The sequence below is a fragment of the Cohnella sp. SGD-V74 genome (assembly GCF_003001675.1).
GTDB lineage: Bacteria > Bacillota > Bacilli > Paenibacillales > Paenibacillaceae > Cohnella.
In genome coordinates, this window is record NZ_PVYW01000005.1 from 285,576 (window position 1) to 387,126 (window position 101,551).

The 101,551-nt window shown below is 57.2% G+C and carries 89 protein-coding genes, 3 pseudogenes, 3 riboswitches and 1 other annotated feature (1 of these 96 running past the window's edge); of the genes and pseudogenes, 68 read left to right on the plus strand and 24 right to left on the minus strand.

The window, feature by feature from the left end; all coding sequences use genetic code 11:
• Positions 1 to 1,610, plus strand: partial view of an ABC transporter ATP-binding protein gene (locus B0G52_RS10450; protein WP_094043861.1) — the 3' portion only. It extends 109 nt beyond the left edge of the window; 1,610 of the gene's 1,719 nt are visible here — the last part of the coding sequence; its start codon lies beyond the left edge, outside the window; it ends in the stop codon at positions 1,608 to 1,610.
• A 323-nt stretch (positions 1,611 to 1,933) separates the two neighbouring features.
• Here the strand turns inward: B0G52_RS10450 and B0G52_RS10455 are convergent, their stop codons facing one another.
• Entirely contained in the window at positions 1,934 to 3,163 is a 1,230-nt protein-coding gene (locus B0G52_RS10455) for an AI-2E family transporter (protein WP_094043863.1), read from the minus strand.
• Positions 3,164 to 3,270: 107 nt separating this feature from the next.
• Positions 3,271 to 3,409: riboswitch (cyclic di-AMP (ydaO/yuaA leader) on the plus strand.
• Between the two features lie 181 nt (positions 3,410 to 3,590).
• Between B0G52_RS10455 and B0G52_RS10460 the strand changes: the two genes are divergently transcribed.
• Positions 3,591 to 4,775, plus strand: coding sequence for a KamA family radical SAM protein (locus tag B0G52_RS10460; RefSeq protein ID WP_094043865.1), 1,185 nt, complete (start codon positions 3,591 to 3,593; stop codon positions 4,773 to 4,775).
• A 271-nt stretch (positions 4,776 to 5,046) separates the two neighbouring features.
• Positions 5,047 to 6,546 (plus strand): outer membrane protein assembly factor BamB family protein, encoded by a 1,500-nt coding sequence (locus tag B0G52_RS10465; RefSeq protein WP_094043867.1) that lies wholly within the window; start codon positions 5,047 to 5,049, stop codon positions 6,544 to 6,546.
• Here B0G52_RS10465 and B0G52_RS10470 read toward each other — a convergent pair.
• Positions 6,525 to 7,703, minus strand: coding sequence for a hypothetical protein (locus B0G52_RS10470; protein WP_143762550.1), 1,179 nt, complete (start codon positions 7,701 to 7,703; stop codon positions 6,525 to 6,527). The genes B0G52_RS10465 and B0G52_RS10470 overlap by 22 nt on opposite strands.
• Positions 7,704 to 7,872: 169 nt before the next feature.
• Here B0G52_RS10470 and B0G52_RS10475 point away from each other — a divergent pair, with 169 nt between their 5' ends.
• The 9 genes from B0G52_RS10475 to B0G52_RS10515 all read left to right on the plus strand — a co-directional run bounded on the left by B0G52_RS10475 (position 7,873) and on the right by B0G52_RS10515 (position 17,775).
• Positions 7,873 to 8,808: a VanW family protein gene (locus B0G52_RS10475; protein ID WP_094043871.1), complete on the plus strand. Its 936-nt coding sequence runs from the start codon at positions 7,873 to 7,875 to the stop codon at positions 8,806 to 8,808.
• A gap of 300 nt (positions 8,809 to 9,108) precedes the next feature.
• Positions 9,109 to 10,791 carry a GAF domain-containing sensor histidine kinase gene (locus B0G52_RS10480; RefSeq protein WP_094043873.1) on the plus strand — a complete coding sequence of 561 codons (1,683 nt, stop codon included), beginning with the start codon at positions 9,109 to 9,111 and terminating at the stop codon, positions 10,789 to 10,791.
• The gene (locus B0G52_RS10485) at positions 10,788 to 11,447 is read left to right on the plus strand and encodes a response regulator (RefSeq protein ID WP_094043875.1); all 660 of its coding nucleotides are present in this window, start codon (positions 10,788 to 10,790) and stop codon (positions 11,445 to 11,447) included. The genes B0G52_RS10480 and B0G52_RS10485 overlap by 4 nt, the downstream gene beginning before the upstream one ends.
• 161 nt (positions 11,448 to 11,608) lie before the next feature.
• Entirely contained in the window at positions 11,609 to 12,232 is a 624-nt protein-coding gene (locus tag B0G52_RS10490; RefSeq protein WP_094043877.1) for an FMN-dependent NADH-azoreductase, read from the plus strand.
• Between the two features lie 165 nt (positions 12,233 to 12,397).
• Positions 12,398 to 13,054, plus strand: coding sequence for an NAD-dependent epimerase/dehydratase family protein (locus B0G52_RS10495; RefSeq protein ID WP_094043880.1), 657 nt, complete (start codon positions 12,398 to 12,400; stop codon positions 13,052 to 13,054).
• A 37-nt stretch (positions 13,055 to 13,091) separates the two neighbouring features.
• A complete protein-coding gene (locus B0G52_RS10500) occupies positions 13,092 to 13,526 on the plus strand; it encodes a DUF2203 domain-containing protein (protein ID WP_094043882.1) in 435 nt (144 codons plus the stop codon).
• A gap of 232 nt (positions 13,527 to 13,758) precedes the next feature.
• Positions 13,759 to 15,936 carry an acyltransferase family protein gene (locus B0G52_RS10505; RefSeq protein ID WP_094043884.1) on the plus strand — a complete coding sequence of 726 codons (2,178 nt, stop codon included), beginning with the start codon at positions 13,759 to 13,761 and terminating at the stop codon, positions 15,934 to 15,936.
• A 200-nt stretch (positions 15,937 to 16,136) separates the two neighbouring features.
• Positions 16,137 to 16,236: riboswitch (purine riboswitch) on the plus strand.
• 63 nt (positions 16,237 to 16,299) lie between these two features.
• Positions 16,300 to 17,247, plus strand: a complete 948-nt coding sequence (locus tag B0G52_RS10510) for an EamA family transporter (protein ID WP_094043887.1) — start codon at positions 16,300 to 16,302, stop codon at positions 17,245 to 17,247.
• Positions 17,248 to 17,310: 63 nt separating this feature from the next.
• The gene (locus B0G52_RS10515; RefSeq protein ID WP_094043889.1) at positions 17,311 to 17,775 is read left to right on the plus strand and encodes a 2-thiouracil desulfurase family protein; all 465 of its coding nucleotides are present in this window, start codon (positions 17,311 to 17,313) and stop codon (positions 17,773 to 17,775) included.
• Positions 17,776 to 17,824: 49 nt separating this feature from the next.
• On the opposite strand, the gene B0G52_RS10520 is transcribed toward B0G52_RS10515, so the two are convergent.
• Positions 17,825 to 19,498: a ribonuclease J gene (locus B0G52_RS10520; RefSeq protein ID WP_094043891.1), complete on the minus strand. Its 1,674-nt coding sequence runs from the start codon at positions 19,496 to 19,498 to the stop codon at positions 17,825 to 17,827.
• Between the two features lie 157 nt (positions 19,499 to 19,655).
• Positions 19,656 to 19,904 (plus strand) — a binding site (T-box leader).
• A 54-nt stretch (positions 19,905 to 19,958) separates the two neighbouring features.
• On the opposite strand from B0G52_RS10520, the gene B0G52_RS10525 reads away from it, so the two are divergent.
• Together B0G52_RS10525 and B0G52_RS10530 are read left to right on the plus strand one after the other, a co-directional pair.
• Positions 19,959 to 21,140, plus strand: coding sequence for an aminotransferase class I/II-fold pyridoxal phosphate-dependent enzyme (locus B0G52_RS10525; RefSeq protein ID WP_094043893.1), 1,182 nt, complete (start codon positions 19,959 to 19,961; stop codon positions 21,138 to 21,140).
• Positions 21,141 to 21,159: 19 nt separating this feature from the next.
• Positions 21,160 to 21,888: a hypothetical protein gene (locus tag B0G52_RS10530; protein WP_094043895.1), complete on the plus strand. Its 729-nt coding sequence runs from the start codon at positions 21,160 to 21,162 to the stop codon at positions 21,886 to 21,888.
• Positions 21,889 to 21,952: 64 nt separating this feature from the next.
• Here the strand turns inward: B0G52_RS10530 and B0G52_RS10535 are convergent, their stop codons facing one another.
• Positions 21,953 to 22,849, minus strand: coding sequence for a LysR family transcriptional regulator (locus B0G52_RS10535; RefSeq protein WP_094043897.1), 897 nt, complete (start codon positions 22,847 to 22,849; stop codon positions 21,953 to 21,955).
• 172 nt (positions 22,850 to 23,021) lie between these two features.
• Between B0G52_RS10535 and B0G52_RS10540 the strand changes: the two are divergent.
• From B0G52_RS10540 to B0G52_RS10590, 11 genes and pseudogenes are all read left to right on the plus strand, one after another.
• Positions 23,022 to 23,321, plus strand: a pseudogene (locus B0G52_RS10540) (NAD(P)H-dependent oxidoreductase); the annotation flags it as partial.
• Between the two features lie 38 nt (positions 23,322 to 23,359).
• A complete protein-coding gene (locus tag B0G52_RS10545; protein WP_158223656.1) occupies positions 23,360 to 24,031 on the plus strand; it encodes an ABC transporter ATP-binding protein in 672 nt (223 codons plus the stop codon).
• The gene (locus B0G52_RS10550; RefSeq protein WP_094043903.1) at positions 24,032 to 24,850 is read left to right on the plus strand and encodes an ABC transporter permease; all 819 of its coding nucleotides are present in this window, start codon (positions 24,032 to 24,034) and stop codon (positions 24,848 to 24,850) included.
• A 22-nt stretch (positions 24,851 to 24,872) separates the two neighbouring features.
• Positions 24,873 to 26,027 (plus strand): ABC transporter substrate-binding protein, encoded by a 1,155-nt coding sequence (locus B0G52_RS10555; RefSeq protein WP_094043905.1) that lies wholly within the window; start codon positions 24,873 to 24,875, stop codon positions 26,025 to 26,027.
• Between the two features lie 21 nt (positions 26,028 to 26,048).
• Positions 26,049 to 26,582 (plus strand): hypothetical protein, encoded by a 534-nt coding sequence (locus tag B0G52_RS10560; RefSeq protein ID WP_094043907.1) that lies wholly within the window; start codon positions 26,049 to 26,051, stop codon positions 26,580 to 26,582.
• A 793-nt stretch (positions 26,583 to 27,375) separates the two neighbouring features.
• Positions 27,376 to 28,140, plus strand: a complete 765-nt coding sequence (locus B0G52_RS10565) for a MerR family transcriptional regulator (protein ID WP_094043909.1) — start codon at positions 27,376 to 27,378, stop codon at positions 28,138 to 28,140.
• Positions 28,141 to 28,343: 203 nt separating this feature from the next.
• Positions 28,344 to 28,781, plus strand: a complete 438-nt coding sequence (locus B0G52_RS10570) for a GntR family transcriptional regulator (RefSeq protein WP_094043911.1) — start codon at positions 28,344 to 28,346, stop codon at positions 28,779 to 28,781.
• Positions 28,778 to 29,467: an ATP-binding cassette domain-containing protein gene (locus B0G52_RS10575; protein ID WP_094043913.1), complete on the plus strand. Its 690-nt coding sequence runs from the start codon at positions 28,778 to 28,780 to the stop codon at positions 29,465 to 29,467. The genes B0G52_RS10570 and B0G52_RS10575 overlap by 4 nt, the downstream gene beginning before the upstream one ends.
• On the plus strand, positions 29,464 to 30,297 hold the full coding sequence (locus B0G52_RS10580; protein ID WP_094043915.1) for a hypothetical protein: 834 nt from the start codon (positions 29,464 to 29,466) through the stop codon (positions 30,295 to 30,297). Before B0G52_RS10575 ends, B0G52_RS10580 begins: the two co-directional genes overlap by 4 nt.
• An 18-nt stretch (positions 30,298 to 30,315) precedes the next feature.
• The gene (locus B0G52_RS10585) at positions 30,316 to 31,635 is read left to right on the plus strand and encodes a hypothetical protein (RefSeq protein ID WP_094043917.1); all 1,320 of its coding nucleotides are present in this window, start codon (positions 30,316 to 30,318) and stop codon (positions 31,633 to 31,635) included.
• Positions 31,636 to 31,648: 13 nt separating this feature from the next.
• Entirely contained in the window at positions 31,649 to 31,894 is a 246-nt protein-coding gene (locus B0G52_RS10590) for a hypothetical protein (RefSeq protein WP_143762551.1), read from the plus strand.
• A gap of 42 nt (positions 31,895 to 31,936) precedes the next feature.
• Here the strand turns inward: B0G52_RS10590 and B0G52_RS10595 are convergent, their stop codons facing one another.
• Together B0G52_RS10595 and trhO are read right to left on the minus strand one after the other, a co-directional pair.
• Positions 31,937 to 32,566: a helix-turn-helix transcriptional regulator gene (locus tag B0G52_RS10595; protein WP_198960622.1), complete on the minus strand. Its 630-nt coding sequence runs from the start codon at positions 32,564 to 32,566 to the stop codon at positions 31,937 to 31,939.
• 17 nt (positions 32,567 to 32,583) lie between these two features.
• Positions 32,584 to 33,489 carry an oxygen-dependent tRNA uridine(34) hydroxylase TrhO gene (gene trhO, locus B0G52_RS10600; RefSeq protein WP_094043923.1) on the minus strand — a complete coding sequence of 302 codons (906 nt, stop codon included), beginning with the start codon at positions 33,487 to 33,489 and terminating at the stop codon, positions 32,584 to 32,586.
• Between the two features lie 133 nt (positions 33,490 to 33,622).
• Positions 33,623 to 33,765, plus strand: a riboswitch (cyclic di-AMP (ydaO/yuaA leader).
• 81 nt (positions 33,766 to 33,846) lie between these two features.
• Here trhO and B0G52_RS10605 point away from each other — a divergent pair.
• The 15 genes and pseudogenes from B0G52_RS10605 (at position 33,847) to B0G52_RS10675 (ending at position 51,357) form a co-directional block, all read left to right on the plus strand.
• Positions 33,847 to 34,494, plus strand: a complete 648-nt coding sequence (locus B0G52_RS10605; protein WP_094043925.1) for a nucleotidyl cyclase domain-containing protein — start codon at positions 33,847 to 33,849, stop codon at positions 34,492 to 34,494.
• 138 nt (positions 34,495 to 34,632) lie between these two features.
• On the plus strand, positions 34,633 to 35,412 hold the full coding sequence (locus B0G52_RS10610; protein WP_369827037.1) for a gluconate 2-dehydrogenase subunit 3 family protein: 780 nt from the start codon (positions 34,633 to 34,635) through the stop codon (positions 35,410 to 35,412).
• 13 nt (positions 35,413 to 35,425) lie between these two features.
• Entirely contained in the window at positions 35,426 to 37,147 is a 1,722-nt protein-coding gene (locus B0G52_RS10615) for a GMC family oxidoreductase (protein ID WP_094043927.1), read from the plus strand.
• Complete coding sequence (tatC, locus tag B0G52_RS10620) at positions 37,144 to 37,908, plus strand: twin-arginine translocase subunit TatC (protein ID WP_094043929.1); 765 nt, start codon at positions 37,144 to 37,146, stop codon at positions 37,906 to 37,908. The genes B0G52_RS10615 and tatC overlap by 4 nt, the downstream gene beginning before the upstream one ends.
• 51 nt (positions 37,909 to 37,959) lie before the next feature.
• Positions 37,960 to 38,160, plus strand: coding sequence for a twin-arginine translocase TatA/TatE family subunit (gene tatA, locus B0G52_RS10625; RefSeq protein ID WP_094043931.1), 201 nt, complete (start codon positions 37,960 to 37,962; stop codon positions 38,158 to 38,160).
• A gap of 440 nt (positions 38,161 to 38,600) precedes the next feature.
• Complete coding sequence (locus B0G52_RS10630) at positions 38,601 to 40,991, plus strand: response regulator (RefSeq protein ID WP_094043933.1); 2,391 nt, start codon at positions 38,601 to 38,603, stop codon at positions 40,989 to 40,991.
• Complete coding sequence (locus B0G52_RS10635) at positions 40,991 to 41,362, plus strand: response regulator (protein WP_094043935.1); 372 nt, start codon at positions 40,991 to 40,993, stop codon at positions 41,360 to 41,362. The genes B0G52_RS10630 and B0G52_RS10635 overlap by 1 nt, the downstream gene beginning before the upstream one ends.
• 18 nt (positions 41,363 to 41,380) lie before the next feature.
• Positions 41,381 to 42,436, plus strand: coding sequence for an HD-GYP domain-containing protein (locus B0G52_RS10640; protein WP_094043937.1), 1,056 nt, complete (start codon positions 41,381 to 41,383; stop codon positions 42,434 to 42,436).
• A gap of 341 nt (positions 42,437 to 42,777) precedes the next feature.
• Positions 42,778 to 43,296, plus strand: coding sequence for an RNA polymerase sigma factor (locus tag B0G52_RS10645; RefSeq protein WP_094043939.1), 519 nt, complete (start codon positions 42,778 to 42,780; stop codon positions 43,294 to 43,296).
• Complete coding sequence (locus tag B0G52_RS10650; protein ID WP_094043941.1) at positions 43,271 to 44,251, plus strand: hypothetical protein; 981 nt, start codon at positions 43,271 to 43,273, stop codon at positions 44,249 to 44,251. Before B0G52_RS10645 ends, B0G52_RS10650 begins: the two co-directional genes overlap by 26 nt.
• Before the next feature lie 88 nt (positions 44,252 to 44,339).
• A pseudogene (locus B0G52_RS10655) lies at positions 44,340 to 44,918 on the plus strand (ABC transporter ATP-binding protein); the annotation flags it as partial.
• Positions 44,919 to 45,124: 206 nt separating this feature from the next.
• On the plus strand, positions 45,125 to 46,468 hold the full coding sequence (locus tag B0G52_RS10660) for a hypothetical protein (RefSeq protein WP_233162549.1): 1,344 nt from the start codon (positions 45,125 to 45,127) through the stop codon (positions 46,466 to 46,468).
• Entirely contained in the window at positions 46,468 to 49,077 is a 2,610-nt protein-coding gene (locus B0G52_RS10665) for a helix-turn-helix domain-containing protein (protein WP_094043943.1), read from the plus strand. The genes B0G52_RS10660 and B0G52_RS10665 overlap by 1 nt, the downstream gene beginning before the upstream one ends.
• A 5-nt stretch (positions 49,078 to 49,082) precedes the next feature.
• Entirely contained in the window at positions 49,083 to 50,735 is a 1,653-nt protein-coding gene (locus B0G52_RS10670) for a site-specific integrase (RefSeq protein WP_094043944.1), read from the plus strand.
• The gene (locus B0G52_RS10675) at positions 50,719 to 51,357 is read left to right on the plus strand and encodes a hypothetical protein (protein ID WP_094043945.1); all 639 of its coding nucleotides are present in this window, start codon (positions 50,719 to 50,721) and stop codon (positions 51,355 to 51,357) included. The genes B0G52_RS10670 and B0G52_RS10675 overlap by 17 nt, the downstream gene beginning before the upstream one ends.
• A 621-nt stretch (positions 51,358 to 51,978) precedes the next feature.
• Here B0G52_RS10675 and B0G52_RS10680 read toward each other — a convergent pair.
• Together B0G52_RS10680 and B0G52_RS10685 are read right to left on the minus strand one after the other, a co-directional pair.
• Positions 51,979 to 54,117, minus strand: a complete 2,139-nt coding sequence (locus B0G52_RS10680; RefSeq protein WP_094043946.1) for a heavy metal translocating P-type ATPase — start codon at positions 54,115 to 54,117, stop codon at positions 51,979 to 51,981.
• The gene (locus B0G52_RS10685; protein WP_094043947.1) at positions 54,104 to 54,472 is read right to left on the minus strand and encodes an ArsR/SmtB family transcription factor; all 369 of its coding nucleotides are present in this window, start codon (positions 54,470 to 54,472) and stop codon (positions 54,104 to 54,106) included. The genes B0G52_RS10680 and B0G52_RS10685 overlap by 14 nt, the downstream gene beginning before the upstream one ends.
• Positions 54,473 to 55,098: 626 nt before the next feature.
• Between B0G52_RS10685 and B0G52_RS10690 the strand changes: the two genes are divergently transcribed.
• The 3 genes from B0G52_RS10690 to B0G52_RS10700 are packed head-to-tail and all read left to right on the plus strand — an operon-like array spanning position 55,099 to position 56,987.
• Positions 55,099 to 55,275 carry a hypothetical protein gene (locus B0G52_RS10690; protein ID WP_369827038.1) on the plus strand — a complete coding sequence of 59 codons (177 nt, stop codon included), beginning with the start codon at positions 55,099 to 55,101 and terminating at the stop codon, positions 55,273 to 55,275.
• Positions 55,272 to 56,312 (plus strand): ABC transporter permease, encoded by a 1,041-nt coding sequence (locus tag B0G52_RS10695; RefSeq protein WP_094043948.1) that lies wholly within the window; start codon positions 55,272 to 55,274, stop codon positions 56,310 to 56,312. Before B0G52_RS10690 ends, B0G52_RS10695 begins: the two co-directional genes overlap by 4 nt.
• A 15-nt stretch (positions 56,313 to 56,327) precedes the next feature.
• Positions 56,328 to 56,987: a TetR/AcrR family transcriptional regulator gene (locus B0G52_RS10700; protein ID WP_094043949.1), complete on the plus strand. Its 660-nt coding sequence runs from the start codon at positions 56,328 to 56,330 to the stop codon at positions 56,985 to 56,987.
• Between the two features lie 82 nt (positions 56,988 to 57,069).
• Here the strand turns inward: B0G52_RS10700 and B0G52_RS10705 are convergent, their stop codons facing one another.
• The 3 genes from B0G52_RS10705 to B0G52_RS10715 are packed head-to-tail and all read right to left on the minus strand — an operon-like array spanning position 57,070 to position 60,270.
• A complete protein-coding gene (locus B0G52_RS10705; RefSeq protein ID WP_233162551.1) occupies positions 57,070 to 58,113 on the minus strand; it encodes an ABC transporter permease in 1,044 nt (347 codons plus the stop codon).
• A complete protein-coding gene (locus B0G52_RS10710) occupies positions 58,097 to 59,110 on the minus strand; it encodes an ABC transporter ATP-binding protein (protein WP_094043950.1) in 1,014 nt (337 codons plus the stop codon). Before B0G52_RS10710 ends, B0G52_RS10705 begins: the two co-directional genes overlap by 17 nt.
• A gap of 2 nt (positions 59,111 to 59,112) precedes the next feature.
• On the minus strand, positions 59,113 to 60,270 hold the full coding sequence (locus tag B0G52_RS10715; protein WP_094043951.1) for a COG1470 family protein: 1,158 nt from the start codon (positions 60,268 to 60,270) through the stop codon (positions 59,113 to 59,115).
• A gap of 269 nt (positions 60,271 to 60,539) precedes the next feature.
• Between B0G52_RS10715 and B0G52_RS10720 the strand changes: the two genes are divergently transcribed.
• The 7 genes from B0G52_RS10720 to pflA all read left to right on the plus strand — a co-directional run bounded on the left by B0G52_RS10720 (position 60,540) and on the right by pflA (position 69,374).
• On the plus strand, positions 60,540 to 61,151 hold the full coding sequence (locus tag B0G52_RS10720) for an RNA polymerase sigma factor (protein ID WP_233162553.1): 612 nt from the start codon (positions 60,540 to 60,542) through the stop codon (positions 61,149 to 61,151).
• A 1-nt stretch (position 61,152) separates the two neighbouring features.
• A complete protein-coding gene (locus B0G52_RS10725) occupies positions 61,153 to 61,965 on the plus strand; it encodes an anti-sigma factor domain-containing protein (RefSeq protein ID WP_094043952.1) in 813 nt (270 codons plus the stop codon).
• Positions 61,966 to 62,520: 555 nt separating this feature from the next.
• Entirely contained in the window at positions 62,521 to 63,042 is a 522-nt protein-coding gene (locus B0G52_RS10730) for a hemerythrin domain-containing protein (protein WP_094043953.1), read from the plus strand.
• Positions 63,043 to 63,082: 40 nt separating this feature from the next.
• Complete coding sequence (locus tag B0G52_RS10735; protein WP_094043954.1) at positions 63,083 to 63,571, plus strand: hemerythrin domain-containing protein; 489 nt, start codon at positions 63,083 to 63,085, stop codon at positions 63,569 to 63,571.
• A gap of 22 nt (positions 63,572 to 63,593) precedes the next feature.
• Positions 63,594 to 66,206, plus strand: coding sequence for a bifunctional acetaldehyde-CoA/alcohol dehydrogenase (gene adhE / locus B0G52_RS10740; protein ID WP_094043955.1), 2,613 nt, complete (start codon positions 63,594 to 63,596; stop codon positions 66,204 to 66,206).
• 74 nt (positions 66,207 to 66,280) lie between these two features.
• Positions 66,281 to 68,560: a formate C-acetyltransferase gene (pflB, locus tag B0G52_RS10745; protein WP_094043956.1), complete on the plus strand. Its 2,280-nt coding sequence runs from the start codon at positions 66,281 to 66,283 to the stop codon at positions 68,558 to 68,560.
• 55 nt (positions 68,561 to 68,615) lie between these two features.
• Positions 68,616 to 69,374, plus strand: coding sequence for a pyruvate formate-lyase-activating protein (gene pflA / locus B0G52_RS10750; RefSeq protein ID WP_094044080.1), 759 nt, complete (start codon positions 68,616 to 68,618; stop codon positions 69,372 to 69,374).
• Positions 69,375 to 69,450: 76 nt separating this feature from the next.
• Here the strand turns inward: pflA and B0G52_RS10755 are convergent, their stop codons facing one another.
• Entirely contained in the window at positions 69,451 to 70,359 is a 909-nt protein-coding gene (locus B0G52_RS10755; RefSeq protein ID WP_094043957.1) for an NAD(P)-dependent alcohol dehydrogenase, read from the minus strand.
• A 179-nt stretch (positions 70,360 to 70,538) separates the two neighbouring features.
• Between B0G52_RS10755 and B0G52_RS10760 the strand changes: the two genes are divergently transcribed.
• Positions 70,539 to 70,961: a DUF1801 domain-containing protein gene (locus tag B0G52_RS10760; RefSeq protein WP_094044082.1), complete on the plus strand. Its 423-nt coding sequence runs from the start codon at positions 70,539 to 70,541 to the stop codon at positions 70,959 to 70,961.
• A 64-nt stretch (positions 70,962 to 71,025) separates the two neighbouring features.
• On the opposite strand, the gene B0G52_RS10765 is transcribed toward B0G52_RS10760, so the two are convergent.
• A complete protein-coding gene (locus tag B0G52_RS10765; RefSeq protein ID WP_094043958.1) occupies positions 71,026 to 72,312 on the minus strand; it encodes a class II aldolase/adducin family protein in 1,287 nt (428 codons plus the stop codon).
• Positions 72,313 to 72,495: 183 nt separating this feature from the next.
• On the opposite strand from B0G52_RS10765, the gene B0G52_RS10770 reads away from it, so the two are divergent.
• Positions 72,496 to 72,927: a universal stress protein gene (locus B0G52_RS10770; protein WP_094043959.1), complete on the plus strand. Its 432-nt coding sequence runs from the start codon at positions 72,496 to 72,498 to the stop codon at positions 72,925 to 72,927.
• Between the two features lie 620 nt (positions 72,928 to 73,547).
• Here the strand turns inward: B0G52_RS10770 and B0G52_RS10780 are convergent.
• The 7 genes from B0G52_RS10780 to B0G52_RS10810 all read right to left on the minus strand — a co-directional run bounded on the left by B0G52_RS10780 (position 73,548) and on the right by B0G52_RS10810 (position 80,959).
• Entirely contained in the window at positions 73,548 to 75,785 is a 2,238-nt protein-coding gene (locus B0G52_RS10780) for a heavy metal translocating P-type ATPase (protein WP_094043961.1), read from the minus strand.
• A 92-nt stretch (positions 75,786 to 75,877) separates the two neighbouring features.
• A complete protein-coding gene (locus tag B0G52_RS10785) occupies positions 75,878 to 76,972 on the minus strand; it encodes a GerAB/ArcD/ProY family transporter (RefSeq protein WP_094043962.1) in 1,095 nt (364 codons plus the stop codon).
• Positions 76,969 to 78,057, minus strand: coding sequence for a GerAB/ArcD/ProY family transporter (locus tag B0G52_RS10790; RefSeq protein ID WP_233162555.1), 1,089 nt, complete (start codon positions 78,055 to 78,057; stop codon positions 76,969 to 76,971). Before B0G52_RS10790 ends, B0G52_RS10785 begins: the two co-directional genes overlap by 4 nt.
• 18 nt (positions 78,058 to 78,075) lie before the next feature.
• Complete coding sequence (locus B0G52_RS10795; protein WP_094043964.1) at positions 78,076 to 78,306, minus strand: hypothetical protein; 231 nt, start codon at positions 78,304 to 78,306, stop codon at positions 78,076 to 78,078.
• A 5-nt stretch (positions 78,307 to 78,311) separates the two neighbouring features.
• Positions 78,312 to 78,929: a Ger(x)C family spore germination C-terminal domain-containing protein gene (locus B0G52_RS10800; RefSeq protein ID WP_233162575.1), complete on the minus strand. Its 618-nt coding sequence runs from the start codon at positions 78,927 to 78,929 to the stop codon at positions 78,312 to 78,314.
• 15 nt (positions 78,930 to 78,944) lie between these two features.
• Positions 78,945 to 79,517, minus strand: coding sequence for a Ger(x)C family spore germination protein (locus B0G52_RS10805; RefSeq protein WP_094043968.1), 573 nt, complete (start codon positions 79,515 to 79,517; stop codon positions 78,945 to 78,947).
• Positions 79,517 to 80,959 (minus strand): spore germination protein, encoded by a 1,443-nt coding sequence (locus B0G52_RS10810; RefSeq protein WP_094043970.1) that lies wholly within the window; start codon positions 80,957 to 80,959, stop codon positions 79,517 to 79,519. Before B0G52_RS10810 ends, B0G52_RS10805 begins: the two co-directional genes overlap by 1 nt.
• A 123-nt stretch (positions 80,960 to 81,082) precedes the next feature.
• On the opposite strand from B0G52_RS10810, the gene B0G52_RS10815 reads away from it, so the two are divergent.
• From B0G52_RS10815 to B0G52_RS10825, 3 genes are all read left to right on the plus strand, one after another.
• Complete coding sequence (locus B0G52_RS10815; RefSeq protein WP_094043972.1) at positions 81,083 to 81,844, plus strand: spermidine synthase; 762 nt, start codon at positions 81,083 to 81,085, stop codon at positions 81,842 to 81,844.
• 128 nt (positions 81,845 to 81,972) lie between these two features.
• Entirely contained in the window at positions 81,973 to 83,115 is a 1,143-nt protein-coding gene (locus tag B0G52_RS10820) for a serine hydrolase domain-containing protein (RefSeq protein ID WP_158223657.1), read from the plus strand.
• A gap of 145 nt (positions 83,116 to 83,260) precedes the next feature.
• A complete protein-coding gene (locus tag B0G52_RS10825) occupies positions 83,261 to 83,776 on the plus strand; it encodes a GNAT family N-acetyltransferase (RefSeq protein WP_094043976.1) in 516 nt (171 codons plus the stop codon).
• Positions 83,777 to 83,840: 64 nt separating this feature from the next.
• On the opposite strand, the gene fabF is transcribed toward B0G52_RS10825, so the two are convergent.
• Positions 83,841 to 85,082 carry a beta-ketoacyl-ACP synthase II gene (gene fabF / locus B0G52_RS10830; RefSeq protein ID WP_094043978.1) on the minus strand — a complete coding sequence of 414 codons (1,242 nt, stop codon included), beginning with the start codon at positions 85,080 to 85,082 and terminating at the stop codon, positions 83,841 to 83,843.
• A gap of 121 nt (positions 85,083 to 85,203) precedes the next feature.
• Between fabF and B0G52_RS10835 the strand changes: the two genes are divergently transcribed.
• The 3 genes from B0G52_RS10835 (at position 85,204) to B0G52_RS10845 (ending at position 89,075) form a co-directional block, all read left to right on the plus strand.
• Positions 85,204 to 86,055 (plus strand): helix-turn-helix transcriptional regulator, encoded by an 852-nt coding sequence (locus B0G52_RS10835; protein ID WP_094043980.1) that lies wholly within the window; start codon positions 85,204 to 85,206, stop codon positions 86,053 to 86,055.
• Positions 86,056 to 86,193: 138 nt separating this feature from the next.
• The gene (locus tag B0G52_RS10840) at positions 86,194 to 88,395 is read left to right on the plus strand and encodes a heavy metal translocating P-type ATPase (RefSeq protein ID WP_094043982.1); all 2,202 of its coding nucleotides are present in this window, start codon (positions 86,194 to 86,196) and stop codon (positions 88,393 to 88,395) included.
• A complete protein-coding gene (locus tag B0G52_RS10845; RefSeq protein WP_233162557.1) occupies positions 88,395 to 89,075 on the plus strand; it encodes a sulfite exporter TauE/SafE family protein in 681 nt (226 codons plus the stop codon). Before B0G52_RS10840 ends, B0G52_RS10845 begins: the two co-directional genes overlap by 1 nt.
• A 23-nt stretch (positions 89,076 to 89,098) precedes the next feature.
• Here the strand turns inward: B0G52_RS10845 and B0G52_RS10850 are convergent, their stop codons facing one another.
• On the minus strand, positions 89,099 to 89,515 hold the full coding sequence (locus B0G52_RS10850; protein WP_094043986.1) for a FixH family protein: 417 nt from the start codon (positions 89,513 to 89,515) through the stop codon (positions 89,099 to 89,101).
• Positions 89,516 to 89,670: 155 nt separating this feature from the next.
• On the opposite strand from B0G52_RS10850, the gene B0G52_RS10855 reads away from it, so the two are divergent.
• The 7 genes and pseudogenes from B0G52_RS10855 to B0G52_RS10885 form a co-directional block, all read left to right on the plus strand.
• On the plus strand, positions 89,671 to 90,063 hold the full coding sequence (locus B0G52_RS10855; RefSeq protein ID WP_094043988.1) for a hypothetical protein: 393 nt from the start codon (positions 89,671 to 89,673) through the stop codon (positions 90,061 to 90,063).
• Entirely contained in the window at positions 90,060 to 91,517 is a 1,458-nt protein-coding gene (locus B0G52_RS10860; RefSeq protein ID WP_094043990.1) for a right-handed parallel beta-helix repeat-containing protein, read from the plus strand. Before B0G52_RS10855 ends, B0G52_RS10860 begins: the two co-directional genes overlap by 4 nt.
• Positions 91,514 to 92,077, plus strand: a complete 564-nt coding sequence (locus tag B0G52_RS10865) for a nitrous oxide reductase accessory protein NosL (protein ID WP_094043992.1) — start codon at positions 91,514 to 91,516, stop codon at positions 92,075 to 92,077. The genes B0G52_RS10860 and B0G52_RS10865 overlap by 4 nt, the downstream gene beginning before the upstream one ends.
• A 3-nt stretch (positions 92,078 to 92,080) precedes the next feature.
• Positions 92,081 to 92,902, plus strand: coding sequence for an ABC transporter permease (locus B0G52_RS10870; protein WP_094043994.1), 822 nt, complete (start codon positions 92,081 to 92,083; stop codon positions 92,900 to 92,902).
• Positions 92,895 to 93,608: an ABC transporter ATP-binding protein gene (locus B0G52_RS10875; protein WP_094043996.1), complete on the plus strand. Its 714-nt coding sequence runs from the start codon at positions 92,895 to 92,897 to the stop codon at positions 93,606 to 93,608. The genes B0G52_RS10870 and B0G52_RS10875 overlap by 8 nt, the downstream gene beginning before the upstream one ends.
• Positions 93,605 to 94,141, plus strand: coding sequence for a TlpA family protein disulfide reductase (locus B0G52_RS10880; RefSeq protein ID WP_094043998.1), 537 nt, complete (start codon positions 93,605 to 93,607; stop codon positions 94,139 to 94,141). Before B0G52_RS10875 ends, B0G52_RS10880 begins: the two co-directional genes overlap by 4 nt.
• 89 nt (positions 94,142 to 94,230) lie before the next feature.
• Positions 94,231 to 94,440, plus strand: a pseudogene (locus B0G52_RS10885) (Na+/H+ antiporter); the annotation flags it as partial.
• Between the two features lie 82 nt (positions 94,441 to 94,522).
• Here the strand turns inward: B0G52_RS10885 and B0G52_RS10890 are convergent.
• The gene (locus B0G52_RS10890; protein WP_094044000.1) at positions 94,523 to 95,317 is read right to left on the minus strand and encodes an undecaprenyl-diphosphate phosphatase; all 795 of its coding nucleotides are present in this window, start codon (positions 95,315 to 95,317) and stop codon (positions 94,523 to 94,525) included.
• Between the two features lie 242 nt (positions 95,318 to 95,559).
• Between B0G52_RS10890 and B0G52_RS10895 the strand changes: the two genes are divergently transcribed.
• Together B0G52_RS10895 and B0G52_RS10900 are read left to right on the plus strand one after the other, a co-directional pair.
• Positions 95,560 to 96,840: a hemolysin family protein gene (locus tag B0G52_RS10895; protein ID WP_094044002.1), complete on the plus strand. Its 1,281-nt coding sequence runs from the start codon at positions 95,560 to 95,562 to the stop codon at positions 96,838 to 96,840.
• 224 nt (positions 96,841 to 97,064) lie between these two features.
• A complete protein-coding gene (locus tag B0G52_RS10900) occupies positions 97,065 to 98,345 on the plus strand; it encodes an MFS transporter (RefSeq protein ID WP_369827040.1) in 1,281 nt (426 codons plus the stop codon).
• 53 nt (positions 98,346 to 98,398) lie between these two features.
• Here B0G52_RS10900 and B0G52_RS10905 read toward each other — a convergent pair whose 3' ends face one another.
• Complete coding sequence (locus tag B0G52_RS10905) at positions 98,399 to 99,103, minus strand: TioE family transcriptional regulator (RefSeq protein ID WP_094044004.1); 705 nt, start codon at positions 99,101 to 99,103, stop codon at positions 98,399 to 98,401.
• 241 nt (positions 99,104 to 99,344) lie between these two features.
• Between B0G52_RS10905 and B0G52_RS10910 the strand changes: the two genes are divergently transcribed.
• Positions 99,345 to 99,746 carry a GNAT family N-acetyltransferase gene (locus B0G52_RS10910; protein ID WP_158223658.1) on the plus strand — a complete coding sequence of 134 codons (402 nt, stop codon included), beginning with the start codon at positions 99,345 to 99,347 and terminating at the stop codon, positions 99,744 to 99,746.
• The last annotated feature ends 1,805 nt before the right edge of the window (positions 99,747 to 101,551 follow it).

A 101,551-nucleotide genomic window follows, 5' to 3' on the forward strand; every position in this document is an offset into this window, starting at 1 on the left:
TCCGCGCCTTCATCGACGATCTGCTGCCGAACGGCGATTGGCAGATGATCGTACTGGCCAGCGTCGGCTTGCTCGGAGTCTATGCGCTCAACACGGTGCTGAACTATATCGTCACCTATTGGGGGCACATGCTGGGCATCAACATCGAGACCGACATGCGCCGGAAAATGTTCGATCACATCCAGAAGCTGTCGTTCCGGTTTTTCGACAATCACAAGACCGGGCATCTCGTCGGCCGGGTGACGAACGATCTGAACGACATCGGGGAGATCGCCCATCACGGCCCCGAGGACATTTTCATCGCGATCATGACGCTGGCGGGCTCCTTCACGCTGATGGCTTACATCAACCTGGAGCTGGCGCTGCTTACGTTCATCATCATTCCGATCATGGCTTGGCTGATTATCGTGTTCGGAGGCAAGATGACGAGCACGTACCAGCGGCTGTTCGGCAACGTCGGCAGCTTTAACGCCCGGATCGAGGAGAACGTAGGCGGCATTCGCGTCGTGCAGTCGTTCGCCAACGAAGAGCACGAGAAGAAGCTGTTCTCCGTCGACAACCGCAATTTCCGCGAGACGAAGCTGCTCGCCTACAAGACGATGGCCAAGAGCTTCTCGGTTTCTTACATGCTGATGCGGCTGATTACGATATTCGTGATGGTGTGCGGAGCTTGGTTTTTCATCGACGGTCGGATCGAGCTTGGGGAATTTATGGCGTTCCTGCTGCTGTCTAACATTTTCTTCCGGCCGATCGAGAAGATCAACGCCGTGATCGAGAGTTATCCGAAAGGAATTGCCGGCTTTAAGCGCTATGTCGAGGTCATCGACACGGAGCCGGACATCGTGGACGCCAAGGACGCCGTAGAGGTCGATACGCTGCGCGGCGACATCCGCTTCGAGAACGTGTCGTTCGGCTACGAGGAAGGGCGGGACGTGCTCAAGGGAGTCGACCTGTCCATCCGCGCGGGGGAGACGATCGCCTTCGTCGGACCTTCGGGCGCCGGCAAGACGACGATCTGCAGCCTGCTGCCGCGATTCTATGACGTCACGGGGGGAAGCATTACCGTTGACGGCATGGACATTCGCAACCTGACGCTGAAGTCGCTGCGCCGCAACATCGGCATCGTCCAGCAGGACGTCTTCCTGTTCTCGGGCTCGATCCGCGAGAATATCGCTTACGGCGATCTGAAGGCGACCGACGAGCAGATCTGGGAGGCGGCCAGACGGGCTTCGCTTGAGGACATGATCAAGCAGCTTCCGGAAGGAATGAACACGATCATCGGCGAGCGCGGCGTCAAGCTGTCCGGCGGCCAGAAGCAGCGGATGGCGATTGCGCGGATGTTCCTGAAGAACCCGCCGATCCTCATCCTCGACGAAGCGACGTCGGCGCTCGACACCGAGACCGAAGCCGCGATCCAGCAGTCGCTGTCCGAGCTGTCTGTTGGCCGCACGACGCTCGTCATCGCGCACCGGCTGGCGACGATCAAGAACGCCGACCGCATCATCGTCGTCGACGAGAACGGCATCGCCGAGCAGGGCAGCCACAGCGATCTGATCGCGTCCGGCGGCATCTACAGCCGGCTTCATCAGGCTCAGTATCAGCACGCTTGAGTCGATCTCGATATCGTCCTAATAAGCGATCAGGCAAGGGGCTGTTCCATAAGCATTTTAAGTTGCTGTGAAAGATAATCGATGATAAAAGTGCAAGGGGTATGTACCTCCTTCCGATGCTATACGCTCCTGAAACCTGAATGGGTAAACCCGTTAATCGGTGGTTTCAGGAGCGTATGAGGCTTCTCCAGGAGGTACATACCCCTACTTTGTGTATCGATCATCTCAAGCAACTCTGCTTAATGGGACAGCCCCTTAAAAACGAAATCGCTTGTAGAGAAGCCTGGATGCCATAGTATTGGCGACAAGCGGCGCTGAATCGGTTATTCCGCCGAATCGGTCGTTCCCCGCGAGGCTGGAGCGGCAGGTTCGGCAGGTTCCGCAGACGGCGCAGGATCGTCACCAGGGGCGGGAGCGGGAGAAGCCGCATCGTACAGCCCCGTGCGCCCCTTGAACCAGCGGAACAGATGGGTCGAGATGACCTTCAGAATCGCGTAGCCCGGAACGGCCAGAATGATGCCGATCATGCCGAACAGGTTGCCGGCCGCGATAATGACGAAGATGATCGTGATCGGATGGACGCGCATCGTCTTGCCCATAATTTGCGGCGAGATGAACTTGCCTTCGATCAACTGCACGATCGTCCAGATGACGATCATTTTGATCAGCATGATCGGGGAGGTCATCATGGCGACGATGAGCGCCGGCGTAATCGCGATCGCCGGGCCGAGGTAGGGCACGATGCTCGTACAGGCGGCGATAACCGCGAGCACGAGGGAGTAGTCGAGGCCGATAATGAGATAACCGATATAGAGAAGCACGCCGATGCAGGCGCTGACGATGATTTGTCCGCGGATGTACGAGCTGATCTGGTGGTTCATCTCCAGCATGACGCCGAAGGAACGGCCTCTCAGGCGGGTCGGCACGAAGCCGAGCACGAACGGGACAAGCTTCTTGCGGTCCTTGAGCAGGTAGAACAGGACGAACGGCACCGTAATGATCGCCAGCACCGTCTCGGTGATTTTGCCTACCACTCCGCCGATTCCGGACCAGGCGTTGCTCAGAATCGTCGATACGCGCGAGGAGAACTCGTCGGCCAGCTTGGCCGTGTCGATGCCGAGCATGCTCTGCAGCTCGTTGAAGTACTCGTTGCCGATCAGTTCCTCGAACTTCTGCTGCGCGTTGTGCGTGTATGTAGGGAACTGCGAGATCAGACTGGCAATTTGCTCGCTCAGCAAGGGAACGACCTTCATGATGATGAGCGTAAGCACGGTCAGAATAACGAGATAAAGTCCGAAGATGGAGTATACGCGTTTGACTTTCCGGTGCTCCAGGAAGTCGACGATCGGGTTGAGCAAATAATAGGCGACTCCGGTCAGCAGGAACGGCAGGAATACGGTCTCCAGAACGACGATAAACGGATGGAAGATGTACGAAATTTTCTCCAGAATGAAAATGTTCAGGCCGATGAGCAGAATGACGAACAGAAACAGAACGAACTTCCGGTCGATCAGCCCTTTGATTCCGTCCGATAGTTTGCGAGCGCTGTGCATGAATGTTCCTCCTTCTTTCTTCCATTGTAACCGACGCGAATCCCGTCGTACAAATCGTCGAAACCCGGGCGCTATCAAAGGTTGACAGGGCGGAGGGATTAAATTATAGTGAATTTAAGCTTAGTTTCCGGAAACTTCCGGAAAGCGGGGGAACCAAGTTTTTGGGGCGAATCATTCAGCGAGAATGTAGGGAACCATCTATCCCGAGCCCGTCAGCTAACCTCGTTTGCACTGGATGGGTCATAAGTTGCTCATTCTTTTGACCCGCTAAGGGTCTTTTTCTGTCTTTTTCGGCCCTTGTACGCAGCAGGAGATGGTCTGCCGCGGACGGGGTTTATTTTTGTCTTGGGACGAGAGGGGGTATAGCGGGGCTTGGAACGGATTCGTTCTCGAATTCGACTGAATATACCTGGAGGAGGAAGGCCGAATGCCGCAACCAAAGTATATCACCGATATCGGAAAAATCTCTCGCATCCCCGAGGAACAACGTGAGAAACTGAAGAAGATTACCGATAAGTTCGTGTTTAGGGTGAACGAGTATTATTTGAATCTGATCGATTGGGACGATCCGCACGATCCGATTCGCAAGTTGGTCATCCCGAACGAGGGGGAGCTGGAGGAGTACGGACGCTGGGACGCTTCGGACGAGGATACGAACTACGTCGTCAAAGGCTGCCAGCATAAGTATTCGTCGACCGCGCTGCTGATCGTCTCCGAGGTTTGCGGGGCTTACTGCAGATATTGCTTTCGCAAGCGGCTGTTCCGCAACGACGTCAAGGAGGCGACCTCGGACATCGAGCCGGGCTTGCAATACATCGCGAACCATCCCGAGATCAGCAACGTGCTGCTGACCGGAGGGGACAGCCTCATTCTCGCCACGCCTAAACTGCGCGCCATTTTGCATAGATTGCGCGAAATCGAGCATGTGAAGATTATCCGGCTCGGTTCGAAAATTCCCGTCTTCAACCCGATGCGGATCTACGAGGACGAGGAGCTGCTGGAGACGATCCGCGAGTTTTCCGACGCGAACAAGCGAATCTACGTCATGGCCCACATCAACCATCCGCGCGAGATTACGCCCGAAGCGGTGCGCGGCTTCCAGGCGCTGCACGACGCCGGCGCGATCGTCGTCAACCAGACTCCGGTGCTCCGAGGCATCAACGACGATCCCCAAGTGCTCGGCGAGCTGCTCGACCGGCTGAGCTGGGCGGGCGTGACGCCCTACTATTTCTTCATCAATCGTCCGGTGGCGGGCAATAACGATTTCGTGCTGCCGCTGGCCCGGGTGTACGACATCGTGGAGAAGGCGAAGGCGCGCACTTCCGGTCTGGGGAAAAGGGTGCGCCTGTCGATGAGCCACACGTCGGGGAAAATCGAAATTTTGGCGATCGAGAACGGCAAAGCCTACCTGAAGTACCATCAGTCCCGAGACGGCAATTACGGCAAGTTCATGACGCTGGATTGTCCCGACGACGCCGCTTGGTTCGACGATCTTCCGGGAAGCGAGCGCTATTGGAAGAAGCCGGCGAAGCGGACGAAGGAAGTCGTATCCGTGAACGAGCTCCCGGATGTCCCGCGCAAGCGGGAGAGAAGAGCGGAAGTTCCGAGCTGACGGACGAGCCGAAGCTGGGCGCGAGCTGTGCCCGGGTCGAAGCGAGCCTTCGGGCCGTTCCGAAATAGATCCGCCCTGCCGAAGGGCCGACCCGCAAGCCGGGCGACGACAACGGTCGCTCCCCGGCAGCTTGCGAGTCGGTCCTTTTTCGCGCGTTCCGCTCGAATGCAACCCAATGCGACAAAGGTTCCGCGGTTTCCCGCCGACCGTTTGACATGCTTCTTGCCCGCAGGAAGGTAAAATCTATTCATTCCAATATATGGAGGAATGAATGGGCGTGTCGAAGGGGAGCAAAACGGTCGTATTCATGCTGATCATCCTGCTCGCGGCGCAAGGAATCGCGGATGCGGCGGGCGTTCGTTCCGGACAATGGAGCGGCAAGCCGGCGGGCTCCCGGCCTTTTCCCGAAGCGTACACGGAGATCGAGGGAGTGCTCGGGTTTCGCGGCGGGGGAGCAAGGAACGCTCCGTCCTACGGCACCGCGGAGATGCGGACGTACCGGCCCAAGGTCGTCTGGGAGAAAAAGACGAAGAGCAGCTCATGGGGCGGCGGCGCGGGTTGGACGGGACAGCCGGCGATCGTCAGATGGAAGCCGGAAGTGCTGCAGGCGATGAACGTAAAGGCGAAGTTTCGCTCCAAGCCGGATTTTACGGAAGTAATCTACGCTTCCTTGGACGGTTACGTCTACTTCCTGGAGCTGGAGACGGGCGAGGAGACGAGAAACCCGATCAAAGTCGGCAATCCGATCAAAGGCAGCGTGTCCGTCGATGCGAGAGGTTATCCGCTGCTGTACGTTGGGGAAGGCATTCCCGAGAACGGAACGATCGGATTCAATCTGTACAGCTTGATCGATCAGACAAGGCTGCTCCGCGTGAACGGCATCGATACGTTCGCTTATCGGAGATGGGGCGCGTTCGACGGTTCGGCTTTGTTCAACCGGCTGGACGATACGCTGACCGTGGGCGGGGAGAACGGATTGTTTTACCGCGTGAAGCTCAATACGTCGTTCGATCCGCAGCGGAAGACGCTGTCGATCAAGCCGCTCGTCAGCAAATTCCGTTATAAAATAAGCGGAAACGCCTACCAGGGCATCGAAAATTCCGTCGCCGCCTACGGGGACTTCGCCTATTTTGCGGATAACGGCGGCAGCCTGCTGGCGATGAACGTGCGAACGAACGAGCCGCTCTGGGCGCTCCAGCCGCTGGACGACACGGATGCGACGATCGTCGTCGAGGCCGAAAACGACATTCCGTACTTGTACACGGGGACTGAGGTCGACAAGCAAGGGAACAAAGGCTACGCCTATTTGCGCAAAATCAACGGCCTGACCGGTCAAGTCGTCTGGCAGGCGAAATACGAATGCCTCTCCATCGTCGGAGGGGATCACCCCGTGAACGGCGGCGTGCTTGCGACCCCCGTCGTCGGCAAAGGGAACATCTCCGATCTCGTCGTGTTCACGATCGCGCGTTACGGGACGCTCGGCGCCGGTCTGATGGTCGCCTTGGACAAAAAGACCGGCAAAGAAGTCTGGCGGCTGCCGATGAAGCGCTACGCCTGGTCGTCTCCGACCGACGTCTACGATTCGCAAGGCAACGCCCATCTGCTTCAAGCGGATTCCGGCGGGATCGTCTCCGTCGTCTCGGCCAGAGACGGACGGGTTCGCGGAAGCTTGGCGCTCGGCGCCAACGTCGAAGCGTCCCCGGCGGTGTTCGGCGATTATGCGGTCGTCGCTTCGCGAGGCGGCAAGCTTTATGGAATCAAGCTGGAATGATCGGAGGCGACTTCGGCGATTCGCCACGGCAAATGCGGGGAGCTTCGGGCGAACTCGAAACGCAGCTCGCAATGGAGCGTTCCCCGGTCCTGCAGGCGAACGAGCAGGGGGAGCGCGACCGCGGCGGACAGCTTGTCGTCCTGAACGTCGTCGCGTTCCGCGGTGCGGGTTCGCTTGACGTAGATCGACTCCAACCGCCCGATCAGCCGATCCATCGCTGCGATGCGGTCGGCGGACGCATCGGACCAGATCAACCGCAGCATCTCGCCGTCCTTCTGGTTCAGCGCTTCGACGAAGCTGGCCGCCAGCACTTGCGGAGAGGCGGAATCGAAGTAGCTGCGCAGGCTCCCGCTTGCCTTGTGCACCATCAGCTGATGCGCAGGGTCGGGCGTGTCGGAGCGGTGAGAGCTGCTGCCGAGGAAATGCACGCAGAAGTGGCCGTTAAAGCCGTTATCCGGAATGCCGTCCCCTCCGTGGGGCATGCCGTTCATGGAAGCGGCTATTCGCGCGCCGTCTTTGGAGACGACGATCGCTCTGCGCTGCCAGCTCCACTTCCCCCCGTAAATCTGCTTCATGACTTTCGAATCTTCCCGCGAGATCGGCTGCACGTCGGCATGATCGCTGCCGGCGCGGCGCTGCACGCGAAAGCTGAGCCCGCTCTCCAGATCGACGATGGTGAACATGCTTTTGCGCGTAACGACGTTCCGGGCTTCGTTCCAGTCCATCAGCTTCCCGTAATGCCTCCTTCGCAGCGTCTCCGCGTAGGCGAGCAGGCGCTGCGACGCATCGGGGGAGAGCCGCAGCATCTGCTGCGCCGCTTCGTCCCACAGGTTGCCCTTTCGTTCCAGGCGGTACTGTTTGTTACGTCCTTGGGCGTCCTGGACCGCAACTTCCAAGTCCGTATAGCAGTCCGTGCGCTCCGCCGGCAAGCGCTCCGCCCGGGCGATCCGCGCAGCGAGCGCCGGACTGTCGATTGTCAGCTCGCTGAACATGTCGGCGGCTTGACTGGCGCGCACGGACATCTCTATCCGAGGCCGCTCAGGGGCTGTCGGAGCCTTGGCTAACGCCGGCAAGCCGCAGACGCACGCCAGACCAAGCGCGGCGGTTAAGATTGCGCCGATCCGGCGCCATGCCTGCAGCCGCATTAGTCGGGTCATCCTGTTTCTTCCTTTCTGGTCCGTGTCCGAGTCTTTCGGCGTTATTTTCGGCGAACGATGGAATGATTATGTGGCATAAGGCCGGCGAGTTTCGCGCAACGTAATGAAGAACGCGCCGTCCGGCGCAGACGAGCGTGAATCGTTGACTTCATCGAATCGAGGGATCGACTTGGCTTGGAAATGGATCGTCGGCATGCTGGTGCTCGCGCAAACGGCAACGTTGCCGGATCAACTTGCGGTGACGTCCGACGGAAGGGAGATCGCCGTCGTACGCCGCTCGGACTATGAATTTCCTTTACCGGGACTGCCTATCGTTAACGACGTTAAATTGTCGGAGCTTACGAACCGGGTCGAGAAGCTGGCGAATCGTCCGCCGACGAACGCCGTGTTGGACGCATCCGGAGCGATCGTCGCGGAGAAAGTCGGCTACAGGCTCGATCGGCCGGCCTGGGAGCGGAGCTTCTATCGCTACATGGTCGAAGGCGGAAGCGACTCCCTGGACGCGCCGCGCAGAGCCGTATACCCGAGAGTGGACAGCGAGCTTCTGAGCTCCATCAAAGAGAAGATGATCGGCTACTATACGACCTACTACAATTCGAACAACAAGAGCCGATCCCACAACATCGACTTGGCGGCCAAGGCGTTGAACAACCGTTACGTATTCCCCGGCGAATCGTTCTCGTTCAACGAGTCGCTCGGAGAGCGCACGGCAAGCCGGGGCTATCGCCGGGCCAAAGTGATCGTAAGAGGAGAAGTGTCGGAAGGGATCGGAGGCGGCATCTGCCAAGTGTCTTCGACGCTGTTCAACGCGGTGGACCGGGCCGGACTCACGATCGTTCAGCGCTATTCCCACAGCCGCAACGTACCCTACGTGCCGCCGGGGCGAGATGCGACGGTGAGCTGGTACGGACCGGACTTCGTGTTCAGCAACCCTTACGACCATCCCGTTCTTATCCGCTCGTTCGCCGGAGCGGGACAGACGACGGTGCTGATCTATTCCGCCGACGAAATCCACAACCGTCCCCGCGAAGTGCCGAGCGCATCCAAGAAGCTGCCCGCGGAAGTTCCTGCCGATCGGGACGTCAACCATATCATCGTTCCGTAGTCTCCATGCGGGGCTGGGTTATAAGTCGTTAGGGTGCAACGCATGGAATCATCGATGAGTAAGTCCGGGGTATGTATCTCCTTTCGCTGCTTATACGGTCATGAAATCGGAATGGTAAACCCGTAACAGGGTAATTTCATGACCGTATGAGGCAGGCGCTTCGCTCTACAGGAGATACATACCCCTACCTCTATCTCGATGATCCCAAGTTGCCTGACTTATAACCCAGCCCCTTTCGCATGCAGAACGAATTGGTTATACTCATCTGTACAATCAGATTTCCGGAAGGAAGCGAGCGGGATGAGTCGGGTAATTCGCGCGAACGAGCTGATCGCGTTGAAGGAAATCGCGGAGGCGCTCAATTCGAGCAACGAGATGGACACGATCCTGAACGGCGTCTTGAAGAAGCTGCTGCAGGTGACCGGATTTACGACCGGCTGGATTTTCCTGATGGCCGACGACGAGAAAGGCTACGAATGTCCGGCCGCGCTGAACGTGCCGTCCGCGCTGACCGCCGGCAATTACGCCCTCATGTGCGGGGAAGAATGCTACTGTATCGAGAGCTACAAGCATCACAGGCTTGAACGCGCGGTCAACATTATTGAATGCAAACGAATCAACTACGCGATCAAGCACGGAATCGGCGATACGGGCAACTTTACGCATCACGCCACCGTGCCGCTTAAAGCCGGCAGCGAGAGATTCGGGCTGCTTAACGTGGCCGAGGCGGGCAAGGAGCGGTTCAGCGAAGACGAGTTGGCGCTGCTTCACGCCGTCGCGCTTCAGATCGGCATGGCGATCAAGCGCATCCGTCTGTATCAGGCGCAGGAGCGCAACGCGCTGCTCTACGCGAAGCTGGGCAACGTCATTCAGCAGATGAACTCCGTCCTGGAGCCCGGCCAATTGCCTGTGAAGGCGGTACGGATGATCGGAGATGCGTTCGAATGGCCGAACGTCGCCTTGTTCACGAGCAAGAACGAGGAGCTGTCCCTGTGGGCGCAGTACAAGGACAATCGGATCCATGAACGATGGCAGGAACTGGAGATGGAGCAGGCCGGCATCGTCTGGACCGCCTTCCGCGACAACCGATTGGTCATCGAAGCGCGCGACGGAGCCGCCTGCAAGGAAGTGCTGAACAGTCTCGGCCTGCCGCCGAGCGGTTCCGCCGCTGCCATTCCGCTCAGATTGCGAGGACGGCCTTTCGGCGTGCTGCTTCTCAGCAGTCCCCGCAACAAGCTGTTCGAGGACTATCCGGAAGATTTCATGTATTCGCTTGGCGACCATCTGACGCTGTGCTTCGAGAACATGCGCCTGAACGAACAGCGCAACGAGCTGGCTCTGGTTGAGGAGCGCAACCGAATGGCTCGCGATCTGCACGATTCGGTCATGCAGAAAGTATTCTCGCTGTCGTTCCTGGCCAAGGGCGCGGAGGCGATGATCGCGGGCAAGGAGCCGGTCGTTGCGGACTCGTTGAGGGAGATCGGAACGCTGTCCCAAGAGGTGCTTAAGGAAATGCGCGCGCTCATCTGGCAGCTTAGGCCCGCCGGACTTGAGAACGGGTTGCTTCCGGCTCTGAAGGAGTACGGCCAGCGAATCGGCTTGACCGTGTTCGAGCAGGCGGAAGGCGTCATGGATTTGCCGAGAGCGATCGAGGAGGCGCTGTGGCGGATCGGGCAGGAGGCGCTCAACAACGTGAAGAAGCACGCCGGAACGAACGCTGCCTATGTCCGGTTGACGAAGACCGAGACGGAAGCGGTGCTGGAGATCATCGACAGAGGCAAAGGATTCGGACGAGGCGGCAAAAAGGGAAGAAGATCGATGGGGTTGATGTCGATGCGCGAGAGAGCGGAGGCGCTCGGCGGCGAAATCGCGATTTACGGAGGCAGAGGAACGCCCTCGACCGTCAAAGTGAGAATCCCGGTGCACGTCATAGAGAAGAAGTGCGAGGAAGAGAAATGCGCGGAGGAGAAGCAACGGCTGTGAAGATTAAATTATTGCTGGCGGACGACCATCAGATCGTATTAAAAGGAATTTCGTTTTTTCTCTCCATGCAGCCGGATTTCGAAATCGTGGGCGAGGCTCACAACGGACAAGAAGCGGTGGAGATGACGGCGAGCCTTAAGCCGGATATTGTTCTCATGGATTTGAACATGCCCGTCATGGACGGGATCGAGGCAAGCCGCTTGATCGCGGAGAGTCATCCCGAAGTGAAAGTGCTCGTGCTGACGAGCTTCTCCGACCGCAGCCATGTCGTTCCGGCGCTGCGGACCGGAGCGATCGGTTACATGCTGAAGGAAGTGGAGCCCGATCAGCTCGTCGAGGCGATCCGCAGCGCATACAAAGGCAACGTCCAGCTGCATCCGGACATTTCCGGCGTCATTCTGTCCCAGCTGTCGCCGACGGCGAGCGAGCCGAAAGCCGCGCCCGCCAAGGAGGCGCTCGATTCGCTGACGCCAAGGGAGCTGGAAGTGCTGGAGCAGCTGACCAAGGGGCTCAGCAACAAGGAAATCGCGCAGACGCTCGTCGTTGCCGAGAAGACGGTCAAGACGCACGTCAGCAGCATTTTGAGCAAGCTGCATCTGACCGACCGGACGCAAGCGGCCCTGTACGCGGTGTCCGTTTTTCCTCCCGCGGAGTAAGCCCTTTTTCTATTTCTACGACTATAGTCTTAAGACCGGTCCTCCGTCTTCGGAGGATTTTTTCATGCGTTGAATTCGGTCTTAATGCCGATGTGCGCGATCGGAAATATGATTATAGTTACTGTAGTTACTTAATTAAATAAAGTGGAGGCTATACAAATATGAGCACTGTACTGTTCGTCAAGGCCAACGACCGCGGAGATCAAGCGGTCAGCGTAAAGCTGTATGAAGCGTTCCTGGAAAGCTACAAGAAGAATCATCCGGAGGACGAAGTCGTCGAGCTCGACCTGTTCAAGGAAAACCTGCCTTACCTGAACGCGAACATGATCAACGGCAGCTTCAAAGCGGCTCGCGGCATCGAACTGACGCCGGAAGAGCAAGAAGCGGTCGCCGTCAAGCATAAGTACCTGGATCAGTTTCTGGCCGCGGACAAAGTCGTATTCGGCTTCCCGCTGTGGAACCTGACGATTCCGGCCGTGCTGCACACGTACATCGACTACATCTACGAAGCAGGCAAAACGTTCAAATATACGGAGCAAGGCCCGGTCGGCCTCATTCCGGACAAGAAGGTCGCCCTGCTGAACGCTCGCGGCGGCATCTATTCCGAAGGCCCTGCCGCTGCTGCGGAAATGTCCTTCAACTACATTCGCAACATCATGGCGTTCTTCGGCGTCACCCAGTTCGAGAACATCATCGTCGAAGGCCACAACCAGCTGCCGGACAAAGCCCAAGAGATCATTTCTCAAGGCGTGGAGCAAGCGCACAAAGCGGCAGCAGGCTTCTAATCGTCCTGAATTCGTTTCGAGAATCCGCCCGTTAGCCGGCGCCCCGCGCGCCGGTTTTGCGAGGCGGCTTTTCGCGTTGGCGAGGTTTCGGATTTGTGCGCGGGCCGCAGTCTGTCTATAATGGGATTGAATGGGTTCGCATCGGGAAAAGGGGGAGGATCGTCCATGAAAGTGCTTGTAACGGGCGTTACTGGCATGGTAGGCGAAGGAGTCGTTCTCGAATGTTTGGGAGACCCCGGCGTGGAGCGGGTGCTGGTCGTGGGCCGCAAACCTTGCGGAATCGAGCATGCCAAGCTGACGGAGATCGTTCACGCGGATTTCTTCGACCTGTCGCCGATCGCCGAACGGCTGGTCGACTTTGATGCCTGTTTCTTCTGCTTGGGCGTGTCGTCGGTCGGCATGAGCGAGGACGACTACAGGCGCAAAACGTACGATCTGACTCTGACTATGGCCAAGCTTCTGGCCGAAAACAATCCGGGAATGACGTTCTGCTACGTGTCCGGATCCGGAACGGACAGCACGGAAAAGGGCAGAAGCATGTGGGCAAGGGTGAAGGGGAAAACCGAAAACGATCTGCTTAAGCTGCCTTTCAAAGCGGCCTACATGTTCCGGGCGGGGTACTTGCATCCTACGCCGGGAGCGGAGAATACGCATCGTTATTATCGGGTGCTGTCCTGGATTTATCCTATTTTCAGGCGTTTGCTTCCGAACCACGTCTCTACGCTTCGCGAGCTGGGCGCTGCCATGATCCGCGTCTCCAGGTCGGGGTACGGAAAGCCCATCATCGAAGTGAAGGATATCGTTCGGCTTGCTAGAAGCTAATCGCATTATCAGCAATCATGTTAGGAGTAGATACGTTGTGGAGCATAAGCTGTTTACGGCCGAAGAAGCGAACGAGCTGCTGCCGCGAATCCGGGCGGAGCTGGCGGCGCTTAAGGAGCTGGCGGGCAAAATAGAGAGCCAGCACAGGGATTTGCTGAAGTTCAAAGCGATCCACAAACATGCCTTCCCCGATCTGCCGCACGATAACGATCCGTTCTTCGAACTGGAGAGCAGTCTGGATTTCCTGCGGCTCGAGATGGATATGATGATCGGGAATTTCTCTCGCAAGGGCGTGCTGCTGAAAATGATCGATCCCGGATTGGTCGATTTTCCGGCGATGATCGACGGAGAGCCGGCGCTGCTTTGCTGGAAGGAAGGGGAGGACCGGGTCGGCCATTACCATGGTTGGCACGACGGCTTCGTCGGTCGGAGGGCGCTGCCGGAAGGGCCGGAACGGAATTCCCGAGACTAGCTAAATGCTGGAAGACGCACACTCGCCAAATCGCGCCATAGCTGAATCTGACCGCTTATCGGGCGGTTTTTTTGCGTTGCGCGGACAAAAAACTTGAATAACCGATCGAACTTTTTCGTAGGCTCAAACGTCTAGCCCATATCGCGAAAAAACACCCACAGAGAGAAGAAGGTATGAGAGCATGAAAGACACCGCGAGCCATTCCCCGAACCCGCATCAGGGGGCAACCCCCATGCCTGGACCGATTCCCCGCAGCAGACGTTACATGCCGGGTCTGGACGGATTGAGAGCGTTATCCGTTCTGGCCGTTATCGCTTACCATTTGAACCTGAATTGGGCTCCGGGCGGACTTCTCGGAGTCGGCATCTTTTTCGTTCTGTCCGGCTATTTGATTACGGATCAATTGTTGTCGGAATGGCGGCGCTCCAGAAGCGTCGATCTGGCCGGGTTCTGGATCAGGCGCGCGCGCAGGCTGCTGCCGGCTATGTTTCTTATGCTCGCTTGCACGGCGCTGTGGCTGCTGCTGTTCGATCGGTCCCGTCTGGCGGAGCTTCAAGGCGATTTTGCTTCGGCGGTGCTTTATTTCAACAATTGGTGGCTGATCTATCATGAGGTTTCGTATTTCGAGAGCTTCGGGCCGCCGTCGCCGCTCGGTCATCTGTGGTCGCTGGCGATCGAAGAACAGTTTTACCTGCTCTGGCCGCTGCTGCTCGTGGTCGGCGTGAAAATCGCGCCGCGAAGAGGGAGGCTGATGCTGCTTCTTCTGGGAGGAGCGTTGATCTCGGCATTGGCGATGGCTTGGATCTATGTTCCCGGCCTTGATCCGAGCCGCGTCTATTACGGAACCGACACGAGGGTGTTCGCCCTGCTGATCGGAGCGGCTCTTGCGGCAGCTTGGCCGAGCGAGGGGCTTGGAGAGCGGATGTCGCGGCGTTCCCGGACTTGGCTGGACGCGACGGGCGCGGTTAGCCTCGCGCTGATTCTCTGGATGATCGGGACGGCCGACGAGTACGGGCAATTTCTGTACTACGGCGGGCTGGCGCTGCTCTCTGTGTTATCCGCGCTGGCGATCGCGGCGCTTGCCCATCCGTCCGGCCTGCTGGCCCGGGCGCTGGGAAGCCGGCCGCTCAGATGGATTGGCGTGCGCTCGTACAGTCTGTACATCTGGCATTACCCGGTTATCGCGTTAACGAGTCCGGCCGGCGATACGGGAGACGTTCAGCCGGTTCGCATGCTCCTTCAGCTTGTCGCCAGCTTCGCTCTGGCCTCTCTGTCGTGGAAGTTCGTCGAAGAGCCGATTCGCAGAGGCGCACTGAAGAACTGGCGGACTTGGTTGGGAGCCGCTCCGGCGCGAGGGAGGAGGATTGCATCGGGCGTTGCGCTTTGCGCGCTGTGCTTGCTGGCCGTATCGTTTAATGGGGCGCTCATCAAATCCGCCGCCACAATGCCGGTATATGCCGATTCCCACAGCCCATCCGGGGAGAGCGTTCCCGAACGGACTCCGCTGGAGCAGAAGCCGGGAGCGACTGAAGGGGATAAGCCGGCTTCGGAGAAACCGGACAGCGGAGCCGCGGAAGGCACCAAGGCGACTGAGCCCCCGGGACAATCGGGAGCCGGGAGCGTGGAAGGCGCTAAGCCGTCTGAGTCGTCGGGACAATCGGGTGCCGGGGGCGAGGAAGGATCTAAGTCTGCTGAGCCGTCGGGACAGTCAGGAACTGGGAGCGTGGAAGGATTTAAGTCTGCTGAACCGTCGGGACAACCGGGAGCCGGAGGAGCGGAAGTTTCTAAGCCGACTGAGCCGTCGGGACAAACGGGAGCCGGAGGAGCGGAAGGCTCTAAGCCGACTGAGCCATCGGGACAATCGGCAGTCGGGGGAGCGGAAGGCGCTAAGCCGTCGAAGCCGGCGGATAAGCCCGGCAAACCGAAGCCGGCGCAAGGCGCGGGCAAAGGAATAACGGCGATCGGAGATTCCGTCCTGCTGGATGCGGCTCCCTACCTGGAGAAGCTTCTGCCGGGCATTGTCATCGACGGCCAAGTAGGACGCCAGATGACGCATGCGCAGGAAGTCGTCGAGGCGATGATCGCATCCGGTACGCTCGGGAATCGGGTCGTCATCGAACTCGGAACGAACGGATCGTTTAACTCGAAGCAGCTCGCCAAGCTGATCGAGACGATCGGAGACAAGAGGGAAGTGTGGCTGGTGAACGTCAGAGTGCCGCGCAAATGGCAGAACACCGTCAATTCCGCCTTGAACAAGGCTGCGGCCGAATACGGCAACGTCAAACTGGTCGACTGGTATTCCGCAAGTAAAGGTCAGGACGACTTTTTCTATAAGGACGGCGTTCACCTGAAGCGTCAAGGCGCGGAGTTTTATGCGTCGATGCTGACAAAGGAATTAGGGGCCAAGTAGCGAAGAATTTCAATGACAGGTGTCCATGGCCGTCAGCTTCCCGAGACCCGAGCTTGTGCCCGTAATGAAAATGTTTTTTTGATCCATGTCGATTCCGCCTCGCTTTGCCAAGCGCAGGGGAGGCCGGCCGACCGTCTGCCAATCAACCGCCTATTGACATTCTGTGGCTGCGGCAGTATCATTCAACCTGTTGACTTGCATATAATCTTACTTCATACGTTCGTATAACCCCATAGTTATAGGGTGGGGGTCTCTACGGGAAGCCTTAACTTCCTTGCTACGAATATCGGATCGCTTCGCGCGTTCCGTATTCCGGGCAAGGAAGTTTTTTATTGCATTCGTACAAGGAGGAATAACATCAAGATGAAATACAAATTGTCCGTTTTGTTGGGAGCGATCTGTTACGGTATTCTGTCTACTATAGTCACAAAAGCTTACGAACACGGCTACTCGCTCGGCGAAGTCGTCGGCAGCCAACTGCTGACGGGGTTCGTGCTGGCATGGGCGCTTGTTCTGGTCCGAAAAGGGTGGAAGGGGCGCACGCAATCCGCAGACGGAGCCGAGCCGCGGCGGTACGGGAAGTTAAACTGGAAGCAGCGCGTGCTGCTGATGGCCGCGGGCACGCCGACCGCTGTCACGGGACTGCTGTACTACGAGTCGCTTCGCTACATTCCGAATTCGCTGGCCATCGTGCTGCTGTTCCAATTCACCTGGATCGGAGTGCTGATGCAGGCGATCGCCCGCAGGCAGCGCCCCGGAGGCGGCATGCTGTTTACGCTGGCCGTTCTGCTCGGAGGAACGCTGATGGCCGCGGGCATCGCCGATCAAGGCCTGGCCGGGTTGAACTGGCTCGGCGTGGCGTACGGGCTGGCGTCCGCGTTCAGCTATTCGCTGTTTATTCTGTTCAGCGGCAAGGCGGTTCCGTCCGTTCATCCGACCTATCGCAGCGCGTGGATGATCACCGGCGGCATGCTGCTCGTATTCGCCCTGTTCCCGCCGGCATTTCTGTTCGACGGCACGTTATGGGCCGGCTTGCTTCCGTTCGGACTCATGCTGGGGTTGTTCGGCGCGTTCCTGCCTCCGGTGCTGTATGCGATCGGAGTGCCTCGCATCGGCGAAGGCTTGACCGGCATTCTGGGAGCGTCCGAGCTGCCCGTCGCCGTGCTTCTCGCCGCTGCCGTGCTGCATGAACAAGTGAGCGTTCTGCAGTGGGCGGGCGTTGCGCTCGTGCTTATAGGCGTTGCACTGCCCGAGCTGTTGGGCAGATTGCGGAAAAAATCGGCTTTTCCGAACGGGTCCCATGCACTATAATGAGAATTGTAATTCAAAGTAAATAAATGAGAATAGTGAACTAAGAGAGGAGGAACATCCGAGTTGGCCAAAAAAATTCTGGTCAGCGCTTGCTTGCTCGGACATAAGGTGCGATACGACAACGGAGACGTGCCTTGTCTGGGCCCGAGGTTTCTGAGCTGGTACGAGGAAGGGCGGCTCGTCTCGATCTGCCCGGAAGTCGTCGGCGGTCTCCCGACTCCCCGTCCCGACGCCCAAAGGCAAGGAGACCGAGTCGTTACGGGCGCGGGAGCCGACGTAACCGAGCCGTTCCGGAAGGGAGCCGAAGCCGCGCTGAAGCTGGCTCTCGAACACGAGGCGGAGCTGGCCATTTTGAAGCAGGACAGTCCGTCGTGCGGCAGCCTGTTCATCTACGACGGAACCTTCACCGATACGATAGTGCCGGGCGAAGGAACGACGACCGAGCTTCTTCGCCGCAACGGAATCAAAGTGTACGGAGAAGATCAACTGGACGAAGTCGAGCGGGAGCTGGCGCAGGCCGACCGCTAAAAGTCCGCTAGCCGCTGCAGCCAGCTCTCGGGAGCCGTGAAGGCGGCTTTTAGATTTGGATCAGAATCGGCAAAATCATCGGCCGGCGTTTCGTCTTCGTCCACAGAAACTTGCCGACCTCCTCTTTGATCGTCTGTTTGTACGCGCTCCACTGGTTCACTTTTTCCTCCAGCAGCTTGCCCATAGAGGCGGCGGCGATCCGATTCACTTCCTCGAGCAATCCTTCAGATTCGCGAACATACACGAACCCCCTGGATATCGTATCCGGACCCGATATAATTTTGCTGTCGGCGCGGCTCAGCGTAATGACGACGATGAGAATGCCGTCCTCGGACATATGCTTGCGGTCGCGCAGCACGACGTGGCCGACGTCCCCGATGCCGAGGCCGTCCACGAGCGTATTGCCTGTAGGAATTTTTCGGCGCTGGCTGGCAATGCCTCCTTCGATGTCGACGACGTCTCCGTTCTTGACGATGAAGACGTTGTCCCATTCGACGCCGACCGACTCCGCCAGCATGCGATGCTGGCACAGCATCCGATACTCGCCGTGAATCGGAACGAAATACTTCGGCTTCATCAGGGTGAGCATCAGCTTCAGCTCCTCCTGGCTGGCATGCCCGGAGACGTGCATGCCGGTCACCGAGCCAGAGCCGTAGATCACCTTCGCTCCGAGCTCGTACAGGTTGTCGACGATGCGGGCGACGTTGCGTTCGTTGCCGGGAATCGGCGTCGCGGCCAGAATGACCGTGTCTCCGCGATGCACCTCCACCTGGCGGTGACTGGAGCTGGCCAGGCGGGAGAGCGCGGCCATCGGCTCCCCTTGCGAGCCCGTGCACAGCACGACGACCTCATTCGGAGAGAGTCGGTTGACGTCGGACGGCTCGATCAGCATTCCCTCGGGCAGGTGGAGATAGCCCAGCTCCGCCGCAACGCTCACGACGTTGACCATGCTTCTGCCGAGCAGCGCGAGCTTTCGGTTCGCGCGCTGCGCCGCGTCGACGATCTGCTGCAGCCGGTGCACGTTGGAGGCGAACGTGGAGATGAATATTTTTTGCTCCGCTCTGGCGAACGCTTCTTCGATGTGCTCGCCGACAAGCCTCTCCGAAGGCGTAAAGCCCGGCCGCTCCGCGTTCGTGCTCTCCGAGAGCAGAAGCAGCACGCCCTTGTGGCCGAGCGCGGCCATCTTGTGGATGTCCGGATAATGATTGTTGACGGGCGTCAGATCGAATTTGAAATCCCCGGTATGAACGACGGTGCCCTCGGGTGTATTCAACGCGATGCCGAGGCAGTCGGGGATGCTGTGGTTCGTGCTGAAGAAGCTTACCTTGAAGCTCCCGAAGCGGAGCACCGAGTCGGCGGTGATCGTCTTGAGCCGGGAGTTGCCGAGCAAGCCGTGCTCGCGCAGCTTGATCTCGATCAGCCCGAGCGTCAGCCGGGTGGCATAGATCGGCATGTTGAGCTGCTTCAGCACGTAGGGGATGCCTCCGATATGATCCTCGTGGCCGTGCGTGACGATAAGAGCCCGGATCTTGTCCCTGTTTTCAAGCAAATATGTAATGTCCGGCACGATGACGTCGATGCCAAGCAGGCTTTCGTCGGGAAATTTGGAACCGCAGTCGATGACGAGAATGTCGTCCGCGTAGCGGATAACGTACATGTTTTTGCCGATTTCGTTGACGCCGCCCAATGCGACGACCGACAGCGCGTTCTCTTCCGAGCTCAAGAATCGTTCCCTCCGTTTGCGATAGGAATATGTGAAGTATTGCCTTGAAGGGCTCCGTTCATCCCAAGATCAGGTCGATGGGGGAGACGCGTTTGATTTTTTGTGATTGCATTTTGCCGAGGCAGTGAGTATAATAACTTCAACTTAATAGGTTTATCTAAAGTCGATGAAGAGAAAGAGTACGTTAGTCGTCAGTTCCGCAGAGAGTTGGGTCAGGTGAAAGCCAACGTTCGGGCGATAACGGAAAGCCGTCTCCGAGACGCAGACTGAAATTCGAGTAAGCTCTGCCGCATGTCCAGCGTTAACGGGACCGCGTATTGATGGATACGTTGCGGAGTGCCGCTGTAATTCGTGCGAACGAAGAGCGGAACTAGGGTGGTAACACGGGTGCAGACTCGTCCCTTGCGGACGGGTTTTTTTGTTTTTAAATTTCGTCATATCCGAAGGGAGAGCCGCTAAGATGCCTTATCAAACCTTAACGCCGATGGAACGGCTGCTGTCGCCGCAAGTCCGTGAAATGCCGCCGTCGGGCATACGGAAGTTTTTCGATTACACGTCGGGAATGAAGGACGTCATCTCGCTTGGCGTAGGGGAGCCGGATTTCGTTACGCCCCAGATCGTTCGCGACGCATGCGTCGCCGCGCTGGACAAAGGGAGAACGACCTATACGTCCAACGCCGGCATGCCCGAGCTGCGGGAAGCGATCTCCGGATACTTGTCCGACAGCTGCGGCGTAAGCTACGATCCCGACAACGAAGTGCTGGTCACGGTCGGCAGCAGCGAAGCGATCGATCTGGCGCTCCGCGCGCTGATCACGGAAGGAGACGAGATCGTCATTCCGGAGCCTTGCTATATTTCCTACTCGCCGATCGTGTTTCTCGGCGGGGGCAAGCCGGTCGGCGTCGAAACGTTCGCCAAGCACCAGTTCAAGCTGAAAGCGGACGCGCTGAGAGAGAAGCTGACGCCGCGCTCCAAGGTGCTCGTGCTCTGTTATCCGAACAATCCGACCGGTGGAATTATGACGTACGAGGATTGGCTGCCGATCGCGCGGCTGGCGGAGGAGCGCAATTTGGTCGTCATCTCGGACGAAATCTATTCCGAGCTGAGTTACGGGGATAAGCATGTAAGCTTCGCGTCGCTGCCGGGCATGAAGGAGCGGACGCTGGTCGTGAACGGCTTCTCCAAGGCGTTCGCGATGACCGGCTGGCGCGTCGGATATGCCTGCGGACCTCGCGAGTTGATCGCGGCCATGCTGAAGATCCATCAGTATACCGTCATGTGCGCGCCGATCATGGGGCAGGTCGCGGCTCTGGCTTCGCTGCAAGTCGGCATGGAGGAGAAGGACAGGATGATCGAGTCTTACAATCAGCGGCGCAGAGTTTTCGTCCAGGGGCTGCGGCAGATCGGACTTCCGTGCCACGAACCGCAAGGCGCGTTCTACGCTTTTCCTTCGATCGCCCATACGGGGCTCACCTCGGAGCAGTTCGCTCATCGGCTTCTGCAGGAAGCGAAGGTCGTGACGGTTCCCGGCCACGTGTTCGGGTCGGGCGGCGAAGGATTTATCCGTTGTTCTTACGCCTCGTCCCAGGTACAATTAGAAGAAGCGTTGGAGAGAATCCGCAAATTTCTAAGCTTGATATAGAAGGGATGGGACAGCGAACATGGAAGCGACTAAGATTAATGGCATTAAGTATTATCCGCCGCAGGAAGATTACATCGCCTTCGACAACGAGGAAGACTACGCGGAGAAAGGGCGGGCTTGGGGATTGTTCGCCAAGACGCCGAAGGCGCATTTCTGGTACAAGAGCGCGGCCGCGCAGCATCAGGTCTCGATCAAGGGCTATCAGGAATACGGAAGCATGAGCGTGCTCATCGTCGAATTCGAGGACGGGCGGCTGACGAGCATCCACCCTTCCTATCTGAAGGAGATGCAGAGCGGCACGTTCGGCAAGGAGCCGATCGGCGGAGAGGCGGAGGACGCGGAGGGCGGCGTGCCGTCCGCTGCGGATCCGGACGTTTCGGGAAGCGCGGAAGAGGGCGGCAAGCCGGCTAAAGCGGCAAAGGCGCAGAAGCGGACGAAAGAGAAGAAGGAGAAGCTCGAGCTGCCCGTCGACAAAGTAAAATTCACCGCCAAGGTCAAGGAATTCACGACGAAGCCGAACCCGTTCTCGGACCGCGACGACGAAGTGGTGCTGCTGGAAGAGGTTGCCGTGGTCGGCGATTCTCCGCTTGCCATCGGAGACGCGTGGTGCGGCTACAGCAACACGTTGAAAGGCTTGGGACTCGAAGTGGGCAACGTCATCTCATTCGAAGGTAAAGTCGTGGACAAGAAATTCAACAAAGAAATTTTGTATAAGGTGAACAATCCTTCGAAGATTGTTATTCAATAATGAAAACAACATAGCCCGACATGAAAATGAGCTTCCCGCATCCGGGAAGCTCATTTTCGCTCATTCAGTTTGCCGTGCGGTACTCCGCCGCTCCGAAGTAGTCGATCAGGAAGCTTCGCAGCTGCTGAACGGATTCGGGCAGCAGGGTGCCTTTCTCCCACGTCAGGCCGATCGTACGCGCGCAGACCGGGTCCGTGACGCGCAGGATGCTGCACCGGGCCGCGTCCGTGCTCTTCACCTGCATGGCCGGAATGAGGGCGACGCCGATGCCGGCTTCGACGAGCATCTGCAGACGCGACGGATCGGCAATCTCCAAGGCGACGTCGGGAGAGAATCCGGCCAACCGGCAAAACTCGTCGCAAGCCTGCCTCAGACCGGAGCCGTCTTCCAGGGCGACGAACGGATCGCCCGCGACGTCCGCGAGCTTGGCCTCTCTCTGGCCGGCCAAGCGGTGCCCCGCGGGAACGGCCAAGAAGATTTCCTCTTCGCGCAGCGCGATCGTCTCCATGCCCGGCTGACGAATGAGCGGAGAGCAGAGGAACAGGTCGAGATCGCCTCGCTCAAGCTGCGCCGTCATCGAATTGTTGCAGCCGTAGTGCACCTTGATCTGCGTGTTGTCCGCCTGAGACAGATAGGCTCCGAGAAAATCCGGCATCGCTTCGAGATGAATCATGCCGAGCGAGATCGATTGCTTGACGACGCCGGCCTTAAGCGCGCCTTCCCGCTTGCCTTCCTTCAGCTCGGCGAACGCCTTGTTCACCCGAACGAGGAAGGCTTTGCCGGATTCGTTAAGTCTGATGTTCCTGCCGCTGCGGTCGAAGAGAGGAAAGCCGAGCTCATCTTCCAGGCGGGCGATGGATTGGCTTAGGGATGGCTGAGAAATTCTGAGCTCGTCGGCTGCTTTCGTCATATGCTCCAAACGGGCAACGTGCTGAAAATACGTTAATTGCAGAAAGTCCAACTAAATCCCCCCGCTTTCTTAGCATTAGTTTACCAGATACAGGCATTTCCCGTCACTCATAGTTTTCAAGCGATCGATTACATAACGTATTTCGTATTGGAAGTTCGGCGAAGGCGCTCGGTATACTTGGCTTGCAACGATAATAGCCGTCGTTAGGCAAGGAGGAATTCCATTGAGCGTAAAATTAGCCATCGTGTATTACAGCTCCACAGGCACGAATTACAAGCTGGCTCAAGCCGCGCAAGAGGTCGCCGCCGCTCGCGGAGCGGAAGTGCGTCTCGTTCGCGCGGCCGAGCTGGCCCCCGCCGAGGCAATTGCTGCGAATCCGGCGTGGAAAGCCCATCAGGAAGCGACGTCCGGCATTCCGGTGGCGAGGCCGGAAGATTTGGATTGGGCCGACGCAATTCTGTTCGGCACGCCGACCCGATTCGGCAGCCCGGCTTCCCAGCTTAGACAGTTCCTCGACACGACGGCACCCAGAGCAAACGTTACGTTCTGGACCGCCTTAGCTTGACCGTATCGAAAGGGGAGTTCGTCTGTATCGTCGGACCGAGCGGCTGCGGCAAAACGACTCTGCTGAACAGCATCGCCGGCTTCCAGCCTTACGAGGGACAATTGCTGTTCAGGGGAAAGCAGGTCACACGACCTGACAGGGAACGGGGCGTGATGTTCCAGGAGTATGCTTTGTTTCCGTGGTATACGGTGGAGGAAAATGTGGCGTTGGGACCGGCGCTGTCGGGGATGGGAAGACGCGAACGGGCTAAGCTGGCGCGGGACTATATTCGGCTGGTCGGGCTGTCCGGCTTCGAGCGCGCTTATCCGAACCGGCTGTCGGGCGGCATGAAGCAGCGCGTCAGCCTGGCCCGGATGCTGATCAACGAACCGGCAATCGCCTTGCTCGACGAACCGTTCGCCGCTCTCGACGAGCAGAACCGGGAGACGCTGCAGGATGAGCTGCTGCGCATCCGGGAGCAATCCCTGCTGACTTGCCTGTTCATTACCCACAGCCTGTCGGAAGCCGTCTACTTGGCCGATCGCGTCGTCGTGCTGCTGCCGGCTCCGGCCGGCGTCGCGCTGGACGTGTCGGTCGAGCTGCCTCGCTCGGCCAGAGACCGCGACGATATTCGGTTCGGGCGCTATGTGCAGCAGATCCGGCAAGCGATGAGAGGGGCGGTGTCCTAGATGGAAAAGACGACCGCGCTCGCGAAGCCCTCGCCTGGGCCGACGCTGCGCATCCGCCGACTGCAACTGCGGGGGCGCTTGCGGAGAGTGCTGCTCGGATCGACGGGAATCGCAGCTTTGTTCGCGGCGTGGGAATACGCAAGCCGCTCGGGGCTGGCGAACAGCGCCTTGCTTCCCAGCCCGATTGCCGTAGCGAAGCTGATGGGACGCATGCTCGAGGAGGGCACTCTGATCGCCCACATGTGGGCGAGTCTGGTGCGAGCCGGAGCCGGCTTTTCGCTCGGATTTCTGGCGGCGCTGGCCGTCGGCTGCCTGATGGGGACGTGGGGGACGGCGAGGCGTATCATCGGACCGGTCATCGAGTTGTTCCGGCCGATTCCTCCGTTCGCCGTCATTCCGATCGCGATTCTCTGGTTCGGCATCGGCGAATGGTCGAAGACGTCGATTATCGCTTACGCGACCTTTTTCCCCGCCGTGCTGAACGTCTCGGCCGGCATCAAGCAAGTGGATCCGGTGCATCTGAAAGTGGTCAGCTCGCTTGGAGCGGGCAAGTGGCGAACGTTCCGCCACGTGACGATTCATTCCGCGCTGCCTCTGATCATTACCGGCATGAAAGCGGGCATCGGCATGGCGTTCGTCTCGCTCGTGGCGGCGGAAATCGTCGCGTCCAGCAACGGGCTCGGCTTTCTTATTCAGGAGGGGCGGTCGCTGTTCAATACGGAGCAGGTCATCGCAGGCATGATCGCCATCGGAATGCTTGGGGCGGCATTAAACGGCCTGCTGGCCGCTCTTGAAGCTTGGCTGGTTCGCTGGAAATAACTCAACTCGGGAGGAATACTCTATGAACTCATTCGAACAATCGCTCAAACCATCGTTCAAATTCGCGGCAAGCGCATTTCTGATCCTGCTTCTCGTATTTATCGCCGCATGCGGCAGCAGCTCGGGCAGCAATTCGAGCCCGGCCAAGGAGAGCGCCGGCAGCTCAGCTCCGGTCAGCCCGCAAGCAAGCGCCAGCAGCCCGGAAGCGTCCGCAAGTCCGGCTGCCGCCGCTCCCGATACGACTCCCGAGACGAAGGAGCTGTCGATCGGTTCGGGCCGCGACCCGCAGCTGTCGCCGCTTATCGTCATCGCGCAGGAGGAAGGCTACTTCGCGGCCGAAGGGCTTACCGTCAAGCTGGAGCTGTTCGCGTCGGGAACGGACGTTACCGCCGCGCTCGCGAGCAAGAGCATCCAGTTCGGCGCCTCCGGGGACATTCCGTTCCTGATCGCCAGCGGCGCCGGAGCTCCGATCGAGACGGTGGCGCAGCAGGCCGATATTTCCGGCGTGCAGACGTTGATCGTCAACCCGGACAAGATCAAGAAGCCCGAAGATCTGAACGGCAAGAAGATCGCTTACGTTCCCGGCACGGTGACGGAGGCGCTGTTCCTGAAAGTGGTGGAGCAGTACAAGCTCGATGCTCAATCGATCACTTCCGTGAAGTCCGGACCGGCCGAGCTGCTGCCTGCTTTCCAGAACGGCAACGTCGACGCGTTCATTATTTGGCAGCCGCTCGCGCTGAAGGGAGAAGGAGTCGGAGGAGTCAAGCTGCTGACTGCCAAACAATCGTTCGTGCCGGGACAGGAAGGACCGCAAAAGCTGATCGGCTCCTACGGCCTGCTCGGAGGACATCGCGATTTTCTCGATGCGAATCCGAATACCGTCAAAGCCGTGCTGCGAGCGCTCGGCCAGTCGGCGGAATTCATTCGGGCGAATCCGGATCGGGCGGCCGCGCATGTCGGCAAGGCGATCGGGTTGGAGGAGGAGCTCGTGAAGCAGGTTTTGCCGCTTAACGTCTACGCATTGGACATTACGCCGGAATTGGCCGCGACGTTGGAGGAAATCTCGCAGTTTCTGCTGGACAACGGCAAGATCAAGGCGCTTCCGAATCTGCAAGAGTTCATCGACTCTTCGTATTTGCAGGAAGTCGACGGCGCGGCCGTCACTTGGACGCCTTAAGGCGAAACGGAGGGGAATCGATTGGCGATCGTACTTGTAAGAGAAGCCGGAATCCGGCTGGAGGACGAACGGCAGGTTGCGGATTTTTGCCGGAGGCAGGACATCTACTACGAGCGTTGGGATGCGGACCGGTTGGCCGGTTGGGAGCGCGATCCCGGTCCTAAGCTGTCGGAGTCCGAACAAGCGCGGATTATATCCGCTTACGAAGAAGAGATCAAACGGCTGGCCGAGCGGCGCGCCTACTTGAACTGGGACGCGGTGCTCATGTCGGATGCCGCGCCGGAGCTGCTGGCGAAATTCGGCACGCTGCACACGCACCATGAGGAAGAAGTTCGCGTTCTGGCGGATGGTGGATTCGCCTTCGTCATCCGCAACGTCAACGGGGACGGATACTTCGAGCTGCACGTCGAGGAAGGGGACGTGTTCGCGCTGCCGGCCAATCGGCCTCACGCCTTCAAGCTCGGGCCGCAGCGCAAAGCGGTCGTCGTCCGGCTGTTCTCCGGAGAGATCGGTTCGGTCATGCATCCGTTCGACGATCCTTCGTTCGAATTGTAAGCAATGAGAGACAGCCGTTCGGCGATCCGCCGCGACGGCTGTTTTCCCGTTCACTCGGCTTTTCTGCGCGTTATTTTGAATAGGCAGGCTTGCAGCGCCTTTTCCGCTCTTTTGTCGGTATCCCGTCCAATCAGGTTGGTCGTACGCCTCCTGCGAGATCGGGCATGACCTATCTCCTCCATTTGTCGGTATCCCGACAGCTCAGAAATCTGGTTACAGCGTTTATCGATAAGCTATTCCGTTTAATCAGTTGATCATTCTCATGGCTGGATAGCGGCAAAAGGGGGCAAAAGCGGTAGGCGAGGTGCAGCGTGAACTGACCGGAAGGGATAGCGGCAAAAGGGGAGAAAAAGGCGGTAGAACAAGTATGGCGTGAACGGAATGAAGCCGACAGCGACAAGACGCAGAGAAAGAAAGGGGAGAGTTAGAACGAACTGATCGACAGGGATATCGGTAAAAGGCGTGAAAGGGAGGTGCGATGCCGGGAATGACTGACGGAAGGGGATAGCGACAAAAGAAGCGGAAAGCGGAACGGGAAGAAGTGGACGGACTGACGGAAGGGGATAGCGACAAAAGAAGCGGAAAGCGGAACGGGAAGAAGCGGACGAACTGACGGAAGGGGATAACGTGAAAGGGGATCGTCTCCGACAAAACGCATTCATCGTCCAGAGGACGCCGAAGACGTTTTTGCTTGGCGCGCCCGGTTCGGGCTTTGGCATTTGCTGCTAGAACTGATACGCTTGACATTGCCGTAACGTAAAGGTGTACGATCAGTGTGCGAGGAGGGATCGAGATGGAATATACGGTTCAGAAGCTCGGCCGGTTGGCCGGAATCAGCACGCGCACGCTCCGATACTACGACGAAATCGGACTTCTCAAGCCGGCGAGAATCAATTCGTCGGGGTATCGGATCTACGGGCAGCCGGAGGTGGATCGCCTGCAGCAAATTTTGTTCTATCGGGAGCTTGACGTCGGCCTCGAGGAGATCAAGGAGATCGTGGGCGCTCCCGAATTCGACGCCCGGAGCGCGCTGGCGAAGCACCGCGAGCAGCTTCTGGCCAAGCGGCAGCAGCTCGACGCGCTGATCGCCAACATCGATCTGACCTTAGCCCATCAAGAGGGGATGACGAACATGAGCGACCAACAGAAATTCGAAGGCTTTAAACAGCAGCTCATCGACGATAACGAGGCCAAATACGGCGAGGAGATCCGCGCCAAATACGGCAACGAGCGAGTGAACAAATCCAACGCGAAAATCAAAAACATGACGAAGGAACAGCACGAGGAGATCGAGCGCTTGTCGGAAGACATTCACGCGACACTCGCCCAGGCGTTCGCGACGGGAGATCCGGCGGGCGAATTGGCTCAGAAGGCTGCCGATCTGCATCGCCGCTGGCTTACTTTCTACTGGGACCAATATACGAAGGAAGCCCATGCGGGAGTAGCCCAAATGTACGTGGACGACGAACGGTTCAGAGCCTATTACGACAAGGATCAGCCGGGCATAGCGGAGTTTCTGCGGGACGCCGTACGAATCTATACGGGAATCGACGCCTAATCCGTCAGGGGGAGGCTGCCGCTGAGGCAGCCTCTTTTCATCTGAATTGTCTCCGACAAAATGCCTTCATCGTCCAGAGGACGCCGAAGGCGTTTTTTGCTTGCGTAAAAAGGGGTTGACAGTCGTGTGTATTAAGGGCATAATACGCTTGTGGTGTATGAACTACTTAGTACACACACTTATGGCGATTGCGAGGTAGCGGTATGAGAACAGGCGGAGGCTGGGAAGAAGTCGAGTTCAACAGCCGGGAACCGGTCTATCTGCAGGTAGTTCGGCATTTCAAAGAGATGATCGTCGCCGGGAAGCTGGAGGCGGGTCAGGTGATCCCTTCGCGGAGAGAGCTGGGAACGCTGCTGAAAATCAACCCGAATACGGCGCAGAGATCTTATAAGGAGATGGAGGAACGGAAATTGATCGTAACGGAAGGAAATTCGCCAAGCCGAATCACCCAGGACGACGCCGTGCTGCGGGCGATTCGCGCGGAGCTGCTCGGGGAAGCTGTCGACGCCTTCGTCTCGGCGGTCAGGAAGGTCGACGTTCCGGTCGAAGAACTGCTTGATTTGGTGAAGAGCAAATACATAGAGGCGCTGTCCTCCAGCCCTGCCGACATCGCGGCGGAAGGGGGCGCGGAGCGGCCATGATCGAGTTGAAAGGGGTTCGCAAGCGGTATCGCGGGCGTTACGTGCTGAACGGATTGTCTTTTACGGCGGAGAAAGGCAACATCACCTGCTTGATCGGCATGAACGGAGCGGGCAAGTCGACTGTCATGAAGGCGATCATGGGGCTCGTGCCCGTCAAGGAGGGGCAAATTCTCGTGGACGGCAAGCCGCGCGGGAGATGGATGTACGAGAAAATCAGCTTCGTTCCGGATCATCTGACGATGCCTCTGAGTATGAAGATGTCCGAGGGACTGACCTTTATGGCGGATTTCTACGCGAGCTGGAACGCGGAGCGGGCAGCCGAGCTGATGCGCTTCTTCCGGCTGGAGCCCGGCGAGAAGATCGGCAATCTGTCGAAGGGGACGGCCGCCAAATACAACCTGGTGCTCGGACTGGCTCCGAATTCCGACTACGTGCTGATGGACGAACCGTTTTCCGGAATTGACCTGTTCAGCCGGGAGATGATCGCGGACGTGTTTTCCAGCGAGCTGATCGAAGAGCGCGGCGTTCTGCTGACGACGCATGAGATCGGCGAGGTGGAGCATCTGATCGACAAAGCGGTCATTCTGCAGAACGGAAAAGCGGAGATGGAATTCGATTGCGAGACGATGCGCAGCGAAGAGGGCAAGTCGATCGTCGACGTGATGAGAGAGGTGTATTCGCGTTGAGAAACTACCTGAAGCTTCTGCATATGGAAATCCATCGTTTCCGATATATCCTGTTCGTGTTGATGGGACTGACGGCGCTCGTGCAGATGTGTGCGATCGCATTCAACGCGATGGGAGAGATTAACGAAAGAAACGTCTATTTTGAGCAAACGGGCCGGGCTCCCGAGGAGTTTTTCGCTGCCATGTCGTACACCCGCGCGGTGCAGGAGACGCAATTCTGGTTTGCCGTCCCCGTCGGGCTCAGCATCGCGGTTCTCGTGATCTACGCGTTCCTGATCTGGTATCGCGATTGGTTCGGAAGAGGCACGTTCGCGTATCGGCTGCTCTCGCTTCCGTCCGAACGAAGGAACATTTATTTCGCCAAGCTGACCGCCATCTTAACGTTCGTGTTCGTCCTGGTCGGATTTCAACTGCTGCTTATGCCGATCGGAAGAGCGATCTTCGCGATGATTGCGCCGGCCGATCAACTGCAGCCATCCTATATCGCGGACGCGATTTTCGCCAACCAAGTATTCAAAATTTTGCTGCCGCGCTCATTCGCGGAATTCTTCGTCAACTACGGCTTGGGAATCATCTCGCTGCTCGTCCTGTTCGCGTCGATTCTGCTGGAGCGAAGCTACCGCTGGCTCGGCATCGTGTACGGACTGGCGTATGCCGGCTTCTGCGCGCTGCTGATGGTTTACCCGCTGCTTGCGCTTGGCCTGAATTATTCCACGGGCTATTTCTATACCGAGGAAGCGTATGCGATTCAAATGGCGATCGACGCGCTGATCGTCGTCGCGTCCGTCTGGCTGGGATTATATCTATTGAAGAAAAAAGTGTCGGTGTAAGGGAGGAGACGGCGAACGATGAAACGTTACCTTTTATCGATGGCGCTCGGCGTATTCGCGGTCTGCTCGATCGGAGCGTATTATGCGTCCGGCACGGAAGGGGATGCGCCGAGGTACAAGCTGACTACGCTGCAAGGCGATGCCGGGGAAGCCGCCAAGATGCGGCTCAGCGGCTCCTATATCGGAGGCGTCGGATCGAAGGCGCTTGAGCTTACCGTCGATGGAACGAAATATCAATTGACGCAATCGTTTTACGAGAAGTATTTGAAGGACAACCGGTATTTGACGTCGCGTTACGAGGAAATGAAAGCATTGAAACGGGAGCATCGGGATTTTATGAGAGCGAGAAGCAATGTGGACAGCTTTTATAAGGATTCGGAGTGGCTCATCTATGCGGACATCTTCCTCTACGGCCCTAGCGGGAAATACGATTGGCGGACGGAACTGAAGATGGACGTCTTGGAAGAGGCGACGGGGCGCGTCAACAAGATCAGAATTGCGCTGAACGTTGCGAAGCAGGTAAGCTGGCTCAGGGTGGGAGACGTTCAGCGCGTCGGTGACGAAGTGCACGTCCTGTCCCAGGTACGCTATAGAACGGGGCCAACTGCAGACGGTCCCTCCGCAGTGGAGTTCCGCGATTATATCGTCGATCTGCATACCGGCGAGCTGCTGCGCGAGGCGGTGCTCGTCTCCGAGGAGCTGGCTGTCTCCGACTCGGCGGGACCGGGAGGAGCTCTGGCGGCGCAGTCCGTGACAAGCGAGATTAGCCTTTCCGCTATTTCGAGCGAGGTACGCTCACAGCCCTCCGAGCACGTTGTGCTGGCAACGAGCAAGAGCGAGCAATTCGTAAACGAGGCCGGCAAGGAAGAGATGAAGCAAACGCGCCATTTCGCCGTTTTCTCTTACCGAACCGGCAAGCTGACGCCGCTGCCCGAGCCGTCGCCCGGCTTGAGCGCATATTCGAACATCCAGAGCGAGCTTAGCGGGGAGCTTTTCACCATTCTGTACTCCGATCGCGGAAGCCTGGCGATCGCCCGCTATAACGTCGCAACAGGGGCGCAGGAGCAGGGGGAACTGACCTTGACGGCCGAGCAGCTTGGAGGACAGTCGATCCACAGCGTGAGCTTGGCGCAAAATCGGGTGTACGTTCTGCTGACTACGGAGAGCTCTAACAAGACTCGCATTTCCGACGGAAGACAGCTTGTGGCCGTCGTGCTGGATGCCGGCAGCGGAGAGCTGCTGTACAAAGGAGAAGCCGCATACGACGGACCGGCCGAGAAAGCCGACGAGTTCCGCAAAAATCTGTGGCTGACCAACGTCAATGCCGATCGCCTGTAATCCGCACGAGGAGTTGCTTCGACAAGAGAGGATCGCGCTGCTCAGAAAGCTGGAGGAGCTCGGCTATTCGATCGCCTATTACGTACTGCGCTGCGAGGAGCTGGCCGTGGAAGCGACGCGGGCCGCGCTGCTCGCGGCGGGAGGGGACGGCGAGCTGCACGGATTGCCGGCCGAGGCGCAGAGAGAGAAATTCGCCCGGCTGGCCATGAACTCGGCGATCGCGGTTAGACGCGACAGATTGCTGCGGCATGCGGAATAAACGACAAACGCTCTTCCTCGGAGATACGGGGAAGAGCGTTGTTTACGTACGGCGAATATGGTAGACGCACTTGCGATCGCCGGACGCGAGGCAGTCCGAACGCGTCACTTCCGCGCCCAGCAGCGTCTCGAACAGCTTCAACTCGCAGGCGCAAGCCTGATTGTACTTGTTGGCGACCTGCGAGATCGGACAATTGTACTCGGTCAGCACGTAGTCGTCGTCGGAATCCTTCTCCCAGGACGCCATGTAGCCGTTCTCGTTCTGAATGTCCGACAATGCGGCGACTTTCGCTTCAAGCTCTTTGCCGGCCATTTTCGCCTCGTACCTTTTCAGCAGAGTCGCCTTGCGGCGCTCGAAGAGAAGATTGACCATCGATTCGCCGGCTTCGTCCTCCAATTCGGTGAGCAGGTCGAGGGCGACGGCATGATATTTCTTCGGAAAATAGTCGTCCGCCCGGGCGGTCAGACGGTAGACGGCCGCAGGCCGGCCCATCGGCAGCCTGACGGTCGTCGATTCGATCAGATCGTCCCGCTCGAGATTGGAAATATGCCGCCTTACGGCCATGCCGGTAATGCCCAGCTGATCGGTCAGCTCCTTGGCGGTCAGCTCCCCCGAAGTTTTCAGCATTTGCATAATTCTGTTGCGCGTGGACAGATCCGAATCTTCCTTCAATACGTCACCTCCCGGGATTAACGGATCGATTCGGCCGCGGCCAGATCGTGCTCGGCGCACTCTGCCGAGCAGTACCCGCTGTGCTCCTCTTCGCATTTGTCGCATACGAGGTGCTGAAGATGGCAGGTGTCGTCCGCGCAGTTAATGTAGCGATCCGTCTTCGTTCCGCAGTGATGGCACTCGCCGACCAGCGTATGCTCGTCGGTCTGATTGATGCGCACCGAGACGCGTTCGTCGAACACGTAGCAATTGCCGTCGAAGCCGCGGCCCTGCACTTCCGGATCTTGCCCGTACGTGACAATGCCGCCGTCGAGCTGGTAGACGTCGCCGAAGCCTTCGTTTTTCAGCACGGCCGTCAGCATCTCGCAGCGGATGCCTCCCGTGCAGTAAGTGAGAATCGGCTTGTCTTTGTGCTCGGTCAGATTATTGCGGATCCACTCGGGGAACTCGCGGAACGTCTTCAGATCAGGCTTGATCGCGCCCCGGAAGTGTCCAAGATCGTACTCGTAGTCGCTGCGGCCGTCAAGGATGATGACGTCGTCCTGCTGCATTTTCTCATGAAACTGCTTCGGAGTGAGCCGCGCGCCTCCGTCGACGTTCGGATCGAGCTCCTTGTCGTAGCGCAGCGTCACGAGTTCTTTCTTGTAGCGTACGAATATTTTCTGGAACGCGTGGCCGTCGGCCTCATCGATCTTGAACAGCAGATCGGAGAAGAGCGGATGGGCGTGCATCGCAGCCATGTAGGCGTCGGTCTGCTCCACCGTGCCGGAGAGCGTTCCGTTGATTCCCTGATCCGCGATCAGAATTCGGCCCTTGACGCCGAGATCTTTGCAAAATTGCAGATGTTCGGCGGTGAACTCCTCGGCGTTCGGAACTTTAACGTATTTATAGAACAGCAGAATGCGGTAATCTTTTGTAGACATCTTTAACACCTTTCCGTCGGCTATTGCAGGTAGCCGGTAATACGTTAATCGTAGCCGTTCGCCCTCACATAGTCAACATAAAGGTTTATTATGTTGCCAAAAACGGTTTGACATCCTTAGCCGATCGGCGTACTATAAATATACGCTTAATTTCCGTCCGCTTGCGGAGGGAAAACGGGGGAACCGATCATTCAGGGGCGAATCGTTCGCGCAGAACGTAGGGTACCATCTACCCGAGTCCGTCAGCTAACCTCGTCGGCAGAGATGGGTCTGAGAATTCGATATTTATTTTCATTTCGGACCCTTATTCAGGGTCTTTTTGCGTTCTCTTAATGACCCGAACAGGAGGTGTTAACGATGCAGCAGGCGGAATCCGTCAGAACGACTTACGAAAGCTTGATGGAGCGAACGAGGCAGCTCGTGCAGCGCAAGGAGGAGACGGAGGCGTTCGTTCCGTCCGAGGAACAGTACGCCGTCCTTCACTTGACCGTCGAAGCCGACGGGCAGGAAGGCGGGGATCGCGACTTGAGCCGGGCGCAGATCGGCGTCAGGCGGTTCGTAACCGTCATCGCGCAGATCGTCTCCGGCTGGGGAGGCCAGCTGATCGAAGCGAGCCACCAGTCGTATACGGCTATCTTTCCGATGTCGGAGGCAGATGCGGTCGGACGGAGCTGTCTGTGCGGCGTGCAGATCGTGCAGGCGATCGACGCCGTCATCAATCCGTCCCTTGCGGAGGAAGGCATTCCGTTTCGCTTCCGCGGCGGCGTCGGCGTCAGCATGGGGCGCGTATACAGCTTCCATACGGGGCTGTCTCTCCCGGCGAACAGCCTGTATTACGGCGAAGCGATGACGAGCGCGGTCGAATACGCCAACATGACGGACGGACAGGTGATCGTGGACAAAGTCGTCAAGGAGCACTTCGAGCGCTCCGGATCGGAATATCAAGTTCAATTCGTGCCGTACCGCTATCATGAATGGGTTGGTTATCGGTTTCATATCGGCTGACGGAACGCTTGGTCGGGCCCTCCCGGCGTCATCGGAAGATGACGGCAGGGGGGCTTTTTTTTATGGATGATTTTCCTGATGCAGGGAATAATTCGCGTATACCCTAGTCGGCCAGTCTCGAGAGAGAGGGAGATTCCATTGACCAAGCAGCAATCCCGGCAGCCGAAGGACGAGTCGCGCAGACGGTTTCTCAAATATTCGGGGGCGGCGATCGGCGGAGCGGTCGTCGGGGGCGTCATCGGCGGCCTTGTCGGCAGGAACCTGAACAAAGCCGGGAAGAACGAGGCCGCTCCGCCGGAATCGACGGAATCGCCCGCCGTGCAGCGGGATCAGGATTACAATCAGGCGCTGATGTTTTTCTCGCAGGAGCAGTTCCAGACAGCGGAAGCGGCGGCCGAGCGGATTTATCCGCAGGACAACAACGGTCCCGGAGCGAAGGCGCTGGGCGTCGCCTTTTTTATCGACCATCAGATGGCTGGCGCTTACGGCTTTAACGCACGGGAGTACATGTCACCTCCTTTTTACAAAGCCGAAGCTTCCCAGGGGTACCAGCTCACGTTCAAGCGGCGGGAGTTGCTGGCGCTCGGCCTGGACGCCCTTAACGAGTACAGCCAGCAGAAGCACGCCAAGAAATTCCCCAAGCTGACGCCGGAGGAGCAGGACGCGGTGCTGACGGCTTTCGAGAAGGACGAGGTCGACCTGAAGGATGTCCCGGCTTCGGCCTTTTTCGCCATGTTCCGCAATCTGGCGATCGAAGGCGTGTACGCGGACCCGCTGTACGGCGGCAACCGCAACATGGGCGGCTGGAGGATGCGCAATTACCCAGGCAACCAGATGAGCTATACGAACGAGATCGAGAAGGAAGAGTTTATTAAAATGGAACCGCTCAGCCTGCACGATCATCTGCAAATGGGCTAAGGGAGAATACATGATGGCGAACAAGCTTCCTAAAGTTCCCGTCGTCATCGTCGGCATGGGCTGGGTGGGCGGCATCATCGCGGCGGAGCTGACCAAGGCGGGAATCAACGTGGTCGGCCTGGAACGGGGCAAGAGCCGCAGCACGCAGGATTATTACCACGTTCACGACGAGCTGCGCTACGCTTCCCGATACGAGCTGATGCAGGATTTGTCCAAGGAGACGGTCACCTTCCGCAACACGGAGAAAATGCGGGCGCTGCCGATGCGTTCCTACGGTTCGTTCCTGATGGGGGACGGGCTTGGCGGGGCGGGCGTGCACTGGAACGGACAGTATTATCGCTTCCTGCCGTACGACTTCGAAATTTACACGAAGACGGTGGAGCGCTACGGGAAAAACAAGATTCCGAAGGACATGACGATTCGCGATTGGGGAATCACCTACGACGAGCTCGAGCCGTATTTCGTGAAATACGAGCAGATGTCCGGCATTTCGGGCCCGCCCGAGCTTCCCGATCACGTGGGACACATGTCCAAGCCGTTCGCGACTCCTCCGATGAAGACGACGCCGGCGATGAAACTGTTTACGGACGCGGCGACCAAGCTTGGCTACCACCCGTACATCATCCCGTCGGCCAACCTGTCCCAGGATTACGCCAATCCCGACGGCATCGAGCGGGCGGCCTGCCAATATTGCGGCTTCTGCGAACGGTTCGGCTGCGAATACGGCTCGAAGGCGGACCCCGTCGTCACCGTGCTCCCGGTCGCGCAGAAGAGCGGCAAGTTCGAGCTGCGGACGCATTCGAACGTGACGGAAATTTTGCACGACGGCAAGAAGGCGACGGGCGTAAAATACGTCAATACGCTGACGGGCCAGGAGTCCGTGCAGCCGGCCGACGTCGTCGTGCTGGCCGGATACGTGTTCACCAACGTCCGCCTGCTGCTGCTGTCCAAGCTCGGCAAGCCTTACGATCCGAAGACGGAGGAGGGCTCTGTCGGCCGCAATTACGCCTATCAGGTGAACGGGGCCAGCACCTCCGTCTACTACGAGGACCGGGAATTCAATCTGGCGATGGGCGCCGGAGCGCTGGGCAGCAGCCTTGACGATTTTAACGGGGACAACTTCGATCACAGCGACTTGAAGTTTATCCACGGAGCGAACATCCGGTTTACGCAGACCGGGCTGCGCCCGATCCAATATCAGCCCGCTTCGGCCGACACGCCCAGATGGGGCCAGGCGTTCAAGCAGGAGACGATCCATAACGCCAACCGTATTCTCGGCGTTTCCGGCCAAGGGGCCAGCATGCCTTACCGGTACCACTATTTGGACCTCGACCCGGAGTACAGGGACTCTCTCGGCTTGCCTCTCATCCGGCTGACGTTCGATTTTCTCGAGCAGGACCGCGAGCTCGTCAAGTTCATCGCGCAGAGGACGAAGGAAATCGCCGAGGGGATGGGCGCTGCGAAGACGACGATGAACGATACGATCAAGCAGTACAACATCGTGCCGTACCAATCGACGCACAATACCGGGGGGACGATCATGGGCGACGATCCGGACACGACCGTCGTCAACAACTATTTGCAGATGTGGGACGCGGAGAACGTGTTCATCTGCGGCGCGTCCAACTTCCCGCATAACGGCGGCTACAATCCGACCGCGACCGTAGGCGCGCTTGCCTACAGAACGGCGGAGGGCATCGAGAAATATATCGGCAAGGGAGGTTCTCTCGTATGAACGCCGATCGGAGCCGGGAGGAGAAGGGAGGCGCCGAATCCGAGTGGGTGGCCCATCTGACGGAGCTGCGCAGGCGGCTCATCTACGTCGCGGCCTGGTTCGTCGCCTCGCTGTGCTTTGGGCTGTACGTCTCTCCCCGCGTGCTCGGCTGCGTGAAAACCCATGTCGGTTCCGTCGAGGTGGATTGGAGCGTATTTTCGCTTACGGACGGCTTGGTCGTGTACATGAAATGCGCGCTGCTCGTCGGCTTCGTGCTGACGCTCCCGGTGCTGCTCTACCATCTATGGGCGTTCGCCCGCCCCGGGATGACCGACGCGGAAGCGAAGGGCACGCTCGTCTACGTTCCGGTATCGTTCGCGCTGTTCGTGACGGGCGCCGGCTTCGGATATACCGTCGCCGTTCCGATGATGATCCGCTTTATGATGAAGCTGAACCAAAGCATCGGCGCGGCGGAAGTGTACGGCATCCACCATTACGTCAGCTTCCTCGTCAGCTTCCTGCTGCCGATGGGCATCGCGTTCGAGATGCCGCTGGCGATGATGTTCCTGACGCGGATCGGCCTGCTGACGCCGGATAAGCTCAAGCCGGCCCGCAAGTACGCTTACGTCGGACTGGCCGTCCTCGGGTCGCTGATCTCGCCGCCGGACTTCGCCTCGCATCTGTCGGTGACGATTCCGCTGATCGCTCTGTTCGAGATCAGCTCCTTGATCGCCGTCCGCTACTATCGGAGAAAGGCGCTTATCCCTCTCGGTCAGGCGTGACATTGGAGGGAAGATCCCGGCGTCCATAGCGCGCAGGAGGGAGGTGTAGCCATGTTCAACAATATCGGAGTGTCGGGCTTGATCATCATTCTGGTCATCGCCCTGATCGTGTTCGGGCCAGCCAAGCTTCCGCAGCTCGGAAGAGCTTTCGGCGATACGCTGCGCGAGTTCAGAAACTCCACGAAAGGAATCGTGGACGACGAGCTTGCGGACAAACCGGCGGTCATCGAGATCGACAAGGCGAAAAGTTAGAGGCTGTGAGCAAACCGCCCGGCCCACGGAGCTTCGCATTGGATGTTAAAGTGCAACCGAACAATCATCGATGAAACGGGAATGTATCTCCGAAGCGCGGCAGGCGCTGGCTTCGCTTTCCGGCAGATACATTCCCCTTTTTTTGTCCCGGTCGACCGCTGTACAGAAATCTTTCAGATTTGCATAATAGAATAGATTGGGTTATTATGCCTATTGACTTCCGAGAGGTCGAACCGATTCGACAAAGCCGCCGAGCCGAATAGGCTCGAAATCGGTGAAAGGTCTTATTTGGCGAGCGAAAATCTGTAAGCCTTCTCGTATTTGTCGCCGGCGGGTCTTCAATCTGCCTCGAGCTTTACCGATGAGAGATACATAGAGCGTCGAGCTCCCGGGCCGCCGTTCTGTACTTATACTACTTCCAGTCAAAGGCAGGTTGATTCATGCAGCACGTTCACGGTTCCTACGACACCGCTCTCGTCGTTTTCTCTTACATCGTTGCGGTCGTCGCATCCTATACGGTATTGGATTTGGCGGGGCGCGTCAGCGAGTCGTCGGGCTTCAGCCGGGCCATGTGGCTGGTGTTCGGCGCGGCCGGGATGGGCATGGGCATCTGGTCGATGCATTTCGTCGGGATGATGGCTTTTAAGCTGGACGTCCCCGTAGCCTACGATCTTACGCTGGTCCTCGTCTCCGTCTTCGTGGCCATTATCGCCTCGTACGTCGCTTTATCGGTCGTCGGCAAGAATCAGCCGACGAAGGGGAACCTGCTCGGCGGAGGGCTGCTGCTGGCCGTCGGCATCTCGGCGATGCACTATATCGGGATGGCGGCCATGCTGATCGACATTACGTACGATCCGCTCATGTTCGCGCTATCGATATTGATCGCCGTCGTCGCGTCGATCGCCGCGCTGTGGCTCGCGTTTTATTTTCGCAAGGAGAGCGGCAAGGGAGAAGTGTGGAAGAAGCTGGGCAGCGGCCTCATTATGGGCGGAGCGATCGTCGGCATGCATTATACGGGCATGTTCGCCGCGAGCTTCCATATCGGCACCCGTTCGGAGATCGCCTCCGGCATGCTGCTCGATCAGAAGTGGCTCGCTTATTTTATATCGGGCGGCACCTTGTTTACCCTCGGCCTTTCGCTGCTCGGGATCTTCGTGTCGAAGCGATTCTCGCGCAAAGATTCGGAGATCGAATTGAAGTCGCGGGAAATCTATCTGAAAAATCAGGAGCTTCAGCGGTTGAACGACCATTTGGAGGAGCTCGTCCGCGAGCGTACGGCTCAGCTGGAGAAGGCGCACGACGAAGCGATCCAGGCGAACCGGATCAAGAGCCAGTTTCTGGCCAATATGAGCCATGAGCTCAGAACGCCGCTGAACGCCATAATCGGTTACAGCGAGATGCTCGTCGAAGAAGCGGAAGAGCTCGGCGAGCCGGCTTTCGCCGCCGATCTGGAGAAGATCAGCAAGTCGGGCAAGCATCTGCTGGCGCTGATCAACGACATTCTCGACATCTCCAAGATCGAGGCCGGGAAAATGGACGTCTATCTGGAAACGTGCGACCTCGGAAGCGTCCTCCAAGAAGTGATGTCCACGGTCAAGCCGCTGATCGAGAGCAACGGCAACCGGCTCGAGACGAAGTGGGAAGACGCCGTCATGACGACGGACGTCACGAAGCTGAGGCAAATTATGCTTAATCTGCTCAGCAACGCCGCCAAGTTCACCCGCGACGGCGCGATTCGAATCGAAGGACGTCTAATGGAGAAAAAGGGGACGAGCGGCTATTCGATTCGCGTGGCGGACTCCGGCATCGGGATGACGGACGAGCAGATCGGCAAGCTGTTCCAGCCGTTCACCCAGGCGGATTCCTCCACGACGCGCAAATACGGGGGGACGGGACTCGGGCTGACAATTACGCAGCGCTTCTGCGAACTGCTGGGCGGAGACATCTCGGTGGAGAGCCGGACCGGAGAAGGCAGCTCATTCACTTGCTGGCTCCCGCTTGGGCAGGTCGGAGAGGTTCAAGGGACGGGGCCGCAAGCGGAGAAGCCGCCGACTTCGCAGCTCGGTTCCGAATTCGCCGCAGGCGAGAAAGTCAGCATCTTGCTGATCGACGACGAACCGGTCAACCGGCAGCTGATGCGCAATTATTTGGCCGACGAAGGCTGGACGCTGGCGTTCGCGGAGAACGGGGCGGAAGGACTGCTGATGACGAGGCAGCTGAAGCCGAAGCTGATCTGCCTGGATATTCTGATGCCGAGCATGGACGGGTGGAGCGTGCTGTCGGAATTGAAGAGCGATCCCGAACTGCGGGACATTCCCGTCGTTATCCTCTCGATGACGGACGACAAGCCGCTCGGCTACTCGCTCGGCGCTTCCGAGTTTCTGACGAAGCCCCTGGAGCGGGAACAGCTCGTCGCGGTCATCGACAAGTACTTGCCGGATACGGAGGAGCGTACCGTGCTCGTCGTCGAAGACGACGTCACGACGAGCGAGATGATGGTCAAGCTGCTCGGCAAGGACGGCTACTCCGTCGCGACGGCGGGCAACGGCAGACTTGCGCTGGAGAAGCTGGCGTTCGAGAAGCCGGGATTGATTTTGCTGGATCTGATGATGCCGGAGATGGACGGCTATCAGTTTCTGGCGGAGCTGAGGAAGAGGGAAGAATGGAGCTCCATCCCGGTCGTCGTCGTGACGGCCAAGTCGATGGCGGCGGAAGAGAGCTTGCGGCTTAACGGCTATGTCAAAGGAGTGCTGCAAAAAGGCTCGTTCGAGCCCAAGCAGCTGCTGGCGGAAGTTCGCCGATACATGAACGAGAAACGGGAGGTGAGCTAATGCACACGATTCTTCTGGTGGAGGACAACGAATTGAACCGCGACATGTTATCCAGAAGGCTCGTTCGCAAAGGGTACCGCGTCTTGACGGCCGAAGACGGGCGCGAAGGAGTCGAGCTTGCGTCCTCGGCGCTTCCCGACCTCGTGCTCATGGATATGAGCCTGCCGGTCCTGGATGGCTGGGAGGCGACGCGGATGCTGAAGAGCGATCCCCGAACGCGTTCCGTTCCGGTGATCGCGCTGACGGCCCATGCCATGTCCGGCGACGAGAAGAAAGCCTACGAGGCCGGATGCGACGACTTCGATACGAAGCCGGTCGATCTCCCGCGGCTGCTCGGCAAGATCGAAGCGGCCCTGCTCAAGACAGAATAGAATGGAGTGCGTGCGCCGATGGACGCCAGCATAGACGCGAAAATATTGATCGTCGACGATCAGGAATACAACGTAAGCCTATTGGAGCGCATTTTGACCCGCGCGGGATTCCGCCGCATTCACAGCACGCTCGATCCGCACGAGGTGCAGCGCATGGTCGCCGAAGTCGAGCCCGACATCGTCCTTCTCGACTTGCACATGCCCGGCATAGACGGTTTGGAGGTGCTGAAGAGGATACGCGAGCAGGTCGGGCAAGAGAATTACTTGCCGGTTCTCATGCTGACCGCGGACACGACGGCGGAAGTGAAGCAGCAGGGGCTTCAGGCCGGAGTCAACGATTTCCTGGCCAAGCCGTACGATCGGACGGAGGTCGTACTGCGTATCCGCAACCTGCTTAAGACGAGGGAGCTGCACTTGCAATTGCAGCACCACAACCGGACGCTGGAGGACAAAGTCCAGGAACGGACGATGGAGCTCAGCCAGGCCAAGCTGGAGATGATGCTGCTGCTCGGCCGGGCGGCGGAGTACCGCGACGACATGACCGGGCAGCATACGCAGAGAGTCGGCGAGCTGTCGGCCTTGATCGCCGAGCGGCTCGGCTTGCCGGAGAAGGACGTCGACCTGATCCGCAAGGCGGCTCCGCTGCACGATATCGGCAAGATCGGCATCCCGGACGAAATTTTGCTTAAGCCCGGCCGCTTCGAGCCTCAAGAATTCGAGCGGATGAAAACCCACACGACGATCGGCGCCGACATTCTCGAAGGCAGCTATTTCAATATTTTGCAGCTGGCTCGCGTTATCGCGCTGTCCCACCACGAGAAATGGGACGGCTCGGGGTATCCCCAAGGCTTGGCCGGAGAGGAAATCCCGATCGAAGCGAGAATCGTCGCTCTGGCCGACTTCTACGACGCGCTTACGCACGAGCGCCCGTACAAGAGGGCATGGACGCCGGAGGAGACGATGGAGGAGATTGCCCGCCAGCGGGGAGCCCACTTCGATCCGCAAGTCGTCGACGCCTTCGAGGCGTTGTTCCGGGAACGCGATTTTCATCAACTGATTGAATTGTCATCCTAGGGCGTGTATGCATACACGCCCTAGCACTGGGGCTGTCTCATAAGTTAATAGAGCCGTACCGAACGATTATCGATGGATGCAAGGCAATGGGCATCTATCTCCTTCCGATGCTGTACGACCCTGAAATTTGGAATGGATAGACCCGTAACAGGGTCATTTCAGGATCGTATGAGGCAGTCTCCAGGAGATAGATGCCCTTCTCTTTTATCGATAATCTTGTATGTACGTCTCTGCTTATGGGACAGTTCCATTTATATCTGTAAGGAAATCGCGCCTCGCGCGTCTAATATAGGAGTAAAGCGCAAACAAGAGGGGAGGGGACCGTCGTCGACAATTCCGCAATCGAGCAATGGTTTCTGGCCTACGGCTCGGATGTTCATCGCTTTCTCGCGTATTACACCGGGAGGAATCAGGTCGAGGATCTGGTGCAGGACGTCTTCGTCAAGGCGCTGCAAGGAAGCCGGGATTTCCAAGGGCGGGCGAGCCCGAAAACATGGCTGTTCTCGATCGCGCGGAGGGTCGCGATCGACGCGGAGAGGAAGAGGCGGCGAAGCTTGCTGCTGCCGTCGCGGCTGTTTGGCGAACGCGAAGCTTCCGCGGCGACGCCCGAGGAGATGGCGATTCATCGCCAGGACGTTGCGGACGTATACCGCGCGGTCATGAAGCTGAAGAGATCGTACAGAGACGTGCTGCTTCTGCGCGTCATGCAGCAGCTGTCGTCGGCCGAGACGGCGGAGGTGCTCGGATGGACTTCCGCCCGGGTCGATGTAACGCTGCATCGGGCGATTCGCCAAGCGAGAAGCATTCACGAAGCGCTGGAAGGAGGCGCGGATTATGCGCAAACAACCGAACGGGGATAGTTGGATCGAGCTGCTGAAGGAGCTGCCCGCCAAGCCGCTTGATCCGACCGCCGAGCAGGAAATTTTGCGGACTTTAAGACAGGCGGGAGCATCTTCGGGAAGGGAGGTCAGGGTCAGGGGCAGGGGCAGGGGAGCGCTGCGGCTGTCGCTGCTCGCCATTGTCGCCGCTGCCGCGTTGATTGTCGTCGCGTCGTTATCGGGAATCATCGAACGGGCGGACGGAGGCAGATGGGGCGCGGCTTTGTTCGGTTCCCGTCCCGCAGGCCACGCCGCGGAAATCAGCCCGCTGTTCGATCTGCTGGACAAGGATGGGAAAGTCGTCTATCCGGACCGGCTGAGAGGAATCGAAGGGAAAATCGCTTTTAGCGAATATCCGGGAGGCTTCGTCGCGAATTCGGGAACGACGGTGTCCAAAGTGTTCTGGTACTTATGGGGGGACCGGCAAAGGCTGAACGGGGCGTATCTTGTTGCCAAAGCGGTCAGCCTCGATACCGGCAAGAAGTTCGCGCTCAACGAAACGAGGCTGAACGGTCCGATTTACGGCGCGGATGCGAATGCCGTCACGCGCTTCAACCCGTTTCCGAGTAAAGGCGCATGGCGCATCGACGTCGAGCTGGACGGGGAGCCGTACGGTTCGATCTTCATCCGGGTGAAGGACGAATACATTCATACGGAATCTTCCAGCTTCCTTGTCTCCAAGGATGATGCGGAGACGGGCGCGACGGAGACGTCGCTCATCGTCCAAGGGCACGATATGCCGGAGACGCTCGATGTGATCGTTCAGCCAGCGGACGTTTCCGGACAGGCGAGGAAGCTGACTTTTCTCAGGGCGCAGGAATATATTCAGGGCATGGAGCCCGTCACCCATTATTCGGGCAGCCTTGAATTCGACGCTCCCGGGAAGTGGCGAATCGAAGTGCTCGGCGAGAAAACGACGGTGGAGGTGCGGCCTTAGCCGCAACCTCCGGTTGACATCCGGCCTTGTCCTGAACTAAAATGTGAGTAAATACTCACTTTTATTTCAAGAGACGGAGGTTGCGGCCATGGGCATAGCCGTGCAGGTCGACCGGGTCAGCAAGAGCTACGGGAAGAAGACGGTGCTCCAAGACGTTACGCTGCAGATGCGGCAAGGGCAGATTTACGGCCTGATCGGGCCGTCGGGAGCGGGCAAGACGACGCTGGTCAAAATGCTGGTCGGCATGGAACGCGCGGATACGGGCAAGGTGAACGTGCTGGGCGAAGCAATGCCGAATCTGAAGCTGCTGCAGGATATCGGCTACATGGCGCAGTCCGACGCTCTCTACACGGAGTTGACGGGAGAGGAAAATTTGACGTTCTTCGCCTCCTTGTTCAAGCTGGGCAAGGAAGCGAAGAGAGAGCGAATCGCGTACGCGTCCGAGCTCGTTAACCTGTCCGGAGAGCTGGGCAAGAGAGTGGCGGCCTACTCGGGAGGCATGAAGCGGAGACTGTCGCTCGCCGTCGCCTTGATTCAGAATCCGCGCCTGCTTATTCTCGACGAGCCGACGGTCGGCATCGATCCCTCGCTCAGGGTGTCAATCTGGAACGAGCTGCTGCGGTTGAAAGAGGAAGAAGGCAAGACGATCGTCGTTACGACGCACGTTTATCTAAAATAAATCGCACATCATAATATTGCACATCATCATATATAAAACGTGATCACAAACCTTTATGTTCAAAGGTTTTTTTGTTTTGTTCAGATTTTTTAATGCACAACACTATTCTTTGTGTTAACATTTAACTTCTGTGATATCTCGAAATATTAGATTTCATTATTGCACAGATTGATAGTGTTATGGAGGGGATTTGGATGAACGATAAATCTCACATTGCAGAAATTATTCAATTAAAGAATGATAATATCCGTTTTGTGCTAGTCCCTGTGTGGTTAGAGTGGATGCGCAGACGCGATGGCAATATTATCGAAAAGCAAGTTGCAGCAATTGGTTTAAAAGACGTTTCAAAGGGCATTCATACCATCCACGGTTTATCCGCTTTTATATTAGGGGAAGGCGGCAGATGGAGATCCAAAAAGTACAATACACAACGGAAGCATGTAAACAATATCATTCAGTTTTTAAACTACCTAATAAAGAACAAGAAGAGATTAAAACTTACCAAACTGTCTGACCTTACCATACAAATAGGCACTGACTTTCTATCCGACTTAAGTTTCAAAAAGCAAGAAGTACAGACAGAGGAAGGAATTGTTGAGAAGGAAATAAGCGTCAACAAGAAAACAGTATTAAGCATCGGTAGAACACTTACTTATTTCTATATATGGTTGCATAATAACGAACTACTTCCTAATGTTGATGGAGAGTTACTGCAGGAATTCAAACGTAAAAACCATCATAACGGCGAGTATTATTATGAATCTATTTTCGATCCGATTTACCCCTCTGAAAAAGCTAGAAAGTTAGAACACTGCTTCCCTATCAAATACCTACCATTGCTTTTGGAGGTTGCCATCATTAAAACAAATCCTATCACGTTAGGATTATATCTTCAGCTATTCGGAGGATTGCGTGTTTCCGAAGTCGTCAATATTAAACGAACTCAATTTGCCAGAACCGTTAATAAGGGTGATTTCTTGTTAAACATCGAATCGAGGAACATGAGGACAGATTTGAAAGGAAGCTCTGGAGGAGGATATGCCAAGAAACAAAGAAGACAACTTATTATTCAAATCAAAGATTGGGGAGATATCCTGTATAGACAACATTTGGATCTATACAAAGAGTCAAACAACTTGTCAGATTACATCCCTAAGGGAGCCCTATTTGTAAACTCCCAAGGAAGAGCATTATCAGAACCCAGCTATCGTTATTATTTCAAAAAACTTAAACAGGAGTTTTGTGATCACTTATTTAAGCACGGAGATGCTGATGAAAAGTTGGTAGCTAATCATCTTCGAATCATAGATTGGAATACTCATATCGGAAGAGGAACATTTACAAACATGATTACTGAACAAACCGACAACATCGCAGAAATTGCTTTTATAAGAGGCGATTCCAATCTAATGTCAAGTCTACCCTACTTGGCCAAGACGACAAGAGCAAGAGATCGAGTTGAAAGAAACATTTCAATAACTCATGAAGATTATGTGCCCAGTTTAATCAATAAACAAACTTCCCAAAGGAGGACATAATGTATTTCACGCCAGGTCAATTACGTAAGTTTTTCAAAGAAAAAGGTTATATCGTGGGAGAAAAAGCGGCATGTAGCATGATGAAGAATCACCCTCATGTCATCACGGATCCCAATATCTTGATTCCAAAAGAACATGCACAAGAGCTTGTAGAACAATACCTATTAATCCCCGAAGGCTATATACTGGCTACTGAGGCTCTTAAAGTCTACAACATCGCGGAGAGTAAGATTAATTCATTAACGGAAGCTGGTAAATTAAACAAATGTTTTCGTCTTCTTAATGGATTTTGGAGAGTCTATGTCGATTCCACCAAACTCGACGAACTACAAAAAGATTTCATCACTTACCAGCAACTACACGAGCACATCCAAACCCTCGGATTCAAGACTACCTCTGAGTTTATTAGAAACGTAATGAACACTCATCCTAAGGTAATAAAAAGCGAGAATAACAAACAAAATTTACTACACAAGGACGATGTGATAGATATTATCAATTGGATAATACCACCCGCCGGATACTTACCCGTAGACGAAGCTTGTAAACACACAGGGCTTAATAAAAACTTAATCCAAGCACTAATAAAAGACAAAGTGATCAATACATTTATCCCGAAACACGGGGTACAGAGAACATTTGTTGATCCACAACAACTGCAAGAAGTATCAGATCGGGAAGCAAATTATTATTCAGTGCCTGATGCAGCATTATTATTAGGCACATCTCGCACCCACGTATATAAACTCATTCAAGATGACGTTCTCAAGAACTTTAAACTCGATAAAGTAAAACAAACAAGAAAATATTTCCTTGATAAGAACGAAATTCATCAATTGCAAGTTGAATATTCAAAAAACGAAAATGAAGTTCAAAAACCGTTTAATAAAGCCAGTTTCATCAAACAATTTAGCGACGAGATATCAGATAAACCTATCACAATCGAACTCCGTTTGAACAAGGAATTATTCTCCAAATTCACCATTCAAATTCTGAATGATTTAAATGATCGAGAAACGAGTCTACAGAACAGAAAATGGGAGTTGGGTAATACATTTGATAAAGCAATTACCCATTTGCCAAGTTTGATTCATACACTGAGCAAAGATTTCCTTGTTGCTATGATAGATGACGAACAGATTCCTTATTACGTAAAACAAGATTTCATGAGATTTTACAAGTATGCGTGTAGAACGCAGCGCACAACCCCACACAAGGTCTATATAACAAGAAACAGAACGAAAAGCACAATAAGCGAATCCAATGAGGATGAAATATATCCACCTGCGATATACGGTCAGTTTTACACTCATGCCAAAAAGGTAGATCTCCATATTCAACATGCCATTCAACAGAGGACGTATGCTAATATGTGGCTGTTCTCGACTTTGCTACTAACCGATATGTGGAGAGCAACGGATCTATTTTACGAAATTCCGCGTATCGACATAGACATACTGAATATTCCTGATTACTCATGGTTCAAATCAGAAAAATTGAATCAAAACCAGGTCCAGCTTGTAATAGATCAATTACGTTTATCGTTGAATTTTGCGAATGTAGGAAAAACAGGTGCCGAATTGCTTTTTTTAATGATTCCCGAATTGGAAGAAGCCATCGCAACTGCTGCCGTCATATGCGAATTACACAGCAGGGATGTCCCAAGCAGTAACGTGCTTCAGAAAAGCTTTCTGCTAGGCACATTCTTTGAGGGAATCACGCCTGAGAAATTAAAAACTAGTTCTTCAGGAAGAGCAGTTCATAAGAAATACTTCGCAACAGACGAATTATTAAAGCGAACCAAATTCAGCTCTCACAAACTATGTAAAAGCACCATGACATATGTTTATTTTTACGTAAGCGAAAAAGGTGAAGCCGGGGATATTGATACCCGTAATCAAGCGGAAAAGCTTCTATCGCAAGGGCGTTCACATCAGCATGGAAACTCCGTGATCCCTTATGTAGTCTTTTCAAATAAAGACGGATCCATGGATACCGTATCTATCAACTTATTCAGACGTGGTCATTTTGGATGGTTGTATAACACAATGGTTTCGCACGTTGAAAGTAGTTTATCCATTCAGCAAAGCATGGAAAAAAGAACCGATTCGATCGAAGAATTAAGAGATGAATTTTCTTTGCGCGAACTAGAAGATTGGGCGGAAGGCATACTTCAAAATAAAAAAAGCAATGAATTTGTGGTACTCCGACTCATGAAAATGTCAAGAGATGAATTAATAGAAGAGGTCGTAAAAATCTACAAATGCGAAAAACCAAGCCGTGACGGTCTAGGTCAATGTTTCGCGTTTCCTGATTGCCACTTCACTAAACGTTCCTCATGCATTGGTTGTCCTGAGTTCATCCCTCAGTATCAATTACTCAAGGAAGCACATTCTGAATTCTTACGGCTAACAGATAGCATTAGAAACAACGTTTCTGAAGCTCTCCGATCGAGGGACTCCATGTTTTTGTATCGTCTTTATATTGTTATTGGAGAAGCGGTAAATGCATTCGGTAGCGAGAAGGTCAATGCATATATTTCCTTAGAAACAATATCGAATGAGTGGCATGAAGTGAAACAATATCTCGAAATACCAAAGAAGGTGTAATATATATGGAGTTAAAGCAAGTGATCAATTCTAGCGGAACATTAAAAACTATTTTGATCGAAGATGTGGTGTTCCAGTCCGATGAAATCTCTAAGTATAAAGAAATTTTTGATAGTTTAAAAGCACTAGGAATCATTGAACACGGTGATTTTAGTGATCGACACTGGTACACTTTTGACGAGATAAAAAATGTGATTGTCCCCTTACGATTCGAACTAGATGTTTACGCTGAATTACAAATATCACTCAAATGTTTCATTGCTAGCCAACTGGCCATGTCAAAAGCATCGAGCACTGTAAAAATGACTCTAGAAAGTTTAAAAACAATCATTCTTGAAACAAACGGCTTTAAAATCGATAAACTCAACTCTTTTTTATCTCAATTGGAGATTTCATCACCTGGACAAGCATACCGATATAGTCGCCACATAATAAACTATTTGAATTTCTACCCTATAAAAAATAGAGATATCTTCTTAGAACGCTGCTACACGATTTCTCGAATAGACACAAAAAACAGAGATTTACCTGAACTAAATGATATTATCGAATTCGACAGGATCGTAAATGATTATTTTCGAAGAACACCCATAGAAGATCATTTGATGTTTAAACCCATCCAAATTTTCTGGGTTGTTACAAACATCATCCCTTTGCGACCGTCCGAATTCACCTTACTAAAAACAAATTGTTTAGAGACCAAGAACGGAAACTATTATATTGAGGTTCCAAGAATTAAAAACGGTGAGGGCGAAGCTGTCCATTACCAAAGCATTCAAATCACTGAGGATATCTATTTCTTTATTCAAGAGTTTATCCTTCGCCAAAAGCAACTGGGTATCGAATCAGCCTATCTTTGTTCTTTGGAATTTCACGAACGTTCTTATGAACCAAGTTGGCCGCGCAAAGTTACTGATGGATCTGAATCATTTCAAGATAGAGTAACATCCACTCAACTTCATGGTTTACTCAAAAGATTCTATAAACAAGTCGTTGAAGGCATGTACAGTGAGTACGCCTCCATGCAAATAATACCTGCTCACACTAGACATTTTGCGATTATCAATATGTTCCTCCAAGGTTATAACATGCTTTCCATTGCAAGAATGGCTGGTCATTTAGACTTAAAAACCCAGGATAATTATTACAGTCATGCAAAAACATTTGCACAATCGCATGTATATAATTTATTGCGTACCGGCATGGGTGAGAAAATGGGAGAAAATATCCCTAACGGTATATTTGGTTGGAGACAAAAACTTCGAGATAAGTCGGCGCGATTCATCAGGTATTCACATGAGGAACTCAATGAAAAATACCGCAAAGTAACGTATGGATACTGCAAGAGTGAAAACTTCCCTTACGATTGCGTAGAAGATTGCCGTGTTTGTCTCACTAATTTCATCTTCAAGCCAAGACTAGATGAAGAACGCCAAGCCGGAACCTGGTTAGAGAGTTACTCCAAAGAATTGAAACAAAAGATCGACACAACACTCGATTTGATGATCAGTACAAGTAAGAGCCTAAGTAAGCTATCTAACCCAATTACCGAAACCTCTTTCTCAAACGCTTCAAGACAACTACAGCAATACATGGACCACAAATTATTAGTAGACTTAAAGATTAGTGAAGGTGATTATGATGGCAGGGAAGTCTAATTTCACAGATGAACAGCTCATGGATTTAGCTGATGAAATCAAAGCAAAATACAAAGGTAAAGAATTAACTCCTTCCTTATTAGAACGAGAAACCGGGATCGGTCGCATGACGTGGAAGAGGCGTATTGACGATTACCTCAGAGAGTTAAACAAACCCCTGGTTCGAGATATGGGAACGAATACGGATGATATGATTTTATTCCCCAGTATTGAGGCCATTTTCACCAGGCACGGATATGACGTAGAGAGTCATGTCAAGTTAGTTAATGCTCTTCATGAACTAGAGTTGTTGATACAAGATCTTTATAAAGAGAAACAACAATACAAGGAACAAATGAAGAAATATGAACAAATAAAAGATTCGTTTGAAGAACAAAACAAAAAAATACAAGACTTAAAAAGTCAGAAATCACATTACGAAAACCTATACAACAAGCTCGTAGTCTCTAGTTTAGAACCCCATTTACGCAAAGAAATGGGCATATCTTCTGATATCATCAACTTCAACGAAAACAAGAAATTTTATGAAAAACTTGATTCTTTAGAAAAAAACTTTCCTAAACCAGAGGAAAGCTTTTCACAAAAAAAGATCAAGGAATTGGAAGACGAGTACAGTTTCTAGTATGTTAACAGCACCGATTGATCACTAAATAAACCATTCGCGCACCCTCCTCGAAGGAGAATCCCTTAGATTTCGCAAACGATGGGATAACAAAACAAGTAAAGGAGCTCTTGTATGACTAAAACTGATATTTTACAGCCAGTCCTTTGATGGAATTGAAGAGATGGAAGCATACATCGAGAATCTCCGTAAAGAAATCCAAAGACTTCAACAAGAAAGAGATGCTTTTAAACAAGGAAATCTAACGTTGTACCGAGCACTAACAAACCCTGATTTTTAACGCCACCCTCGGGGTCCCTTAAATCTGCGAAGTCTTCAAGTCTCATTGCTACAGACAGGGTTGTCAACTTTTTAATTAACTTGCTATTTCGTACTGCAATCAGTGAAATACCAATAGACAAAAAAGGAGCTATGGTTTATTTGCCTAGCTCCTTCCTGCTATTTCAAGAGTTTCAAGATTAGCAGGCGCGTGTTCCAGTCCGATTGTAAAGGAAAACAGATATGCTGGTTGTCCTATTCGAGTGGCTTTGAAGGCAGGTAAGCGTTGTGAGGACTGATTAAACGAACGGGCAGGATACTTCAAACCGACAACATATCTTGGGAATGAAAAGAACCGCCTTATCAGCGATTCTCATTCTGATTCTTTATTTTCAGGAGCCGTAGGCTATTGAGCGTTACAAGTAATGTTGCTCCCATATCAGCTAAGATGGCTAGCCACAAAGTCAACCACCCAGGAACGATAAGCACAAGCGCAAGCAGTTTAATCCCTAAGGAAAAAGCGACGTTTTGCTTGATAATCGCCAGCGCTTTTTGGCTGAGTCGAATCGTATATGGCAGCTTGCGTAAATCGTCGGCCATTAAGGCTATGTCAGCCGTCTCTAACGCCGTATCGGTACCTGCGCCACCCATAGCGATACCGACCGTTGAGGCAGCAAGAGCAGGCGCATCATTTACTCCATCTCCAACCATTGCCACGCTGGAATAACTCTTCCTAAGCTGCTTGATATATTCAAGCTTATCTTGCGGAAGCAGCTCGGCTTTGACTTCGGCAACACCAACATGCTTACCTATGGCATCAGCGGTTGCTTGGTTATCGCCTGTAAGCATAATGGTCTTTTGAACCCCGATTGAATGGAGCTCCTCGATAACGGCTTTGCTCGAATCGCGAACCGCATCTGCCACAGCGATTAGGGAGATAATATCTTGATTCGTACCCAGAACCATGACCGTTTTACCTTGGGTTTGTAGTGCAAGGATATTCTCTCGCATCGTATCCGAAACGTTGGAATGCAGCTCTTCGAACAGATTTGGACTTCCAATGTAATAGAGTTCACCCCGTACCGAAGCTTTCACCCCTTTACCAGTGATCGACTGGAAATCGTCCACCGAAAGCGAAAGATCAGCACCCACTTGCTCCGCTTTGCGGACAATAGACGACGCTAAAGGATGCTGCGACCCTTTTTCAATAACTGCAGCAATCGAAAGCAGTTCAAGCTCACTACGTCCACCGAAAACGGAAATGTCCGTAACTTCAGGAAATCCTTTGGTTAACGTACCGGTTTTATCAAAGGCAACTGCTGTGATTCGTCCTGCCTCTTCGAGATGAATACCGCCTTTGATGAGGACACCGTTCTTAGCCGCATTCCCTATCGCCGTCACTATGGAAATTGGTGTTGAGATGACCAGTGCACAAGGGCAGCCGACCACAAGTAGAGATAGCCCTCGGTAAATCCAGTCGCCCCAGTCCGCCCCAAACAGTGGTGGAATGACGGCAATACCAACGGCAATAGCCATGATTGCTGGCGTATAGTACTTTGCAAAACGGTCAACAAACGCCTGTGAAGGTGCACGTTCAGCTTGTGCTTCTTCAACTAGATGAATGATTTTCGAGATTGTCGTGTCTTCAACTCGCTTCGTTACTTTAACTTCAAGTAGTCCTTCTTCGTTTAGCGTACCAGCAAAAACTTCGTCGTCGATGGTTTTTGTGACTGGTACCGATTCTCCCGTGATAGCCGCCTGATTGATCGTGGACGTTCCCTTTACCACCATGCCGTCCATCGCTAGCTTCTGTCCGGGTTTTACGATCATGATGTCGCCCACCTGAATAGCATCCACATCCACCATGAGTTCAGTGGAGCCGCGCCGTACAAGCGCTTCTTTAGGCGCAATGTCCATAAGCGAGCGGATGGACTGGCGAGCTTTATGCATAGAATAGCGTTCTAAGGCCTCACTGATCGCAAACAACACAACAACGATAGCGCCCTCGCTCCACTCTCCAATAGCAGCGGCTCCAATAATGGCGACCGTCATCAACGTGTTCATATCAAATTGCAGCCTGAATAAATTCTTTATTCCTTTTAGAAATAACTCATAGCCACCGATAATAATGGCTGCGCCAAACATCAATGCTGGGATAAGGTCTTCTTCTCCATAAACCGAACTTAGAAGATATCCCGAGGCCATAAGCAACACCGAAACGATTACGTTCCAATTCTCTTTCCACAAAGGTTCCCTTTTTTCGATAATCCGCTGCTTTTCGGGTGTAACCTTTAAGTTTTCGAATGCACCAGCCTTTTCAAGATCGTCAACTGTAGTTTGCCCAAAAACAGTAATTTTTGAAGCTCCGAAGTTAACCTGCGCATCTGCCACACCGGGTAGAGCTTTTACGTTATTTTCAAATTTGCCTGCGCAATTTGTACAAGTAAAGCCCTGTACGCGATAAACCTGCTTTTCGTTGTTATCAGTTTCAGTTTGTTGCATATGATATCAGCTCCTTACTGTGGGTTGAAGCCAGTTGGACAAGCAGACGAACGTGTTCATCTTCTAAGGAATAAAATGCCAACTTTCCTTCCTTGCGATATTTAGCTAATCCAAGTTGCTTCAGTGACCGAAGATGATGTGATGCAGTTGCCAATGAAGAGCCGATAATATTGGCAACATCGCAGACACATAGTTCGTCCTCCTGACATAAAGCAAAAGCAATTTTCATTCGGGTCTCATCCGCCAATACCTTAAACATCTTGGCCATTCCCGTAATATCCTCTTGCTGAATGGCATCCTGCACTCTACGTACTTTGGGTTCATCATAACAATAAACTTCGCAATTATCTTTCATACCGGACCTCCCTATAATCAAATATTCGTTTGATTATTATCAACATACCACATCAATATTATTCAGTCAAACGTATATTTGATTGTTAGGGTGTATTAAACTATCTGGGAACGTTAGTTAAATGACAACAGCGGCACTATAAGACTTTATTTATCAAGTCTTATAGTGCCGCTGCTATTATTAATGGATCAATCTAAAACTTGTTTTTTAAAAGCTGAAGATTCTTCAATTAAAAAACCGCGCTAAATCAACGACTCCAAACTAATACTTTATTTTCACCTAACAGTTGGGTACATAACTAATATTTTTGGACCCATCATCGTTTCTGCAAAACCTTTATATATTATCTCAATATCTTCAATCCACCGGGGTATTGAATCCACATTTTCTCCACCTAACAGAATAAAGTATATAAGCTAGTCATGCCAAAAGACAGATCATTTAAATTCAATCAACACTTTAAACTGCATAAGGAACCCCTTAACATTAAAAAGAGTTTACTCACGGATGTTGTGCAATTTTATTATGTGCGTTTTTTCAATTGTGCAATTCTTGATTATGTGCAACGATTGAATTGGTGTTGCGCCTATATCCCAGAAGACTTCGTAAAACGAAACGTCCATCTTGTGCGTCGCTTATTTTTAGATATCCACGTCATGGACGAAGCGGCCAGATGCGATTATCTCGCGATGGTTCGCGACGGGCGCATCCTTACTTCGGGAACGCCGCGCGAGCTTATGGCTCAGTACGATACGGACAATCTGGAGAGCGTGTTTCTGGCGGCGGGAGGTTCGAGCCGATGAGGACGAGAGCGCTGATCGCCAGAATCTGCCGCCAGATGATCCGGGACAAAAGGACGCTGGCGCTGCTCCTTGCCGCGCCGCTGCTTGTATTAACTCTGATGTATTATATACTGAACGGAGGAGAGGCGGACAATCCGAGAATCGGCATCGTTCAGGAGGACGCAGCCCTTGCGGGCATGCTGCAGCAGGCCGGAATCGACCCTATGCTGGTGTCCGAAGCTTCCGCCGCAACGATCGAGCGTCACAAGCTGGACGGCGTCCTGACGTTCGAAGACGGCCGCCCCGCGCTGCTGCTGGAGAACGCGGATCCGGCGCAGGCGAAAGCGCTGCGGATGAAAATCTCGCAGATCGCGGCCTTCCAAACGCTGGACGGACTCGGACTTCCGGTCTCGGCTTCTCCCGGCATCGAGACGAGCTACGTCTACGGCGGAGAAGAATCGTCCTTTTTCGATGTGCTTAGTCCGATTCTCGTCGGGTTCTTCGTCTTCTTTTTCGTATTCCTCATCTCCGGAATCGGACTGCTGAGGGAACGCACGACCGGCACGCTGGAGCGGCTGATGTCCACGCCGATCCGCAGGGGAGAGGTGCTGACCGGCTATTTGGCCGGATACGGCATTTTCGCCGTCGTTCAGACGATCATCGTCGTCATGTACGCCGTGAATGTGCTCGACATTCCGCTGGCGGGCTCGATCTGGAACGTGCTGCTCATCAATTTGCTGGTCGCGCTCGTGGCGCTGTCGCTCGGCATTTTGCTGTCCACGTTCGCTTCGTCGGAGTTTCAGATGGTGCAGTTTATCCCGGTTGTCGTCATTCCCCAAGTGTTCTTCGCGGGCATTCTGCCGCTTGACGGCATGGCCAATTGGCTGCAAATATTAGGAAAGATCATGCCCCTGTATTACGCGGGCGACGCGCTGACCGGCGTCATGTACCGGGGTGAAGGCATCGGGGACATTGTGCCCAACCTGCTCTTCCTGGTTGCGTTCGCCTGCCTCTTTATCGAACTGAACATACGGGCGCTTAAGAAATATCGAAAATAAAGAAGGAATGAGAACATGTCGTCCGACAATATTCTGGATCGCATGCTGGCTTCCGCCAAGCAGTCCAAGAAGGAGACCGCCAGGCAGCAGCGCATTTTGCAGAGCGCTGTCGCGCTGTTCGCGGAGAAAGGCTACGCCAACACGTCGACGAGCGAGATCGCCAAGCACTCGGGAGTCGCCGAAGGGACGATCTTCCGCCATTACGGCACGAAGGAAAACCTGCTGCTGGCGGTGATCGTGCCTTTTCTGAAGGAGTCGCTCCCGGCGATGGCCCAGGAGGTGTTCGAGGAGGTCAATCCCGCGAAGCAAGCGGGATTCGACCATTTTCTTCGGGCGCTGTTTTTGAACCGGCTGCGGTTTTTCCGGGAGAACAAGGAGATTTTCCGCGTCGTCGTCAAAGAGTTCGTCTACCGGGACGAGCTGCGCAACGAGCTGATGGCGCATATCCAGCGCGATATCGTCGTCTACATGTTCAGGGCGATGGATTATTTCAAGGCGAAGGGTGATTTGCCCGATCTGCCCAACGAGCGGCTGCTGAAGCTGATCTTCCCGTACGTGTTCAGCCAGTTCGTCATTCGTTTCGCGCTGGCTTCCGAAGAGCCTCCGGTCAGCGACGAGGAGGAGGCCGAGTCGGTCGTCAGGTTCGTGCTGCGGGGAATCGAAGGATACCGGTAACGGAGCGGGGAAAAGAGAAGGGCAGTTCAAGAGGGAACCTGGCTGACGGGTTGTTGTCTTGAACTGCCCTTTGTTGCACAAATCAGGAACGAGAGCGAATTTCCTGCCGCATGAACAGCAGATAGGTGGCGGCGAACGACAGCGAGGTCTCGGCGATCAGAGCGACGATGTGCGGCCATACGAGCAGCGTGCTCTGGCCGAAGGACAGCGGCGACGAGATCGCGAGATACGCCTGCTCCTGAGTCACGAACGGATTAAGCGTGCGCACGTCCGGCAGCAGCAGCGTGGACGCCGCCTCCTGGAACAGCTGGGCGGGGGAAATCCGGGACAGCAGCGTAAGCAGGTTTTGCGCGTCCATATACCCTTGCACGTCGCTCGGATCGCTTGGCATCAGCGCGTTGCCGACCAGGTTGACGATCATGCCGTAGAACACGAGGAAGAAAATCCACACCGCGATGCCGCTGAGCGCGGAGGTGGCCGCCTGCTTGAATCTCACCGAGAACAGGAGAGACAGGTTAAGCCACAGCCCTACGTAGACCGTCGTGATCAGCAGCATGACGATAACGCGCCCGAACTCCTCCGGAGTCGGCGGATACCCGATCGTGATCAGCCCCGTGCCCATGACGAGGAAGCCGAGCGAGAAGACGACGACGGCGATCAGCAGCAGTCCGGCGACGAACTTGGCGACGAGGAAATCGTCGCGATGCACCGGCTGCGACATGACGCGGCTCAGCGTGCCTTTGCTCCGCTCCGAATTGACCGCGTCGAAGCCGATGGCGATGCCGATCAGCGGAGCAAGGAAAGAGAGGAACGTCAGGAAGTTCGGCAGGCCGTTCGACGATACGGTAAACATGCTCAGAAACAGGAAGTTGGCGTCACCGCCGACCGTCTGCGCTCCGTCTTTAAGCGCCGTGACGGCCGTGTACAGCGAACCGATGCAGGCCAGGGTGACGATGCCGAGCAGGATGACGAACCTCCAGCTGCGGATATGATCCCCGAACTCCTTCTGCACCATAACCCAGAACGGGCTTGTAGCGCGCGTCTCGCGTATGGCGATGAAGGGCGCATCCGTATTTCGCGATGTCTTGCCCAGCGCGCCCCGCCATTTGTTAACCCAAGCGCTCACGCTTCTCGCCTCCTTCGAAATAACGGTGGTAGATGTCGTCCAGTCCGTACCGGAGAGGGCGCAAGCCGAACAGGGACGCGCCGGAGGAGATGGCGGCTTGCGCCAGTTCCGCGGTGACGTCCGACGTGCCGGACACGGCGACGGTTACGATGCCCGCGCCTTGCTGCGCGCCTTCCGCCGGTTCCGCGCCGTCTTTGAGCTGCACGTCCGTGACGCCTTCGACGCCGCGCAGCGCCGTTAAGAGCGACTCGCTCCACGGGGAGACGTCCAGCTCGATGCGATACGCCGGCGAACCGTCGAGCTGTCGGGACAGCGTATCGATGTCCCCCGAAGCGATCAGCTTGCCTTGGACGAACAGGCCGACGCGATCGCAAATTTGCTGCACCTGATGCAGGTGGTGGGACGACAGCAGCACGGTGAGCCCTTCGTTGCGGCTCAGGTCGCGAATGAGCGCCAGCAGCTCGCGCACCCCCTCGGGGTCGATGCCGAGCGTCGGCTCGTCGAGAATGATTACCCGCGGGTTTTTGATCAGCACGTCCGCCAGACCGAGCCTTTGACGCATTCCCCGCGAGAACGTGCCGGTCCGCTTGTGCGCGGCTTCCGCCAGCCCGACGCGCTCGAGCAGCGTCATCGCCCGGCTCTTCGCCTCCGGTTCGGGAATGCGGTTCAGCCTTGCCGTGTAGACGAGATTGTCCAGCGCCGAGCGGTCCTCGTAGAACCCGACGTCGTCCGGCATGTAGCCGACTTTCCGCTTGACCTGCATCGGGTTGCGGGTCGCGTCGACTCCGCATACGATCGCTTCGCCCGACACAGGCTCCGTCAAGCCCAGCATCATCAGAATGGTCGTCGTCTTGCCGGCGCCGTTGGGGCCGAGCAGACCGAAAATTTCGCCCGGATAGATGTTCAGGTTCAGACGGTCGACAGCGGTAAACTCTCCATACGTTTTCGACAGGTTTTTAAGCTGAATGACCGGTTCCGCCGCTTCGATCGTAGTCACGTTTACCGCCTCCCGTATTTCCGGAACAGACCGTAAATGCCGGCCGCCACGACAAGGACGATCAGCACGCCGATCCAGCCCCACAGCATCGACGTTTCAACAGTGACGCGGAACATGGCGGAAGCCGTTTTCTCCGGAGAGCTGGCGGTCAGATTGGCGACGTAATCGCCGGCCAGCGCTTTGTCGGAAGCTTTGACGGTGGCCGTGACCGGAACGGATTGGCCTGCCGCGACGGAACGGATCGTCTTCGGCTCGAACGTCACTTCCCAGTTGGCGGGAAGCTGCCCGCTCAAGCTGACGTCGGTAATTTCGGCAGAGCCCGTATTTTTGACGACGAGCTCCAGATTGCGCGTCTTGCCGGCGGTAATGTCGGCGCTGAGCCGCTCGTCGGCCGTCGTGAGCTCAAGGCCGTACGATCCGGTAATGGCGGCTTCCACCTGCGCCTGCGCCGATGTGCTTCCGCTTGCGGCGTGGACGACGATCGGATACGTATCGGCGGGAGCGCTCTGGGCGGGAGTGACGTCCAGGCTGATCGATTTCGAGCTGCCCGGCTCGACGTCGACGGACGTGACGTTGCTTCCGCTCACGGAGAACCGGACGTACCAGCCGGCGGGCGCTTCCGAGGTCAGCGCGTATTGCTGCTTGGAAGCGGTGCGGTTGTCGAGCGTCAGGCTGTACGTGAACTTGGAGTCCGCATGGCCTTCGCGGTTAGGCTGGTCGACGGACAGTTCGGACTTGTAGGAGCCTTGCTCCGCCACGTTCACCTTGATCGGAAGCGAGCCGAATTCGCCGGCGTTCAGCTTGAACGAATAGTCGCCTTTGTTCACTTCCAGCGGCACGGTCAGGCTCAGGCTGAGCATCTGGGACTCCCCGGGCTTCACCGAGATTTGCCGGACGCGGTTGCCGCCGGCCGTCAGCTCGTAAGTCCAGCCGAGACTCCCGGTGTCGAACGAGACGTCGGCCGTCCGGATTTCGTCGGAATCGTTGATGACGTCGATCGAATAGTTGAGCTTCTCGCCCGGCGATACCGACAAGTACGTGTACGGCGTGAACAGCTTCAGCAGCGGGGCCGCCGCGGCGAGCGACGCGCCTCCCAGCAGAGCGCCCAGCAGCAGCGTTAGGACGAGCGCTCCGGATAACGGTTTGGTCAGTTTCTTCATGACAACAATTCCCCCTCGACTCCAAAAAAGTGATTTTCACCCCTACTACGCGCGACCTCCGCGAACGGATTTAGCCGAAAGTTAAAAAATTGCTTAGAAGAAGCTTAAAGGAACATAAAAAAATGCCGGGCCGGTTTTCTCGCCGCTTTCTTTTTGATATTTTAGTGTCGAAAAGAACCTGTCTGAAGGCGGCAAAGCCGTCCCTTTCGGAATGCAATGGGCTTCCTTGGCATTGGTTCAATCTATACAGGTGCGGAGGTGCGATGAACATGGGCACGATCCCTGACCGGTCGGGGCGCGAGGATCTGTTCGAGCAGTTTGCGCTCATGCGGGAAGGCTCGATGGAGGCGTTCGACCGCTTCTATCGGCAAGCGGCCCCTTTCGTAATGGGAATCGCCGGCAAGCTGCTCGGCGGAGACCGGATGGAAACCGAAGACGTCTGCCACGATGTGCTGTTGACCGTCATTTCGCAGCCGGAGAAATATTGCCCGGAGAGGGGCTCGGTGGAAGCGTGGCTGGCGGTGCTGACGAAAAGCCGGTGTATGGACCGGCTGCGCAAGCGCCGGCGGATCGTGCTGGAGCAGCGCGAGGCGCCGTTCGAGCGACGGCTGGCTTGGGCGGGAGAGACAGCGCTTCCGGAGCAGCGCGTGCTGGCCAAAATGGAAGGGGAGGCGCTCCGGCAGGCGCTGGCCGAGCTGGACGGCGAGCAGAGGCGAACGCTGTCCGAGGTGTATTACGGCGAACGCACGCGCACGGAGCTGGCGGAAGCTTGGCGAGTTCCCGTCGGGACGGTCAAGTCGCGCGTGCGATACGGTTTGAACCATCTGCACAAGGCGATGGAGCGGCTCGGCTGGTCGAGCGGGCCGAAAGGAGGGGGCTAAGATGATGGGCAGAGATTGCGGCATCCCGGACGAACGCTGGATCGACTACCATCTCGGCAAGCTGGGCAGAGCCTCCTCCGAAGCGCTGGAGCGGCACGCGGAGAGCTGTTCCGTCTGCCGCAGCTGCTGCAAGCGCTGGGCGGATCTGCTCGGAACGGCGGCGGAGAGTGCGGACGAAGGCATTGGCGTTCAAGCGGTGGCAGCCGATCGCGCGGAGGAGCCGGCGGCTTCGGCGATGTACCGTTCGCTGCGGCGGCGGATGGCGGTGCGGGCTTTCTTGCGCCGGGCGAAGCGAAGACCGGGCAGGCTGGCGGCCGCTTGCGTCTGCGCGGCGCTGCTCGCGACGGCCTCGGTCGGGTTGCTCCGATACCCGGCAGCTTCCGAGCAACCGGCCGCGGCCCTCGAAGCGGAGCACTACGCGCGGATGCACGTGCCGGAAGGGGCGAGGCTGATGGAGCTCCCGGGCACCCGCGTCATCTCCGCGCCGGATATGGCCGCGTGGCCGTCGTCGCCGTCCTCGATCAAGCCGCGGCGAAGTCTGACGGTCTGGATCAACGCCGATACGGAGGAGTTGTTCGTGCTGATGGAAGGCGTGCTTGCATCCGACGCGAGCGACGTGCAGGCGTGGGCGGACAGCAGAAGCCGGCTTTCGAATCTGGGCCTGCTGGAGTTCCACAGCGGACAGGGGCATTTGTACTCGCGCTTTCGGGAGATGGCCGCGCTGGAGGCTCTGCGCTTTACGATCGAGCCGAAGGGCGGCAGCGATCTTCCGACAACTCCGGACAGCGCGCATGTTCGGCTGGCGAGCGAATGAGCGGCGAATCGCGGAAACGGCAATGAAGTTAAGGATGCATCTTCTTTCGGGGATGCGTCCTTTTCTTTCTGTCGCTGCCCGATTCGCATGCAGGAGCAAACGAAGGACGATGTTCTAAAGAATCGACTAACGTGTCCCCAATCGCGCTCGAACGGAGGACGATGTTCTAAAGAATCGACTAACGTGTCCCGAATCGCGCTCAAATGGAGAGCGATGTTCTAAAGAATCGACTAACGTGCCCCCAATCGCGCTCGAACGGAGGACGATGTTCTAAAGAATCGACTAACGTGTCCCCAATCGCGCTCGAACGGAGGACGATGTTCTAAAGAATCGACTAACGTGTCCCCAATCGCGCTCCTAACCCGCTAACTCCCCGAGCAAAGCCGCATTTTCTCCAGCCGCCGCACTCAGGTCCCGCGAACTCGCCATTTACGACAGAAATGTGTCAAACGAGCTTTAATATAAGAATAGTTCGTTACAATGTGATTTATTTCACAAGATAAAATCGACCGCAGGATTATACTGGGATCATGAAGAGGAAAGGGATGTGATTCCATGGTGAAACTACACGTCGCTATCAATAGTATCGAACCGAACGAGGAGATGCGCGAATGGTTGCTCGAATCCTCCGTCGCCCGCGCAAGACAGGAACATGAAGCGTTGAAGGAAGAGCTCAGAAGCATTTACGATCAAGCGTGCAACGTCCGCAACGACCGCGAAGAGAAGAGGCTGAACCGCGAAATCCGGCAGCTCCACGACTGCGTCAAGCTGTTCATGAAGCATTGGGCCGCGCACACCAAGTGGGAAGATTCCGAGCTGTACCCGCAAGCGGCGACCTATCTCGGAGCCGAGCCCGACCTGTTCATGCTGATGGAGCAGGAGTACGAGCTGGCCGATCAGTATTTGCGAACGTTCATGCGGACGCTGGAGAAGGCCGAATACCCGATCGGACGGGAAGAGGCGTGCAAGATGACTGCCTATCTCATCCAGGCTTACGCGGTGCTGAACAATCGTTTCCGGGAAGAAGACGAGATCATGATGGATTTGACGGACCGTTCCAACGCTTACGGCTTCTAGCCTGAGCGGACAATCCCCATTTACGAAGGGAGAGATTTCGATGCCTCATGCGGTCAATTCTCCGCTGTACGCACTGTATATGAGGTACGACCAGTGGAAGGAAGAGCACGACGCGCTGTACGGCAGACTTCTCGAATTGTGCAAGCTGATGCGGTGGAACCCCGGCAACTTCGACTACCCGTTCTGGGGGACGCACCATCGCAACGTGCATGAGAAGTTCATCCCGTTCATGAACGACTGGCAAGCCCATCTGGCGAGAGAAAAGGAGATCATCTACCCGATCGCCAAGTCCGCCATCTGCGGAGGAAGAATGGGACCGGCGGCGGTGCTCGAGCAGGAGGACGTCATCGCGGGCCAGTTCTACGAAGCGTACTTGGCGGCGGTAAAGGCCGAGGAGTCGCCCGAAGATTGCCTGTCCAGGCTGCTTCAGGTGCTCATGATTATCGCCGAGCATTTCCGGGTAGAGAACGAGACGGTAGTCCCCGCGGCCGAACGCCTGCTGGAAGAAATCGAGTACATCGGATCTTAACCAACTTAAGGAGGCAGATGCCATGGCAGCCAAAGAACAAGTTCAGGAAACTTTCGTCGCCGCGCAGAAAGAAGTCAATCTGTTGACGGAGAGAGCTAGGCAAGCCCAGGAGCAATTCATGCAGCTGGATCAGGACGCCGTAGATCGGATCGTGCAGAAAATGGCGCTGGCCGGGCTCGACAAGCATATGCCGCTGGCGAAAATGGCGGTCGAGGAAACCGGGCGCGGCGTATACGAGGATAAAATCACGAAAAACATTTTCGCCACCGAATACATTTACCACAGCATCAAAAAAGAGAAGACGGTCGGCGTCGTCGAAGACAACCCTTACGAGAACTACCGCGTCGTCGCCGAGCCGGTCGGCGTCATCGCCGGCATTACGCCGGTGACCAATCCGACGTCCACGACGATGTTCAAGGCGCTGATCGCGGCCAAGACGCGCAACCCGATCATCTTCGCCTTCCACCCGTCGGCGCAGAAATCCAGCCGCGAAGCGGCGAAGACGCTGCTCGAAGCGGCGGTGGCGGAGGGGGCTCCGGAGCACTGCATCCAATGGATCGATCACCCGTCCGTCGAGGCGACGCAGCAGCTGATGAACCATAAGGACGTGGCGCTCGTGCTCGCGACCGGCGGCTCGGCGATGGTCAAGGCGGCGTACAGCACCGGCAAGCCGGCGCTCGGCGTCGGTCCCGGCAACGTGCCGTGCTTCATCGAGCGGACGGCGGATCTGGATCAGGCGGTCACGGACCTCATCTTGTCGAAAACGTTCGACAACGGCATGATCTGCGCCTCGGAGCAGGCGGTCATTCTCGACGAACCGATCTATGCGGCGGCCAAAAAGAAAATGATCCAGCTCGGCTGCTACTTCCTGAACAAGGAAGAGACGGAGAAAGTATCGGGACTGGTCATCAATTCCGAGAAATGCGCGGTGAACGCGGTCATCGTCGGCCAGCCGGCGGCGAAAATCGCGGAGATGGCCGGAGTCGCGGTACCTGCCGGAACGAAAATACTGGTCGCCGAATTGGCCGGAGTCGGAGACAAGTATCCGCTGTCGGCCGAGAAGCTGAGCCCCGTGCTCGCTTGCTATAAGGTCAAGAACGCCGAGCAGGGCATCGAGCGGGCCGTGCAGGTCGTCGCCTTCGGCGGCATGGGCCACTCGTCGGTCATCCACTCGAACGATCAGGACGTCATCGCGGCATTCTCGGCTCGTCTGCAAACCGGCCGCATCATCGTGAACGCCCCTTCGACGCACGGCGCGATCGGCGACATCTACAACACGAACCTGCCGTCGCTGACGCTCGGCTGCGGCTCGTACGGCCATAATTCGACGACGTCGAACGTCACTGCGGTCAACCTGATCAACCTGAAGCGCGTCGCTTACCGCACGCTGAATATGCAGTGGTTCAAGGTGCCGCCGAAAGTGTACTTCGAACGCGGATCGACGCAGTATTTGGAGAAAATGCCGGACATCGCGCGGGTGATGATCGTCACCGACGCTGCGATGGTCAGCCTCGGCTACGTGGAGAAAGTGGAATACTACTTGCGGAAACGGGCGACGCCGGTCGCGATCGAAGTGTTCTCGGAAGTCGAGCCAGACCCTTCGACGGATACGGTGGAGCGCGGCAGGCGGATGATGGCCCAGTTCAAGCCGGACTGCATCATCGCCCTCGGCGGCGGCTCGCCGATGGACGCGGCGAAGGCGATGTGGCTGTTCTACGAATATCCGGAGACGAGCTTCGACTCGCTGAAGATGAAGTTCCTCGACATCCGCAAGCGGATCTACAAGTACCCGCGGCTCGGCCGCAAAGCGAAGTTCGTCGCCATTCCGACGACTTCGGGCACCGGATCGGAAGTGACGTCGTTCGCCGTCATCACCGACAAGAACAAGGGCAATACGAAATATCCGCTCGCCGATTACGAGCTGACTCCGGACGTCGCCATCATCGATCCGGATTACGTGTACAGCCTGCCGAAGACGGCGGTCGCCGACACCGGCATGGACGTGCTGACGCACGCGATCGAGTCGTACGTGTCGGTCATGGCCAACGACTATACGGACGGCTTGGCGCTCAAGGCGATCCAGCTCGTGTTCGAGAACCTGGAAGCCTCGTACCATAAGGCAGATCCGAGAGCGCGGGAGAAAATGCACAACGCCTCGACGATCGCGGGCATGGCGTTCGCCAACGCGTTCCTCGGCATCAACCACAGCTTGGCGCACAAGTGGGGCGGACAGTACCATACGGCGCACGGACGCACGAACGCGATTCTGATGCCGCACGTCATCCGCTACAACGCGGAGAAGCCGTCGAAGTTCGCTTCGTTCCCGAAATACGACCACTTCGTCGCCGACAAGCGATACGCGGACATCGCCAGAGTGCTCGGATTGCCTTGCGGCACGACCGAGGAAGGCGTAGCCAGCCTGATCGACGCGATCCGCAAGCTGAACCGCTCGCTCGATATTCCGGAATCGTTCCAGGCGCTCGGCTTCGATCCGAACGATTTCGAGAGCAGAGTCGACTACTTGGCCGACCGGGCGTTCGAGGACCAATGCACGACCGCGAACCCGCGCATGCCGCTCGTTACCGAGCTGGCCGACGTATACCGCAACGCGTTTTACGGAAAATTCGCTTTGTAGACGTCCGACCTTCTCTCGGTGCTGAGAACCGAACTTATTAAACGCTCACTTAAATCAACTGGGAGGGAACGAACATGGCGATTACGGAAAAGGACTTGAACAGAGCGGCGGCTGCCGCCGCTCCTGCCGACGGCTGGAGAGGGTTCCGCTCCGGGCGCTGGCAAAGGCACGTCGACGTGAACGATTTTATCGGGCTAAATTTGACGCCGTACGAAGGAGACGAATCCTTCCTGGCCGAACCGACGGATGCGACGCTCGAGCTGTGGGACGCGGTATTGGAGCTGATGAAGAAGGAGAGGCAGAACGGCGGCGTGCTCGACATCGACACCGAGACGGTGTCCACGATCGTCTCGCACGGTCCCGCCTACATCAAGCGCGAGCTGGAGAAAATCGTCGGCCTCCAGACCGACGCTCCGCTCAAGCGGTCGATCCAGCCGTTCGGCGGCATCCGCATGGTGGACGACGCCTGCAAAGCGTACGGCTACGAGCTGCCGGAAGCGACGCGCAAGCTGTTCACCGACATTCGCAAGACGCACAATCAGGGCGTATTCGACGCTTACACAACCGAGATGAAGCTGGCGCGGAAAGCCGGCATCATTACCGGACTGCCGGACGCGTACGGACGCGGACGCATCATCGGAGATTACCGGAGAGTGGCGCTGTACGGCGTCGACCGGCTGATCGAAGCGAAGAAGGAGGACCTGCTGCAGCTGGAGACGGACGTCATCTCGGAAGACGTCATCCGCGCGCGGGAGGAGCTGTCCGAGCAAATCCGCAGCCTTGCCGAGCTGAAGACGATGGCCGCTTCCTACGGCTTCGACGTCTCCCGTCCGGCGGCCAACGCCCATGAAGCGGTGCAGTGGCTGTACTTCGCTTATCTGGCGGCGATCAAGGAGCAGAACGGGGCGGCGATGAGCCTGGGCCGCGTATCCAGCTTCCTCGACGTCTACATCGAGCGGGACAAACGGGAAGGCACGCTGACCGAGGCGGAGGCGCAGGAGCTGATCGACCACCTCGTCATGAAGCTGCGGATGGTCAAGTTCCTCCGCACGCCCGACTACAACGAGCTGTTCAGCGGCGACCCGACCTGGGTGACCGAGTCGATCGGCGGCATGGGCAACGACGGGCGCACGAGGGTGACGCGCAACTCGTTCCGCTTCCTGCACACGCTGTACAACCTCGGGCCGGCGCCCGAACCGAACTTGACGGTGCTCTGGTCGACGCGTCTACCGGAAGGGTTCAAAAACTACTGCGCCAAAGTGTCGGTAGACACGAGCTCCATCCAGTACGAGAACGACGATCTGATGCGGCCGGAATTCGGCGATGACTACGGCATCGCATGCTGCGTGTCCGCGATGCGGATCGGCAAGCAAATGCAGTTTTTCGGAGCACGCGCCAATCTGGGCAAGACGCTCCTGTACGCGATCAACGGCGGCAAGGACGAGAAGCTCGGCATCCAGGTCGGCCCCGCGCTCGCTCCGCTGTCGGGAGAGACGCTCGACTACGGGGAAGTGATGGAGCGCTTCGACCGCGTCATGGATTGGCTCGCCAGACTGTACATGAACACGCTGAACGTCATTCACTACATGCATGACAAATACTGCTACGAACGCATCGAGATGGCGCTGCACGACCGCGAGATTTTGCGCACGATGGCTTGCGGCATCGCCGGGCTGTCGGTCGTCGCCGACTCGCTTAGCGCCATCAAGTACGCCAAGGTGAAGCCGATTCGCAATGAGCAGGGGCTGGCCGTCGACTTCGAGATCGAAGGCGAATATCCGCAGTACGGCAACAACGACGCGCGGGTGGACGACATCGCCGTCGCGGTGACCGAGTCGTTCATGAACAAGCTGCGCAAGCATCCGACGTACCGGAACGCGCTGCCGACGATGTCGGTGCTGACGATTACGTCGAACGTCGTCTACGGCAAGAAGACGGGCAGCACGCCGGACGGACGCAAGGCGGGAGAGCCGTTCGCTCCGGGCGCGAACCCGATGCACGGACGGGATCGCAAGGGCGCGCTCGCCTCGCTCGGCTCGGTAGCCAAGCTGCCTTACGCCAGCTGCCTCGACGGCATCTCGAACACGTTCTCGATCGTTCCGAAGGCGCTCGGCCGCGAGGCCGATACGCGGGTACGCAACCTCGTCTCGCTGCTGGACGGCTACGCCGCAAGCAAAGGGCATCACCTGAACGTCAACGTGTTCAACCGGGAGCAGCTGCTGGACGCGATGGAGCATCCGGAGAACTATCCGCAGCTGACGATCCGCGTCTCGGGCTATGCGGTCAACTTCATCAAGCTGACCCGCGAGCAGCAGCTCGACGTGCTGAACCGCACGTTCCACGGATCGGTGTAACAACGGGCAATCGTCGGTCGATAGACAAGCAAGAGAGAGGGAGGCGGAGAACATGATGCATACGGGGAGAATCCACTCTCTTGAAACGTTCGGGACGGTGGACGGACCGGGAATCCGGTTCGTCCTGTTCCTCCAAGGCTGCGCGCTGCAGTGCCGCTACTGCCACAATCCGGATTCGTGGGATACGCAGGCCGGCGAGCTGCGGAGCGTGGACGATATTTTGCGGGAGATCGAGCCTTACGTCGAGTACTACCGCCGTTCCGGCGGGGGCATTACGGTGACGGGAGGCGAGCCGACGCTGCAGGCGCCGTTCGTGGACGAGCTGTTCCGGGCTTGCAAGGAAAGATGGGGGCTGCACACCGCGCTCGATTCGTCCGGCTTCTGCGAGCCGAGCCACGCCCAGGCTTTGCTGGACGCGACCGATCTCGTGCTGCTCGACCTGAAGCGCATGGACCGCGACGCGCATCGGGAACTGACGAGCCAGCCCAACGACCGCATTCTGAGATTCGCCAAGCATCTGTCCGAGCGGGGGACGAAAATGTGGATCAGAAGAGTGCTCATTCCCGGATGGACCGACGGCTCGGACGAATTGCTGGAGCTCGGCCGCTTCATCGGCGGACTCGACGGAGTGGAGAAAGTCGAAGTGCTGCCGTATCACCGAATGGGCGTGTACAAGTGGCATCAGCTCGGCAAAGCGTATCCGCTGGAAGGCGTGATGGAGCCGGGACCCGAGGAAGTCGCGAGAGCAAACCGGCTGATCGGGCAAGGAATAGAGGAGGGCAAACGGGAACTGGCTCTCCTAGTCGCTAAGTAAAAGCGCCGAAAAACCGTCGAGGCAGCGAATCGAGCCGTCCGACGGTTTTTCGGCGTACTATTCGCCGCAACGGAGGTTATACCGTGATCACGACGTTTCCTTTTTTACGGCCTCCGTCCACATAAGCATGCGCCTCCGCCATACGTTCGAGCGGATAGCGCCGATCGATTACCGCTTTTATTTTCCCCGATTCATAGAGATCCTTGAGCAGCAGCAAATCCTCCGGAAGCTCCTTGGCGACGCCTTGTCCTTCGACTGTGATGTATTGACCGTCCTTGGCCAGCACCTTCCGGCCAGCCGACTTGGTCGTTCGTCCGACCGCGTCGAACACCACGTCATAACGTTCCTTCGTCCGGGTGAAATCTTCCCGGGTATAATCGACGACCTTATCGGCGCCGAGAGACTTCACGAGTTCCGCGTTAGCGCCGCTGCACACGGCCGTAACCTCCGCTCCGAACGCTTTGGCCAGCAGTACCGCAGACGTTCCTACAGATCCGGAGGCTCCGTAGACGAGCGCTTTCTGCCCGGCCCGAAGACGCGCTTTGCGGAAGAAGTGCAGCGCCGTCGTCCCTCCGAACGACAGAGCGACCGCTTCCTCGTAAGTCGCGTTGGCCGGCATAGGGGCGACGACTCCGGTTTCTCTTACGCAGGCGTACTCCGCGTAGGCGCCCATTTTGAACCCCGTCATCGCGAACACCGAATCCCCCGGCTTGAATCGCTTGACGTTCCGGCCGACCGCTTCGACCTCCCCCGCCAGCTCGACGCCGAGAATCGGATTTCTCGGTCTTCGCACGCCGAGAATGAGCCGCATCGGGAGCCAGAAGAGAGGCGGGCTTCTAAAGCCGCGAATGCGGCAATCTCCCGAAGTGACCGTAGTCGCGCGAACTCTGATCAGCAGCTCGTTGGGCTTGGGCGCCGGCTTGGGGGCTTCTTTAAGCTCCAGCACGTCCGGCGGTCCGTATTTTCCGCATATGATCGCTCTCACGAAACAGCCTCCTAAACGATGCTTTTGGGATCATCATACAGGGAGGGCTCCCGGTCGAACAGCTACTTAAGTACGGTTATTCGAAGAGGCGAATTGGCGCAGGCCAGAATTTTGACAAGACGTTGCGATACGTGATACGTTGTTTGCAAAACCGAGCATGCAAGGGAGCCGTGGATCGCATCGCGTACGAACTGAAAACAAAAGAAACCGACAGCAGCGTCATCGAGTTTATCGACAACGTGGATCACCCCAAAAAGCGGGAGGACGCGTACAAGCTGCTCGATATTTTCTCCGAGGTAACCGGCTATCCGGCGAAAATGTGGGGACCGAGCATTATCGGATTCGGTTCGTACCACTACAAGTACGCCAGCGGTCATGAAGGAGATGCTCCGTTGGCCGGCTTCTCCCCGAGGAAAGCCAAGCTCAGCCTGTACTTTGCACCGGAAGAGCCGGAGCGGGAAGCTCAGCTGCAGAGGCTGGGGAAGCATACGACCGGCAAGTCGTGCGTCTACGTCAACAAGCTGGACGATATCGACATCGAGGTTTTGAAAGAGATGATCAAGCAATCGATGGAGTTCACGAAACGCATGTACCCGGATTGATTCCGAAAAAAGAGCCCGGAGGAGCATGGCGGCGAAAGCCGCCGGCTCTTCCGGGCTTTTGTCTTTACAGCTTAAACGCGATCTCCAGGTCGCGGATTTGCTCCGGACCGATGTGCGCGATGTCTCCGAGGCAGCCGGCCGACAGGATCGCTTTGGCGCTGTATTCGGCGACCTCGAGCCGGTCGAAGGCGTTGAGCAGGTTCTGGCCGGTGACGATGACGCAGTTGTTCTCCACGATGGCGATCGGGGTATCTTTCGTAAAACGGGCCGCGGTGCCTTCGGTGTCGCGATAGACGGCGTCGAAGGGCAGCTTGGGCGTCTGCCGCATCAAAATGTAGCTTTCCGGAATCGTCCGCGAGTCCAAGGTGCGATCGGTCACGGCGAAAGCCATTACGTTGGGCGGATGGGCGATAATGACGCTGTCGATGTGCGGATGCAGCTCGTAGATGCGCCGGTGCAGATGAACGGAACGGCTCGGCGTCTTGCCGGCTTCGGCCGCCCCGCCTTCGACGCGCACGAGATCTTCCGGCTCCAGGTATTTGCGATCGGCCCCGTATGGGGTGATGACGAACGAACCGTCCGCGAGCCTGTGGGAGAAGGTGCCCTGCGTGCTCGTGAACAGGCGCTGGTCGTAGGAGCGCTTGATGAGCGTGCACATGTCCCGGCGAATGGCGAGCTCTTCCGTTCCGTACGATTCCGGGACGAACTCGCCGAGCTCCGGTTCGTCGCCGCCTTCGATGGCGCGGAATTGTTCGTCCGACAGCAGCGCCGGGGCGCCGATTCTGCGGGCGTTGATCTCCAGACGCGCGCAGAAATCGAGCGTCTCGAAGCGTTGGAACGCCTGGAACAGATCCGTTCCCCCGACGACGACGCCATGGTTTTCGAGCATCACCGAATCGATGCCGCGCTTGAATACGGCCGCGATGTTCTCGCCCAGCTCGCGGCTGCCGGGAAGCGCGTATTCCGCCATGCCGATCTCGCCGCAAATTTGCCGCTCGTTAGGCAGCAGCCGCGTATCGGGAATGCGTCTGACGATGCTGAAGGAGACGAGAGCGGGAGGGTGCGCGTGCACGACCGCGCGCAGGTCCGGCCGCGCATCGTAGATGAGCCGGTGGAACGGAAACTCGCTCGAAGGGCGATGATGCCCGACGACCGTTCCGTCCGGCTTGACGCATACGATATCGCTTCGCGTCAGAGCGCCTTTATCGACGCCCGCCGGCGTAATCCATATTTGATTTTGTTCGTCCAGGATCGACAGATTGCCCCCGGAGGTCGTCGTCATGCCGTACCCGTATATCCGGTCCATCATAAGAAGTATTTGATCCGCGGGATGAAGCAGATCGCAGCGCATGCCAAGCCCCTCCTTGTGTCGCGTATGTTTTCTTCCCTAATGTACCATACAATCGGATTTCCGACTGTTAAGAAAGTCATAATCCCGCGCATCGTTCGAAAATTCGCCCAAATGTGAGCATCGCTACAGAAATCCGGACAAAGCGGGAATATACTAGAAGCAACACACGAGGAGGGGATCCGCATGACCTACCACCACGTATTGGCCGCTTACGATGGATCCAAGGCGTCGAACAAGGCGCTCAGCCACGCCGTCAAGCTCGTCGAGAGCCGTCCGGGCAGCAAGCTTACCGTCGCCCACGTCATCGCGAGACCGCCGTACGCTTTCGAGGGATTCGGGATGGTGATGCCGAGCGGTTACGAGGAACGGATGAAGGAATATCAGGACGGCCTGGTTCGTCAAGCGGAGGAGGCGATTAAGGAGCTGCCTTACGCGAAAGCGGTCGTTCTCGACGGCGCGCCGTCCGCGGCCATCCTGGAGTATGCCAGGGAATACTGCTGCGATCTGATCGTCATCGGCAACAGGGGGCTTGGACCGATCCGGGAGTGGATGCTCGGCAGCGTCAGCCACTCCGTCGTGCAGCAAGCCCAAATTCCGGTGCTGGTCGTGAAGTGACGGCGCGCCATAGGAAAAAGAGTCCGTAACGAGTACGGACTCCGGGACGGGTCTGTTCGGCTCACAGCCAGGATCTCGGATAGTAGCAGCCGCAGCTTCTGGCCTTGTGATAGCTTTCCGTTCTGGAATCGCTTCTGTGACCGCGCTCTGGGGCTCCGCAGGATTTCTCCTTGCGGTCGTGACCTGCGCTGCGCTTGCCGCAAGACTTATGGTGCTCATGGGACTTATGCTTGTCGCAGGATTTGTGCTTGTCATGGGACTTATTCTTGTCGCAGGATTTGTGTTTGTCGTGAGACTTGTGCTTGTCGTGGGACTTATGCTTGTCGCAGGACTTGTGTTTGTCATGCGACTTGTGCTTGTCATGGGATTTGTGCTTGTCGCAGGATTTATGCTTGTCGTGGGATTTGTGCTTGTCTCGACATCCGCAACTCATAGGGCTCACCTCGATTCTCCGGAGAATACTAGAGTATATGAGGGACCCGTCCGCATCGCTTGTACCCTTGGCCGACCCGAAGAAAAATGGAGGAATGCATAGCTGCGCGATGCGGTTGAGGGCGGGGGCGGAGATGATTCGTTCCGCGGCAAAGCCGCCCGGAGGCGGCTGAGAAACTTTCGTCTATCTATCTTTTTCGTTCGATCAGAATCGTGAGACTGACTAGAGTGACGAATACGGTCGCGCCCATATCGGACAGGATGGCGAACCACAGCGTAAGCCATCCGGGGAGGGTGAGCAGCAGCGCGGCCAGCTTTAACCCGAGCGAGACCGCGATGTTGAAGCGGATCGTCCGGTTGACGCGCTTGGCCGTGCGGATCGCCTCCGGCAGTTTCCCGAGATGGTCCTGCATAAGCACGACGTCGGCGGTTTCGATGGCGCTGTCCGTTCCTTTGCCCATTGCGATGCCCAGACTCGCGGACGCGAGCGCCGGAGCGTCGTTGATGCCGTCCCCGATCATGCCCACGATCCCTTCCTCGGAGAGACGTTTGACCTTCGCGACTTTCTCCTCCGGCAGCAGATTGCCGTATGCTTCGTCTACCCCGACTGCCTTGGCGACTTTCTCCGCGGTCTTCGCATGGTCCCCGGTCAGCATGACGGCGCGCCGGATGCCTTGGCGGCGCAGGGCGGAGAGGACGGAGGCGCTCTCCTCGCGGATTTCGTCGGCGATGCCGAACAGACCCAGGACGGAGGCGCGGTCGGCGACGAGCACGATAGTGAGTCCGTCCTGCTTGTAACTATCGATCTCCTCGCGTACAGGCGCGGGAATGTCGAAATGCTCGACGATGTTCTCGTTGCCGAGCCAGTACGTCTCGCCTTCGCATTCGGCGACGGCTCCGCGGCCGGGAACCGCCCGCGTATCGATCGCTTCCGGAATCGCCGCGCCGGCCCGTTCGACTTCTTTCATGATCGCCTTGGCCAGAGGATGGGAGGACGTCTTCTCGATCGCACCGGCGACGGAGAGGAAGCGCTTCTGGTCATACGCGGTCATTCTCTCGACGTGCGGCTCGCCCTTGGTCAGCGTTCCCGTCTTGTCGAACGCCAGCGTATCCAGCTTGCCGAGCTGCTCGAGATGTACGCCTCCTTTAACGAGAATGCCGTTGCGGGCGCTGCGCGCGATGCCGGACAGGATGGCGATCGGGGAAGAGAGAATAAGCGCGCAAGGACAACCTACGATCAAGACGGCCAATCCCTGGTACAGACATTTCGTCCAATCCCCGTCCAGCAGCAGCGGAGGGACGAGGACGACAAGCGCTGCAACGATCATGATGAGCGGCGTATAATATTTGGCGAAACGGTCGATGAACAGCTCTGTCGGCGTCTTCGTCTCCTGCGCTTCCTCGACGAGGTGCAAAATGCGGGCGAGCGAGGAATCTTTGTACGCTTTGCCGATGCGTACGCGAATGACGCCTTCGTTGTTGATGCTTCCTCCGAACACCGGATCACCTTCGGCTTTCTCCAGCGGCAGCGATTCGCCGGTAATGGCCGCCTCGTTCACCGAGCTTCTTCCGAAGACGACCGCGCCGTCCGAAGGAATCTTCTCGCCGGGCTTGACGACGACCGTATCGCCGGCCCGCAGCGCCGCGATCGGCACGATCGTCTCCACGCCGTCATCCAGCTTGGTCGCCTGTTTCGGCGCGACGCTGAGAAGACGCTCCATGGAGCGCCGGGCTTTCTCCATGCCGAGCCCTTCGAGCAGCTCGTTGACGCCGAACAGGATGGCGACGAGCGTCGCTTCCTTCCATTCGCCGATCGAGACGGCGCCGACGAGCGCGACCGTCATCAGCGTATCGATGTTGAATTTGAGCCGGAGCAGGTTTCTGGCGCCTTTGACGAAAGTGGCATACCCGCTGAGCGCAGCGGCGATCAAATAGAACGAGACGGCGACGGAGAAGGGGACCCGTCCGTCCATGACCAGCGCGGCGACGTAGATCGCGGCCGAAACGGCCAGTTGGACGATCATCCGCTTGTTGCCGTGTGCGTGGGCATGATCGTGTTCGTGAGCATTCGCGCGGTTATGTTCATGAGCATCGCCAGCCTCATGACCGTGGCTATGCTCGTGTCCGTGACTACGGCGATGCCCGTGCTCTTGCTCGCGGCTATGTCCATGAGAATGCGCGCCACTGTTCTCGCCGGCCATTCCGCTTGCGGATTGCGCCGCGTCAGCCGCAGCTTCGACAAGATAAGCCCGGTCGCTCTTCAGAATCTGCCTCACGCGATCGAGCTGCACCCGTTCGTCGAGCTTAAGCTTGCCGCTTGCGAAGCTCAGCGTGGCCGACTCTCCGTGATCCAACCGCTGTATTTCCTCTTCAAGCGTCCGGGCGCAATTCCCGCACGACAGCCCTTTAACCCGGTATTCGATCATGGCGATCCTCTCCCGCTGACGAATAATAAATGAATACTTGCTCATATAATAATCCAAAGCAAGAGGCAAAACAAGTCGATTCGCCCGAAATTTCACGAACGTTTTCCGTTTTTTTTGACAATGTCCGCCAGCAGAACGGCGAGCGGAATCGCGATGCCGAACGTCATGCCGTAGTAAGGCCAAGGCTTCAGCGTGTTGAGGAAGAAGACGGCGTTCGGCTGTGCCGAGCCGGCCAGCACCAGGCCGATCAGCGACAAGGCGATCAGCAGACTGCGGTAATCGTTCAACCGGAACACGCCGGCCAGACCGTCGGCGGTGACGAACAGGAGCAAGGTGAGCCGAAAGAAAATGGTGAGATACCATAATACGCCGACGATCACTTCGAAGCGCTCGTAGAAATCGCCGTAGCTGATCGTCGTCACGACGGTGTAGCTGGGGAAGATCATATTCGCCACGAGAGCTTCTCCCAATACGCCGATCGACAGCAGGGTCATGAACAGGAACATGCTTCCGCTGACGAGGGCGCTTCCGGCGAGCAGCGATTTCCACTTTCGGATATTGTTCGCATAGGGCGCAAGGAAGAGCAGGAAAGCCGTCTCCACGTAAGGAAAGGCAAGCAGCGATATCGAAGCGTGCAACGGCGGCTTCCAGCCGTATTCGAGGATCGGCAGCAGCTGGGCCGGATTCGTGCCCGGTATGAGCGACAGGTAACCGAGGAAAAAAAGGAACAGAACGACGAAGAACAACAGTTCCGCCGCGCGTCCGATCGAGGCGATCCCGAGCTTCAGCGCGTACAGAACGGGCAGCAGCATGCCCGCCTGAATGACGATCGCCGGCGTTTCCGGGAAAAAAACGGTCGTCACGAATTCGCTTAAATCGGACAATACGAGCACGAAGATGAAAAACGGGTAACCGACAACGAATGCGAGCGTCAGCGCGCCGCCGAACCATTTTCCCAGCACCTTCTCCAAATATTCATGGAACGTCCTCCCTCGCAGCCGCTTCGCAAGCGCCGCGTACATCGGCACCAGCAGCATGTAGCCGGACAGGGCCAGAATTACGGATATCCAGGCATCCTGCTTCGCCATGGAGGCGAGCATTCCGGGAAGCAGGAGAAATGCGCTGCCCAACTGATGCAGAATAAACCAAAGAGCAAGCTGCTTGGACGTCACCTTATGCGTCGTCATGGCGCACCTCCCGCGCTTCGGAATAGACGGCCGGACAGCCAGACGGCAAGCGGGAACGCCGCGCCGAACAGCAGGGCGTAGAACGGCCAGATGTTGAACAGCTCGAGCAAGGCCGTCATGTTCGGCCAGACAAGATTGGCGACGATCACGGCGATCAGCGCGAGCGGGATCAGCAAAGCTTGGGGAGAATTCATTTGACAAGCGTGCGCCAGTCCGACGGACGACACGTGCATCAGCAGCGACAGGCGTATGAAAATCGCAATAAACCACAGAATGGTGATCAATACTTCGAATCGTTCGTAGAAATCCCCGACGCTGATCGTTCTCACGACGAAGTAGCTCGGGAACGAGACGTTGGCGACGATCGCATCGCTGAGCGCCGCTACCGTGAACAGCGTCAACAGCAAAAAAATGCCGCCGCTGATCGCATGGCTGGCATAAACGGCCTTCCTCCAGGGCGCATAGCGAATGTATGGAAGAAAGAAGAGGAAGAGGACGCTTTCCAGGTAGGGGAAAGCCAATAACGGGAACGAGCCGCGCACGATCGGCTTCCATCCGTATTCGAACACCGGGAGCAGATGAGCTCCGTCCAAGCTCGGGATCAAGGAGACGAACACGATGAACATCAGCGACAGCGCGATGGGAGACAGAATTTCCACCGTTCTGCCGCATACGGCAACGCCGGCGCGGATCATATATACTACAGCGGCCATCATGAGGAAGTACGGCATTTCGACGGGCGTCTCCGGCATGAGCGAAGTGTTGATGAAGTCTCCCAAATTGCGCAAGGTCATCGTCAGGATCAGGAAAGGGCACAGCAGGCTGAACAGTCCGACAACGATTCTGCCCGCCGTTTGTCCCCACAGCGAGCCCAAATAGTCGCCGAACGACCGTTCTCCGATCCGCTTGGCGATGGCCAGGTACAAGGGGATGAGCAGCAGTTGGACGGCGAGCGCCGCGGGAACGGCCAGCCATGCGTCTTGTTTGGCCGCTGCAGCCAGCACGGACGGAAGGACGAGAAAGGAGCTTCCCAATTGATGCAGCATAAACCAGATGGCCGCCTGTCTTCCGCTTAATTCATTCACGCGCTTAACCCCTTCTCTTCATGAGAGCAGCTTGGCAACCATCCGGCTCGTCGGTCCGAACAGCTGCTCCACGAACGTGAGCGGACTTGGGAGGTCGATGTCGGACAGACTCAGCGCGCCGAGCGTCAGACCGACGGCCAGCAGCGCGGCGTCGACGATAAGGTCGCGCTTCTGCTTCCTGCGGGCCAGAAAGCGGTATTCGATCAGCGAACCCGCAAGCGCGACCCCCATAATGATTGCCAGCAGCAACTCGCTCACTCCTTGTTGACGTTGTCGAACGGATTGATGATTTTGCCGATTTTGCGAAGCTTGTAGTCCATGGAAACTTCGACTTGCATCGTCTTGAAATGCTGGTCCCATTCCGTTCTCCAACGGTGCCATTGCGAAGGATATTTCCGGTGAAAGGCTTCTCCGAAGCCGAAAATGTCGGCGCCGTACTGCCGCTGCACTTTGGCGATCGACTCGAACAAGATTTCCTTCAATCGATCGGAGGCGGCGGCTTGCAGCTTGAGGAGCTCCGCTTCCTTGGTCAAGTCGACGTTGCATCCGATTTCCGACACGTTCGCTTCGATCGATGTTTTGACGAGAGCGTAGGGCTCTCCGCTGCGCACGGAAGGAACGATTTTTACCTTCGATTCGATCACTTCCACGTTGAACTTCCCGTCGGAACGGGGACAATCGATAATTCCGACCGTGCTGCGGATATTGTTCGTGATATAGTTGAAGGCTTTGCTCTCGTTCTCGTCCAGCCAGCCGATCAGGCGGTCGTCCTTCATGACGCCTATGCCGACGTACTTGAATTCGGCGAACGATTTCGGACGGGAGACGTTGGCGAGAGATTTGCCCTTCTGGATGTTTCCGGTAATCGTCACGCCCGTCAATACGGGTTATACGCCTGTTTTCGTGATTTTCTGAAGAAAATCGATGATGTTGACGGCCGCGGTGGGCGCCCACGCTCGCTGGGAAACTTTAAGGGACTTGTACAGCTCCATGGCGGGCAGAACTTCGGTCGGCGTCGTCAGCTCCAGCAAATCTTGCGCGGTCGATCCCTTGGCGATCGCGATATAGAAGTCCGGGCGAAACTCGTGATCCCTCGCGACGAAATCGACGATATCGTTGATTCCTTCCCGCGCGGCCTTCTCGTTGAACACGAGCAGGCGAAGATGGGCGACGTACATCCTTCTGGACGCCTTCGTCGTCACTCTGCGCAGCGCTTCGAAGATCGTTGCGGACCGCTGCGTGAAGGTGACGACCGGAGAGCGTTCGGCCACGCGGTTTTGCGACATCTGGGTCGGATCGACGATCTGCAGGGTGACGACGTACTGTTCGCCGACTTTGTCGATGCCCATCGCCAGCACGACGGACAGCGCGTTCAATTCCCGGCGGTTCCAGCATCCGGTCAGCAGCAGGACCAACGCCAGGCCGACCATAATCGCCCGGACGCCGTTCTTCCTGCGCATTATCGCTTTCCCCTCGCTGAACCAGCCGACTTGGAGCTGTGATAGGGCAAGCGCAGCACGGCGTCCTTCTGCATGCCTTTGCGGAACGGCGCCATTGGGCTCATATAGGGAATGCCGAAAGATTGCAGATGGCACAGATGGATCGTCAAAATAATAAAGCCGATCGTCAGCCCGTATACGCCCATGACGGCGGCAAGTCCCATAAAGACGAAGCGCAGGAAGCGGATCGGGACCGACATGGAGTAAGAGGGGATGACGAAGCTGGCAATGGCCGTAATGGCGACGATGATGACCATCGCCGGCGAGACGATGCTGGCGTCGACGGCGGCCTGGCCGATGACGATCGTGCCGACGATCGACACCGCTTGCCCGATCGTGCGCGGCATGCGGATGCCCGCTTCGCGCAAAATCTCGAAAGTCACTTCCATGAGCAGCGCTTCGAGAAAGGCCGGGAACGGAATGCCTTCGCGCTGAGCCGCCAGACTGAGCAGCAATTGCGTAGGCAGCATGTCCTGATGAAACGTCGTCAGAGCGATGTAGACCGAAGGCGCGAGCATGCAGATGAACAGGGAGACATAGCGAAGCAGCCGTATCGCATTCGAATACAGCATCGATTGATAGTAATCTTCCGCCGATTGCATATAGTCGACGAACAGCGTCGGCGCGAGCAGGACGAATGGCGTGTTGTCGACGAATATGGCGATTCTGCCTTCGAGAATTCCGCCCGCGATGACGTCCGGCCTGTCCGTGTTGTACAGAGTGGGGAAGATGGTTTTGCCCTTGTTTTCGCGCAGCAGCTCCTCTATGTACTCGCCCTCGAGGACGCGGTCGATGCGCACGGCGTTCAGTCTTCCGGAAATCTGTTCGACGAGCTTTTCGTTCGCCAGACCGCTGATATACATCAGGGTGACGTCCGTCTTCGTCCGCGAGCCGACTTTGAAGTTGACCATGCGAATGCGAGGATCTTTGACCCGTCTGCGAACGAGCGTCGTATTCGTGCGGAGCGTCTCCGTGAAGGAGTCCTGGGGGCCGCGAACGACCGATTGCGTCTTCGATTCCGTAATGTTGCGGTCTTCCCAGCCCGGCAGTCCGACGAACAGCCCTCGCGCCGTTCCGTCCGTCAAGACGATCAGGCAGCCGGACAGCAGCTGATCGAGCAGCTCGTCCACGGAGTCGACGAAGCCGACTTCTCCCGCGTCGATGACGCATTGTTGCAGCACGTGCAGCGGCACTTGCTCCGCAGGAGCCCGGTCGAGCAGGGAGCCGATGACGTTGTTCTGCACGGCCTGCTTGTCGACCATGCCGTCCAAGTACAGCAGAACGAGGCGCTGGCCGCTGGCCAGCTCGAGGTCGCGGACGATCAGGTCGGGGCTGCGACCCATCAGGGACAGGATGAGTTCGAGCGTCTCTCGCATGTCTCGGCTTAAGTTGTTCATGCTCATCCCCCTTTTTCTTCTCCTAAGTATTTCCACAAGCGAAAATCCAATTCATGGAGAAATGACCCGGCGTTCGTGATAGGATAGGGAGGATAACATTGACGAGGTGATCGCGGTGACGTCCGTACGATGGATTACGGCATGATGCAGCCGATAGCGGAGGTCAGATCCCCGCACAATGACATTGCCGTCTATGAAACGACGCAATTGGACGGGGAGACGGGCAAGTTCAGATGCATGCGCTTCGCGGACGAAGACGTGCAGGGAGCAATGGATTTGAAAAATCGGCAGCGCCTCGTACTGGGCTATCAGCAAGCGCTCGTTCGCTTGCTGGAGCGTCGCGACCCCTCGTTCCGGAGTCTGTTCGTGATCGGGCACGGCATCGGTTCGATTGCGGGGCATTTTCGCGGCAAAACGGTCAAGGTGGCGGAGATCGACGAGATGGTCGTGGAGCTGAGCAGACGCTATTTCGATTACCGGGACGACAACGTCGCGATCGGAGACGGGCGCCGTCTGCTCGCGGAGGAGCCTGACCGGTCCCTGGATTATATCGTTCTGGACGCTTTTACGAGCAAGGGCACGCCTGCGCATTTTACGACGGAGCAGTTTTTTCGGCTTGCCGCCGATAAGCTCCGCCCGGGAGGAGCGCTCGTGATGAACGTGATGGGAAGGCCGCGGGACGACAGGCTGACGGAAGCGATCGGCACGACGCTTCGGCGGGCGTTCGCCGACGTGCGCTGTTATTCGCTCCCCGCGGAACGGAATCGGGACAGGCGGAACATGATCTTCTGCGCCAGCGACGCCGCATCCGATTTCGGGGACGCGGGGGCCGATCTCGCCGAAGTCGAGTTGGCGGAAGGGCATGTCATCCGGGACGGCTTGGCCGGGTGAACGTGATACATTCGCACGATTTGTGATAATTAACCACCGAATGCGCCGCGGGTCGTAGACCGCCTCTATCCGGATTGGATACAATGTTTCCATTGTTTTCAACTTATAGAGGAATACGGGGGATGACGATGGAGACGACGTCAGCAGGATGGATCAAGCAGGAGGGGGCCGTGCATGCGGCACCGGAAGAGGTGGGGTTCGATTCGAGGCAGCTGGGCAAGCTGGACGCGCATTACGAGGAGCTGATCGGGCAGGGCTTGCTCCAGGGAGGCGGCCACTTGGTGGCGCGCAACGGCAAGATCGCGGCATGGTCGACGGCAGGACGATTAAACGGGGTGACGGGAGAAGGGGACTTGCTGCCCGATTCGATCCGGAAGCTGAGCTCGCTGACGAAGGCTTTCACGACGGTCGCCGTCGTCAAGCTGATCGAGGACGGCAAGCTGGACCTGGATCAGCCGGTCGCGGCGGTGCTCGAAGAATTCAACAACGGCACGCACCGGGATATCACGCTGTTTCACCTGCTGACGCATACTTCCGGCATCCAGCCGGTTCAGGGCTACTACAATGAGCCGTATCCGCGCGGCTGGTACGATCCCGGCAGCTCCAAGAGCTGGATCGTCCAGGCGCTGACGGGGCTGCCCGTGTGCAAGCCCGGCGAGGCCTACAACTACACGTCGACCGGTTACGCGCTGCTCGGAGAAATCGTATCCCGCGTATCCGGCGAGCCGTTCGAGGATTACGTAATGAGCCGGATCGTGCAGCCGCTCGGTCTGGAGCGCACGTGGTTCGACGTTCCGGCGGAGCTGCGCTCTCAAGTGTGCGTCGTCGATCAATACGACGTCGACTCGCTCGACCGTCCGGCCGACTATTCGCAGGGCATTCCCCGCGCGGCCAGCGGCTTGTATTCGACGCTGTACGACTTGTGGAAATTCGGCCAGATGCTGCTGAACGGAGGCACGTTCGAAGGCCGGAGAATTCTCGGCCGCAAGTCGGTCGAGCTGCTCACGCGCAGACAGCTGTTCCAGGTGCCCGCTTATCACTGGGGCGGCCAGATCAAGGATAAGGGCCACGCACTGGGCTTCGACCTGGCGATTCACTCGGCTTCCTACGAAACCCAAGGCACCTATCAGCTGGAAGGCGCGGGACGGATCGGGCTGTTCGTCGATCCCGCGGAGAAGATGGTTGTCGTGCTGCTCGTGCCGTCGGTGCATTCCTGGGTTCCACGGTCGGTGCTCGGCACGCGGCAGATCATCTGGTCCAGCCTGATTTGAAAATGCGGAAGCAGTTTTAGTTGTGGGAAGGGAGGGGATTCGGTTTTAGAAATGCAGCCAAACGGTTGACCGGGCGCGCCTTTCCGCCTTCGTCGTAGTGAAGCGGCAACAAATGCGACAAACGACGAAAGGCGAGTGAGCGAATATGCGCATTGCAACGAATAGATTGATCGTGCGCCCCTTCGAACCGGCGGATTGGCCGGAAGTGCTGGGGTATGCATCGGACGAAGAGACGATGTTTTATATGCCGGAAGGGGTGTTCGACGAAGCGGCGGCCAAACGTTTCGTTCGCGACAACGAAGCCCCGGAAGCCCGCAACTTCGCGATGGAGCTGAAGGACGGCGGAAGGCTCGCGGGACATATCGTCTTCCATCCCTGGTTCGGGCATCACACCTACGAGATCGGATGGGTGACGGCGCCCGGCTTGCAGCGCCGGGGTTTTGCGACGGAAGCCGCGCGGGCCGTGCTGCGGTTCGGCTTCGAGGAGCTGCAGCTGCATCGCGTGATCGCGACGTGCCAGCCTGAGAACGCGCCGTCGAGCCGGGTCATGGAGAAGCTCGGAATGCGGCGGGAGGGCTTGTTCAAGAAGTGCATCCCGAGGGGCGGCGGCGTATGGTGGGACGAATACGTCTACGCCGTCTTGGCCGAAGAATGGAAGTAAGCTGAATAACGTCGGAGAGCGTCCGGATTCCCGGGATCGCTTTCCGACGTTATTGTCTTTGCCGTCACGAATCGGCGTGCTTCTTGAGCGCGATGACGGCGTTATGCCCGCCGAAGCCGAACGAGTTGGAGAGGCCGACGCTCAGCTCGGCCCGCCTGGCTTCGTTCGGCACGCAGTCCAGATCGCAATCGGGATCGGGCGTCTCGTAGTTGATCGTCGGCGGGACGAGGCCGGTCGTCAGGCTCTTGACGAGCGCGATCGCCTCGACTGCGCTGGAGGCTCCGAGCAGATGGCCGGTCATCGACTTGTTCGCGGTCACCGGCACGCGATAGGCGTGCTCCCCGAACAGCCGCTTGATCGCCAGCGTCTCCGAGCGGTCTCCGATCGGGGTGCTCGTCGCGTGGGCGCTAATGACGTCGACCTGCTCTGGCCGCAGGCCGGCTTCCGCAAGCGCCGCTCTCATCGCCCGGTAAGCCCCGTCGCCTTCGGGATGCGTCGCCACCATATGGTACGCGTCGGAGCTGGCGCCGTAGCCGAGCACTTCGGCATAGATCCGTGCGCCGCGCTTCCTTGCGTGAGCCAACGATTCCAGAATGACGATGCCTGCTCCCTCGGCCATGACGAAGCCGTCTCTGTCCGCGTCGAACGGGCGGCTGGCCCGGGCCGGCTCGTCGTTGCGCGAGGAGAGGGCGGTCGCGTTGCCGAAGCTGGCGAGCGCGATGTCGGTTAAGGCCGCTTCCGCTCCGCCGGCGATGACGACGTCGGCGCCTCCGCCGCGGATAAGCCGGAACGCTTCGCCAATCGACGTATTGCCGATCGAGCAGGCCGTCACCGGCGACACGGTCGGGCCGAGCGCGCCGAACTTCATGCTGATCAGTGCGGCGGCCATGTTGGAGATGATCATCGGCACGAGCGTCGGGCTGATCCGCTCCGGGCCGCGGTCGCGCAGCACCGCAGCCTGGTCCAGCAGCGTCTGCAATCCGCCGACTCCGGAGCCTACGTAGACGCCGAGCCGTTCCCCGTCGATCTGCGCCGAATGCAGCCCCGCATCCTCCCACGCTTCGCCGGCCGCGGCCATCGCGAACTGGCAGAAGCGATCCATCCGCCGCGCCTCCTTGCGCCCGAACAGCGCTTCCGCGTCGAAGCCGCTAACCGATCCCGCGATCCTGGTCTTGAACCGGGCAGTGTCGAACGCTTCTATGCGGGACACTCCGGACTCCCCGCGGGCCAACCGTTCCCAGAAGCTTTCCACCGAATTGCCCAGCGGCGAAATGACGCCCATTCCGGTAATGACGACTTGTTCCATGCCGACTCCACTCCTTGTTCGTTACGAAGTACATCCAGCATCTCATTTCACTTATCCTATTACAAGTTGTCATTTATACTAGTATAATAAATACTAGGATAGCGAATCGGGGGAATGAGCGATGAATCATGAAGCGAGGCTGCTCGCTTTGTCGGCCTTCCTTAAGGCGAAACGGGCGAAGATCTCGCCGGAATCGGCGGGGTTCGGCACGGGAAGCCGCAGAAGGACGCCGGGGCTGCGCAGGGAGGAGGTCGCCCAGCTGGCGGGAGTCAGCCTGACCTGGTATACGTGGTTCGAGCAAGGAAGGGATATTCGCGTGTCGGCCTCCGTGCTGGAGTGCATCGCGTCGGCGCTGCAGCTTAGCGTGGACGAGCGCAAGTACCTGTATTCCTTGGCGATGGAATCAAGTCCCGGAACGGCGCTGAAGGAGGAACTGCCTGAGATCAGCCCGTCGCTCAGGCGGATTTTGCAAGAGCTGACCTACTGCCCGACGATTATAACGGACAGACGCCACGCGATCGTCGGGTGGAACGAAGCCGCCGCTCACGTCTTCCTCGACTTCGAGCGGATTCCGCCCGAAGAGCGCAACATGATCCGGCTGCTGTTCGCCAGGAAGGAGCTGCGCAGGCTTGCCGTGAACTGGGAGCATTTTACGAAAGGCTTTCTGGCCATCTTCCGCGCTTATTACGGACAGTACGTCGAAGATCATTGGTACGATCGCTTTCTGGGAGAAATGAAGGCGGCCCATCCCGAATTTGAAGCGCTGTGGGAGGACAGCGAAGTCCAGTCCGCTCCGGAGGTGCTGATCGAGTTCCGGCACGCCAAAGTCGGCAAGATGCTGTTCCACCTGACGTCGCTGCAGGTTCAGGGCAGCGTCGACCTGCGATGCAGCATCTACACGCCGGCTCCGGAATCGACGACCGAAAACAAGCTGAAGCGACTGATCGGAGGCGGAGCGACCTCGGGTGAATAGCATCAACTCATCCATGGATAATCAGACTGTACGACTTTGCCTCCTTACGGACATCCCAATTCTGAATCGTTGCGCATCCTCATAGGGTAGAGAAGGACAGGCGAAGCCGCCGAATCTTCCGACAGGATGGGATGCCGCATGGATACGCTGCGTTTGCAAGTGACGGGAATGACGTGCGCCGCATGCTCGGCCCGCATCGAGAAAGGGCTTGGCCGGATGGGCGGCGTTCGCAGCGCGACCGTCAACATGGCGACGGCGCAAGCGTTCGTACAGTACGATCCAACGGTAACCGGAGAAGCGGATATCCGGCGGAAAATCGAGCAGCTCGGCTACGGCGCCGCGGAGCAAGTCGATTCCCCTCAGAAGGCGCACGAAGCGGAAGTGCGTCTCCTCCGGGGCAAGGTGCTGGTCGCCGCTGCCGTGTCGCTCCCTCTTTTCTGGGCGATGCTTGCCCATCTTCCGTTCCTGTCGTCTTTCGTATGGATACCCGAACTGCTCTTCCAGCCTTATTTGCAATGGGGACTCGCGACGGTGCTGCAATTTTACGTCGGCTACTCCTTCTACAGAGGCGCTTACCAAGCGTTAAAGCAGAGAAGCGCCAATATGGACACGCTTGTCGTGCTGAGCACTTCCGTCGCTTACTTTTACAGCCATTACAAGCTGATGCGTTACCCGGGGACGGTCTCTCACGACCAGCTCTATTTCGATGCGATCGCGATGATCCTGACCGTCGTTCTGCTCGGCAAGCTGCTGGAGGCCAAAGCCAAGGGGCGGGCGCTGAAGGACCTGAACGAGCTGTACGGCTTGCAGATCCGTTTCGTGCGCGTCGTGCGGGAGCAGGGTGAGGAATGGATTCCGGCAAGCGAGCTGCGCCGGGGAGAGCAGGTCGTCGTGGCGGCCGGGGAATGGATTTCGGCCGACGGGCGCATCGTTTCGGGCGCGGCCGAGATCGACGAGTCGCTGCTGACGGGAGAGAGCGTCCCCGCTCTGAGGCAGGCGGGCGACTACGCCTACAGCGGCACGCGCTGCCTGAACGGCTCCTTGCGGATTCGGGCAGAGTGCGACGCCGGGGAGACGCGGCTGTCGCGCATGATCGCGATGGTGGAGGAGGCGCAGAGTCTTAAACCGACGATCGCGCGCAAGGTGGACAGGGCGGCCGCTGTGTTCGTGCCGGTCATGGCGCTGTGCGCGGCGGCGACGTACGCAGCCTGGACCTGGGCGGGCGGCGCTTCGTCATCGGACGAGGCGATCCGGTACGCGCTGGCCGTGCTGCTCATCGCTTGCCCGTGCGCGCTTGGCCTGGCGGCGCCGGTATCGATCGTGATCGCCACGGCGCAAGCCGCCAAACGGGGCATTCTGTTCAAGCACGGGAGCGCGATGGAAACGTTGGCGAAGGCGGACCGGATTTTGTTCGACAAAACCGGCACGCTGACCGAAGGCAAACCGCGGCTGATCTCGGTGCGCTCCGTTCGTCATCCGAACGCCTATTTGCTGAAAATGGCCGCCGCCGTCGAGCGGAGTTCCGCGCATCCGCTCGCCCAGGCGATCGTCCGGGAGGCGGACCGGCTGCGCGTGCTCGTTCCAGGCGCGTCGGACGTGCGGGAAGTGCCGGGCGGAGGGGTAGAGGGGCGGGCGGAAGACCGGCTTGTCCGCATCGGCCACCCCGCGTGGACGCTGGAGGGCGAGCGCAAGCTCGAACGCCCGGCGGCGCCGAGGCACGGGGCGGCCAGACCGGGCGAGACGGTGCTGTACGCGACGATCGACGGCCGCTTCGAAGGCGCGTTCACGTTCGCCGACGCGCTCCGGGACGAGGCGCCGGAAGTCGTGCGCCGGCTGGGAGCGACGGCTTCGCTCGGCATGGTGACCGGCGACCAGCCGGAGCCCGCGAACGCGATCGCCCGCCAAGCGGGCATCGGCGACGTCCGGGCCGCATGTTCGCCGGATCGCAAGGCGGCGATCGTCGAGGAGGCGCGCCGCGGCGGCAAAGTCGTCGCCTTCGTCGGCGACGGCAACAACGACGCAGCCGCGCTTGCCACGGCGGACGTCGGCGTCGCGATGGGCGGCGGGGCGGGAGCCGCGATGCAGACGGGCGACGTCGTGCTGACGCGCGACCGGCTGTCGGGCCTTGCGGACGCGATCTCCATCAGCAAGGCGGCGCTGCGGAACATCCGCCAAAACATCGGCTTCGCGATCGTCTACAATACGGCGGCCGCGCCGCTCGCCGCGCTCGGCTATCTCGACCCGCGGATCGCCTGCGCGGGGATGGCCGCCAGCTCGCTGCTCGTCGTCGCCAACGCGCTGCGGCTTCAGCGCTCGGCGAGCTTCGGCGGAGGCGCATGATGTTCGCGCAGAGCCTGCTGCTCGCGGCCGCGGCCGGACTGATGGGCGCACCGCATTGTCTGATTATGTGCGGCGGCATCACGTCCTCGTTCGCGCTGAACGCGCCGGGGAATCCGCTGATAGCCGCGGCCGCCTACCATGCGGGCAGAATTACGACGTACGCCGTCGCGGGCGCGTTCATGGGGCTGGCCGGATCTTTCCTGAACGCGGCCGGAACGTTCGTCGGTCTGCAAAGCATCGCGAGCATGGCCGGCGGGGCGCTGATTATCGCCTGGACGTACTGGCGGTATACGCTGCCTTTCCCACATCGCTTCGTCCCGTTCGGCAAGCGGGCGGCCGACATGAGCGAGGCGGGCAAACGGGGAGGCCGGTGGCTGGGAACCTATTCCTCGGGCCTTCTGCTCGGCTTCCTTCCATGCGGATTGACCTACGCCATGCTGATGAACGCCGCCGCTTCCGGATCTTGGGCGGAGGGAGCGGCGCTGCTGCTCGCCTTCGGGCTGGCAACCTTGCCGGTGTTCGTCCTGCTTGCGCTGTTCTCCGGCAAGCTGGGCAGAGGCCGCAAGAGGGCGATGCGCGCCGCCGGAACCGCACTGGCCTATACGATGGGCGCACTGGCGATCCTCAAAGGAATGGCCGCCAACGGCTGGATTTCGAGCGTGCATCCGTGGCTCTGGTGACAATTGACGATTAATGACATTAACTATATGGCCTTAAAGGGATGGGCCGCCTTCACTGAATCGCCGTCCGAGGAGACGGCGATTTCCGCTTCCCACTTGCCCGCCATGACGGGAATCGCCAGCAGCTCGTATTGACCCGGCGCGACCGCCCGCGCCTCCGCCGGAATTCTCCCGCAGAACATGCCCGGCATGACGAGGTAGGCTTCGATGCTCGCCTGCTCGACCGGGTTTCCTTCTTCATCCCGCAGCGTCAGCCGAATGACGTTTTCCTCCATGACCGCCGCTCCGCTTCGTTCGGATCGGACCTCCAGCCGCAGCGTCGAACCGCTTGCCGAAGTTTCCGTTCCTTCTCCCCCGGCGCTTCCCCCGCTTATCCGCCCGCAGCCTCCGACGATCAGCAAGCCGACGGAACAGGCCAAAGCGATGAGCTTTTTGGACATTTTACCCCTTCCTTCTCAGTCCGTTCGTTCTTTATTCACGCTTATGCGCAGTTGTCACAATTATGTCAACGGATGTAGCCCTAACGAGTTATGTCAACGTTCGGATATCGGGCTAGAATAGGGAGGAAGTATTCGACAGGATAGGAGCGATCCGGATGACCAAAAAGAGACGGGGATTGCTGGTGTTGGTCGTGCTGGCGGCGATGGGCTTGTCCGCGTGCTCGTCCGCGAAGCCGGGAGATCAAGATCCGAGAGACGTGAAGGTGGAGCTCAGGACGGACCCGGCGCAAGCGCAGGCGGGAGCGGACGTCAAGCTGATTGCGACCGTGACGGGGCTGGTGGACGAGAAAAACACGATCGTGCAGTACGAGATCCGCAAAGCGGACCACAGCGGTTTGCCCGAGCTGCTGGAGAACGTCGAACGGGAAGGCGGAACGTATTCCGCCGGCTACAAGTTCGCGGAAAGCGCGGCTTACGACGTGTACATCCACATCTATAACGGCGAGCTGCACATTACGAAGAAAAAACCGGTGGAAGTGGGCCCATGAGCTTCCTGACTCGCAAGGCGGACACGGAAAGACCGCGCCGTCGGAAGAGACAAGGCTACCCGGGAGAACAAGGCAGCTCAGGCGGATGGCGAGGCTTGCGGGGAGCTGCAGGCAGGCTGCTGCTCGCCGGCTCGATGCTGGCGGCGTTAGGCGCGCCCGGAATTGCCGGGGTGGAGCCTTCGCTGGCGGCAACCGCGCTGCAGCCGATCATCGACGCGGCCAAGTCGGGCAGCGAAATCGTGCTCCCGGCGGGAAGCTATTCCGGCCCCGCGATCGTCGACAAGCCGCTGACGATCCGGGGAGAGGAAGGAGCGACGGTGTACGGCACAGAGGGGAAGACCGTCCTGACCGTCCGCGCGGACAGGACGGCGGTGCGCGGGATCAAGATCGTCAGCGACGGAACGAACGACGTTGCCGCCATCGCCGTGGAAGCGGACGATGTCGTCGTCGAGCGGACGACGATCGAGTCGTCCGGCCTCGGCATCTCGCTTCGCGATGCCGACCGGGCGACGGTCGCGGGCAATGCCGTCTACCCGGCGACGGACGCGGCCGGCTCCGCTGCGGGTCCGGCGGCGCGCACCGGCAACGGCATCGACCTCTACGATTCGCACGATGCGGCGATCAGGGACAACGAAGTCCACGGCATGAAGGACGGCATTTACTTGGAGAAAAGCCATCGCGCGGTCATCGAAGCGAACCGGATCTACCGGTCGCGGTACGGCATTCACTGCATGTACACCGACGGGACGCTGATCAAAGGCAACGAAGGCGAGTTCAACGTGACCGGAGCGATGGTGATGGGCGTCAGAGACGCCGTCGTGACGGACAATTCGTTCCGCAAGCAGAGCGAGAACGTCCATTCCCAGGGCCTGCTTCTGTTCGACGTCCAGACTTCGCGGGTCGAGCGCAACACGTTCGAAGGCAACCGGGTCGGCATCTACATGGAGCTCTCCTCGAACAATTCGCTGGAAGGCAACGATGTGCTGAGAAACTTCGTCGGCGTTCAGTTTCTGGAGTCGTCCGACAACGCCTTCTCAGGCAACGTCTTTCTGGCCAACGTCATCGAAGCGCAGGCGACGGACAGCATCGGCAATCGGCTCGCCAACAATTATTGGGACGCCGCCCAGGCGCTGGACAAGAACGGGGACGGACTCAGCGACCTGCGCTATGCCATCAACCCGTTTTTCGAACGGGCGGCCGATCGTACGCCTGCGTATCAGCTATTTTTTCAATCGCCGGGCATGACGTTCCTCAGCGGTCTGTTTACAGCCGACGCGGGCGAATGGGCCTCGGATTCCGCGCCGTTGATGAACTTGCCGGAGGACACGGGGGCTCTAACGGAAGTATCGAATGAAAGACCGCGGGACGGGGGCGACGCCGCCGTCGGGGCGATCGGCGCGGCGCTTGCGCTCGGAGCGATTTTAACCATCTACTTGGGGGTAAGGAAAACATGAAAAAACGGATGATGATTGGTTTGCTGGTTATGGCTGTCGCGTTGCTCGCGGGCTGCGGCGGGAAGAAGTACGAGGCAGTGCCGATCAATGAAGACGTCGACGTCTGCGCGATCTGCAAAATGCAGGTCAAGGACGACGCCTACGCGACGCAGCTGACGACGAAGGACGGCAAAACGTACAAATTCGACGACATCGGCTGCATGAACGAATGGAAGAGCAAAAACGGCACGGACAACATCGGCATGGATTACGTACGGGATTACAACGACAAGGAATGGATCGAGTTCTCGTCAGCGACCTACGTGTACGACGCTTCTCTGCGCACGCCGATGGCTTACGGGATCGTCAGCTTCATGGACAAGAAGTCGGCCGAGGCGTTCATCGCCGAGCAAGGCGTCGGACAGCTGATGAGCGCGAAGGAGTTGGCTGGCCATTCCTGGGCACAAAATAAGCAAGGCATGGAAATGGACATGGAGCACGGCCACGAGGCCGAAGGCGGCATGGACGGGCACGGCGAAGGAGAAGAGAAGACGGAATCGACGCAGCACGCGGGGATGTAACCGATGGCGGACATGCTGCAAGTCGCCGCGCGAGAAATCCGGATCGGGTTCCGCAACCCTTGGTCCTACTCCTTCATGGCATTGTTTTCCGTATTCAGCTTGAGCCTGCTGCTCATGAACGCCAGAGGCGTCGTGGACGGCTATTCCGGAACGACCGGCTCGATGATCAGCTTGATTCTGTATTTGCTGCCGCTGATGACGCTGTTTCTCGGATCGTTCTCGCTGACGGCGGAGAAGGAAGAAGGGAGCTGGCAGCTGCTCTCGACGTATCCGCTCGGCACGGTTTCCTATATTGCCGGCAAGTACGCGGGCTTGTCGGTCGTGCTGCTGACGATCGTCGCCTTCGGCTACGGCTTGATGGGGGCGGTCGGCCTGGCTGCCGGAGCCGGCTTCGCGCTGCAAACCTATCTGCTGTTTCTCGCTTTCTCTGCCGGGCTCGTGCTCTTGTTTCTGGCGGTGGCGATGATCGTCGGCTCGTTGTCCCGCAACCGGTGGCAGGCGATGACGATCAGCGTCGCGCTCTGGTTCTTCCTCGTGATCGGCTGGTCGACGATTCTGATCGCGCTGCTGGGCAGTCTGCCCTACGTCTGGATCAAGCCGGCGCTTGTCTTCCTGACGTTCTTCAATCCGGCCGAGCTCGTCCGCCTGTTCGTCGTCGTTAAGCTCGGCGGAGGCGCGGTGCTCGGTCCGGAGTACTACGATTGGGTGCAATGGGTGCAAGGGGCGGCCGGAACGCTCGGCTTCTTGGGAGGCTGCGCGGCGATGATCGGCTTGTCCGGAGCGCTCGTATGCTGGATTTGGGAGAGGAGGCGACAGCATGGCTGAACCGCTGCTCGTTGCGGACGGCATCTCCAAGACGATCAAGAAGCAGGTTTTGGTGGAGCCGATCGACGTAAAGCTGGGCAAAGGGGAAGTGCTGGCTCTGTGCGGAGGCAACGGCGCGGGCAAGAGCACGATTCTGCGAATGATCGCCGGCATCATGCGGCCCAGCGGCGGCAGCGTCCGCGTGAACGGCTGGGACTGGACCCGCGACCGTTCGCAGTACGCCAAGCAGCTTGGCTACATGCCGGACGATTATTCGTTCAGTCCTGGGCTGACGGCGATGGAGGCGTTGAGCTTCTGGGCGGCGCTTCGGGGCGTTGGCAAAGAACGCGTGCTGGAAGCGCTGGAGCTGGTCGGGCTGGAGCAGAAGCGAAGCGGCAAGGTGCAGACGTTCTCCAAAGGGATGCGGCAGCGACTGCTGTTCGCCCAGGCGATTCTGGCCGAACCGCCGCTGCTGCTGATGGACGAGCCGACCAACGGCTTGGACCCTTACTGGATGGACGAGTTCGTGCGCCTGCTGGGCGAGTTGAAACGGCGCGGCCACGCGGTCGTCTTCAGTACGCACCAGCTGCAGACGGCCGAAGAGATCGCGGATCGGGTCGTCTTCCTGATCGACGGCCGCAAATGCGGAGAAGGCTCGGTTGAATCGTACCGGCAGCTTCACGGACAGCATCCGTTGCACGCGGCGTTCCGGGAGGCGCTCGGATGAAGCGGGAATCGACGTACCGGGGACCTCTGGCCGGGATTATCGGGCTGCTGGCGCTGGCCGCCGTACTTGCGATTGCTTTTCCCGCTTTTCGTTCCGATTCCGCGGGCAAGGGCGGACTGGCGGCAGGAATGGAGGCTCCGCCGATCGAAGGCGTGGATACGTCCGGGGCGCAGGTCGACTTGCAGCAAATGCGGGGGCTGCCGGTCGTCGTCAATTTCTGGGCGTCGTGGTGCCAGCCGTGCGTGAAGGAGATGCCTCTGATCGACGAAGTGTACCGCAGCGCCTCCGATCGGTTCAAGCTGATCTCGATCAACGTCGGCGATACGAAAGGAACGGTGAACGAGTTTATGGCGGAGCACGGCATTTCGTTCCCGGTGCTGATCGATGCGGCCGGAAAAGCGGCGGAGCGTTACCGTGTATCCGCGCTTCCCGCCACGTTCGCGATCGACGCGGAAGGGCGCATCAGCCATGCGGGCATCGGACAGCTGACCGATGCGGAGCAGCTGTACGCGCTTATCCGCTCCTCGAAGTAATTTCTACAAGAAGGCGCAGAAATAGGGCAAGCTATCTTCGATTCCAAGGTTCCGGCTTTCGGAACGTTTCGCAAGGAGAGAGCGCCCCTATGGAACTGCTTATCATGGTGTTGATGCTGCTCATGCTCATCGGCGCTTCCAACGTCCTCAATCGCTTTATTCCGTTCGTTCCGGTCCCGATCATCCAGATCGCGCTCGGCGTCGCGGCGGCCTACATGCCCGGGCTTCATCATGTGCCGCTCGATCCCGAGCTTTTTCTTGTGCTGTTTATCGCCCCGCTGCTGTTCAACGACGGCAAGGTTATTGACGACGCTCTCCGGGGTGCGCGGCGCTAGCAAACCCGAAGGACGGTCGCCGGAGACGAGGGGATTAAACGAACGTTTAGTTGATGACGAAGAAAAAGAACAAAATGGCGATTGCGAAGCGATAATACGCGAACCAAGACAGTCTCAGCTTCTTGATCAGCCTGAGGAACGTCACGACCGCGATCAACCCGACGATGAACGAGGCCGCAAGGCCGGTCAGGAAAAAGCCGATGTCCTCGGCGGCCAGCAAGTCCCTGCTCTTGTACAAGTCGAGTCCGGACGCGGCGAACATGATCGGGACCGATACGAGGAAGGTGAAGTCTGCGGCCGCTTTCTGGCTCGTGCCGAGCAGCATGCCGCCGGAGATCGTCGATCCGGAGCGGGAGAAGCCCGGCCACAGCGCGAGGCACTGGAACAGGCCGATGCCGAACGCTTGCTTGTAGCTGATGTTGTCCATCGTCTCGGCGGTCACCTTCCGCTTCGAACGGTCGGCGATCAGGATGAGGACGCCGCCGACGATCAGGCCGACGAGTACGGTGGAGGAGCCGAACAGATGCTCTTTAATGACGCTGTGCAAGGCCAGTCCGACGACGACGGCCGGAATCATCGCCAGCATCAGATGGATCATATTGAGCCGGCCCGCCGTCTTGACGTCGCGCCAGTGGCGCAAAATTTGCACGTATTTTCTCCAGTAGATCAATGCCACCGCAAGCACCGCTCCAAGCTGGACGACGATTTCGAACGTTTTGATTTTGTCCCCGCTCAAGTTCAGCAGTTCGGCCGTCATGATCATGTGCCCGGTCGACGACACCGGCAGAAACTCCGTCAAGCCTTCCACGATTCCCATAATAATCGCGCTAATAATGTCCATGCTCATCCCTCATTCGAATTCGATATCGCAATATGTGACTCATTGTAGCACGCCGGATCGCGCGGACGAAATTCGATTCGAGGGAAGGAGCGTTCGAGTGCGTTGTCAATAGGGTTAATATGACGATTTGGTGGACAACCTAAAAAAAATCCGGTCGTTCAGCCCGTTTTTACCAAAAAAACTGTGACGTCCGGGCTTTGTCTCCGTATGAAATAAGATAATAATCTGAAAGGAAGACTGAATTGATACTCAACTTGTTTCTCGTCGCCATTCTTATCGTTTTAACCGCTTTTTTCGTAGCAACCGAATTTGCCGTCATTAAGCTTCGCCCCAGCCGCGTCGATCAGATGGTGATAGAGGGGAGAAAAAATGCGCTGGCGGTTCAGAAGGTGACGAACAATCTGGACGGTTATTTGTCCGCCTGTCAGCTCGGCATTACGATTACCGCGCTGGGACTCGGCTGGCTCGGCGAGCCGACGGTCGAGAAGATGCTGTACCCGTTATTCGAGCAACTGGCAATCGGAGAGAAGGCCGGCCACATTCTGTCGTTCGGTATCGCCTTCGTATCCATTACGTTCCTGCACGTCGTGCTGGGAGAGCTGGCGCCGAAGACGATGGCCATCCACAAAGCGGAAGCGATCTCGGTGTTTACCGCTCCGCTGATCATTATTTTCTACAAAATCATGTATCCGTTTATTTGGGTCTTGAACGGCTCGGCGAACGCGCTCGTCAGAGTGTTCGGAATGAAGCCGGCCAGCGAGCATGAGGAGGCGCACTCGGAAGAGGAGATCCGCATTATTTTGTCGGAGAGCTACGAGAGCGGGAAAATCAACAATACCGAATACGGTTACGTAAACCGGATTTTCCAATTCGACGAAATGATGGCCAAGGAAATCATGGTTCCCCGCACCGATATGGTCTGCCTGTACGAGGACATGACCTTGGAAGAACTGATATCGGTCGTAAGGAAGGAGCAGTACACGCGCTTCCCTGTCGCCAGGGCGAACAAGGACCATATCGTCGGATTTATTAATACGAAGCGGCTATTCTTGAAATACGACAACGATCCGGAATTCGATTTCCGGAAGCATATTCATCCCGTGATGACCGTGCCGGAGGCGATTCCGGTCAAGTCGCTTCTGCTTCGAATGCAGGAGGAGCAAGTTCATCTGGCCATTCTGCTCGACGAGTACGGAGGGACTTCCGGACTTGTGACGATCGAGGATATTTTGGAAGAAATCGTCGGGGAAATCCGCGACGAATTCGATAACGACGAGAAAAAGCCGATCGAGCAGCTGGGCTCCGGCCACTACTTGTTCGACGGATTAACGCCGATCGACGAGATTAATTTGCTGTTCGGCGCCTCGCTTGAGCAGGACGGCGTCGATACGATCGGGGGCTGGCTGTACAACAGGCAGCCGGATTTGGCCAAGGGCGGGGAATGGACTTACGGGGAGCTGCGTTTTACCGTGCGGGAGAGGGACAAGCACCGCATTCGCAAAGTGGAGGTCCGCCAGGTCTAGAGATAGGCGGCTATTCGATTATCGTGTATAATAGGCTCAATTCACTCGGAGGTGTAAAAATATGCAAAAAAACCAGACAATCGCTCGGACGGAAGCCAACGACACGAAAGTGACGAGCAAGCGGTAGACAACGCGCGATCTCATCGCGTTAGACGATTGTCATTGTCGGCACGGATAGGACGAACGCGTTGATCTGCCGTAAATAGAGAGGCGGATTCGACGTTTTGAAGAAATTGGACGCATCGCGGATTTATATGTTTATGGGTTTTATGACGTCGCTGGCTAATGCGACGATGTTTACGACCTATGCGATCTACCAGGTCGTTGCGCTAGGGTTTAACCCTCTCCAGCTTCTGCTGGTGGGGATGGTGCTGGAAGTCACGGTGTTGCTGTTCGAAGGCGTGACGGGAGTCGTGGCGGATACGTATAGTCGCAAAGCGTCCGTCATCGTCGGCATGTTCGTGCTCGGAGCCGGATTCGTGCTGGAAGGAAGCGCGATGTGGCTGGGAGACGGCAGCACTGCAATGTCGGCGTTCGTATGGCTGCTTATGGCGCAGGTTGTCTTCGGCATCGGGTTCACGTTCGTCAGCGGCGCCGATTCCGCCTGGATGGTCGATGAGGTGGGAGAGGAACGCGCGGGCCGCGTTTTCTTGAAGGCGAAGAGAGTCGGCTTGATCGGAACGCTGCTGGGCATCGGGCTCAGCGTAGCGATTTCCACGGTCGGCTACAACTTGCCCTACATTGCCGGGGGCTTGATGTACTTGGCTTTGGGCGCGTTTCTGATTGTTTATATGAAGGAGACGAACTTCGCGAGGCCGGAGAAAACGGAGGGTCGGTTCTCTCATTTTCGCAGCATGAAGGAGACATGGGTGACCGGAGCGCGGACCATCAGAGGGAACCGGATCTTGCTGATGATCCTGATCGTCACCCTGTTCAGCGGGGCGGCTTCGGAAGGCTACGACCGGTTGTGGCAGGCTTTCATTATTGGCGATATCGGCTTTCCCGCCGCGATCGGATTCAATATGGCCACCTGGTTCGGCTTGATCGCGCTTGCGTCGACGCTGCTGAGTCTGGCGGCGGTCTGGGCGGCGGAGAAGCGGCTGGATAAGATCAGCGAGAGATTCGCCCGCCGAAGCCTGATCGTCCTGACCGCCGCGCGGGTGTTGGGCATAGCGGGGCTGGCTTTGTCTCCGAACTTCGCGTACGCGCTGGCCGCCGTGCTGCTGATCGAGGTCATCATGGCGCTGACCGGGCCGGTCTACGACACATGGCTGAACCTGAACATCGAGAGCCGTTCGCGGGCGACCGTGCTGTCCATGCTGAGCCAGTCGGATGCGCTCGGCCAGACCGGAGGAGGGCCGTTCGTCGGCTGGATTGGCAGCCGCCTGTCCGTCAGGGCGTCGCTGCTCGCTTCCGCCGCGCTGCTCGTTCCGATTCTCGCGGTGTTCGCCCGGGCTCGCGGCCGGCAAACCGGTTTTTCCGCAGACAAACAGAATATAGCGTAATGTTCCGGAAGGTCTTCCCCCGATTATGGCGGCGGGAAGGCCTTCTTTTCGTCTTACAGCAGCTTCAGCGTTTCGCACAGCTCGATCAGCCGATGAATGCCCTGCAGCTGGCTGCGGTTGCGGTTGTCTATGCTCCGCAGGGCATCTTGCGTGACTTTCTTGGCATGCTCCAGGCTATGATGATCCAGCGCATGTACGATTTCTTTCATGCTTTTCAGGAAGTAGATCGTGCTTCGAAGCGTGCGAATGAGCAAAATTTTACGCAGGTGCTGGGGAGTGAAGACGCGGTATCCGTTGTCCGGATCTCGATCCGGGGTGAGCAGCCCCTCCTTCTCCCAGTGCCGGATTGCGGATGTGGCTACTCCGGCCAGCCGGGCGACTTCTCCGATCGTCATATTTTTCTTGGCTTTCGGATGGATGGACGGAGCCGATTCAAGGGGATGCAGCAGCTCCAGCGTTTTATCGGCCGCCTGCTTCTCCTGCCGGAGGAGGGCCTGTTCCTTGTTGACCGTCCAGAAGGCCTCGTCGGTTCGTCCTCCTTGGATCATGACAAGGACGTCGCAGGTTGTTTTGACCCCGAAGCCGGGGAACATGGCGCGCAAGCAGCGGAAGTAGGCAAGGTGAACGTCCGTATACAATCGGTAACCGTTGGGCGCACGCTCGGGCGCGGGGACGACTCCCCAGGACTCGTAATGTCGCAGCGCGCTCGTGCTGATATGAAGCTGTCTCGCGATTTCGATCGGCTTGTAGGACTCTATGAATATCCCTCTCCTTCAGGTGAAGAGCTTGTTTTGGCTGCTTTACTATAGCAAAAGGCTCCGCTCTTCGCAATCGTCTGCAGGTTGCTTGGAGTTAGAAGTGAAAGCTTAAAGGAGCAAGACAACGTTTGTCGAGCGAGTGAAATGGAGGAGGCGGGACGGAGCGGGAACTTTAGCACTTGCATGAATGTAGTAAAGTAAGAGTGTGTGCAAGCCATTCATCGGAAAGAAGGGATTTAAGTTGCCGATCATTCATGAACTGCCGGAAGCCGAAGAAGTTGTGGTTTTAAGAGCTGAAGCGGGTCTGAGCCCGCAAAGTCCGTCCGCCGTCGAAAGGGCGCTTCACCATTCGTTGTTCGTCGCCTGCGCGAGAGATGAGCACAACAAGCTGTTGGGAACGGGAAGGGTAATCGGAGACGGAGTTTATCATTTCCAGATCGTGGATATTGTCGTGCGCTCGGATTGCCGGGATAGTTCTGTCGTGCATGAGCTGCTGGAAGAGCTGATAGATTACGTCGACCGCAATGCGGAGCAAGACGCCAACCTCGTCGTCATCTCCGACCTGGAGGCGATGAAACTGTATGCGAAGCACGGCTTCGAACTGATGTACCCGAACTTCTACGGAATGAGCCGAAAGCTTTAATTCGATTCCCGCCGGCGGACCAAATTCATTTTGGATCATTTGTCCTCGAATTGCTGCGCTAAATAACGTCCTATCCAAGTTGATATGTGAAAAAATTCCTGATTTTATGGAATATTATGGGTGACTTCGTACGCTTGTTTATCTCTATTCCGTGTCACCTGAGTAAAGTGCAGATAGGCGCAGGTTTGAGATGGCGCTGAGTACGGGGATGGGGATGGGGATGGTGCTGACGATGAGAATGGGGATGATGCTGAGGATGGAAATGGCCGCCGGGGGTGAAGTGTCAGGGCAGAGATAGGGCAAACATCACTGTGTCCACCAACGTAAACATGCCAAAAGACATCGTGAAAAGCGTCTCTTCTGACCTGTTGCTGAACATATACTTCCTGTTGTTTTAACAAAATAGTGTGCATTCACAAAAGGTTAATATGGAAAATAAATCCATAATTTTATGGAATATTTTAGCTGGTGGATAGCCGTTTCATATCTCTGTTTCATGACACCTGAGTAAAGTGCAGATAGGTGCAGGATTGAGATGGCGTGAGAAGACGCTAAGGCTGGAGGCGGGCGTGGGTGAAATGGGGGTTATTGACGGAGGTCTCGGGATGAGAACACCGAAAAAATGAAGATTTCCGAAAAAAAGTACCGGGAATCTGCACATTACTCAGGGAGCGCGAAATCGAGATAGAGAGCAGGTCTGGGGCAGATGGCGCGTGGATCGGGAAGGTATCTGCACATTACTCAGGCAACGCGAAATTGAGATAGAGAGCAGGTCTGAGGAAGAAGGACGAGTGGAAAGGTATCTGCACATTACTCAGGGAGCGCGAAATCGAGATAGAGAGCGGGGCCGGGGCAGATGGCGCGTGGATCGGGAAGGTATCTGCACATTACTCAGGCAACGCGAAATTGAGATAGAGAGCAGGTCTGAGGAAGAGGACGAAGAGTGGGAATGTATCTGCACATTACTCAGGCGGCGTGAATTGGAGATAGAAGTGGGGGAGCTGGGAACTGGGAACTGGGGGCTGGCAGGCGAGGGAGAGAGAGAAATAGAAAGGTTGGGTTAGTCAATGTGCGAGATGAAATCTGGGCGAGGATGAGACTTGACAGGAGGATTGTTTTCCCCTAAGATGGGTTTCAAAGTTCAAGCGATGATCAAGGACATGAGCGCCTGCGGATACCGCCCAGAGAGAGGGGGCACGGCTGAAACCCCCTTCGGAGAGAGGCATGCGTTTACCCCCTTGTAGCTGCGATTCGGAAGTTGCGCCGCGTAAGGAGCGGGGCAGGAGTATGAGTCGACGGGAGCTCCCGTTACAGAGCGCCAAGGATTCGCGGATGTGCCGAGAGCATGGGGCGGGTTGAATTTGGGTGGAACCACGAGCGCGCTCGTCCCTTTGCGGACGGCGCTTTTTTTATTTGCATAACGGCTTGGATCAAGGACATGAGCGTTTGCGGATACCGTACAGAGAGAGGGGGCACGGGCTGAGACCCCCTTCGGAGAGAAGCATGCGTTTACCCCCTTGTAGCTGCGATTCGGAAATTGCGCCGTGAGCGATGCGGGGCAGGAGTATGAGTCGACGGGAGCTCCCGTTACAGAGCACCGAGGATTGGCCGGACGTGCCGAGAGCATGAGGCGGATTGAATTTGGGTGGAACCACGAGCGCGCTCGTCCCTTTGCGGACGGGGGCGTTTTTTAGTTCATACGCAAAATAAGTAAGCGTCAAATAGCCCCCACCTTGAGATCAGTGGGAGCTGGCGTAGGCTAAGTATTAAGACTGATGCATTCGGCACGTGTTCGGCAACGATTG

Coding starts and splice junctions, on each gene's coding strand:
- B0G52_RS10455 (WP_094043863.1), bottom strand. CDS start 3,163: ATGCACAGCGCTCGCAAACTATCGGACGGAATCAAAGGGCTGATCGAC.
- B0G52_RS10460 (WP_094043865.1), top strand. CDS start 3,591: ATGCCGCAACCAAAGTATATCACCGATATCGGAAAAATCTCTCGCATC.
- B0G52_RS10465 (WP_094043867.1), top strand. CDS start 5,047: ATGGGCGTGTCGAAGGGGAGCAAAACGGTCGTATTCATGCTGATCATC.
- B0G52_RS10470 (WP_143762550.1), bottom strand. CDS start 7,703: ATGACCCGACTAATGCGGCTGCAGGCATGGCGCCGGATCGGCGCAATC.
- B0G52_RS10480 (WP_094043873.1), top strand. CDS start 9,109: ATGAGTCGGGTAATTCGCGCGAACGAGCTGATCGCGTTGAAGGAAATC.
- B0G52_RS10490 (WP_094043877.1), top strand. CDS start 11,609: ATGAGCACTGTACTGTTCGTCAAGGCCAACGACCGCGGAGATCAAGCG.
- B0G52_RS10495 (WP_094043880.1), top strand. CDS start 12,398: ATGAAAGTGCTTGTAACGGGCGTTACTGGCATGGTAGGCGAAGGAGTC.
- B0G52_RS10505 (WP_094043884.1), top strand. CDS start 13,759: ATGCCTGGACCGATTCCCCGCAGCAGACGTTACATGCCGGGTCTGGAC.
- B0G52_RS10510 (WP_094043887.1), top strand. CDS start 16,300: ATGAAATACAAATTGTCCGTTTTGTTGGGAGCGATCTGTTACGGTATT.
- B0G52_RS10525 (WP_094043893.1), top strand. CDS start 19,959: ATGCCTTATCAAACCTTAACGCCGATGGAACGGCTGCTGTCGCCGCAA.
- B0G52_RS10530 (WP_094043895.1), top strand. CDS start 21,160: ATGGAAGCGACTAAGATTAATGGCATTAAGTATTATCCGCCGCAGGAA.
- B0G52_RS10550 (WP_094043903.1), top strand. CDS start 24,032: ATGGAAAAGACGACCGCGCTCGCGAAGCCCTCGCCTGGGCCGACGCTG.
- B0G52_RS10555 (WP_094043905.1), top strand. CDS start 24,873: ATGAACTCATTCGAACAATCGCTCAAACCATCGTTCAAATTCGCGGCA.
- B0G52_RS10565 (WP_094043909.1), top strand. CDS start 27,376: ATGGAATATACGGTTCAGAAGCTCGGCCGGTTGGCCGGAATCAGCACG.
- B0G52_RS10570 (WP_094043911.1), top strand. CDS start 28,344: ATGAGAACAGGCGGAGGCTGGGAAGAAGTCGAGTTCAACAGCCGGGAA.
- B0G52_RS10575 (WP_094043913.1), top strand. CDS start 28,778: ATGATCGAGTTGAAAGGGGTTCGCAAGCGGTATCGCGGGCGTTACGTG.
- B0G52_RS10585 (WP_094043917.1), top strand. CDS start 30,316: ATGAAACGTTACCTTTTATCGATGGCGCTCGGCGTATTCGCGGTCTGC.
- trhO (WP_094043923.1), bottom strand. CDS start 33,489: ATGTCTACAAAAGATTACCGCATTCTGCTGTTCTATAAATACGTTAAA.
- B0G52_RS10605 (WP_094043925.1), top strand. CDS start 33,847: ATGCAGCAGGCGGAATCCGTCAGAACGACTTACGAAAGCTTGATGGAG.
- B0G52_RS10615 (WP_094043927.1), top strand. CDS start 35,426: ATGGCGAACAAGCTTCCTAAAGTTCCCGTCGTCATCGTCGGCATGGGC.
- tatC (WP_094043929.1), top strand. CDS start 37,144: ATGAACGCCGATCGGAGCCGGGAGGAGAAGGGAGGCGCCGAATCCGAG.
- tatA (WP_094043931.1), top strand. CDS start 37,960: ATGTTCAACAATATCGGAGTGTCGGGCTTGATCATCATTCTGGTCATC.
- B0G52_RS10630 (WP_094043933.1), top strand. CDS start 38,601: ATGCAGCACGTTCACGGTTCCTACGACACCGCTCTCGTCGTTTTCTCT.
- B0G52_RS10635 (WP_094043935.1), top strand. CDS start 40,991: ATGCACACGATTCTTCTGGTGGAGGACAACGAATTGAACCGCGACATG.
- B0G52_RS10640 (WP_094043937.1), top strand. CDS start 41,381: ATGGACGCCAGCATAGACGCGAAAATATTGATCGTCGACGATCAGGAA.
- B0G52_RS10650 (WP_094043941.1), top strand. CDS start 43,271: ATGCGCAAACAACCGAACGGGGATAGTTGGATCGAGCTGCTGAAGGAG.
- B0G52_RS10660 (WP_233162549.1), top strand. CDS start 45,125: ATGAACGATAAATCTCACATTGCAGAAATTATTCAATTAAAGAATGAT.
- B0G52_RS10665 (WP_094043943.1), top strand. CDS start 46,468: ATGTATTTCACGCCAGGTCAATTACGTAAGTTTTTCAAAGAAAAAGGT.
- B0G52_RS10670 (WP_094043944.1), top strand. CDS start 49,083: ATGGAGTTAAAGCAAGTGATCAATTCTAGCGGAACATTAAAAACTATT.
- B0G52_RS10675 (WP_094043945.1), top strand. CDS start 50,719: ATGGCAGGGAAGTCTAATTTCACAGATGAACAGCTCATGGATTTAGCT.
- B0G52_RS10680 (WP_094043946.1), bottom strand. CDS start 54,117: ATGCAACAAACTGAAACTGATAACAACGAAAAGCAGGTTTATCGCGTA.
- B0G52_RS10685 (WP_094043947.1), bottom strand. CDS start 54,472: ATGAAAGATAATTGCGAAGTTTATTGTTATGATGAACCCAAAGTACGT.
- B0G52_RS10695 (WP_094043948.1), top strand. CDS start 55,272: ATGAGGACGAGAGCGCTGATCGCCAGAATCTGCCGCCAGATGATCCGG.
- B0G52_RS10700 (WP_094043949.1), top strand. CDS start 56,328: ATGTCGTCCGACAATATTCTGGATCGCATGCTGGCTTCCGCCAAGCAG.
- B0G52_RS10715 (WP_094043951.1), bottom strand. CDS start 60,270: ATGAAGAAACTGACCAAACCGTTATCCGGAGCGCTCGTCCTAACGCTG.
- B0G52_RS10720 (WP_233162553.1), top strand. CDS start 60,540: ATGGGCACGATCCCTGACCGGTCGGGGCGCGAGGATCTGTTCGAGCAG.
- B0G52_RS10725 (WP_094043952.1), top strand. CDS start 61,153: ATGATGGGCAGAGATTGCGGCATCCCGGACGAACGCTGGATCGACTAC.
- B0G52_RS10730 (WP_094043953.1), top strand. CDS start 62,521: ATGGTGAAACTACACGTCGCTATCAATAGTATCGAACCGAACGAGGAG.
- B0G52_RS10735 (WP_094043954.1), top strand. CDS start 63,083: ATGCCTCATGCGGTCAATTCTCCGCTGTACGCACTGTATATGAGGTAC.
- adhE (WP_094043955.1), top strand. CDS start 63,594: ATGGCAGCCAAAGAACAAGTTCAGGAAACTTTCGTCGCCGCGCAGAAA.
- pflB (WP_094043956.1), top strand. CDS start 66,281: ATGGCGATTACGGAAAAGGACTTGAACAGAGCGGCGGCTGCCGCCGCT.
- pflA (WP_094044080.1), top strand. CDS start 68,616: ATGCATACGGGGAGAATCCACTCTCTTGAAACGTTCGGGACGGTGGAC.
- B0G52_RS10765 (WP_094043958.1), bottom strand. CDS start 72,312: ATGCGCTGCGATCTGCTTCATCCCGCGGATCAAATACTTCTTATGATG.
- B0G52_RS10770 (WP_094043959.1), top strand. CDS start 72,496: ATGACCTACCACCACGTATTGGCCGCTTACGATGGATCCAAGGCGTCG.
- B0G52_RS10780 (WP_094043961.1), bottom strand. CDS start 75,785: ATGATCGAATACCGGGTTAAAGGGCTGTCGTGCGGGAATTGCGCCCGG.
- B0G52_RS10785 (WP_094043962.1), bottom strand. CDS start 76,972: ATGACGACGCATAAGGTGACGTCCAAGCAGCTTGCTCTTTGGTTTATT.
- B0G52_RS10805 (WP_094043968.1), bottom strand. CDS start 79,517: ATGCGCAGGAAGAACGGCGTCCGGGCGATTATGGTCGGCCTGGCGTTG.
- B0G52_RS10810 (WP_094043970.1), bottom strand. CDS start 80,959: ATGAGCATGAACAACTTAAGCCGAGACATGCGAGAGACGCTCGAACTC.
- B0G52_RS10815 (WP_094043972.1), top strand. CDS start 81,083: ATGGATTACGGCATGATGCAGCCGATAGCGGAGGTCAGATCCCCGCAC.
- B0G52_RS10820 (WP_158223657.1), top strand. CDS start 81,973: ATGGAGACGACGTCAGCAGGATGGATCAAGCAGGAGGGGGCCGTGCAT.
- B0G52_RS10825 (WP_094043976.1), top strand. CDS start 83,261: ATGCGCATTGCAACGAATAGATTGATCGTGCGCCCCTTCGAACCGGCG.
- fabF (WP_094043978.1), bottom strand. CDS start 85,082: ATGGAACAAGTCGTCATTACCGGAATGGGCGTCATTTCGCCGCTGGGC.
- B0G52_RS10835 (WP_094043980.1), top strand. CDS start 85,204: ATGAATCATGAAGCGAGGCTGCTCGCTTTGTCGGCCTTCCTTAAGGCG.
- B0G52_RS10840 (WP_094043982.1), top strand. CDS start 86,194: ATGGATACGCTGCGTTTGCAAGTGACGGGAATGACGTGCGCCGCATGC.
- B0G52_RS10845 (WP_233162557.1), top strand. CDS start 88,395: ATGTTCGCGCAGAGCCTGCTGCTCGCGGCCGCGGCCGGACTGATGGGC.
- B0G52_RS10850 (WP_094043986.1), bottom strand. CDS start 89,515: ATGTCCAAAAAGCTCATCGCTTTGGCCTGTTCCGTCGGCTTGCTGATC.
- B0G52_RS10855 (WP_094043988.1), top strand. CDS start 89,671: ATGACCAAAAAGAGACGGGGATTGCTGGTGTTGGTCGTGCTGGCGGCG.
- B0G52_RS10860 (WP_094043990.1), top strand. CDS start 90,060: ATGAGCTTCCTGACTCGCAAGGCGGACACGGAAAGACCGCGCCGTCGG.
- B0G52_RS10865 (WP_094043992.1), top strand. CDS start 91,514: ATGAAAAAACGGATGATGATTGGTTTGCTGGTTATGGCTGTCGCGTTG.
- B0G52_RS10870 (WP_094043994.1), top strand. CDS start 92,081: ATGGCGGACATGCTGCAAGTCGCCGCGCGAGAAATCCGGATCGGGTTC.
- B0G52_RS10875 (WP_094043996.1), top strand. CDS start 92,895: ATGGCTGAACCGCTGCTCGTTGCGGACGGCATCTCCAAGACGATCAAG.
- B0G52_RS10880 (WP_094043998.1), top strand. CDS start 93,605: ATGAAGCGGGAATCGACGTACCGGGGACCTCTGGCCGGGATTATCGGG.
- B0G52_RS10890 (WP_094044000.1), bottom strand. CDS start 95,317: ATGGACATTATTAGCGCGATTATTATGGGAATCGTGGAAGGCTTGACG.